Source organism: Brachybacterium sp. SGAir0954, assembly GCF_005490785.1.
Taxonomy (GTDB): Bacteria; Actinomycetota; Actinomycetes; order Actinomycetales; family Dermabacteraceae; genus Brachybacterium; species Brachybacterium rhamnosum.
Genome location: NZ_CP027295.1, coordinates 1,245,281 through 1,359,294, shown reverse-complemented (window position 1 = coordinate 1,359,294; position 114,014 = coordinate 1,245,281). Strand labels below are relative to the sequence as shown.

The following is a 114,014-nucleotide window of genomic DNA, read 5'->3' as shown; positions in this document are numbered from 1 at the left end:
GCCGTGGATGTGGTGGTGCAGCTGCATCGCGAGGTCGTGGCCCTCCTCGTCGCAGCGCTTCACGTAGTCCTCGCCGATCTCGCCGAGCTGCTCGAGGTGGCGGCGCAGCCGCAGGATCGGGTCCTTCTCCGCCCATTCCTGCTCCTCGGCGCCGGGACGGTAGCGGGAGGCGTCGTCGCTCGTGGTGTGCGCGGCCATGCGGTAGGTGACGGCTTCGATGAAGCGGGGCCCCTCCCCCGCGCGGGCGGCGTCGAGGGCGCTGCGCACGGCGCCCATGACGGCGAGCACGTCGTTGCCGTCCACGCGCACCGAGGGGATGCCCCAGCCGCGGGAGCGCTGGGCGAGCGGCACGCGGGACTGGACGGCGGTGGGGACGGAGATCGCCCACTGGTTGTTCTGCGTGTAGAAGACGGTGGGCGCCTGGAAGGAGGCGGCGAAGGTGAAGGACTCCGCGACCTCGCCCTCGCTCGAGGCGCCGTCGCCGAACAGGGCGAGCACGGCGGTGTCGGTGTCCCGGTCGCCGGTGCCGACGAGACCGTCGCGCTGCAGGCCCATCGCGTAGCCGACGGCGTGCGGGGCCTGGGAGCCGAGCACGATCATGTACGGGTGGGTGCGCAGCTCCGCGGGGTCCCAGCCGCCGTGGCTGATGCCGCGGAACATCTCGAGCAGGCGCCAGGGCTCGATGCCGCGGGCCCACGCGACGCCGTGCTCGCGGTACGTGGGCACGAGGTAGTCGTGGGCGCGGGACGCGTGGCCGGCGCCGATCTGCGCGGCCTCCTGCCCCAGGGCGCTCGCCCACAGGCCCAGCTGGCCCTGCCGCTGGAGGCTCGTCGCCTCGAGGTCCGCGGCGCGGATCATCACCATGTCGCGGTAGTAGCCGCGCAGGCGCTCGGGGGTCTGGAGGTCGTCGTCACCGCCCCCGCCCGCGCTGCCGTCGAGGACGGCGTCGAACTCGTCGTGCGGGGTCCGTGTGCCGTCCGGTGCGAGGAGCTGGATCATCGGCTCCTGGTCGGCCACGGCGGGGATCGTCGTCTGGAACACGCTCACGGCGGAGAGACTAACCTACGGTGGCGTAGGTTCCAAGCAGGGCTCCGTGCAGGGAGGTGCCCCGCCGGCGGTCGCACCGCATGCCGCACCGGCATCTAGGCTTGACCCATGGCGCACATTCTCGTGGTGGACGACGACCCGGACATCGTGGAGCTCGTCTCCCTCAAGCTGCGCGCGGGTGGGCACGAGGTGACCGTCGCGGGCTCCGGCGAGGCGGCGCGCGATGTGCTCGCCTCCCGTCGCGACGTGGACCTCGCGGTGGTCGACCACATGATGCCCGGGATGACCGGCGTGGACCTCGTGAGGGCGCTGCGCGCCGAGGGATCGCAGCTGAGGATCCTCATGCTCACCGCCCGCAGCCAGGAGCGCGACCTCGAGAACGGCTTCACCGCCGGGGTCGACGACTACATGACCAAGCCCTTCTCGCCCCGTGAGCTCGCAGCCCGGGTCGGCGCGATGCTCGCCCGCCGATGACGCTCCTCACGCCGCACCTGATCCTCGTCGCCCTCGCCGCGCTCTGGACACTCATCGCCGCGACGGTCCTGCTCATCCTCCTCTCCCACGCCCTGCGCCGGGGGAGATCCCGGCACCGAGAGGAGCTGGACCGCAGGGCCCGTCCCCTCGTCGTGCGCTTCGCCCTCGCCGAGGAGGACGACCCCGCGCTCGAGGGCACCCTCGCCCGCGCCTCCGGCGCCTTCGGCGACCGGGTGGACGAGCGCCTCCTCTCCGTGCTCGAGACCCTCCGCGGCGACTCCCGGGAGCGCATCGTCGCCCTGCTCGTGGACCGGGGGCACCCGCCCCGGCTGCGGAGACGGGCTCGGTCCCGACGCACGACCGTGCGCGCCGCCGCCCTCCGCCGGCTCGGACAGCTCGCCCTCCCCACCGACGAGGACCTGATCCGCGGGGCCACCGCCGACCCCTCACCCGTCGTCGCGGCGATCGCGATCCGGGCGGCGGCGTCGTACCCCGGCCGCGCCTCCGTCGCCGCGGCGCTCGAGCGTCTCCGCGGCCGCGGCGAGGTCCCCGCGCTGGTGGTCGTCACCTCGCTCATCGCCCAGGGTGCCGCGTCCGCCGACGCCCTGGCCGCGATCCGGGAAGGCCTCGTCGACCCGTCGAGCCGCGTGCGGGCCGCGTGCGCCCAGACGCTCGGGGAGCTCACGAGCACCGCCGACGCCGCGGCGCTGGGCCGCCTCCTGCGCCGCGACCCGACCCCCGGGGTGCAGCTCGCCGCCGCCACCGCCCTCGAGCGGGTCGGCCGGGCGTCCGCCGTGCCGGCGCTCCTGGACGGGACCCGCTCCCCCTGGGGCCCGGTGCGCACGCACAGCCTGCTCGCCCTCCTCGCCCTGCCCCGCGAGGTCACCGCCGCGGCCCTCGCCGAGGTGGCGCGTCGGCCCGATCCCCTCCTCACCCCGCTGCTCGCGGCGCAACCCGCACCACCGTCCCCGGAGGCCCACCCGTGATCGAGCTCCTGGACCTCACCGGCACCACCGCCCACCAGGTCGTCCGGACGGTGCTGATCTGGACCGCCTGGCCGACCCTCGCGTACTTCGTGGCGATCAACGCCGTCTACCTGTGCCTGGTGCTGCTCGGGTTCGCGGACACCCGGCGCTCGGCCGCACGGCGCTCCGTCCTCGACCTCGCCGAGACAGCCACGTCCCCGGTCTCCCTGGGCCTGACGGTGATCCTCCCCGCGTACAACGAGTCCGCGGTGATCATCGAGTCGGTGCGCTCCGCGCTCGCCCTCGACTACCCCGACCACGAGGTCGTCGTCGTCAACGACGGGTCCACGGACCCGACCCTCGCCGTCCTCCGGGAGACCTTCGACCTCGTCGAGAGCCGCCGTGTCGTGGACACCGGGCCGCATCTGGAGATCCGCGGCCGCGTGCGGGGCGTGCTCGAGCCCCGCGACCCCTCGATCCCGCTCGTCGTGCTCGACACCGAGAACTCCGGGCGCTCCGACGCCGTCAACGCGGGGATCGGCCTCGCCGCGAAGGACCTCGTGGTCATCATGGACTCCGACTCCGTCATGGACCCCGACGCCCTGCTCCTCGCGGTCCAGCCCTTCCTCGACGACCCGCTGCGGGTCGTCGCCGCCGGGGGGAACATCCGCGCCGTCAACGGCAGCCGCGTCGTCGCCGGCCGCGTCACCGCGGAGGGCATGCCGCGCCCCTGGCTGGCCCGCTTCCAGGTGGTCGAGTACCTCCGGGCGTTCAGCCTGGGCCGCGCGGGGTGGTCCCGCCTCGGTGCACTGCTGCTCATCTCCGGCGCCTTCGGCGTCTACCGACGGGACGTGCTGCTGGCCGTCGGCGCACTGGACCCCGACACGATCGGCGAGGACTTCGAGCTCACCCTCAAGGTCCATCGCTGGTGCCGCCGGCGACGCCGCGACTACCGCGTCGTGTACGTCTCCGAGCCGACCTGCTGGACCGAGGTGCCCTCCACCCTGGCCGTGCTGCACCGCCAGCGCGCCCGATGGCACCGCGGGCTGTGGGAGGTCCTGTGGAAGTACCGCGGCATGCTGCTGAACCCCCGCTACGGGCGCATCGGCATGCTGGGGCTCCCCTACTACTGGCTGTTCGAGCTGCTCGCGCCGCTGTTCGAGGTGCTCGGCGCGGTGATCATCCTCGCCGCGCTGCTGACCGGTGCCGTGAACGCGACGATGACCCTCGCCCTGCTGGGCGTCGCGATCGGATGCGGCGTGCTGGTCACGATCCTCTCCGTGCTCCTCGAGGAGATCTCCCTGCGACGCGCCTCCACCGCGGGGGACCTCCTGCTCATGATGGGCTGCGCGCTGCTGGAGAACCTCGGCTACCGTCAGCTCACCGCGGTGTGGCGTCTCCAGGGCTGGTGGCAGGCGGTGCGCGGGAGGACGGCGGTGTGGGGCGAGATGACCCGCTCCGGGTTCGACGCCTCCTGACCCCTGTCCTCAGGTCCGCACCAGCGGGATCCTCATCTCCACCCGGGTCCCCACGCCCACCTCGGAGGAGATCGCCATCTCCCCGCCGTGCGCGCGCACGATGCGACGGGTGATCATCAGCCCCAGGCCGTACCCGGCGACGCCCGCGCTCGTGGCCGTGCGCGCCCGGAAGTACGGCGTGAACAGGCGCTCGAGGTCCTCCGCGCCGATGCCGATGCCCTCGTCGGCGACACCCAGGACGGCATCGGGCCCCTCGGTGCCGAGCGACACGGTGACGGTCCCGCCCTCGTGGGCGTACTTCACGGCGTTGGTGAGCACGTTGTCGACGGCCTGCCCGAGCCGCTCGGGGTCGGCGTTGACCAGCTCCACGGACGCGGCGACCCCGGCAAGGTCGACGCGGAGCCTGCGGGCCCGCAGCCGCGGCTCGAGCGCCTCCACCTGCCGGCGGAGGAGCTCGTCCAGGGCGATGACGCGACGGGGTCCCCCGCCGGACCCGATCCGGTCGCCGCTCACGGTGCGGGCGGTCTCGAGCAGCCCCAGGATCAGACGCTGGAGGCGTTCGACGTTGCGGCTGACCACGGCCAGGTGCCGGCGGATCGTCTCGGGGTCGCCGCCCGCCCCCTCGGCGACCTCGTCCTCGATCAGCTCGACGTACCCGGTGATCGAGGTCAGCGGGGTCTTCAGCTCGTGGGAGATGTTCGCGAGGAACTGCTCCTCCTGGAGCACCGCCCCCAGGGAGGCCGTCACGTCGTGCACGACGACGAGCATGCGGTCGGGGTCGAGCCGCGTGGAGGAGACGGAGAGCGCGACCCGGCGCCCGGTCGCCCCCGAGGACCAGACCGCCTCACCGTCCAGCTCGCTGCCGCGGGCGGCACGGGCCAGCGGGTGACGCTCCGGGGGCAACGGACTGCGCCCGCTCTCGCCGAACACGGGATCGGCGAGCAGGTCGTGGACGTCGAGGCCGCGGGAGGCGCCGCGCAGCCGGCCGGAGGACTCGAGCACGCGGCCGTCCTCGTCGAGGACGAGACTCACCACGCCGAGGGACGCGCTCACGGCCTCGAGGCGGCGCGTGTGCTCGTCCAGCCGCACCATCGCCGACGCCACCACGAGCCCCATGGCGGCCACGAGCAGGCTCGAGGCCAGTCCTCTCGAGAGCACGGCCACGGGATCCAGCGCCGGGGTGATCACGAGGCCCAGCGGCACGGAGAGGAGCGAGATGCCGATGCCCAGCATCGCGCCCCGGTAGCGCAGCTGGGCGGCGAGCCACACGCAGGGCACCGCCATGAGGAAACCCTGGAACCCCATGACGTTCGCGAGCGACCACCGCGAGACGGCGAGGACCAGCAGGTCCGCGACGGGGAGCAGGATCAGGAGGTCCGCGGAGCGGGGTCGTGCCACCCGGCCCGCGCGGCCGACGACGACCGTGACGAGCAGGACGAGGGTGAACAGGTGGACGGCGACCTGGCCGCCCCAGTACAGGGCCGGGTTGCCGAGCGTCCGGTCGCTCACCAGCAGCACGCCCACCAGCAGGCACGCCGAGAGCGTGAGCTGGTGGGCGAGCGCAGCACGAGGACCCAGCAGCCGGGGCCCCGGCCCTGTGGCGAGCAGCCGACGGCGGAGCTGCTCGAGAGGGGTTCTTGGGCTCATCCGTGAAGCCTAGCGACGCCACCGACCCTCGTGCGCCGCAGGGGGCCGGTGTCGGGTCAGGCGCCCGTCGTCGTGCCGCCCGCCTCCGCCACGGCACGCTCGAGCGCGGCCTTGTCGAGGGTCTCCTGCTCGGCGTCGAGGTCGACGACGGGCAGCGGGCAGTCGCCGAGGTCCTGGATCTCCAGGCGGGCGCCGCCGGCGCGCATCGACTGGTGGGCGATCACGCCGGGGAGCGTGTAGCGCGCGGCCTGCCAGGCGTTGACGACGGGCTGGTGGCCGCCGGAGACGGCGCGCGCGAAGTCGTCCACGAGGAAGTGGTGGGCGCCCTCGTGGCCGTTGGGCATGCCCTGGAACTCGGCGGGCAGGCGGGTCTGGTGGTGCGCGGGCGAGGCGCCGGCGACGAAGGCGTCGCGCAGGGTGGGAGAGACGTCGGCCAGGCGCGGGTCGTCCAGGCTCATCGTGCTGCCGGTCGCGACGAGCTCGGTGACCTCGAGGACGGTCTCCTTGTCGTGCCAGTAGGTGACGTCGACGGTCTCCTCGAAGCTCGCCTCCTCGCCGAAGAAGCGGAAGCGGGACTCGCGCTTGTGGCTCGGGTAGCCCACGCGCCGCAGCTCGTTGGTGCGGAAGGCGCCGCCGTTGTCCATCTCGAACAGGGCGAAGGCGTTGGAGACGTCGTTGTCGAACTGGGAGACGGTCTTGTCGAAGACGCCGTCGCCGCGGGTGTCCGGCCGGCCGATGCAGGAGACGGACACCGCGTGGCGCTCGCCGAGCACGCCGAGGATCCCGCCGATCGAGTGGGTCGGGTAGAGCATGGGCGGGTAGGAGGCGGTCGACCTCCAGCCCTCACCGCCGGAGTACTTGTAGGCGTCGTAGAAGCCGAGGTCCATGTCGTGGACGTAGTCGCCCTCGGCGTAGAAGACCTCGCCGAACGCGCCGGAGCGGTGGATCCGGCGGGCGAGCACGACGGCGGCGTTGTACTGGCTGGTCTCGCCCATCATGTAGACGAGCCCGGTCTCCTGGACGAGGCGGGTGATCTCGCGGATCTCCGCCTCCTCGATCGCCATCGGCACGGCCGAGTAGACGTGCTTGCCGGCCTCGAGGGCGGCGATCGCGATGCGCCCGTGGGTCCAGCGCTGGGTGAAGATCGCGACGGCGTCGACGTCGGAGGCGAGGAGCTCCTCGACGGAGCCGAAGCGGCCGGCGAAGCTCACGGCGTGCTCGGGGCGCTGCTCGAGCGCGTCGATGCGCTCGGGGACGTCGTCCACGGCGTAGACCGCGGAGATGTCGGGATGGGCCGAGAAGAGCTCCGCGAAGTGGGACCCGAACTGTCCGATCCCGATGATGCCCAGCGTGAACGACATACTTCCTCCTTGAAATAAAGTGTCGGGAGGAACGCTACGGCACGTGCGGGGACGGAGGCAAGGGGTCTCCCGCCCCCATGTCGCCCAGCGCCGGCCAGCGGGAGTCCGCCCACGCCGTCCACGTCGCATGGCCGACGGGCGGCGCAGGGAACGGGGTGCCCGCGATCTCGTCCGCCGTGGGCGGCGTGAACAGGGCGAGGTACCGGTCGTGGTCCTCGTCGGACATCGCGAAGGTCGTGTGCGGGGCGGCGCGGAAGCGCTCGTCGGCGCGGCGTCGCCGCTCGGGCTCGGGGACGGAGAAGGACTCCAGGCGGAACCCGGCCCCCGCGGCCGCGGCGATCGCCCGCAGCGACCACCGCTCCTCCGCGGACCAGCAGCCGAAGTCGAGCACGACCGAGGAGCCGCCGCGCAGGACCTGCACGGCGGTCCAGATCATGCGCCCCTCGAGCACGTCCCGGCTGCCGTCGACGTCCGACGCCCCGAAGAGCGGGTTCATCCACTCGTCCGGGGCGAGCCGCAGGATCCGGTGCCGCTCCGCGAAGGCCCGCGCCCAGGTCGTCTTGCCGGTGCCCGGGAGCCCCACGGTGAGGTGCAGCGTCGGCCCCGTCGATCCCGCCGATCCCGCGAGGGCGCTCACAGCCGGCGCCAGCGTCCGCTGCGCCAGACCTCGCGCCACGGCGGCACCTGGAGGCCGCGCGCGGCCATCCGTCGGCGCAGCCGCCAGCGGGAGACCAGCATCCCCGTGACCCCGAGCGCGAGCAGCGGCAGCTGGACGGCGAAGGCGAGGCGGAAGGCCTCGAGGTCGTAGTCGCCCGCGGGGCGCTGGAGGTCCAGCAGCACGCCGATCAGCAGCGTGGCCACGAGCCCGCCGATGAACCCGCCCATGATCACGACGCCCGTCGCCGTGCCGAGGCGGTGCTGGGCGAGGTCCGTGCGCGGGAAGTCGAAGCCCACCGAGGAGGCGGGGCCGCCCACGGAGAACCCGGCGACCATGACCAGCAGCAGCCACAGCGGCGCCGGCCCCGGCCAGAGCACGAGCGCGGTGAGCGGCAGCACGATCGAGAGCACGATGAGCAGCACGAGGGTCGAGCGGCGCAGCGGATGGCGCTGGGTGAGCGCACCGACGAGCGGGCCACCCACGATCGAGACCACCACGAGCACCGTCATCACGCCCGAGGCCGCCGCACGGCCGAGCCCCTCCCCGGCCGTCAGGTACGGGTAGCCCCACATCATCGCGAAGACGATCCCGGGGAAGCCGGCGGTGAAGTGGGAGAAGAAGCCCAGCTGGGTCGAGGGATGGCGCACGATCCGCGCGACCTGCAGCGGCATCCGGCGCAGGTCCTGTCGGGCCCGCGGCCGCGGCGCACCCGGCGGCACGGCGCGCACGATCAGCAGGACGAGCAGCGCGGCGACGGCGCTCATCCCGGCGGCGCCCGTGAAGGCCGTGGTCCACCCGGCCGCGCCGAGCAGGGCGACGAAGGGCACCGCGGAGGCGATCTGGCCGACCTGGCCGAGGATGCCGGTGAGCTGCGTGAGCACGGGGACGCGGGAGGCGGGGAACCAGGCGGGCACGAGCCGGATCGCGCTCGAGAAGGTCAGCGCGTCCCCGGCACCCACGACCACGCGGGCGAGGATCGCGGTGCCGACGACGTCCGCATGGGCGAGCAGCAGCTGCCCGCTCCCCATGAGCAGCGCCCCGGCGACGAGCGTGACGCGGGAGCCGTAGCGGTCCAGGAGCAGGCCGGCGGGGATCTGGGCGAGCGCGTAGACGAGGAGCTGGAGGACGACGAAGGTGGAGACGATCGTGGCGGAGGTGCCGAAGCGCTCGGTCGCCTCGAGGCCGGAGACGCCCATCGTGGTGCGCTGCAGGACCGCGATCGCATAGGCGAGGATCGCGACGATCCAGACGAGATGCGCCCGTGGGCCCCCGAGCCGTGCGGGCATCCGCTCCCGGGCACTCGTCGCGGCACCCCGCACCATGCAGTCCTCCCCTGCCGGCGCCGTCCCCGCGCAGGGCCTGCGCGGCGCGCGCCGATCCACCTCGTCCGACGCTCCCAGGGTAGCGGCGCAGCCGCTCGCACCTTACCGGTGACCACCTCCGCGTCGCCCTCCGCCACCCCGCCGCTCCCGCACGCCCCTCCCTCCGCACCCCAAGGTCCAACCTTTCCTCCCACGACCCATCCATCCACATTCACGGTGCAGCCCTTGACATCGGGGACACCCACTGACCGCGAGTGATGTCACCATCTGTCCACGGATACCTGTCCACAGATTCGTCGTACACCCTTTCGAAATCGACTCGCTCATGGGAGAATGGAGGCATGTCGACGACGCCCCGCTCCCCCGCCGCCCAGGAGGGCCCCACGCCCTTCCGGGCCACGGCCGCGAGCCTGCGCGACGGCGACCTGGCGGGACTCGGCCACCTGCTCGGGGACGTGGCGCACTGCCTCGCCGATCTCGCCGCGGAGCCGGGTGAGCTCTTCACCCCCGAGGCGCCCACCACCGCAGCGGAGGCGGGCTCCCGCACCCTCGTCCACCTGCTCGCCGTCCAGCAGGACCTGCGCGCCGCGCTCCACGTGCTCGAGGCGCGCACGGCCGTGGCCCTCGAGACGCAGACCCGCCGGGAGGTCGAGGCCCGCGCCCGGGACGAGGCCGCGCACGAGCAGGCCGCGCTCCCGTCACCCACGGCGCTCGACGACCGCGCCGCCGCGATCGCGCGCCGCGACCTCTCGCTGATCTCCCGCCGTTCCCCCGCGCACGCCGGGCGCGCCCTCGCCGTGGCCCACCGGCTCGTCGAGGAGATGCCGCAGGTCCGCACCGCGCTCGCCCGCCACCTCCTCTCCCCCGAGGTCGCCACCGCGCTCGCGACGGCGACCGCGACGGTCACCTCCGCGCAGCGTCGCGAGGTGGACGCGGCCCTCGGCGAGCGCCTGCCCTACCTCGACGGCGCCGGGCTGCGGGACTGGAGGGACGAGGCCCACGGGATCATCGCGGGCCTCGACCCCGAGGGCGCGACCCTGCGCCATCGCCGGGCCCGTCGCACCCGTTCCGTCACGCTCACCCCGGGGGCGGACGGCATGGCCCGGTTCTCCGCCCTGCTGCCCGCAGTCGACGCGCACCTCGTGCACAAGCGCCTCTCCCTCGAGGCGGAGCGTCGTCGCGCCGACGGCGCCTCGGACGGCCACGTGGCGATCATGGCGGACTCCCTCGTGGACACCGTGCTGGGACGCGAAGGCGCGATGGAGCAGGTCGAGCTCGACGTCGGCGTCATCATCACCGACCGCGCCCTGCTGCTGCCGGACTCCGGGGACCCCGCCCGCATCGCCGGCTACGGAGCCGTCCCGCCCGAGGCGATCCGCGAGCAGCTGCGCGCCTGCCTGACGCCGCCCGCACCGTCCTCCGTCGACCACCCCGTCGCCGACCCCTTCGGGGCCGACGGCCCCGAGGTGCGCGCGGTGCTGCGACGCCTGTACACGCATCCCACGAGCGGCGAGCTCGTCGCGGTGGAGTCCCAGGGCCGGGCGTTCCCCGCGGCGCTCGGTCGCGTCCTCACCTGGCGGGACACCTCCTGCCGTGGTCCGTTCTGCAACGCCGCCGCCCGCCAGCACGACCACGTGCACCCTCACGCACGGGGCGGGCCCACGAGCGCGAGGAACGGCCAGGAGCTCTGCGCGCACTGCAACGACAAGGAGCAGCAGCTCGCGCGGGTCGAGACGATCGGTGCGGCGGCGGAGCATGCCGATCCGCCGGGCGGCACCGCGCAGCAGAGTCCGCCCGCGCACCGCGTGGCATGGACCGGGCACAGCGGCGTCACGCGCGTCACCGGGCCGCGCCCGCTGGTCCGCCCCCTGCCGCCGGAACGCGCGCCGTCCGTCTCGTCGTCGCACGGCTCCTCGACCCAGGGGAGACTGCGGGCACACCTCCGTCGCCGCCGGACGCCTGCCCCGGTGCATCCGCTCGGGGCCGCCCTCGAGATGCTCCTCGCCGGTCACCGGCCTCCCCGGGGATGACACTCCCGGGGAGAGAGGCTCAGCGCTGGTCGGCGCGCTCCCGCCAGGCGGCGGCCGCAGAGATGAGCAGATCGCTCGCCTCCGCCTCGGCGATGGAGGCACGCGCGCCGTCCGTGCCGTAGCTGCGCAGCACGACCCCCCGCTCCTCGGCGAAGGCCGCGAAGGCCGCGGAGTCCTCACCGAGCGGGAAGTAGACGAAGTTGCCCTGCGAGGCCGGGAGCTCCCAGCCCTGCGCGGCGAGGGCCGACTGCACCCGTTCGCGCTCGGAGCGGATCCATGCCGCCTGCTCGTCGAGCCGCTCCCGCACGGCGGGCCGGAGGGTCGCGAGGGCCGCGGCCTGCGCCGGCAGGCTCGCCCCGAAGGGCACCGTCACCTGGGACAGCGCGCGGGCGAGACGCGGGTGCGCGATCGCGTACCCGATCCTCAGGCCCGCGAGGCCCTGCATCTTCGAGAAGGTCCGCAGCACCACGACGTTCCCGTGACGCCGGAACAGCGCGGCGGTGTCCAGCACCGTCCGCGGGTCGTGGAACTCGCGGTAGGCCTCGTCGATCGCGACGACGACGTCCTCGGGCACCGACCCCAGGAACTCCTCGATCGCCTCCGTGGTGAGCGAGACGCCGGTGGGGTTGTTCGGGGTGCACAGCAGCACGAGCCGGGTGCGCTCGGTGATCGCCGCGGCCATCGCCGGGAGGTCGTGCTCGAGGGCGTCGGTGAGCGGCACGGGGACGGAGGTCCCGCCGTGCGAGCCCACGAGGATCGGGTACGCCTCGAAGGAGCGCCAGGCGAAGACCACCTCGTCCCCGTCGCCCACGAGCGCCCGCACGAGGTCGCCGCTCACGGCGACCGCCCCGGTGGAGAGCACCACCTGGGAGGGGTCCACGCCGTGCTCCGCACCGAGCGCCTCGCGCAGCTGCAGCGCGGCCGCGTCCGGGTACCGGTTCGTGCCCGACATCGCCGCGATCGCCGCGTCCCGCACCTCCGGCAGCGGCGGGAACGGCGACTCGTTCGAGGAGATCTTGAAGCGGCGGCGCCCGTCGTCGGCCGGGGGCCGGCCGGCCACGTAGGCGGGGAGCGCCTCGAGGGCGGGCCGCACGCGGATCGACTCGACGGGCTGGGCAGGCTGGGGCTGGGAGGGCTGGTCGGGCATGCCGTCAGGGTATGCCGTCCCGACCCTGCCGACCGCCGCGTCCGTGGGGCGCGAGGAGCGGAGAGTGTCGCTCAGCCCAGCAGCCGCAGGATCTCCTCGACCACGAGCTCGGGCTGGTCGACGGGGACGAGGTGCCCCGACCGCTCCGCGGCGACGAACCGGCCCGCACCTGCGCCCGGTCTCGGCCCGGCGCGCTCGCGGTGCGCCGCGGTGAGCTCGTCCCGCAGCCGCCGGCCGAGCCCCTCGGGGTGTCTGCCCGAGATGACCGTGAGCGGCACCCCGCGGAGGTCCGGCGGGTCGAGCCGCAGATGCCGCAGGCCGCGCGTGATGTGGCGGGCCTCCTCGCGCACGGTGCGCGCCGCGGCGGCGGTCGCGACGGACGCGGCGGCCTGCTCGCGATGGGCCTCGGGCAGTCCGCGGGTCGCGGAACGCTGGAGGCGACGCAGCAGGTGCGCCCGGTCCAGCAGCACCATCGCGTGGCCCTGCACGCGGTTCATCACCTCGACCGTAGGGGTGAAGTACAGGTCGGCGAGCTCGTCCGCCGGGTCCACGAGCACCACGCCGGCGACCGCGCGCCCCTGGGCGGCGAGGTCGGCGGCGAGCGTGCGCACCACGGGTCCGCCCCAGCTGTGGCCCACGAGCACGAGCCGTCGGTGCGGCACCGCCGCGACGACCGTCCCGAGCTCCGCGGCGAGCGCACCCAGGTCCCGGGGGCCGCCCGCCGGGTCGCTGGCCCCGTAGCCGGCACGGTCGTGGGCGAGCACCTGCAGCGGGCCGACGGGCCCTGCCGCCGCGAGGCCGTCGAGCACCGCTCCCCAGCTCGCCGCCCCCGCCCCGAGCCCCGGCTCGAGCAGCACGAGGTCCCCCTCCGGGTCCCCCACCGCCGTCCCGTCCGTCGAGCCGACGGACCCCAGCAGGTGCACACGACGGCCGTCGACGACCAGATGGCGGGAGAGAGCGCTCATGCGCCGATCCTCGCAGCGCGATCGAGGGCCCGGCACGGGGATATCCCCCGTGCGCCCGCCCGGGCCGACGGCGATGATGGGGCATGCGATTCCTCGGCCACATCATCGTCACGTCCCTCGCCCTGTGGGTCACCGCCCTGATCCTGCCCGGCATGCACCTCGGCGACGACTCCGCCTCGATCCTCACCCAGGTGCTCACGATCGCGGCGATCGCCCTCATCCTCGCGATCCTCAACACGATCGTGAAGCCGATCCTGTCCCTCCTCGCCCTGCCGATCACGTGCCTGACGCTGGGTCTCTTCCAGCTCGTCATCAACACGCTGATCCTGCTGCTGACCAGCTGGGTCTCCGGCCTGTTCGGGCTCACGCTGGCCTTCGACACCTTCTGGTGGGCGCTGCTCGCGGGCGTCATCATCGGCATCCTCTCCGCGATCGTGGAGGCCGTCACGGGGATCGGCGACCGCGAGGACGCCTGACCCGGGAGGCCCGCCCTCCCCTGCGCATCCCGCCCCTGCCCGGCCCGACCCCCGGGCAGGGGCCGACGGCGGCCCGCATCTCTGGGAGAATCACCCCCATGGCTCACTCCTTCGCGGACATCACTCCCCCGATCGCCCTCACCCCGCTCGACGGGCGCTACCGCTCGCAGGTGGCCCCGCTCGTGGACCACCTCTCCGAGGCGGCCCTGAACCGGGCGCGGCTCGTCGTCGAGACCGAGTGGGTCATCCACCTCCTGGACCGCGAGGCGATCCCGGGCCTGCGCACCCTCACCGAGGACGAGCGCGCCCTGCTCCGCTCGATCCCCGAGGAGTTCGGCGCCAAGGGCATCGCCGAGCATGCCGAGATCGAGCGCGAGACCGTCCACGACGTCAAGGCCGTCGAGTACTACATCAAGCGCCGCCTCGCCGGCACGAGCCTCGAGCCGCTCGCCGAGATCGTGCACATCTACTGCACGAGCGAGGACGTCAACAACCTCTCCTACGCGCTCATGGTGCGCGGGGCCGTGCACGACGTGTGGCTGCCCGCCTACGAGGCCGTCATCGGCGACCTCGCGCAGCTCGCCCGGGACACCGCGGAGGTCCCGATGCTCTCCCGCACCCACGGCCAGCCCGCGACCCCGACGACACTCGGCAAGGAGCTCGCGGTGTTCGTGCACCGCCTGAGCCGCCAGGCCCGCAGGATCCCCGCCAACCAGATCCTCGGCAAGATCAACGGCGCGACCGGCACCTACGCCGCGCACGCGATCTCGGTGCCGGGCACGGACTGGGAGGAGGTCTCGCGCAGCTTCGTCGAGCACCTCGGCCTCACGTGGAACCCGCTGACCACCCAGATCGAGTCCCACGACTGGCAGGCGGAGATCTACGCGGACGTCGCCCGCGCCGGCCGCATCCTCCACAACCTCGCGACGGACGTCTGGACCTACATCTCGCAGGGCTACTTCCGCCAGCGCCTCTCCGCGCAGGGCGGCACCGGCTCCTCGACCATGCCCCACAAGGTCAACCCGATCCGCTTCGAGAACGCCGAGGCGAACCTCGAGATCTCCGGTGCCCTGCTGGACTCGCTGTCGCAGACCCTCGTCACCTCGCGCCTCCAGCGCGACCTCACCGACTCGACCACGCAGCGCAACATCGGCACGGCGCTCGGCCACTCGCTGCTCGCGATCGCGAACCTGCGCAAGGGCCTCGCGGGTCTCGACGTCGACCCGGACGCCATGGCGGCGGACCTCGAGGGCAACTGGGAGGTGCTCGGCGAGGCCGTCCAGTCCGTCATGCGCACCCTCGGCGTGCAGGGCACCACGGGCATGGACAACCCCTACGAGCGGCTCAAGGAGCTCACCCGCGGTCACCGCGTCACCGGCGAGGGCATGCGCGAGTTCATCGAGGGCCTCGGGCTCCCGGAGGCCGAGCGTGACCGCCTGCTGGCCCTCTCCCCCGCGACCTACGTCGGCTACGCGGCGCGCCTCGTCGGCCACCTCGACGAGGACCCTGTCGGGGGCGACACCGGGGGGTCGACCGCGTCATGACCGCTCCGGAGGCGGCCGCCCACGGCGACCACGGCACGCACGGGGATCCCGGGTACCAGGACTCCAAGGCCGCCTACCTGCGACGGCTGAGGCTCATCGAGGGGCAGGTGCGCGGGATCGGCCGGATGGTCGAGGAGGACACCTACTGCATCGACGTCCTCACCCAGGTCTCCGCGGCGACGAAGGCGCTGCAGTCGGTGGCGCTCGGCCTCGTGGACGACCACATCCACCACTGCGTGCACGACGCCGCGGAGTCCGGGGACTCCGAGGAGCTGGACCGCAAGATGGCGGAGATCATGGCCGCCGTGAAGCGGCTCATGAAGTGACGCCGCCCCGCGAGCTCAGCGCGGGCGGACGCTGAGCTCGTCGATGCTCGCCTCGGCCGGCAGGTCCAGCGCGAGCCGCACGGTCGCGGCGACCGTCGCGGGGTCCACGTAGTCGCTCTCGCGGTACTCGCCCTTCTCGAAGTCCCGCAGCTGGCGCTGCATGTCCGTCGCGACCCGGCCCGGGTGCACGGAGCTGACGCGCACGCCGTGGGCGCGCTCCTCGTCGCGCAGCGCGTCGGTGAGGGCACGCAGCGCGAACTTCGAGGCCGCATAGGCGCCGCCTCCGCCCTTGGCGGTGTAGCCGCTGCCGGAGTTGATGGTGACGACGGTGCCGCGGGCCTCCCGCAGCGCGGGCAGCAGCAGCCGCGTCAGCTCCGCGACGGCGGTGACGTTCACGGTGAGCGACCGGGTCCAGTCCGCCGTGGAGAGGTCCTCGACCCGGCCGCTGACGAGCACGCCCGCGGAGTGCACGAGGCCGTCGAGCCCGCCGGGGAGGTCGAGGGCGCCGACGGCGGCCGCCGTCGCGGCGGGGTCCGCGAGGTCGGCGACGAAGGTCTCCGCGGAGGGGAGCCCCGCGGCGAGCGCGGTGAGCGCCGCCTCGTCACGACCGCCGAGCAGGAGGTGGTGGTCCGGGGCGAGGGCGAGCGCGATCTCGCGACCGATCCCCCGGTTCGCACCGGTGACGAGGACGCGCGGGAGGGCAGTGCTGTCGTTCATGCCTCGAGTCTGCCATCGGTGCCGCCGCTGCTCCTGACGCTAGACGGTGGGTGGGAGCATGTGCCCCATGGAACCCGTCTCCCCCACCCGGGGGCTGCTCCGTGCCGAGCTGCTCATCGTGCTCGGGCTGTCGCTGGGCCGCAGCGCCGTCTACTCGCTCATCGCGCTCGTCCAGGCCCTCGCGGCGGGACCGCTCGCCGGGCAGTCGACCTCGCTGAACACCTCGCAGGCGCGCGACCCGTGGCTCGACCTGCTCTACCAGCTGCTCTCGATCGGCTTCACCCTCGTGCCGGCGGCGCTCGCGGTGCTGCTGCTCGCGCTCACCGCGGGGAGCGTCGCCCAGGCGCTCGGCGACCTGGGGCTGGACCTGCGCCGGCCGGGCCGCGACCTGTGGCAGGGCGTCGCGATCACGGCGGCGATCGGCGTTCCCGGCCTCGCCTTCTACCTCGTGGGGCGCGCCCTCGGCATCACGGTCGAGGTGATCCCCGCGGCCCTCGACGCGCACTGGTGGACGATCCCGGTGCTCCTCCTGCAGGCCCTGAAGAACGGGATCATCGAGGAGGTGGTCGTGGTCGGCTATCTCGTGCAGCGGCTCGAGCGCCTGGGCTGGTCGGGGAGGCACATCGTCATGGTCTCCGCGGTGATCCGGGGGGCGTACCACACCTATCAGGGCCTCGGCCCGGGCGTCGCGAACCTCGTCATGGGGCTCGTGTTCGCGCAGTGGTTCCGCCGCACCCGTCGCACCGCGCCGCTGATCGTCGCGCACACGCTCATCGACGCCTTCGCCTTCGTGGGCTACGGCCTCGTCAAGGACGTGCTCCCGCTGTAGTCCGGCCCGGCGGCCGGCCGACGGCGGGGCTCAGAGCACGTACGGCTCGCCCTCGCCGTCGGAGACCATCGGCAGGCCCGACTCGAACCAGAGGTCCATGCCGCCCACCACGTTGATCGCGTCGTACCCGTTGCCGTTGAGCCACTGGGTCACCTGGGCGCTGCGCCCGCCGGAGCGGCACACGATGTACAGGTCGCCGTCCTCGGGCAGCTCGTCGAGCTTCTCGAGCAGCCCGCTCGCGGCGAGGTGCGTCGCGGTGGGGGCGTGCCCGGCGTCCCACTCGTTCTGCTCGCGCACGTCGATCAGGTGGGCGCCCTCGGGCACCTCGGCGGGGGTGACGACCTGGTTCTGCATCTCCATGGCGTCCAGCGTAGTGGGGCGGGACGCGCGATGGGGAGGCAGGGAGCCCCGCCTCCCCGCCTCGCTCACCTCCGCATCAGACCCGCACGCCGCGGCGGACGAGCGGCGCCGAGACCGCGACCGCACCGAGCACGAGCACGTACGCCCCGATCACGGTCGCCACGTACTGCACGAGCGCCGCGGGGTCCGGCGTCGAGGCGCCGACGGTCGCGACGACCACCAGCAGCGCCGTCCCCGCCGCGAGCACGGAGCTCAGCAGCACCGGCAGCAGTGCCTGCAGCATCCGCGCCCGCTGCAGCTGCCCCACCTGTGCGCCTGCCACGTGCTGGGCCCGCAGCACGGGCATCTCGTCGATCACCTTCGCGGTGCGCGTGATCCCCGTGGAGATCGCGGCGAGCACCGCGGCGATCGCGAGGGTGAGCAGGCCACCCGTGCTCATCGCGGTGATGAGGATCGCGTCCTCCGGGGTCGAGGCCTCGCCGAGGCTCGAGATGACCGTGAGCAGCCCGGCGACGACCAGGGCGATCGTGATCCCGGAGACGGTGCGCCAGGCGGCGCGGGGATCCGCGGCGAGGCGGCGAGCGGCGACGAGCAGCCCCGCGGTCGGGGCCGTGGCTGCGAGAGCTCGGCCGAGCAGCCACACCACGAGCGGGCCCACCACGTTCACCCCGGCGACGACCCCGCCCACCAGCACGATCATGATGATCAGCATCCCGGCCAGACCCGCGACCGCGGAGACGACCTGGGCCAGCTGGGTCGCGGCGACCAGCAGCACGATCAGCACCGCCCAGACCGCGAGCCGCAGCAGGCTCATCCGCACGGTGCGTGACTCCCGCGCCACCCCGAGCGGGCTCAGCACGAGCCCGGCGAGCGCGACCGCCGCGGAGCCCAGGGCGACCAGCAGGATGCCGAGCACCACGAGCGGGTAGGCCCACACGGGCAGCAGCAGCTCCCCCACGGTGAACGGGGCGATCCCGAAGTCGAGCGCGGTGAGCGCGGGGGTCACCGCGAGGTGCGCGAGCACGCCGAGCACGGAGCCCAGCAGCGCCTGCGCGGCGACGTCGAGCAGCGCGATCCCGCCCACCTGGGCGGAGGTCCCGCCCACCAGGCGCATCGCGGCGAGGTCCCGCTCGCGGCGGGCGAGGGACAGCCGCGCGGCGGCCCCGCCGAAGCCGACGGCGCTCGGCACCAGCAGCACGCTCGCCGTGAGCGCGCAGAAGGCGAGCATGCCCATGATCGAGTCCTCCCCCGAGGCGGAGGGCCCCAGCGCATCCGCGGGCATGCGGCCCACGAAGGCGAGCAGGCCGCCGAGGACGGTCGCAGTGATCGCGGTGGAGGCGGCGAAGGCGAGGACGGGCAGCGTGTCAGCGAGGGCGCTGCGTCGGCGCAGCAGCAGCGGCGCGGCGGCGAGGACGCTCATCGTCCCTCCCCCGAGCGCTGGAACTCCTGGACGATGGCGCCGTCACGCATGGCGACCGTGCGTCGGCAGACGGCGGCCACCTGCGGGTCATGGGTCACCATGACGAGGCTCGCGCCGGAGTCGCGGCAGGCGCCCACGAGCACCTCCAGCACGGACCGGCCGGTGGCCTGGTCCAGGGCGCCGGTGGGCTCATCGGCGAAGACGACCTGGGGACGGCCCGCGAGGGCGCGGGCGATCGCGACGCGCTGCGCCTGGCCGCCGGAGAGCTGGCCGGGACGGCGGTCGTGCATCCCCGCGAGACCCAGCCGGTCCAGCCAGCCGCGCGCGTCCGCCGTCGCGGTGCGGCGCGGCGTGCCCGCGAGCATCCGCGGCAGGATCACGTTCTCGAGCGCGGTCAGCTCGGGCAGCAGCCGCCCCTCCTGGAAGACGAAGCCGAAGGCGCCGCGCCGCAGCCGCGTGCGCGCGGCGTCGGGCAGCGAGGAGAGGTCGGTGCCGTCGTGGTGCACGGTGCCCGCCGAGGGGCGGAGGATCCCGGCGAGGACGTGCAGGAGCGTCGTCTTGCCGCAGCCCGAGGGGCCCATGATCGCGAGGGAGTCCGCCCGGGCGATGTCGAGGTCCACCCCGGCGAGCGCGCGGGTCGTGGGGCCCTTCCGGCCGGAGTCCCCGAAGTCGCGGACGAGGGAGCGGGCGGAGAGCACGGCAGGGCCGGCGGAGGGGTCGGGCTCGGACGGGGAGCGGTAGGTGGAGGGGATCGCTGTGGTCATGGCACGAGCTTCCGTCGCGGCCACCGGGACGCGCGTCGGCCCCGGGATCGATCTCCCGGGGCCGACGTCAGACCGTGGTGTGAGGCGGGGCTCCTCCCAGGGGGAGTCCCGCCTCCGCTCACCCGAAGCGACCGGAGATGTAGTCCTCGGTCTGCTTGTTCTCCGGGTTCGTGAACATCTTCTCGGTGTCGTCGAACTCGATGAGGTGGCCGGGCTTGCCGGTGCCGGCGATGTTGAAGAAGCCCGTGCGGTCGGAGACGCGCGAGGCCTGCTGCATGTTGTGGGTCACGATGACGATCGTGTAGTTGTCCTTGAGCTCATGGATGAGGTCCTCGATCGCGAGGGTCGAGATCGGGTCCAGGGCCGAGCACGGCTCGTCCATGAGCACCACCTCGGGGCGCACCGCGATGGTGCGGGCGATGCACAGGCGCTGCTGCTGACCGCCGGAGAGGCCCATGCCGGGCTTGTCGAGGCGGTCCTTGACCTCGTTCCAGAGGTTCGCGCCCTTGAGCGAGGACTCCACGAGCTCGTCGGCGTCGCGCTTGCTGATGCGGCGGTTGTTGAGCTTCACGCCGGCGAGCACGTTGTCGCGGATCGACATCGTGGGGAACGGGTTCGCCTTCTGGAAGACCATGCCGACGCGGCGGCGCACGTTCACCGGGTCCACACCCTGGGCGTAGATGTTCTCGCCGTTGATCTCGACGGTGCCCTTCGCGTAGGCGCCCGGGATCACCTCGTGCATACGGTTCAGGGTGCGCAGGAACGTCGACTTGCCGCAGCCGGAGGGGCCGATGAGCGCGGTCACCGAGCGCGGCTGGATCGTCACGTTGACGTCCTCCACGGCGAGGAAGTCGCCGTAGTAGATGTTGAGGTCCTCGACGGTGATGGGCTGGGGGGCTGCCATCTCGTGTGTCCTTTCGCGGTCCCGCCGCCTCAGCGGCTGAGCTTCGGGGAGAAGTAGTGGCTGATGAGGCGGGCGATGATGTTGAGCACCATGACGATCACGATGAGCGTGAGCGCGGCGGCCCAGGCACGGTCGATGTTCGTCGTGATCGAGCAGGAGTACACGTCGCCGTTGACCACGTTGGTGACGGTGTCGCTCATGCAGTTGGCCTTGCCGGCACGGTACTGCTGGTTGATGAAGGTCGGCAGGGTGGCCATGCGGCCGTCGAACATGCTCCAGTTGACGCCGGTGACCATGCCGACCGTGAGCAGCAGCGGCGCGGTCTCGCCGATCACGCGCGCGATCGCGAGGGTGATGCCCGTGGTGAGGCCCGCGATCGCGGTGCGCAGCACGACCCGCACCACGGTGAGCCACTTCGGCACGCCGAGCGCGTAGGCCGCCTCGCGCAGGTCCAGCGGCACCAGGCGCAGCATCTCCTCGCTCGAGCGGACCACCGTCGGGATCATGAGCAGGGACAGGGCGACGGAGCCCATGATGCCCATGCGCACGCTCTGGTCCGGCATGAAGGCGAGGAACAGAGCCAGGCCGAACAGGCCGGCGACGATCGACGGGATGCCGGTCATGATGTCGACGAGGAAGGTGACGCCCTTGGCGAGGGTGCGCTTCCAGCCGGTCGAGGAGTACTCCACGAGGAAGATCGCCGTGAACAGGCCGATCGGGATCGAGATGACCGAGGCCCAGAAGGTGATGAGCAGGGTGCCGATCGCGGCGTGGAGCACGCCGCCGGCGTCGGCCCCGCCGATGACCCCGGACATGTCCGAGGTCCAGAAGGCGAAGGGGTGCGGCGCGGCCTTCACGACCCGCGAGCCGCCCTCGACGATGACTTTCCACAGCAGCGAGAGCAGCGGGAACAGCGCGATCGCGAAGGCACCGATCACGAGCAGCATGACCACGCGGTCCGCGGCCCAGCGCCGGCCCTCGCGGACCCGCGAGTAGACGTAGGTGACGACCAGGTGCAGGACGTAGCCCAGCAGGATCACGCCCACGATCGACAGGTTCCCGAACGTGGCGAGGACCAGGGCGGCGAGCACGAGGGAGGCGGCGCCCGTCAGCAGCAGGTGCCAGAGGGGCAGACGACGCTCGGCGGCCCGTGCCCCGGAGAGGGTGCTCGCAGTGGTGGTGGCGGTGCTCATGACCTCAGCCCTTCACGGTCGTGCGGGAGACGATCCACCGGGCGATCGCGTTGATGATGAACGTGAGCACGAACAGCACCAGGCCGGTGTAGATCAGGTAGGACATGTCCGCCCCGGAGGACTCCGCCTGCTTGGAGGCGATGTTCGCGGCGATCGTGTTGTGCATGCCGACCTCGAGGATGTGCCACGAGAAGGTGGCGCCCGGGGCGAGGATCATGAGCACGGCCATCGTCTCGCCGAGGGCGCGGCCGAGGCCCAGCATCGACGCGGCGACGACGCCCGAGCGGCCGAAGGGCAGCACCACGGTCTTGACGACCTCGAAGCGGGTCGCGCCGAGCGCGAGCGCCGCCTCCTCCTGGAGCCGCGGCACCTGGAGGAACACCTCGCGGGCCATGGCGGTGATGATCGGCAGGATCATCACGGCGAGGACGACGGCGGCGGAGGCCAGGTTGCGCATGGGGGCGGTGGGATCGCCGGCGAACAGCGGGATGATCGCCTCGCCGGAGGGGACCAGCGGCACCCACGAGGGCCACACGAGGGTCTGGTTGAGGAACACGTACAGCGGCTCGAGGCGGGGCACGAGCCAGACGCCGCCCCACAGGCCGTAGACCACGGAGGGCACGGCCGCGAGCAGGTCGATCATGTAGCCGAGCCCGGCGGCCATGCGGCGGGGCGCGTAGTGCGAGATGAACAGCGCGATGCCGATCGAGACGGGGATCGCGATGACGAGCGCGATGAGCGCCGCGAGCACCGTGCCGAAGATGTACGGCGCGACCCCGCCGATCAGCGAGAAGGCGGGATCGGCGGTGCCGAAGATCCCGGCGAGCTCCTTGCTCTCCCGGAAGGCGGGCATCGACTCCGCGGTCAGGAAGATCGCGACGAGCGCGAGCGTCACGAAGATCAGGATCCCGGATCCGACGCTCAGGGTGGAGAAGAGGGTGTCGCCGAAGCGACGGCCGCCGCTCCTCAGGGAGGACTGCTCGGGCGCCTCCGGTGCATCCGGGGCGACGTCGGTGCTGCTCACGATGGGCCTTCCTCGAGGATCACGGGACGGGGAGCGCGGCCGTGCCGCCGGGTCGTGGAACGGCCCGGCGGCACGGCGGTGTGCGCAGTGTGCAGGATGTCAGCCGACGGCGATCGCGTCGATCGCGGCCTGCGCCTCGGAGGAGAGCTCGTCGGAGAGCGGGGCGGCGCCCGCGTTGTCCGCGGCGGCCTTCTGGCCCTCGGCGGAGACGATGTAGGAGGCGTAGGACTTCACCGCATCGCCCGTGGCCTGATCGGCGTAGGAGCCGCAGACCGCGAGGTAGGAGACGAGCACGAGCGGGTAGGCGCCGGACTCGGTCGTCGTGCGGTCGAGCTTCACGACGATGTCGTGGTCCTCGCGGCCCTCCTCGCGCGGGGAGGCGTCGACGGCCTTGGCGGCGGCATCGGCCGAGTAGGGGACGTACTCCTCGCCGACCTTGATCGCGGCGGTGCCGAGATTGCCGGCCTGCGAGGCGTCGGCGTAGCCGATGGTGCCGTTGCCGCCCTCGACGGTGGAGATGAGGCCGGAGGTGCCCTCACCGGACTGGCCGCCCGAGGTGGGCCACTCCTCGACGGGGCCGTCGGTCCAGACGTCGCCCGCGGTCTCGGAGAGGTACTCGGTGAAGTTCTCCGTGGTGCCGGACTTGTCCGAGCGGTGCACGGGGACGATGTCGAGGTCCGGGAGGGTCGCGTCCGGGTTCTCCTTGGTGATCGCCTCGTCGTTCCACTTGGTGATCTTGCCGGAGAAGATCCCGGCGATGGTCTCCGGGGAGAGGTTCAGCGAGTCGACGCCGTCGAGGTTGAAGACGACGGCGATCGGGGAGATGTAGACGGGCAGGTCGAACGCCTGCTCACCGTTGCAGACCTCCTTGGAGGAGGCGAGCTCCTCCTCGGTGAGGGCGGCGTCGGTGCCCGCGAAGGCGGCCTGGTTGGAGAGGAACTGCTCACGGCCGGTGCCCGAGCCCACGGAGTCGTAGGTGACGTTGAGCGAGCCGCCCTGCGCCTGGACGAGGCCCATGAAGGACTCGGTCCACGCGGTCTGGGCGTTCTGCTGCGAGGAGGCGCCGGCGCCCGCGAGGCTGCCGGTGAGCGAGGCGTAGTCGCCGGACGCCGCGGCGCCGCCGTTGTCCGAGCCGGAGCCGGAGGTGGAGCCGGTGTCCGACCCGCCGCCGCAGGCGGTCAGGGCGAGCCCGCCCACGAGGCCGAGCGCGGCGAGGGAGGCGAGCTTGTTCTGGCGAACGTTCACTGCGAGTCCTTTCGGGGGCCGGAGCCCGGACTGTTCCGTCGAAGGTCTGGAGGTCTGACGGCAGTGACGGTAGGGAGGGGAGGTGACGGGGTTCCCCCACGCGCATGAACATTGGGTGAACGGGATCCACGTCTCCGTGAACGCGCAGGTCAGATGGACGAATCGTCTACGTCACAGGTTTGGTCACGGTCCGGTCACAGGACCTGCGGCGGGCGTCAGTAGTCCGTCGGGACCGTCGCCACGAGCACGAACATGAGGACGATGTAGACGATCCAGAAGGCGAGGAGCAGCGTGCCGAGGATCGACGTCACCAGACCCGCGATCGCGAGACCTCGACCGCCCTGCACGGGCACCGCCCCGGGTGCCGTCTGGCGCATGGCGATGATCGAGAAGATCAGGCCGACGGGTCCGACGATGCCCTGGCACAGCGTGAGGGAGAGGATCCCCAGCACGAGCGCGGCGATCGCGCTGCCGGCCGTGGGCGGCGCCACCGCGTAGGCGGGCATGCCGTAGCCCGCCGTCGCGTAGGCGGGGGTGGCGTAGGCGGCGTCGGCGGGCGCGGCGACGGGCGAGCCGCCGAACTCCGGCCCGAAGCCCGGCGAGGCGAGCTGGTCCTCACCGCCGGTGGCGGAGCTCGTCGTCGCGTACGGGTCGTACGCGCCGTAGGGGTCCGAGGCCGAGCCGGAGGACGTGGAGCCGTAGGGATCCGAGGAGCCGTAGGGGTCGGAGGAGGAATAGGGATCGGAGGTGCCGTACCCCCAGCTCCCGTCGCCGCCCTGGCCGCCGCTGTGTCCGTCGCTCATCGTCGCCCCGTCTCCCCTCGTCCCCGGATCGGTGGTGCCCCGGGGTCCAGCCCCGCATGCTACCGGCCGTGCGGGGACGCCCGCCCCGTCCGATCAGCCGATGTTCGGGAGATGTCGCTCGATCGCGACGACGCTGCCGGAGGGCGTCGTGTGCAACACGAGCGCCTCCCCCGCGGCGAGGTACGGGTCCTGGCGCGGCAGCTCGAGCGCCGCCCCGCGGGCGGAGACCCGGCGCACCGACTCGATGATCGTGGGCAGCACCGGGCGGTGCGTGCACACGACCGTCGCGCGCGCCTCGTGCATGACCCGCTCGACCACGGCGGCCGTGCGCGAGGGCCGGTCCGCATGGCCGGCCTCGGTCAGCTCGGCCTTCGTGCGCACGTCCAGCCCCGCCTCCTTGGCAAAGGGCTCGACCGTCGTCCGGCATCGCTTCCAGGGGCTCGAGAGGATCCGCGACGGATCGAAGGCGTCCAGCAGCGGCGGCAGGGCCTGCGCCTGCTTCTTCCCCTTGCCGCTCAGCGGCCTGCTCTTCTCTCCCTTGCTCTCCCCCTTGCGCCACTTCGCACGGGAGACGGCCGCCGCGTGCCGCTGGATGATGATCGGCACCGTGCGCAGCTCGTCGGCGTCGAGGTGGCGGCGCAGCGACTCGACCGTCACCACGTCGCTCTGCCGGGTGAGCAGGGCCGTCGCCTCGTCGAGGTCCACCCAGCGCACCTCGTCGATCTCGCGCGGGTTCTCCGGGCCGGGCGCGACCTTCGCCCGCACCGTCGCCGTCCAGTACTGGACGATCTTCGTGCGGCCGTCGGGCAGCAGGTACACGGAGGCGGGGAGCGGGCGGTGCAGCCGCACCCGGTAGCCCGTCTCCTCGGCGACCTCCCGCACGGCCGCGGCGGGGAAGGTCTCCCCCTTGTCGAGCTTGCCCTTGGGCACCGACCAGTCGTCGTAGCGGGGACGGTGCACCAGCATGACCTCCACGCCGGAGGCGCCCTCGCGCCAGGCGAGGGCGCCGGCGGCGAGGACGGGCGGCGGGGTCCCGGGGGCGACGCGCACCCTCAGCCCTCCGTCGCCCGGCGCAGCTGCAGGTGCCGGCCCGAGACGGCGAACCCCCAGCGCTCGTACAGGGCCAGCGCGGGGGCGTTGTCGCCCTCGACGTAGAGCTCGACGCCGGGGACGCCGCGCTCCGCGAGCCGCCGCAGGGCGGTGCCCAGCAGATGCCCGGCCACCCCGTGGCCCTGCGCGGACGGCGCCGTCGCGACGACATAGATCTCCGCGTCAGGGAGCTCCGCGTCGGCAGTCTCCTCCCGCTTGACCCAGACGAAGCCCGCGAGGCCCTCCGGGGTGCGTGCGAGGACCATGTCCTCCGGGTCGAACCAGGGCTCGGAGAGGCGCTCGTCCAGGTCCTCCCGGGTGAGCGCACCCTGCTCGGGGTGGGAGGCGAAGGCCGCGGCGTTCAGGGCGACCCAGTCCTCGGCGTCGCGCACCGCCTCGAAGGAGGTCACCTCGACCCCCGGGAGGTCCGTGGCGGGCACCGGGGGCAGCGGGTGCTCGGCGTCCAGCGGGCGGCGCAGCACGAGCAGCAGCCGCTCCTGGCGCAGGCCCCGGCCCTCGAGCAGGGCGACGGCGCCGGGCAGCGCCCCGTGCGCCCAGACCCCGGCGTCGGGTCGCCGCTCGAGCACGGCCGCGAGCAGCGCGGTGCCGAGCCCGGCGCGGCGGTGGGCGGGGTGGACCATGCCCTGCACGGTCCCGTCCTCGAGCAGGCTCGCGTAGCCGGTGACGGCGGCGCCGTCCTCGATCAGGAGATGGGTCGCCCCCTCGCCGCGGAGGGCGAGCCGGGCCGCCTCGTCGAGCGGGGAGATCCCGTCGTGTGCGATGACGGCGGTCAGCAGCGACTCGATCGCGCCGCGCCGCTGGGCCGACAGGGCATCCGTCGTGATCATGTGGTCCTTCCGATGCGCACGATGCCGCCCCGGGGAGCGGGCGCTCGTAGACTGCCCACTGTAGCGCCCGACCGCCGCCCCGCCGGAGGCCGACCGCGACCCCGCCCCGAGCGCGTCCCGACGACGTCCCGGGCACGACCGAGAAGGCCACCGAGAAGGCTGAGGAGCCCCGCATGACCGCACCCGAGCGCGCACCCCTCGGTGCCGCCCTGGCGCTCCTCATCGCCCTGGTCGCCCTCACCGGCCCCCTCTCCCCCGTCCTCATGGCGGTCGTCGCGGGGGGCCTCGCGCTGCTGCTCGGCGCGGCCTGGCCGGACCTGCTCGAGCTGCCCTCGCCGCGCGGCACCCGGATCGTCGTCGCGGGGTCCGGGATCGCAGGCGCCGCGCTCACGGTGCTCGCGCCCGAGAGGCTCACCCCCGTGACCTCCCTGCTCGTCGTGACCGCGGTGGGCGTCTTCGCCTCCTTCGGCCACCAGATGCTGCGCAGCGACCGCCACGACCTCACGAGCTCGCTCACCGGCACCGTCGCGGGCGTGCTCCTCGCCGCCGTCGCCTCGTGCTGGCCGATCGCCCAGGAGATCTCGACGGCTGGCGGCGGCTCGCTCCTGGTCACCGCGATCGCCACCGGCCTCGCCGCGACCCTGCTCCTGGACGCGACCTCGCTGCCCGTGCTTTCGCGCACGCTCCTCGCCGTCCTCGCGGGCACGGGGATCACCGCCCTGCTCGCCGTGCAGCTCGGTGCCATGGCCGCGCTCCCGGCCGTCGGTCTCGGCGCGCTGGTCGCGGTCGCCGCGAGCTGCACCCACCTGCTCCTGGGCTCCTCCCTCGTGGCCCGGGAGCCGGTCGCCGCCCTCGGAGTCGCCGCGGGGCCCGTCGCGACCGCGGGCGTCATCGCCCACCTCGCCGCGGCGATGCTCACCTGAGCACCCGCCCCTGAACCCCTGAGCGGCCGCGGAGTCGATACACTGCGGGGCATGTCCTTCCTCTCCCTGTTCTTCCTGGTGCTCGTGGTGCTCGTGGGGCTCGGCACGCTCGCCTTCACGGTCCTCGTGCTCACCCGCCTCTTCGACCGCCGCTGAGGCCGTCGTGCCGATCACGCTCGACCCGTCCCTCCCCCCGTCGCTCTACCCGCTCGCGTGGCTCGTGGGCTCGTGGCAGGGCTCCGGCGCGGTCCACCACGGCGAGGACGCCGCGGACCAGCGTGTGGAGCAGCAGCTGCGATGCGAGCCCCGTGAGGACGGCACCCTCGCGTGGACCTCGGTGATCCACGTGATCGACGCCCCCGCCCCGCTCCCGCCCACGAGCGCCTTCGCGAAGGAGGAGCCGGCCGCGCCCGCTCCCTCCGGCAGCGGACAGCGCTCGCTGCTGCTGCGCGAGAGCGGCGTCTGGACCGTCGGCGAGCCGCTCCCCGGCCAGGACCTCGAGCGGGCCCGCACCGCGAAGCCCGGCTCCCCCGAGGCGACCCTCTCCTACGCCCTCACCGCGGAGCTCGACAGCGGCGACGACGCCCGCCCCTGGGCCGGCGAGGTGCGCGGTCCGCGCATCCAGCTCGCCCTCGCGGGGGACGACGGGCCCGCCCCCGCCGTGGGCGTCTCCCACCCGCGACTCGCCGCGACCCGCATGCTCGGGTACGTGGGCGGCCGCCTCATGTGGCTGTGGGAGCGCCGCGACGAGAGCGCCGGCGCGAGCGACGAGCTCGCCCCGTACCTCTCCCTGGAGCTCGACCGTGCCTGACCCCGCCGTGCCCGACCGCACCGTGCGCCCCCTGCTCTCGACCTCCGCCGTGCTCGGCGAGGGGCCGGACGCCGCGGTCCCCGAGCACTACGGCGCCCCGCTGCGCGAGCAGCGCCGGCTCCTGCACCGTCGCGCGGTCGTGGACCTCGGCCAGCTCGAGGTGCTCGAGCTGAGCGGAGCCGACGCCCGCAGCTGGCTCACCACCATCTCCTCCCAGGTGCTGACCGGCGTGCCCGTCGGCACCGGCGCGAGCCTCGCGGTGCTGTCCCCGCAGGGGCGCGTCGAGCATCTCGCCTCCGCCGTCGTCACGGGCGAGGAGTCCGTGCTCCTCGTGACCGACGCCGGCGCCCGCGCCGGGCTGCGCCGCTATCTCGAGATGATGCGCTTCGCCGCCCGCGTCGAGATCATCGACCGCGACGACCTCCGCGTGCTCGGCGCGCTCGGCCCCGCCGGCGAGGTCCTCGCCGGCTCCGGGCTCGAGCTGCCGGAGCCCGTCGCCGTGTGGGACGACCGCTGGCCCCATGTCGCGCCCGGCGGCGTCGCCTACGGCCCGGACCCGGAGGACCCCTCCGGCGCGATGCTCACCGTGCTCGACGCGGCCGCCCTCGAGGCGCTGCCCTGGCAGGCGGAGCACCTGGCCGGCATGTCCTCCTGGGAGGCCCTGCGGATCGCCGACCACCGCGCCCGCCAGGCCCGCGAGGTCGACGAGCGCTCGATCCCCCACGAGCTGGACCTGCTGCGCACCGCGGTGCACACCGCCAAGGGCTGCTACCGCGGCCAGGAGACCGTCGCGAAGGTCATGAACCTCGGCCAGCCGCCGCGGCGCCTGGTCATGCTGCACGTGGACGGCTCGCAGGACGTGCCCGTCACCCCCGGCGGCGAGGTGCGCCTGGGCGGGACCGACGGCAAGGTCGTGGGCACCGTGACCTCCGCCGCCCTGCACGCGGACCTCGGCCCGATCGCCCTCGCGGTCGTGCGCCGCGCCGTCCCGCTCGACGCGCCGCTGCACCTCGCCGTGACCCTCGCGGGCACCGGCGAGGACGCCACCACGCTCTGGCTGGACGCGACCCAGGAGCCGATCGTCGTCTCCCGCGAGCACGGGCAGCGCCCCGCGACCGCGAAGCTCTGATCCGGCCCGCGGGCCCGGTGAGGCAGGGATGATGGCAGCCATGGACGGTGACGGCGGGCAGCAGGCGTGGAGCGCGCACCGGCGCGAGGTGCTCGCCGCCCAGGAGGACGCCCTGCGCCGTACCCGCCAGGAGGAGCACGAGCGTGCCACCGCGAAGCTCCGCGCCGCGATCGGCCGCTGGCAGGAGGCGGGCATCGCCCCGCTCCCGCTGCGCGCCCAGCCGTACACCGGCTCCGGCAGCGTGCGCACCTCCCTGCACGGCTGGTACCTCAAGCACGACCGCTCGATCGCCGTGGACACCGAGGGCCGCTTCTACGTCATGCGGGTGGACGGATCGCTGCTGAGCCGCCTCCGCGGCGTCACCCCGGACCCCTCCCCCGCCCCGCTCGTCGTGGGCCGCGGCGCCCGCGACGGCGAGACCTTCGACCTCGACGAGCTGCTCGACATGCGCGGGAAGGACCCGGTGCGACCATGACCGCCCGCCGCTCCGGCACGGACACCCCCACCCAGGCGCTGCCGCTCGGCGAGCGCCTGCGCGGCGGCGTCGAGCGCCACTTCCACGACGGCTTCAGCCGCAGCCGGGTCGACGCGCTGAGCATCGGCCGCGCCGCCGTCGCCGCGGCCACCGCCTACTTCGTCAGCGGCCTCATCTGGGGCCACGCCCACCCGTTCTTCGCCTCGATCGTCGCCTTCATCATCATCGGCTTCAGCACCGAGAAGAAGATGCGCAAGGTCGTCGAGATCTCGTGCGGCGTGATGATGGGCGTCGTGCTCGGCGAGGTCGCCCGGGCGACGATCGGCTCGGGCACCTGGCAGATCGCGGTCGTCGTCTTCGTCGCGGGCATGCTCGCCCGCTTCATCGACCGCTCCGTCGTGCTCGGCTTCCAGATGTCGATCCAGTCGCTGCTGGTCATGATCATGCCGATCACGCCGACCATGTCCCCGGGCGGCCGCGTGCTCGACGCGCTCACCGGCGCCGCCGTCGCGATCGTCATCCACCTGCTGCTCTCAGGCGATCCCCGTCGGGCCCAGCGCCGCGCCGCGCGCTCCTTCTACCGGGAGCTCGAGAACACCCTGGTCTCGCTCTCGCTCGCCGCGCGCTCCGGGGACACGGGCGTCGCGCGGGCCGCCCTGCGCTCCGTGCGCGACACCTCCCAGAAGTACACCGACGAGTGGCGGCTCGCGAACGACGCCGCCAACGAGATGGCCACCTTCTCCCCCACCGGCCTGCGGCACGCCGACGAGATCGGCCGGCTGCGCCACCTGCTCGTCGGCTCGGACCGGGCCATGCGCAACATCCGGGTGATCGCCCGCCACGAGGTCGAGTTCCTCGAGGCGGTCGACGGCGACCCGCACTCCACGCTCGCCGACGCCCTGCTCGCCGCGCAGGACGCCGTCTCGACGCTGCGTGCCGCCGTCGGCCACCAGGAGGTCGACTTCACCGAGGTGCGCCGCTGCCTCCGCCTGTTCACCGCCTACCTCACGCCCGAGGTGCTGCTGAAGAACGACAAGGGCGTGCGCCCCGGCCGCGCCGGCCACTTCGAGGGCGTCACCCTCGTGGTGCAGCTGCGCGCGCTCGCGATCGACCTGCTGCAGGCCACGGGGCTCGAGGCGAAGGATGCCAAGCGCTTCCTGCCGAGCCTGCTCATCGCCGCCGACGGCGACTCCATCGGCCCGCGGCCGATGACCCGGGAGATGCGCGCCGTCGAGCCCCCCGCCACGACCGAGGCGCTCGAGCTGCTCATCACGGACCGCTCCGACCCGTCCCGTCGGCGCTGATCCCTCGGAGCCCGCGCTCGGGAAGGGACCGTATCCTGGGCCGATGATCGCCTCCGCCCAGCTCTGGATCTTCGCCGTGCTCGCCCTGCTCCTGTTCCTCGTGGAGATCTGGGCGCTCGTGAACGCCCTGCGCTTCCGGGCGGACGCCTACACCGCCGCGGACAAGCGGTCGAAGGTCTTCTGGGGCGTGCTGACGGGGGTCGCGGTGCTACTCGGCTTCCTGTCCCTGCCCTACCCGATCGGCTCGGGCGGCTCGTCGATGCTGTTCATGATCGGCGGGATCATCATCGCCGGCATCTTCCTCGCGGACGTCCTGCCGGCCCTGCGCCGGGTCATGGGCCGCGCCGCGGGCAACCGCTGGTGAGCGCCTGACGCTCACCCCGCACGAACGGGGAAGGCCCCCGGAGCAGCGCTCCGGGGGCCTTCTGCCGCGAACGGCCCGGCTCAGGCGTGGGTGCCCGCCGAGCGGAGGTTCTCGCAGGCCTCGACGACACGAGCGGCCAGGCCGGCCTCGGCCTTCTTGCCCCAGGCGCGGGGGTCGTAGGCCTTCTTGTTGCCGACCTCGCCGTCGATCTTCAGCACGCCGTCGTAGTTCTCGAACATGTGCGAGACCACGGGGCGGGTGAAGGCGTACTGGGTGTCGGTGTCGATGTTCATCTTGATGACGCCGTTGTCCACGGCCTCCTGGATCTCCGCCAGGGTGGAGCCGGAGCCGCCGTGCATGACGAGGTCGAACGGCTTCTCCTTGCCGTACTCCTTGCCCACCGCGTCCTGGATGTCCTTGAGGATCGACGGGGTCAGCTTGACGTTGCCCGGCTTGTAGACGCCGTGCACGTTGCCGAAGGTGAGAGCCGTGAGGTAGCGGCCCTTCTCGCCGAGGCCGAGGGCCTTGGCGGTCTTCAGGCCGTCCTCCGGGGTGGAGAAGAGCTTGGACTCGTCGACGTCGGCGGAGACGCCGTCCTCCTCGCCGCCCACGACGCCCACCTCGATCTCAAGGATCTTCTTCGAGGCGGCGGTCTTCTCGAGCAGGCGCTCGGCGATCTCGAGGTTCTCGTCGACCGGCACGGCCGAGCCGTCCCACATGTGGGACTGGAACAGCGGGTCCAGGCCCTTGTTCACACGGTTCTCGAGGTCCCACTCGAGGAGGGGCTCCACCCAGGTGGGCAGGACCTCCTTGGCGCAGTGGTCGGTGTGCAGGGCCACGTTGATCGGGTAGTTCTTGGCCACGGCGTGCACGAACTCGGCGAGCGCGAGGGAGCCGGCGACACGGTCCTTCACGGTCGAGCCGGAGAGGTACTCGGCGCCGCCGAAGGACACCTGGATGATGCCGTCGGAGCCGGCCTCGGTGAAGCCCTGCAGCGCGGCGATGGCCGTCTGCGAGCTGGAGACGTTGACGGCCGGGTAGGCGAACTTCCCCGCCTTCGCGCGGTCGATCATCTCGGCGTACTGGTCCGGGGTTGCGACTGCCATGAGGCATTCTCCTTCGCTGAAGCGACTGGCGACGACGGTCGGCGCAGAGGGCGCAGCGCACAGTCGTCCTATCGCTCACAGTGTCCCATAGGCACCCTGGCACGGACGGTGCGCGTCCGTCCCTGGAGCGGGTTCAGCGCAACGGACCCTCGGGGATCTCCGCGTGCTGCTGCACCCAGGTGTGCATCGCGATCGCGGCGGCCGCGGCGACGTTGATCGAGCGGGTCGAGCCGAACTGCGTGATGCCGACGACGAGGTCCGCCGCGGCGAGCAGCTCCGCGCTCAGGCCCGGCCCCTCCTGCCCCACGAGCAGGACCGCGTCCCGCGGGAGCGGCGTGCGCTCGATCGGCATCGCCCCGGGGACGAGGTCGATCGCGACGAGCGGCCTCCCCGCCTCCCGCGCCCAGGCCACGAGGTGCGCCGCATCCGGATGGTGGATCTCGTGCTGGTAGCGGTCGGTGACCATCGCGCCCCGCCGGTTCCAGCGGCGCCGGCCCACGATGTGGAAGGCCTCGAGGGCGAAGGCGTTCGCGGTGCGCACGATCGAGCCGATGTTCGCGTCGTGCTCGAGGTTCTCGATCGCCACGTGCAGGGGGTGGCGGTGCTCGTCGAGCTCCGCGACGATCGCCTCCCGTCGCCAGTAGCGGAAGCGGTCCTCGACGTTGCGCCGGTCGCCGTGGGCGAGCAGCTCGGGGTCGAGGCGGTCGTCCACCGGCCACGGCTCCGGATGTGGGCCGAGGCCCACCTCGCGCGGGGCCGGGGTGCTCACTTGCCCTGCTCGTGCTCCTGCTCGCGGACCGCGTCGTCGGGGTCGGGCAGGCCGAGTGCGCGGCGGCGGCGCTCGCGCAGCAGGATCCGCACGACCACCACGATCACGGCGATGACGATGACCGCGTAGATGACGTTGGAGAAGACGTCGGTGTACGGCTCGATGATGTGCCAGTTATTGCCGAGGATGTACCCGAAGGTGAGGAAGATGCCGTTCCAGATCCCGCTGCCCAACACCGTGAGCAGGCTGAACACCCAGAACGGCATGGCGTACAGGCCCGCCGGGATCGAGATGAGGGAGCGGACGCCCGGCACCATCCGGCCGAAGAAGATCGCCTTGTGCCCGTGGCGGTCCATGAAGGCGACCGTCTTCTCGTAGTCCTCGACGTGCACGAACGGCAGGGCGAGGAAGATCCGGCGCAGCCGCTCGGGCCCCAGCAGCCGGCCCAGCCCGTACAGCACCCAGGCGCCGACGAGGGAGCCCGCGATCGACCACAGCAGCATGACCACGAAGGTGTGCTCCGGACCGGCGGCGGCGACGCCCGCGAGCGGCAGGATCACCTCGGAGGGGATCGGCGGGAAGATGTTCTCGAGGAAGATCAGCAGGAAGACGCCGAGACCTCCCAGGCGGTCCATCGTCGCGACGGCCCAGTCCACGATGTTCATGCAGAGATCCTCTCCTCGAGGGTCGATGCTCGCGCGACGGGTCGGCGCCGCGATCCGTCCCCATGGTAGGTGGAGCGCCTGAACGCTCCCCCTCGGGGGCCCCTGCCGTCTACCCTGCCCCCATGACCTTCAATCCTGATGCCGAGATCCAGTCCGGCAACACACGCAGCGGGGGCGGGGGCGGCATGCTCCCCCGCGGCGGGGGCGGCGGTCGCATCGCCCTGGGCGGTGGCGGCGGCTGCCTGCTGCTGGTGATCGTCATCGTCTTCACCCTCATGGGCGGGAACCCGATGGACCTGCTGGGCGGCGGGGGCACCCAGACCGAGGCCGCCTCCTCCGGGGAAGGCGGCGCGCTCGAGCAGTGCAGCACGGGCGAGGACGCGAACACCGACGACAAGTGCCTCGTACAGGGCGTCGTCGAGTCCGCGGACTCCCTCTGGGCGCAGCTCGGGCCGGACTCCGGCATCGAGTTCCGCGAGCCGCAGGCGGTCATCTTCTCCGATCAGGTGCAGACGGGCTGCGGCGCCGCGACCTCGGACGTCGGCCCGTTCTACTGCCCGGCGGACCAGACCATCTACGTCGACGACAGCTTCTTCGGCGACCTCCAGTCCCGCTTCGGGGCCGACGGCGGCCAGTTCGCGAAGATGTACGTCGTCGCCCACGAGTACGGCCACCACATCCAGAACCTCTCCGGGACGATGTCGAAGGTCGATCATCAGGAGACCGGTCCGCAGTCCGGCGGCGTGCGCCTCGAGCTGCAGGCGGACTGCTACGCGGGCGTCTGGGCGAACCACGCCTCGACCACGACCGACGACAACGGCGTGACGATGCTGCAGCCGCTCACGGACCAGGACATCCAGTCAGCCCTCTCCGCGGCCTCCGCCGTGGGCGACGACCACATCCAGGGTGACGTCTCCGGCGGGCAGGTGCAGCCCGAGACCTGGACCCACGGCTCCTCGGAGCAGCGGCAGAACTGGTTCATGACGGGCTACCAGGAGGGCACCGTCGAGGCCTGCGACACCTTCGGCGCGGACTCTGTCTGATCGACGTACTGCGAGGAACGAGCGGTAGGAGATCAGACGGTCGAGCACTGTCTGAGCACAGCGGCCCACCGACGACGGAGGGGCCGACGGGGATGCCCCGTCGGCCCCTCCGACGTGTCGGGGGTGCGTGCGCTCAGATCTCGAGCTCGGAGATGTCGTACGCGGAGAGGTAGCGGTAGCCCGCCTTCTCCACGGCCTCGCGGGAGGCGTCGGCCCGGTGCACGATCACGGCGACCGCGGCGATCTCCGCGCCGGCCTCGGTGAGCGCCTCGCACGCGGTGAGGACGCTGCCGCCCGTGGTGGACGTGTCCTCGACCGCGACCACGCGGCGGCCCGTGACGTCGGGGCCCTCGATGCGACGCTGGAGGCCGTGGGCCTTCTGCGCCTTGCGCACGACGAAGGCGTCGATCGGCGCGGCTTCGGCGTCGGCCGCGGCGGCGTGCATGATCGCGGTCGCGACCGGGTCCGCGCCGAGGGTCAGCCCACCCACGGCCTCGACGCCGGGGACGAGGCCCTCACGGCGCAGCAGGTCCAGCATGATGCGGCCCACGAGCGGCGAGGCCTCGTGGTGCAGGGTGATGCGGCGCAGGTCCACGTAGTGGTCCGCCTCCGCACCGGAGGAGAGGGTCACGCGGCCGCGCACCACGGCGAGGTCGCGGATCAGCTCGCGGAGGCGCTCGCGATCGGCGGCGAGATCAGGGGCGGGGGCGGCGGGGGCGGCAGGCTCGGACATGCGCCCCAGGGTAGACGGTCCCGGCCGGGCGGTCGGTCCCCGATCAGGGGACGTCGTCGCGCTGCCACGGCGCGTGCAGGTCCCGCTTCGAGGCGCGGCGCCGGGCCTTGCGCACGGCCTTCTGCTGCATACGGCCGTACCAGTTCGGCGAGGTCAGCGCCCGGACCATGGAGCGCGGCGCAATCCGCGAGACCTCCCCGGCGGTGCGGTACTTCACCGAGGGGATGGACAGCACCGCCCCCTTCGAGGCGTCCTTGAGCGCCTGCTCGACCACGAACGGCGCCTTCAGCCACGTGATCCGCGGCAGGCCGTCCATCCGCATCGACGCGCGCTCGTGGAACTCGGTCTGGACGAACCCCGGCAGCAGCGCGGTCGCCGTGACGCCCGTGCCCTGCAGCTCCATGGCGAGGGACTCGGTGAACACGGTGACCCAGCTCTTGGAGGCCGCGTAGGGACCGGCCGTCGTGTAGCCCGCGAGGGAGCTGACGTTGATGATGGCGCCCTTGCGCCGCTGCACCATCGACCCGGCGGCCGCGTGGGAGAGCACGAGCACCGCCCGCATGAGGGTGTCCATCTGCCGCTCGTGGTCCTCGACGGGGATCTCGAGGAAGCCGCCGCGCAGACCGTAGCCGGCATTGTTGACCAGCAGGTCCACGGGCTCCACGGGGTCCGTCAGGCGGATCGCGACCTTGTCGAGGCGGGGGCGGTCGGAGAGATCGGCGGGCAGGACCTCCACCTGCACGGGGTGCACGTCGCGGATCTGCTCGGCGACCGTGTGCAGCCGGTTCTCGTCCCGCGCCACGAGGACGAGGTCGTGCCCGGTCCCGGCCAGCTGCCAGGCGAACTCCAGGCCCAGGCCGGTGGTGGATCCGGTGACGAGTGCGCGCGCCATGGGCTGATCCTAGAGCCGTCCCGCGCCCGCGGGTGACGCGACGGGTCGATCGGGGCCTGCCGGGCGGTCGGGGCGGGCCCGTAGGATCGGCCCATGCGCATCGCGACCTGGAACATCAACTCCCTGCGAGCCCGGATGGATCGGGTGGTGGCCTTCCTGGGCCGCCATCAGGTGGACGTGCTCGCCCTGCAGGAGATCAAGGCGAAGCCCGCCCAGCTCGACCTCGCCCCGCTCGAGGCCGCCGGCTACGAGGTCGCGGCGCACGGGCTAAACCAGTGGAACGGCGTCGCCGTCATCTCCCGCGTGGGGCTCACGGACGTCGCCCTGCAGCTGCCCGACGTGCCGACCTGGCCGGAGGACGAGACGGGCGTGGTCGAGGCCCGGGCGCTCGGCGCGACCGTGGGCGCCGGCTCGGAGGGCGGCGGTCTGCGGATCTGGTCGCTGTACGTCCCCAACGGCCGCGAGCTCGACCACCCGCACTACCCGTACAAGCTGCGCTGGCTCGACGCCCTGCGCGCCGAGGGTGCGCGCGAGCTCGCCGCGGATCCGCGCTCCCGCACCGTGCTCGTGGGCGACTTCAACGTGGCCCCGCAGGACGACGACGTCTGGGACATGGCGTTCTTCGAGGGGAAGACCCATGTCACCGAGCCCGAGCGGGCCGCCTTCCGCGCGGTCGTCGACGCGGGCTATGCCGACGTGGTGCGTCCCGAGCACCCGGGCCCGGGCACCTACACCTACTGGGACTACCAGGCGCTGCGCTTCCCCAAGAAGGAGGGCATGCGGATCGACTTCGTGCTCGCCTCGCCGGCGGCGCAGGAGGCCGTGACGGGCTCCTTCATCGACCGTGAGGAGCGCAAGGGCAAGGGGGCCTCCGACCACGCGCCGGTGGTCGTCGACCTCGACCTCTGAGCGGGGCGTCCTCGGGATATCGAGGTCGCGGGGTGTCAGCGCCACGGGGCGTGACCGGGGCCTGACAGGACGGAGCGGCGGTCCGCTGTGCGGCCGCCGCTCCTCGACGTTCCGGCACCGGGATCAGGCGTGAAAACCGTCTGGCTGCGGTGGCGCTGTCGACGCCTCACAGCCGGTCCGCTTGCGGGGACCAGTCGCACGTGGGTTCCGGTGCCGATATTCGTCGTTGTCCACGTCACACTACGCCCGGCCCGCCGGGGGCGCAAGCACTCGCGTGGACGGGGGACGAGGGGCCCGCCGGGGAGGCGCGGCGGCACGGTTCCTCCCCATCGCGCCGCCGTCCACAGCGACGCCCACCGGGCCCCATCGCGGCGCTCCGCCGCCCACGATGTCGCCATGACCAGCGAATCCGCTCTCCTCACCGCCGGCACCGGCCACGGCCCCGGCGTCGTCGACCCGCGCCGCGCCGCGCGCTTCCCCCGCCCCGGCACCGGCGGCGCCCGGACCCGCTGGCGCGGCGCGGACCCCCACCTCCGCGACCTCGTGCGGGACCATGCGACCGCCGTCGGCTCCCCGCTCCTCGAGGACGACTCCGCGGCCGCCGCCTGCGAGGTCCTCGACCCCGCCACGCTGCTCGCCGGGCCTCCGCGCGCCGATCGTCCGCTCCCGCTGCTGGTCGTCGTCGACGCCGTCGACGAGTCCGCCGTGCCCTCCGCGGTGTGGGAGGCCGCGCTCGCCGCCGGGGCCCGCGCCGTCCTCCCCCTCCCCGCCCGGTCCGATCGTCTCCTCGCCGAGCTCGCCGCCCTCAGCAGGCCCGACGACGCCGCGCTCGTCGTGGGCGTCGCCGGGGGCTGCGGCGGCGCCGGCACCTCGAGCCTCGCCGCCCGCCTCGCCGGGGCCGCCGGCCGCTCCCGGAGCTCCGGCGGCGCCGGGCCCGAGGGGGACGTGACGCTGGTGGACGCCGATCCGCTGGGCGGGGGCCTCGACCTGCTCGTCGAGGCGCCGCCCACGGAAGGTGGGCGATGGCGGGAGGCGGCCGCCCTTCGCGTCGAGGACGGTGAGGCGCTGCGCGAGTCCCTGCCCCGGGTGGACGGCATCCGGCTGCTCACGAGCGGGCCCGACGGCGCCGGCGCGAGCGCACCCGCACTCGCGGGCGTCCTCGCCGCGCTGCGACCCCGGGGCGGGACCGTCGTCGTGGACCTCGGCGCGGACCTCGTGCCCGCCGCCGCTCGGCAGCTGGACCGGCTGCTGGTGCTCGTCCCCGCGAGCGACCACGCCGTCCGCGCCGCCGCCCGGCGCCTGGACCGGTGGGACCTGCCGCCCGGCCTCGCCGCGCTCGTGGTCCGCCGCCGCGGGCCCCTGGCTCCCGGCGAGGTCGCCGCCGACCTCGGCCTGCCCCTCGCGGCAGACTTCCGCGATTCCCCGCGCGGTGCCGTCCCCCTGCTCGACGTGCGCCGCCGCGGCGCCGACCGCGCCTGCCAGGAGCTCCTGGAGGACCTCCGGGACGGCGGTGCGCGATGACCGCCGCGGCCGCGAGCGCCGACCTCCTGGGCCGGGTCCGCGCGGATCTGGTCCACGCGCCCGGACCGGTGGACGTGCCCCGGATCGCCCGGGTGCTCGCGGAGGCCGGCGTCGTCGTGGGCGCGGCGACCATGCTCGAGCTCACCGAGACCGTGCGCGACCACGTCGAGGGGCTCGGCCCGCTCCAGGGACTCGCCGCGGAGGGCGTCACCGACCTCCTCGTCAACGAGGACGGCTCCGTCTGGCGCGACGACGCGGAGGGGCTGCGGCGGACGGCGGTGCACCTGACCGCCACCGAGGCCCGTGACCTCGCGGTGCGCCTCGCGACGGCCGGCGGTCACCGGCTGGACGACGCCGTGCCCTGGGCCGATGCCCACCTCCCCTCCGGCATCCGCTTCCACGCCGTCCTGCCGCCGCTCTCCCCCGGCGGCGCGATCATCTCCCTGCGCCTGCCCGGCCGTCGCCGCTGGGACCTCGACGCGCTCGCGGCCCACGGGGCCTTCTCCGCCGCCGTGCAGGAGGTGCTGCTCGCGATCGTCCGCGCCCGTGTGCCCTTCCTCGTCACGGGCGGCACGGGGACCGGCAAGTCGTCCCTGCTCGCGGCTCTGCTGCAGGCGGCGCTGCCCGACGAGCGGATCGTCGTCGTCGAGGACGTCCTCGAGCTCGAGATCGCCCACCCGCACGTGGTGCACCTGCAGTCCCGGCACGCCAACACCGAGGGCGCGGGGGGCGTCGATCTCACGGCCCTCGTGCGCCAGAGCCTGCGGATGCGACCGGACCGTATCGTGCTCGGCGAGTGCCGCGGCGGTGAGATCCGGGAGCTGCTGCAGGCCCTCAACACCGGGCACGAGGGCGGCTGCGGCACCGTCCACGCGAACACCGCGGCCGACGTCCCCGCGCGTCTCGAGGCGCTCGGCGCCCTCGGCGGGCTCGACCGCCATGCTCTCGCCGCCCAGGTCGCGAGCGCCCTCGAGGTCGTCGTCCACCTCGGGAGGCGGGAGGGCGTGCGGCGTCTCGAGGAGATCGCCGTGCTCGGGAGGGACCACCAGGGGGTGCTCGTCGCCCGCACCGCGCTGCGCACCGCGGGCGAGCGGATCCTCGAGGGACCGGGAGCGGAGGCCCTCGCCGCCCTCCTCGCCCCGGCTCCGGCTCCTGCTCCGGCCGGCACCGTGGGGAGGCGGGAGCCGTGATCGTCGTCGGACTCATGATCGCGGCGATGGCGCTTCTCGCCTGGCTGCTGCCCGCGCCCTCCTCCGTCGTCCGCGAGGTGGCGGCACCGGCCACCCCGCGCCCCACCCGCGCCGGGACGCTCGATCTCGCCCGTCTCGTGGAGCGGCTCGCCACCGTGCTCGCGACCGGCGCGAGCCTCCGCGGAGCCTGGGCGGCCGTCGCGCGGAGCCTCCCGCCCGGCGACCTCGCCGATCTCGCCCGGGCGGCCGCCGCGGGAGCGGACCCCCGCCGCAGCGCGCCGGGTGCCCTGCGCGGCTCCGCCCCGGTCGCCTCGCTCGGAGCGGCGCTCGCCGTCTGCGAGCGCACCGGCGCACCGACGGCGGCCGTGCTGCGCTCCCTCGCGGAGGCGCTGCGGGACCTCCACGACGCGGCCTCCTCACGGCGCACGGCCTTCGCGGGCCCCCGCTCCACGGCGCGCATCCTGCTCGTGCTGCCGCTCGCCGGGCTGGGCCTCGGCATGCTGCTGGGCGGCGACCCGCTGCGACTGCTCGCGACGACCGCCGCGGGGCGCGTCCTGCTGGTCCTCGGGGTGCTGCTCACCGCCGCCGGCTGGTGGTGGATGCGCCGCCTGCTGCAGCGCGCGGACCCGGCGCGGAGCACCGGGGTGGACCCCTCCGTGCTGCTCGAGCTCGTCGCGGGCGCCCTCGGTGCCGGTCTGCCGCTCGCACAGTCCTGCGCCGCCGTCGCGGAGGCGCTCACCGAGTCCCCCGAGCGGCAGGCCCTCTCCCGTCTCGCGACCGCCCTGCGCGCCGGGATCCCCGTCGACCTCGCCGCCCGCGCCCTGCCCCCGGCCCTCGCCCCGCTCGGCGAGTCCGCCGCGCTCGCCGAGGCGTCCGGCGCGGATCTCGCCCCGTTGCTCCGCTCCGCCGCTCGCGATGCCCGCCGCGGCCAGGCCCGGGCGGCGGAGGAGCGCGCGGCCCGGCTCGGCGTCACGCTCGTCGTCCCCACGGGGGTGACGCTGCTGCCGGCCTTCGTCGTGCTCGGCATCGTCCCCACCGTCATGTCGCTGCTCGGCGGCACCGTCGGACTGAGCGGCGAGGCGCTGTGAGCCCGCACCGCTCCCCCACGACCACCGGGACACCCCGGTGGGCGGGCCCTTCCCGGGCACGCCCGGCGCCGGCACCCGCCGGCGTCACCCCGACGGCGTCCGCCGTCATCGAGAAGAAGGAGGACACCATGTCCCTCACCCTGGAGCGCCTGCGCTCCCGACTGGACCGCGCCCTGCGGGACGAGACCGGCGCCTCGACCGCCGAGTACGCCATCACCGTGCTCGCCGCCTGCGGCTTCGCCGCCGTGCTGGTGGCCCTGCTGGCCTCCGGCGAGGTCCGCGAGCTGCTCATGGGCATCATCACCTCGGCCCTGTCCAAGGGGTCCTGATGCCACGGCGGCCCTGGTCCTCCCGCCTGCGGGAGGACCAGGGATCCGCCACCGCGGAGACGGCGATCGTGCTGCCCGTGGTGGTCGCGATGGTCGCCGTGCTGCTCGTCGCGGGCCTCGGCATCGGGGCCCAGGTGCGGCTGGAGAGCGCGGCCCGCGGCGCCGCCCGCGAGCTCGCGCGCGGGGAGGACCCGAGCACCGCCGCCGAGGTCGCGCAGCGCCTGGGCGGCGAGGGCACCACGGTGAGCATCGGCGGGGACGGCAGCTGGGTGCGGGTCGAGGCGCGGCGCACCTATCGCGCGGACGCCCCGCTGCTCGGCGGCGCCCACTGGGAGCTGCGCGCCGATGCGCAGGCCCACCTCGAGCCGCAGCTGCTCGAGGGCGGCGCGGGAGGCGGTGGGCCGGGTGGGGCCGGACCGGGCGAGGATGCTGCGGGCGGAGGACAGCCGTGAGCACCGGCGCCGCCGGGGTGCTCGCCTGGACCGGGGCGATGACGACCGCGGTCGCCGGCCTCACGCTGCTGGGCGCGGGGCTGCTCGCCCAGTCCCGGGCGGAGACCGCCGCCGATCTCGCCTCCATCGCCGGGGCGGACTCCCTCGCCGCGGCGAGCGGCGACCCGTGCACGGTCGCCGGTGAGGCCGCCGCCCGCAACGAGGCGCGTCTCGTCTCCTGCGAGGTGCAGGGCTGGGACGTGCTGGTCCGGGTCGAGGTCGACGCCGCACCGCTCGGCGCGATGGGGGCCCGCTCCCGGGCGGGCCCCGGCCCCGCGGAGCTGCCGTGAGCGCGGCGGCCTCAGGGGTGCAGGAGGGCCAGCAGCTCCTCGGCGCGCGGCTTGCTGAGCGGCTCGTTGCCGTTGCCGCACTTCGGGGAGACCACGCACGCGGGGCACCCGTTCTCGCAGGGGCACTCGGCGATCATGTCCGCCGTGGACCGCAGCCAGGCCGCGGCGTCGTCGGCCCCGCGCTCGGCGAAGCCCGCACCGCCCGGCGCGCCGTCGTACACGAAGATCGTCGGCTCGCCGGTGTCCTCGTGGTGCGCGGAGGAGACCCCGCCGATGTCCCAGCGGTCGCAGGTCGCGAGCAGCGGGAGCATCGAGATCGCCGCGTGCTCCGCGGCGTGCAGCGCCCCCGGGAGCTCCTCGTCGGGGATGCCCGCGGCGTCGGTGCGGGCCTTCGGCACGACCCACCACACGGCCTTCGTGGTGAGGGTGCGGGCGGGCAGGTCCAGGGGATGCTGGGCGAGCACCGCCTGGGTGAACACGTCCCGCACCTGGTAGCCGGTGACCTGGTCCGTGACGTCGACCGTGCCGAAGCACAGCCGCACGCCGTCGGCCCACTCGACCTCGCGGTCCGCCTGCCGGATCCGGATCGTCGACTGGGACTGCGGATGCGTCGAGTGCAGGGGGTCCTCGCGGTGCACCATCGCGACCGCCTGGTCCACGTCGAGGTGGTCCACCACGTAGGAGCGGCCCTGGTGGAGGTAGACGGCGCCGTCGTGGACCTGGGTGTGGGCGCTCGCGGCGTCCACCGTGCCCAGCAGCGCGCCGCTGCCCGCCTCGACGATCCGCACCGGCTCCCCGCCGCTGCCGCGCAGGTCGGTGAGGTCATGGGCCGACTCGCTGAGCGTCCAGTACCAGCCGGTGGGGCGGCGGCGCAGCACTCCGCGCGCGGCGAGGGTCGTCAGCAGCTCCCGCGCCGTGGGCCCGAAGATCCCCTCCTCGCCGTCCTTGATCGCGAGCTCCGAGGCGGCCGCGCACAGGTGCGGGGTCATCACATACGGGTTCGCGGGGTCGAACACCGCCGCCTCGACCTCCGCCCCGAACACCGTCTCGGGATGGTGGACGACGTAGGTGTCCAGCGGGTCCTCCCGCGCGACGAACAGGGCGAGCGCCCCGGGCCCGGTCTGCTTCCGCCCCGCGCGGCCCATCTGCTGCCACAGGGAGGCGCGGGTGCCGGGCCAGCCGGCGATCATCACCGCGTCGAGACCGGCGATGTCGATGCCGAGCTCGAGGGCGTTGGTCGAGGCGAGCGCCCGCAGCTCCCCGGAGCGGAGGTCGTCCTCGAGGGCGCGGCGCTCGGAGGCGAGGTAGCCGCCGCGGTACGCCTTCACCCGCCCGGCGAGATCCGCGAGGGCGCCGGATCCGTGCTGCTCCGCCTGCTGCTCGAGCAGCCGTCGGGCACCGCTCGCGACGAGCTCCGCACCCCGGCGCGACCGCGCGAAGACGAGGCTCTGGACGTCCGCCGCGACGAGGTCCGCGAGCAGGGCCCCGGCCTCGGAGGTCGCCGAGCGCCGCAGCGGCTCCTCGCTGCGACGGGGCCCCGGGGAATCGGGGGCAGCGGGGGGTCCTGCACCGTCCTCGAGCGGGCGACCGTCGATCGCCGCCTCGCGCGTGCCCGGCTCCCACAGCCCCACGGTGAGCCCGGCCCGCGGCGATCCGTCCTCGGTCACCGCGACGACGTCCTCCCCCACGAGCCGGGACGCGGAGAGCTCCGGGTTCGCGGTCGTCGCCGAGGCGAGGACGAAGGTGGGCTCGGCCCGGTAGGCGGCGGCGATGCGCCGCAGCCGCCGCATCACGAGGGACACGTGGCTGCCGAACACGCCCCGGTAGCTGTGGCACTCGTCGATCACGACATAACGCAGCGCCCGGAAGAAGGAGGCCCACTGCTCATGGCCCGGCAGGATCCCGAAGTGCAGCATGTCCGGGTTCGTGAGCACCACCGAGCCGTGCCGGCGGATCCACCGTCGCTGCTCGGTCGGGGTGTCGCCGTCGTACACGGCGACGCGGGCGTCGCGGATCTCGGCGCCGTCCGCCATCGCGGTGATGTTCGTGAGCTGGTCCGCGGCGAGCGCCTTGGTGGGGGCGAGGTAGAGGGCCGTGGCCCGAGGCGCGGAGTGGTCGAGCTCGCGCGCCCCCACCGCGCTCAGCACGGGCAGCAGGTAGGCCAGCGACTTCCCGGAGGCGGTCGCCGTGGACAGCACCACGTGCTTCCCCTCGTGGGCGAGCCTCGCCGCCTGCTCCTGATGGGTCCACGGCGCGGTGATGCCGCGTGCGGCGAGATGCTCCACGAGCCGCGGGTCCGTCCACTCCGGGAACGTTCCGCGCTTCCCCTCCCGCTCGGGGAGGTGCTCGACGTGGGTGAGGCAGCCGCGACGGGTCAGCGGCAGGGAGAGGTCGCGGAGGAGGTCGTCCGCCTGCCCTGCACGCATGCTCCTCCTCACAGGATCTTCGCGGGATCCCCCGATGTCCGGACGTCCCGGTCGGGCCCGCTGGGGCACAATCGTAGCCATGCAGACCGACGCCCTGGACGCCCCGCCGCGGGTGATCCCACCCCTGGTCAGCGCCCTGCGCGCCGACCTCCTCGCGGCGCCCTTCACGATCGCCGCGACCGAGGACCTCTACGGCCCGCTCGCCGTGGCCGCCCTGCGGCGCGAGAACCCCGTCCCTGCCCGTCGGGTCCTGCGCGGCCGCACGGATCCGCTCGCGGTGCTGCTCTCGGTGCTGACCCTGGGCGCCGCGGTCCCCCGCCCGCTGATCGACGCCGCCCTCCCCTCGCTCGGCGCGGAGGGCGCCCTCGAGCTGGGGATCCTCGTCCCCGCCGCCGGCGACGGCGAGGCGCATGCAGATGCGGGGGCGGACGCGGCCGACGGGGAGCCTCTGCTGCGCGCCGCGATCGACCTCTCCCCCTACTCCGCGCAGGACGACGCCGGCGAGATCGCCTGGTGGATCGCCTCGGACCTCTCCGAGCTCGCGACCGGGCGGCCCCTGCGCGGCGAGCACGTGCTCGGTGTGGGCGGCGCTTCCCTCACCCTCGCCCGGATCACGCCCCGGGACGAGGTGGGCTCCGTGCTCGACCTCGGCTGCGGCGGCGGGATCCAGGCGCTGCACGCCGCCCGCCACGCCCGCCGGGTGGTCGCGACGGACCTCTCCGAGCGGGCCCTCGCCGTCGCCGCCTTCAACGCGGCCCTGAACGCGGAGGAGGGCGCCGCCCCGATCGAGCTGCGCCACGGCTCCCTGCTCGAGCCGGTCGCCGGGGAGACCTTCGACCTCGTCGTCTCCAACCCGCCCTTCGTCATCACCCCGCGGGACACGGCGCTCGCGCACGACCGCACCGCGGGCGCCGAGGGCTCCTGGACCTACCGCGACGGCGGCCGCGCCGGGGACACCCTGCTCGCCGAGCTGCTGGGCGCGCTGCCCTCGCACCTCGCCCCCGGCGGTCGCGCCGTCATGCTCGGCAACTGGGAGGTGCCCACGGGCGAGGCGACGGACGCGCACCCGCGCGCCTGGCTCGACCCCGCTCTCGCCGACGGCGTGGACGCCTGGGTGATCCTCCGCGAAACCGAGGACCCGGCCCAGTACGCCGAGACCTGGGGCCGCGACGGCGGCGTCACCGAGCGCGACCCCCGCTGGCAGGACATGCAGGAGGCCTGGCTCGACGACTTCGCCGCGCGCGGCGTGGAGGGCCTGGGCTTCGGCTACCTGCTCCTGCGCCGGCCCGAGCACGGGTCCGCACCGCGACCGGGGATCCTGCGCAGCGAGGAGGCGACGGGCACCGGCTCGGGCACCCTCTCCTCCCACCTGAGCACCTCGCTCACGATGATCGACGTCCTCGCCGGGATCGACGACGACGCCCTCGCCGCCTCCCGCCCCGTGCGCGCGGCGGACGTCGTCGAGCGGCGCCACCTCACCCCCGGCGCCTGGGACCCCACGCTCATCGAGCTCGTCCAGGGGGCCGGCCTCGCCCGCGCGGTCCGTGCGGACCAGCTGCTCGCCGCCACCGTCGGCGCCCTCGACGGCACCCTCACCCTGGGCCAGACCGTCTCCGCCGTCTGCGCCCTCACCGACACCGACCCAGACCAGGCCCGCGAGACGCTGTTCCCGCAGATCCGCGAGCTGGTCACGACCGGGATGCTGAGCCTGTGACGACACCCGCCGAGCCCACCGACCCCAGGACGCCCGACGAGCCCGTCACGGCGTCCGAGCCGCACGGGCCGGACGCGCGCAGCACGTACGAGCCCGTCGCGGCGCCGCCCGCGCCGCCCGAGCGGATCCGCGTGCGCGGCGGCGTCGTCGCGCCGATCCTCTCGCTGCTCGTCGCGGCCGCCTGCGTCGTCGCGACGGTCGCGCTCGCCCGCTTCGCCGTCGGCACCGCGAGCGGGCAGCGGCTGGACCAGCTGATCCTCTCCGGCGCGCAGTCGCAGGAGGACCGCTTCTCCGCCCTCGCGGAGCTCGCCGTGGGCAGCGTGAGCGTGCCGGTGATCATCGGCGTGCTCGTGCTCGCCGTCGTGCTGGTCCTCATCCGGCGGCGGCCCGGCCTGCTCGTGCCGCTCGCGGCCCTCGTCGCGGGGGCGAACGTGACCACGCAGGTGGTCAAGCACCTCGTGGTCGTGCGGGAGGCGCTCGGCCCGGGCATCGACGTGACGCCGAACTCCTTCCCCTCGGGGCACACGGCCCTCGCGGCGAGCGCCGCGGTCGCGCTCGTGCTCGCCTCGGGTGCCGCGCGCTGGCTCGTGGCGCTGGTCGGCGCGGTCTGGACGGCCGGCGCCGGCATCGGGACGCTCGTGCTCGGCTGGCACCGCCCGAGCGACGTGGTCGGCGCGATCCTCGTGGTCGCGACCTGGACGTTCCTCGTGCTGTGCGTCGACGGCATCCACTCCCGTCTGCGCCGCTCCCGTCTCGCCCGGGCCTCGGCCCGCGGCCGCCGCCGCGCGGGCGCCCCGGCCGTCGCGGGCCGACCCCGCCACGGCGTGCTCGACTCCGCGGCGTCGGCGCTGCTGGCCCTCGTGGGCCTCGTCGCGACGATCGTCGGCCTGCTCACGCTCGCCTCGCTCTCACTGCCGCTCGACCTGCAGGACGCGGCGCAGCAGTCCGCCGGGTACACGGGAACGGCGGCGCTGGTCTGCGGCGGGACCGCTCTGTGGCTCGCGCTCGTGCTGGTCCTGCGGGTCCCGCACGTCCCGGAGCGCCCCCGCGGCGAACGTGTACCGTGAGCACTCGCCGGGAGCCCGGTGGGTACGGATCCCGCTCCCGGGACGACGGGCCGCCTGAGCGCGGCGAGGAAGGAACACGAACCGTGACTGGCGGACGGCATCTGGTGATCGTCGAGTCCCCCGCGAAGGCGAGGACCATCGGCCGATACCTCGGGGACGACTACATCGTCCTCGCCTCGGTGGGGCACATCCGGGACATCCCGGTGCCCCGCGACCTGCCGGCGGAGATGAAGAAGGGGCCGTACGGGAAGTTCGGCGTCGACGTCGAGAACGGCTTCGACCCCTACTACGTCGTCAGCGCGGACAAGAAGAAGACGGTCGCCGATCTCAAGAAGGCGCTCAAGGACGTCGACGACCTCTACCTCGCCACCGATGAGGACCGCGAGGGGGAGGCGATCGCCTGGCACCTGCTCGAGACCCTCAAGCCCAAGAAGTCCCTGCCCGTGAAGCGGATGGTCTTCCACGAGATCACGCGGGACGCGATCCAGGGCGCGCTGTCGAACACGCGCGAGATCGACGGCAGCCTCGTCGACGCCCAGGAAACGCGCCGCATCCTCGACCGCCTCGTCGGCTTCGAGCTCTCCCCCGTGCTCTGGCGCAAGATCAAGCCCTCGCTCTCCGCGGGCCGCGTGCAGTCCGTCGCGACGCGGCTCGTCGTCGAGCGCGAGCGCGAGCGCATGGCCTTCGTCGCCGCGGACTACTGGGACGTGACCGGCACCTTCGCGACCGAGGAGAGCGCCTTCACCGCCAAGGTGCAGACGGTCGACGGCTCGCGGGTCGCCTCCGGCTCCGACTTCGCCGACGACGGATCCCTCAAGCCCCGCTCGCAGGGCGCCGTGGTGCTCACCGAGGACTCCTCTCGGGTCCTCGTCGAGGCGCTCACGGGCGCCCCGGCGCAGGTCACGAGCCTCGAGTCGAAGCCGTACACGCGTCGCCCCGCCGCCCCCTTCACGACCTCCTCGCTGCAGCAGGAGGCCAGCCGCAAGCTGCGCCTCGGCGCGCGCCAGGCGATGCGGGTGGCGCAGTCGCTCTACGAGAACGGCTACATCACCTACATGCGCACGGACTCGGTGACGCTGTCCTCCGAGGCGATCCGGGCCTCCCGCGCCCAGGCCTCGGAGCTGTACGGCTCCCAGTACGTGCCGGACACGCCGCGCGTCTACCAGAACAGGTCGCAGTCCGCGCAGGAGGCGCACGAGGCGATCCGCCCCGCCGGGGACCGCTTCCGCACCCCGGCGGACGTCGCCGGCCAGCTCTCCGGGGACGAGTTCCGCCTCTACGAGCTGATCTGGAAGCGGACCGTCGCCTCGCAGATGGCCGACGCGAAGGGCACCACCTCGACCGTCGAGCTGACGCTCGCGAAGGACGACCGCACGGCGACCTTCCGCGCCGCCGGCACCGTCATCACCTTCCGCGGCTTCCTCGCCGCCTACGAGGAGGGCCGCGACGCGAGCCGCTACGGCGGCGAGGACGAGGGCGGCGACAAGCGCCTCCCGCAGATGAGCGAGGGCCAGGAGCTCGAGACCCGCGACCTCACGCCCGACGGCCACTCGACCACCCCGCCGCCCCGCTACACGGAGGCGTCGCTCGTGCGGGCGCTCGAGGAGCGCGGCATCGGCCGCCCCTCGACCTACGCCTCGACCGTCGCGACCGTGCAGGACCGCGGCTACGTGCTGCGCCGCGGCACCGCGCTCGTGCCCAGCTGGGTCGCGTTCGCCGTGGTGCGCCTGCTCGAGGAGCACTTCAAGACCTACGTCGACTACGACTTCACCGCGCAGATGGAGGAGCAGCTGGACCGCATGGCCCGCGGCGACCTCTCCCGCGCGGACTACCTGCGCTCCTTCTACTACGGCACCGGCGAGGACGGCCCGCTGGGTCTGAAGCCGATGGTCGACGACCTCGGCGACATCGACGCCCGCGCCATCAACTCGATCGAGATCGGCGAGGGGATCACCCTGCGCGTGGGCCGCTACGGCGCCTACGTCGAGCGGGCGGCGCGCGGCGAGGACGGCGAGCTGATCGAGGGGGCGGACCCGCAGCGCGCGAACGTCCCCGACGACCTCGCGCCCGACGAGCTGACCGTCGAGGCCGCGAAGGAGCTCCTCGAGCGCGCCAAGGACGACGGCCGCGTGCTCGGCACCGATCCGGCGAGCGGGCACGAGATCGTCGCGAAGGACGGCCGCTTCGGCCCCTACGTCACCGAGGTGCTGCCCGAGCCCGCGGAGGGCGAGAAGAAGGTCCCGAAGTCCAAGCAGCCCAAGCCCCGCACCGGCTCGCTGCTGAAGTCCCAGGACCTCTCCTCGATCACCCTCGAGGAGGCGCTCGCGCTGCTGAGCCTGCCGCGCGTGGTGGGCACGGACGCGGACGGTACGGAGATCACGGCGCAGAACGGCCGCTACGGCCCGTACCTCAAAAAGGGCACCGACTCCCGCTCCCTGGAGACCGAGGAGCAGATCTTCACCATCACCCTCGACGAGGCGAAGGCGCTGTACGCGCAGCCCAAGACCCGCGGCCGCGCGGCCGCGAAGCCGCCGCTCAAGGAGCTCGGCACGGATCCCACGAGCGAGAAGCCGATCGTCATCAAGGACGGCCGCTTCGGCCCGTACATCACCGACGGCACGACGAACGTGTCCCTCCGGGCGACCGAGAAGGTCGAGGAGATCACCGAGCAGGTCGCGATCGAGAAGCTCGCGGAGAAGCGTGCGAAGGGTCCGGCCAAGAAGCCGGCCCGTCGGACGACCACGACGAGGAAGAAGAGCACCACCGCTAAGAAGTGACGGCGGGGGTGGGGTGAGGATCGACCGGTCGGTCGCCGCCTCCCCGGTGCGCAGGGCGCGGAGCTGAGGCTCCGCGCCCTGCGTGCGTCCGTGCGACCTGCGGGATCGTCGCCGATCCGAGACCTCTTCCGAGCGCGGGCACGGTTACAGTGACCTCACCGACGGCCCTCCCATGAAGGAGTGATGATGCAACGACGCCTCAGCCGGCGCGCGGCCATGACGGGGGCCGCGACCGCGGCCGCCGCCGTAGGGCTCGCGGGCTGCCTCCAGAACCCGGACTCCTCCGGCGGCACGACCGCCACGGCGGAGAAGTACACCGAGGGCGACGTGCCCGGCTCCGGGACCGTGACGGTGCTCGGCGCCTTCGGCGGCCAGGAGCAGGAGGCCTTCCTCGCCTCCCTCGAGGACTTCGAGAAGGAGTCCGGGGTCACCGTGCAGTACACGGCGGACACGGACTTCACGAACACCATCCGCCAGCGCGCCGGCTCCGGCGACGCCCCGGACGTCGCGCTGTTCCCGCAGCCGGGCGGGCTCTTCGACCTCGCGCGCGGCGGGAAGGTGGTCCCGATCGACGTCTACCTCGACTACGACGCGCTCGACGGCACCCTCATCCCCGGGTTCCTCGACTCGGCACGGCTGCAGGGCCGCGTCTACGGCGCCCCCATGCGCATGGCCTGCAAGTCCCTCATCTGGTATCCGAAGGCCGCGTACGAGGAGGGCGGGTACTCCGCCGAGCCCGCGACCATGCAGGAGCTGTACGGCATCGCGGACGAGATCAAGGCCGACGGCATCACCCCCTGGTCCGACGGCTGGGCCGCGGACCAGGCCACCGGCTGGGTGGGCACCGACTGGATCGAGGAGCTCATGCTCCGCGTCCACGGCCCGGACGTCTACGACGACTGGATCTACCACCGCATGCCCTTCAACGACGAGAAGGTCGTGCAGGTCTTCGACCTCCTCGGAGACCTGCTCAAGGGCGAGGGCAACGTGCTCGGCGGCACCGACACGATCCTCAACACGCCCTTCTCCGAGGCCCCGCTGCCGCTGTTCGAGGACCCGCCGAAGGCCATGTACGTGCGCCAGGGCAACTTCGTCACGGGCTTCTTCCCGGAGGACGTGCAGAAGAACCTCGACTCCGAGGTGGGGGTCTTCGCGATGCCCACCTGGGAGGGCGGCTTCGACGGCCAGCCGATCCTGGGCGGCGGTGACCTTGCGGCGCTGTTCACCCTCAACGACGACTCCGTGAAGCTCATGAGGTTCCTGAGCTCGCCGGAGTTCGGCGGGCCGTGGGCGCAGGCGGGCGGCTGGCTCAGCCCCCACACCACCTTCGACGCCTCGCAGTACCCGGACGAGATCACCCGCCAGGTCGCGGAGATCGCCTCCGGCGCGCAGGTGTTCCGCTACGACGGCTCCGACGTCATGCCGGGCGCGGTGGGCGGCGGCTCCTTCTGGACCGGCATGGTCGAGTGGCTCAAGGGCTCGAAGGACTCGCAGCAGGTGTGCGACGAGATCGAGGCGGGGTGGCCGAAGTGACCACCGCCGTCGCAGCGCGCGAGGAGCGGGCCGGCTCCCCCGCCCGGCCCGTGCGGCTCGTGGTCGGCGCGGTGGGCATGGTGCTCACCGCGTGGCTCGCCTGCAACATCTTCCTCGCCTTCGCCTACTACCCGCAGTGGTTCGGCAATTCGAGCGTCGTCATCGGGCTGCTGGGGCTCGTGGTCGGCATCGGCGGGTCCGTGCTGTTCTTCCGCTTCCTCAACATGTGCGTCGAGGGGCTCCCCTCCCGCTTCTCCGAGGGCGTGATCCCCTACGCCTTCCTGCTGCCAGGGTTCAGCCTCATCGCCCTGCTGCTGCTCTACCCGACGTTGCAGACCGTCGTCTACTCCTTCGCGAACGCGGACTCCACGGAGTGGGCGGGCCTGTCGAACTACACGGCCGTGCTCGGCAGCGGGGAGTTCTGGTCCGCCCTGCTGAACAACCTGCTGTGGATCATCGTGGTGCCGATCGCGACCGTGGCGCTGGGCCTCGGGGTCGCGGTGCTCGCGGACAAGCTCTCCCCCACGGGCGAGAAGATCACGAAGTCCCTGATCTTCCTGCCGATGGCGATCAGCTTCGTGGGCGCGGCGACCATCTGGGGCCTCGTCTACGCGTACAACGCCCCCGGCACCGAGCAGACGGGACTGCTCAACGCGATCGTCGTCGCCCTCGGCGGGGACCCGCAGCCGTGGTACCAGCTCGACACGGCACGGCTGAACTCGCTGCTGCTCATGGTGATCCTCATCTGGCTGCAGACGGGCTTCGCGATGGTGCTCCTCAGCTCCGCGATCAAGGCGGTCCCCGAGGACACGATCGAGGCGGGCCGGATGGACGGCGCGAGCGAGGCGCGGATCTTCTGGCAGATCATCTTCCCGCAGGTGCGCGCGACCCTGCTCGCGGTCTTCATCACCGTGCTGATCCTCGTGCTCAAGGTCTTCGACGTCATCTACGTGACGACCAACGGCCTGTACTCGACGGACGTCATCGCGAACCTGTTCTTCCGCAAGCTGTTCACGGACCAGCAGGCGGGCCAGGCATCCGCTGTCGTGGTCGTGCTGCTGATCCTCGTGCTGCCGATCCTCGTGTACCAGGTGCGCAGCTTCCGGGCCCAGGAGGCAGGACGATGAGCGCGACGACCCGCACCCCCGCCCCGACGGCGTCGACCCGGGGCACCATGGCCGACGGCCGTCGGCGCTCCCCGCTCGCGATGATCGTCATGCCGCTGCTCGCGCTGCTGTGGACGGTGCCGACCCTCGGCCTGCTCGTGACGAGCTTCCGCACCCGCGAGGCCGCCGCCACGAGCGGCTGGTGGAGCGCCCTCACCCAGGGCGGGTGGACCCTCGACAACTACGCCCAGGTGCTCGGCAGCGCCTCCATGGGCACCTCGCTCGTGAACTCGATCGTGGTCGCGGTGCCGGCGACGGTGCTGCCGATCATGTTCGCGGCCTTCGCCGCCTATGCGTTCACCTTCATGGAGTTCCGCGGCAAGGACCTCCTGTTCATCGTCATCGTCGCGCTCATGGTGGTGCCGATCCAGGTGGCCTTCCAGCCGATGCTGGACCTCCTGGGGCCGCGCGGCCTGGGCATCAACGGCCAGTTCGTCGCGGTGTGGCTGCTGCACACCGGCTTCGGCATGCCGCTCGCCGTCTACACGCTGCGCAACTACATGGCGACCCTGCCGGGCTCCGTCGTGGAGAGCGCGAAGATCGACGGCGCGAGCCACTTCCAGACCTTCTGGCGGCTCGTGGCGCCCATGTCCTCCCCGGCGATCGCGGCGTTCGCGACCCTGCAGTTCCTGTGGGTCTGGAACGACCTGCTCATCGCGAAGCTGTTCATCGGCGGCGGGGCGAACAAGACGATCATCGTGGACCTCCAGCAGATGCTCGGCACCCAGGGCCAGGGCACGGAGCTGCTCACCGCCGGCGCCTTCATCTCGATGGTGGTGCCGATGATCGTGTTCTTCTCCCTGCAGCGCTTCCTCGTGCGGGGCATGACCTCCGGCGCCGTCAAGGGCTGAGCCGGGCCTCCCCTCCCCAGGACCGAGCCGTCCCCACGTCCCGCACGGACGTCGGGACGGCTCGGTAGATTAGGGGCATGAGCTCGCGCGAGAACACGCCCGGGGAGCCGCTCGAGCTCCCCGCCCCCCGCACCCCCGAGCCGGCGGCCGCGCCGGGTCTGCGCTGGGGTGTCGTCTCCCCCGGCCACATCGGCACCCAGTTCACGGAGACCGCGCACCGCGCGACCGCCTCCCGGGTGGTCTCCGTCGTCTCGCGCTCCGCGGAGCGCGCCCGCGCCTTCGCCGCGGAGCACCGGGCCGACGGCGCCTTCACGAGCGTCGAGGAGATGCTCGCCGCGGGCGGCATCGACGCGGTCTACGTCGCCTCCCCGCACGCCCAGCACGCGGAGCTCGCGCGCCCCGTGCTCGAGGCCGGGATCCCCGTCGTGGTCGAGAAGGCCTTCACGCTCAACGCCGGCCAGGCCGCGGAGCTGCTGGACCTCGCGCGGGAGCGCGGCGTCTTCGCCATGGAGGCCATGTGGGCGCGCTTCCTGCCGCACTACGACGTGCTGAACCAGGTGCTCGAGTCCAAGCTGCTCGGCGAGATCATCGAGGTCGCCGCCGATCACGGGCAGTCGATGCCCACCGATCCCTCCCACCGCATGAACGACCCCGAGCTGGGCGGCGGCGCGCTGCTCGACCTCGGCGTGTACCCCGTCTCCTTCGCCCAGATGGTGCTCGGCGACCTCACCGACCTCGCCGTGCGCGGCGACCTCACCCCCACGGGCGTCGACGGATACGTCGGCATCCTCGCCCGCGGCGAGCGCGGCCGGGCCCGGCTGGGGACCACCCTGCGCGCCCGCACGCCCACCGAGGCCGTGATCAGCGGCACCGCGGGGCAGGCGCGCCTCGCGGGCGCCTTCTTCGCGCCCACCACGCTCACCGTGACCCTGCTCGACGGCCGCAGCGCCTCCTTCGAGGCGCCGGGGATCGGCGGGGACGGCATGGCCTACGAGATCGCGGAGGCCGCCCGCCGCATCACCGCCGGGGATCTCGAGTCCCCGCTCATGAGCTGGGCGGACACCCTCTCCGTCATGAACACCCTCGACGCGGTGCGCGCCGAGCTGGGCGTCGTCTACCCCGGGGAGGCCGCCCGATGATGCCCGGAGGCCTGCCCCCTGCCCTCACCGTCCCCGCCCCGCGGCCGCCGCGCCGCGGCGTGTTCATCTCCTTCGAGGGCGGCGACGGCGCGGGCAAGTCCACGCAGATGTCCATGCTGCGCGACCACCTCATCCACGACCGGATGGTCGACGAGGACCTCGTGCTCACCACCCGTGAGCCCGGCGGCACGCCGCTGGGCGCACAGATCCGCGAGCTCGTGCTGCACGGGGACGACGTGGACCCGCGGGCGGAGGCCCTGCTCTACGCCGCGGACCGCGCCCACCACATCGCCTCGAGGGTCCGCCCGCACCTGGCGCGCGGCGGCCTCGTCCTCGGCGACCGGTACCTCGACTCCTCCGTCGCCTACCAGGGGGCCGGTCGCGAGCTGGAGGCCCGGGAGATCGCCGCCCTGTCGCTGTGGGCGGTGGACGGCCTGCTGCCGCACCGCACGATCCTGCTGGACCTGCCCCCCGCGGCGCTCGCGGAGCGGCGCGCGCCCGGGGAGATGGACCGCCTCGAGCGGGCCGGCCTCGAGTTCCACGAGGCGGTGCGCGAGCAGTTCCTCCAGCTCGCGGCCGACGATCCCGACCGCTTCGCCGTGATCGACGCGGCACTGCCCAAGGAGGAGGTGCACGCCCAGGTGCTCGAGAAGGTCTCCGGCGTGCTGCAGCTGTTCGAGCCGACCTTCGAGCAGCCCGTCCCCGCGAAGCACCGGGACGAGCTGTGAGCGCCCCGGCCGTGGGCGCCGTGTGGCGGGACGTCGTGGGCCAGGAGGCCGCCGTCGCCCAGTTCCACCGCGCGGCCACCGGTCAGGCGTCCCTCGCCCAGGCGTGGCTCGTGACGGGACCGCCCGGCTCCGGCCGCTCCACGGCTGCGCGCGCCTTCGCCGCGGCGCTCCAGTGCGAGCAGGGCGTCGGCTGCGGGGAGTGCACCGCGTGCCGCACCGTCCTCGCGGGCACCCACCCCGACGTCACCGTCGTCGCGACGGACAAGCTCTCCATCGCGAAGGAGGAGGTGCGCTCCCTCGTCATGACCGCGCAGCGCTCCCCCGCGACGGGGCGGCACCGCGTGATCGTGGTCGAGGACGCCGACCGCATGAGCGCGGGCACCTTCAACGTGCTGCTGAAGTCCATCGAGGAGCCGCCCCCGGCGACGGTGTGGATGCTGTGCGCCCCCTCCGCGGAGGATCTCGCCCCCACGATCCGCTCCCGCTGCCGGCTCGTGACCCTCACCGTCCCCTCCGCGGAGGTCGTCGCCGGTCTGCTGCAGCGGCGGGACGGCATCCCCGAGGACCTCGCCGTGCGCGCGGCCCGCGCCGCCCAGGGGCACATCGGCCTCGCCCTGCGCTACGCGACCCAGGAGGGCACCCTCGCGGCGCGGGAGGAGTCCGCACGGAGCCTGCTGGGGCTGCGAGGGACGGGCCAGGCGGTGCTCGCCGCGCAGGCGCTCGTGGACCGTGCCACCGCGGAGGCGAAGGAGCATGCGGACCTCGTCGCGACCGAGGAGAAGGAGCGGTTCCTGCGCTCGGCGGGCATCGAGGACGGCAAGGTCCCGCCGGCGCTGCGCGGCCAGCTGCGCCAGCTCGAGGAGGACGCGAAGCGCCGCCAGACCCGTCTCGTGCGGGACGTGCTGGACCGCTATCTGCTGGATGCCCACTCGGTGCTGCGGGACGTGCTCACGCGCCAGCTGGGGTCCGGCAGCGATCTCGTGAACGTCGAGGTCGCGCCGGAGATCGAGCACGCCGCGGCCGGCGGCTCGGCGCACACCACGCTCGGTCTGCTCGAGGCGGTCCAGGGCGCGCGCTCACGGATCGCGGGGAACGTGCCGCCGCTGCTCGCGATCGAGGCGCTCCTGTCCCGCGTCGCCGTCTCGCTGCGCTGATCCGCCGCCAAGGGCGACCGGCCGGCCGTCCTCCGTCTCATGCAGCGCGGTCCGGCGCCGACGGGGCCGTGCGCAGCACGAAGGGCTGGTGGTTGAGGACGCCGTTCCTCGCCTCGACCATCACGTTCTGCTCCGGCGGGATCTCGATGCGCGTCCCCGCCACGCCGAGGACGCTGGTCGAGCGTCGATAGCGTGCCCCGACGCCGATCTCGTGGGGGCCGGCGGCGACCTCGAACCGGAGCGGCCGGCCCCACCGCGCCTCGTGGTCGGTCCCGTCCATACGCACGACGGGGCGGGCGAACGGCCTCAGGAACCAGGCGTTGACCCAGTGGGCACGTGGCGTGACGGTCACCGACGACTTCATGACGACCACCGTGCCATGCCCGTCGAGTGCGCGAGGAGCACGCCCGATGGCGGCACGGCGACGCACGTCCTGCCCGGAGTGGACGAGGGACGGGACGGTCCGGTGCGAGCCCGGCTCAGACCTCGGTGGTGGAGGCGCTCTCGGGACGACCGGAGTCCTCGGACGAAGCGGGATCCCCATCCTCGCCGGGAGCGGGGGCCTCATCGGCGGCGGCCACCTCGGCATCGGCCTTCTCGGCGTCGGCCGCGGTCTCCGAGGGGGCGTCCACGACGACGGGCTCGTCAGCGGCCTGCTCGCCGGACGCCGACTCGTCAGCAGCCGACTCATCAGCAGCCTGCTCGTCGGAGGTGGGCTGCTGGAGCTCGAGGTCCGCCTCGAGCTCGTCGATCACGACGCCGGCGCCGCGCACGGCCTCGTGATCGGTCTCCTCCTGGCCGGTCTGCGAATGGGAACCGCAGCCGTAGCCCAGGTGCACCACGCGACCGTCGGCCGGGGACCACTCGTTCGTGCAGACCCCGAACTCGGTGCGCAGCGATCCCGAGAGCAGCGACAGGAAGCCGCAGCTCGAGCAGGTCGCGGTGACCGTGCCGCGGCGGCCGCGGTGCGAGGTCTGCCGCGGGCCGAACTCACCCTCGGTCCAGCGCTCGGCGGCCTCGGCGCGCCCCTCGGGCGAGAGCACGCGCTCCCGGCCCAGACCCAGCTCCCACTGGGCCACGCGGTCCTCGTCCTCGTCGCCGGTGGCCTCGTAGCCCTGCTCGAGGCGCACGTCCTGCTCCTGGAAGGGCAGGAGGTCGTCGGCGCCCACGTCGGAGGGCTTCAGACGCTCCGCCCACGGCTCCCACGCGGGGGCCAGCAGCGCGCCCTCGCCGGGCAGCAGCGCCGTCTCGGCGACGGTCGCCGCCTTCGCTCGGGGCGCACGGCTGAGGACGACGACCCACGACCAGCCGCGGTAGCCGGGCATCGTGCAGTCGAAGACGTGCGTGACCAGCCGCTCACCGGCGGGCTCGGCGCGCAGGTGCTCGCCCACCTGCCCGGGCTCGGTGACCTCCACGAGGGCCTCGCGGGCCTGCTCGATCGCGGCGGCCGCGACGGCGTCGAGCTTCGGCTTCGCGGTGCGGGGACGGCGGGATGCGGTGGTCGGCTGGGTCATGGGTCTCAGGCCTCGAAGTTGTCCGCGACGGCGCGCAGCACGGTGGCGATCTTCTGGGAATGGCCGCGGTCGGGGAAGCGCCCCTGCCGCAGGCCGTTGGAGGCGTCGTCCAGGAGCCGGATGAGGTCCTCGGTCATCGTGGCCATCTCCTCCGGCTTCGGTCGGCGCGCACGGGACACGGAGGGCGCCGGCTCGAGCAGCTGCAGGGACAGCACCTGCGGGCCGCGACGGCCGTCGACCATGTCGAACTCGACGCGCGCGCCGGGGCGCAGCGTCGTCACGCCCTCGGGGAGCGAGGTCGCGTGGACGTAGACGCTCTGTCCGTCCTCGTCATCGAGGATGAAGCCGAAGCCCTTCTCGGCGTCGTAGAACTTCACCTTGCCGCGTGGCACGTTGATCCCGTCCTGTCCTGGGGTCTGGGGGCTGGTCACTGGAGGGGCCCGCGTCGGGGACGCGGGCGTGGCGGGGCCGCCCACGGGGCCGCCGCCGATCGAGTCTACAGGCCCGCGCTCCCCGGGACGCGCCGTCCCGGTGCGGGGTCCGGACGCTGCCTCCGGCGCTCGGCGGGGACCTCCCGGGCGGGGGCGTCCGGGGGCACCGACGGAAGACCCAGCTCGACGAGGACACGGTCCAGGATCAGCGCGGTGAACCCCCAGACGAAGGCCTGCTCGGGCAGGTCGAAGGCGGGGCCGACGTCCATCCCGTCGAGCCGGCCGCGCAGCCGTCGGGCGGGGTCGCCGAGGGAGCCGGGGCCCTGGAGCCGCGCCCACACGACCCGCTCGACCTCGACCGGGTCCTGCACGCCGAGCACCGGCCGCTCGGGCGCCCAGGCGAGCACCGGCGTGACGTACTGGCGCCGCCAGGGCATGCCGATCGGGGCGAACGCGCCGAGCACGCGCGCCGCCCCCTCGACCAGGCCCGTCTCCTCCTGCGCCTCCCGCAGCGCTGTGTGCACCTCGTCGCGGTCGGTGGGGTCCATGGCGCCGCCGGGCAGCGAGAACTGGCCCGGCTGCGAGCGCAGACGGTGGCCGCGCTCCTCGATCACGAGCTCCGCGTCCTCCGCGGTGGTCCCGCTCAGCAGCACGAGCACGGCGCTGCGCCGCGCCTCCTCGCGCGGCGGCAGGAGGGGCGCGTCGGGGCGTCCGACGTCCGCGACGAGCACCTCGTCGCCGCGGGCGGCGCGCTCCGCGATCCCCGAGAGGAAGGCGGGCAGCCCCGCTCCCCCGGTCATGCGGCGGCTCCCGCGCTCGGGCAGAGGTCCGCGAGCACGCAGTCCTCGCAGCGGGGCGCCCGGGCGGTGCAGACCCGTCGGCCGTGGAGGATGAGGCGCAGGCCCAGCCGGGTGAGCTCGCCCGGGGCGCCGTCGGCGGCGACCCGGGCCACGACGTCCTCCTCCACCGCGCGAGGATCCGTCGCGGCGGTCCAGCCGAGCCGGCGCGCGAGACGCCCCACGTGCGTGTCCACGGCGAGCAGCTCGTGCCCGAACCAGGCGCCGCGCACCACGTGCGCCGTCTTCCGCCCCACCCCGGGCAGAGCCTCGAGGGCGGCCTGGTCGTCCGGCACCACGCCGCCGTGGTCGCGCAGCAGCGCCGCGGCGAGGCCGACGACGCGCCGGGCGCGCGTGGGGCCCATGCCGAGCGGGCGCAGCAGCGCGGCGACCTCCTCCTCGGGGGCGGCCGCGAGGGCGGCGGGACCGGGCCACCGCCCGAAGAGCGCGGGCGTGAGGCTGTTCACCCTCGCGTCCGTCGTCTGCGCCGAGAGCACCGTCGCGACGAGCAGCTCGAAGGCGTCCCGATGGTCGAGCTCGGTGCGTGCGCCAGGGTGCTCAGCGGCCAGGCGCAGGCTCACGGCGGCGGCATCGGCCGCTCCCCGAGGGACCGTCCGGGAGCCCGCAGGGGTGCGGCGCGGGGCGGCCTGGGACATCGTTTCGGCTCCTCGGTCTGGCGGGGCGGCGGGTCTGGGGGCGCCAGGCGCGATAGTGTTCCCTCATGATGTGACTGCGACCACCGAGGGGTGGAGCGCCGTCACGATCGGCACAGGCACGGTCCCGGCGGCTCCGGGACCCGATCACCAGGAGGACCCGTGGACGAGAACATCGTACGGTCGTCGCCGCTGTTCGCGGCTCTCGACGAGGACGGCAAGCAGGCCGTCCTCGCGTCGATGAAGCAGGAGGACTACCACCGCAGCGCGGTGATCTTCCGCGAGGGCGATCCCGGCGACCGCCTGTTCATCATCGGCGCCGGCAAGGTGAAGGTGGGCCACGCCTCGGGCGACGGCCGCGAGAACCTGCTCGCCGTGCTCGGCCCGGGCGAGACCCTCGGCGAGCTCTCCCTCTTCGACCCCGCCCCGCGCAACGCGACCGCGACCGTGGTGGCCGAGTCCACGCTGTACTCGCTCTCCCAGCAGGACCTCTACCGGGTGCTCGCGCAGCGCCCCGAGGTGGGCCGCCACCTGCTCGCCTCCCTCGCCCGCCGCCTGCGCAAGACCAACGAGTCCCTCGCGGACCTCGTCTTCGCGGACGTCCCCGGCCGCGTGGCCAAGAACGTCCTCGACCTCGCGCAGCGCTTCGGCCGGCAGACGGACGACGGCGTCATGGTCGCCCACGGCCTCACCCAGGAGGAGCTCGCCCAGCTGGTCGGCGCCTCCCGCGAGACCGTGAACAAGGCCCTCGCGGACTTCGCCTCGCGCGGCTGGATCCGCCTCGAGGCCCGCGCCGTGCTCATCGTCGACGTGGAGCGCCTGCGCCGCCGCGCCCGCTGACCCCTCGCACGCATGAGCGCCCGTCCTCCTCACGTGGGGCGGGCGCTCGTGCCGTCCGGGACGGGGACAGGGGAATGCGAGAGGTGTGGGGTGCGGGGCCTCAGCGCCCGGCGGCGAGGTGCTCGAGGGTCGCGCGGAGGTTCCAGCGGGCACCCTTCTCGAGCTCGGGCGGGAGCTCCGTGCCGTAGATCGCGCGCACCAGGCGGTCCAGGGTCAGCACCCCGGCGCGGCGTGCGCGGCGCACCTGCTCGATCCGCTCCTCGCGATGCGCGATCGCGGTCTCCACGAGGGCGAGCGCGTCCAGCGGCCCCTCGGCGGCGGGCCCGTGGCCCGGGTGGATCGCGCTGATCCGGCCGTCGACCGCCATGGCCCGCAAGATCGCGAGGGACTGCAGGTGCTCGTGGATCGTGCCGCCGTCGTCGGGCACGATGACGGTCGAGGAGCCGCCGCCCAGCAGCGTGTCGCCGCTGAGGAGCCGCCCGCCGTCCACGAGCACGCCCACGGAGTCCGCGGTGTGGCCCGGCAGATGGATGACGTGCGCGACGGTCCCGTGGTCCCCCTCGAAGGTGGAGGGCAGGGGCCGCGAGCCGGTGACCGCGTCCTGATCGGCGGCCCACAGCGGCACCTCGAGGCCGCTGCGCGCGGCGAGCTGCCGGGCGAGGGTCGCCGCGCCCGCGGTGTGGTCGAGGTGGCGGTGGGTGACCAGCACCCCCTGGGGCCGGGGCGCGGAGGCGAGGAGCAGCTCTGCGAGATGCTCCGGGTCCCGGGGCCCGGGGTCCACGACCCAGCTGCGCTCCCCGTCGACGATCACGTAGGAGTTCGTGCCATCCAGGGTCATCGCCCCGGGGTTCGCGGCCCGGACCAGCCGCAGCTCGACCGGAGGCGCCGCGGGCTCGCGCTGCGGCTCCGGGCCCATCTCAGGCGGTCCCGGGCGCGAGCTCGACGTGGAGGTCCAGCTCAACCGGCGAGTCCAGCGGGAGCACGGCGACGCCGACGGCGCTGCGGGCGTGCGTGCCCGCCTCGCCGAGGATCTCGCCGAGCAGCGTGCTCGCACCGTTGATGACGGCCGGCTGACCAGTGAACTCCGGCGCGGAGGCGACGTAGCCGGTGACCTTCACGACCCGGACGACGGCGTCGAGCGCCTCGACCCCGCCGAGCAGGTCGGCGACGGCGGCGAGCGCGTTCAGGCAGCTGATCGCGGCGAGGCGCGCGGCCTCCTCCGGGTCGACCCCGGCGCCGACCTTCCCGGTCGTGGGCAGGGCGCCGTCCACGAAGGGGAGCTGGCCGGAGGTGTGCACGTGGTCACCGGTGCGGATCGCGGGCACGTAGGCCGCGACGGGCGCGGCGACGGGCGGCAGGGCAAGCCCCAGCGCCTCGAGGCGTGCGGCGATGCGCCCGGCGGGGGCGGCGGTCACGGCTCAGGCCCCCGCCGTGTCGAGGGGCCGCTTCATGTAGGCGACGAGCGACTCGGGATTGGGGCCGGGCACGACCTGCACGAGCTCCCATCCCTCCTCGCCGTAGTTGTCGAGGATCTGCTTGGTCGCGTGGATCAGCAGCGGGACGGTCAGGTACTCCCAGCGGGTCGGTGCGCTCATGGGGGCGAGCCTACCGGCGCCGCGCCCCGCGCGGCGGGCGGCTCAGCTGCTGACCGCCTCCCGCGTGGCCCGCTGCAGCAGCGCGGTCCAGCTGCTGACCTCGGGGTGCCGGCGCAGCAGGCGGCGGCGCTCGCGCTCGGTCATGCCGCCCCAGACACCGAAGTCGATGCGGTTGTCGAGCGCGTCGGCGAGGCACTGCGTGCGCACGGGACAGCTCCCGCATGCAGTCTTGATCTGGTTCTGCTCCGTCCCCTGGACGAAGAACTCGTCGGGATCCATCCCCGCGCACGCCCCGCGCGCGGCCCAGCTCTGGTCGTCCCCGGCCCCGGTGGCCCCGATCATCATCGACCTTCCCCCTTCATGGATCTCCGTCGATCCGTCGGCTTCCCCCTCACTCTAGGGAGACCCATGCCACAGCGCAAAAGCGGGCCCCGGGCGATCGGTCCGTCGGGCACGACCTCGGGCCCCGCACCCGCTCCCCGAGGACAGTGAGCCTTCGTGAAGATTCCGTCCAGGCGGGCATGGCAGATGGAACCTGGGAACGGGCCCGCCGTACTGTAGGGAGCATGGCCCGTTCCACGTCCTCGCGCCCCGAGGGAGCCCGCTCGCTCCCCGTCGCCCTGGCCCAGACCCTCTACCTGCTCCTCGGCCTCGTGGCCGTGGCGCTCCTCGGTGGAGTCCTGCTGGCGGCGTTCTTCCTCCCGGCGGTCTCCGCCTCCTCGGCCGTCGCCGAGGACGGCGTGACGCTGTTCGACTCGTACCCGAGCGAGCTCGAGGTCGAGCCGCTGAACGAGGCGAGCCGGATCGAGGCCTCGGACGGCTCGCTGCTGGCGACCTTCTACACCGAGAACCGCATCATGGTCCCGCTCGAGGAGATCTCCCCGAACATCCAGCACGCGGTGATCGCGATCGAGGACAAGCGGTTCTACGAGCACGGCGGCATCGACCCCAAGGGCATGGCGCGCGCCCTCGCGAGCAACGCGGGCGGCGGCTCGACCCAGGGCGGCTCGACCCTCACCCAGCAGTACGTGAAGAACGCCCTGCTCATGGATGCCGTCCAGCGCGGCGACCAGGAGGACATCGACGCGGCGACCGAGCAGACCTACGGCCGCAAGCTGCGCGAGGCGAAGCTCGCGATCTCGCTCGAGAAGAAGTGGAGCAAGGACGAGATCCTCAACGGCTACCTCAACGTCGCCCAGTTCGGTCCCTCCCAGTACGGCGTGGAGACGGGCGCCCAGCACTACTTCTCCAAGAGCGCGAAGGACCTCAACCCCGGTGAGGCGGCGCTGCTCGCGGGCATCACGAACGGCCCCAACCAGTACGACCCGGTGAAGCACCCCGAGGCCGGCCAGAAGCGCCGCAACGAGGTGCTGTGGACGATGCTCGACCAGGGCTACATCGACCAGGCGGACTACGACAAGTACACGAAGCAGCCCGTCGAGGACATGCTGAAGATCAAGACGGTGCGCGCCGGCTGCGCCTCCGCCGACGGCAGCGGGTTCTTCTGCGACTACGTCACGCGCACCCTCCTCAACGACCAGTCCTTCGCGCCGACGGCCGCGGAGCGGCGGAAGCTGCTCTACGGCGGCGGCCTCACCATCAAGACCACGCTGGACCCGAAGCTCCAGAAGGACGCCGAGGAGATCCTCAACCGGAAGGTCCCCGCGGACTCCGCGAGCGGCTTCGGCCACTCGATCGTCACGGTCGAGCCCGGCACCGGCAAGATCCTCACGATGGCGGAGAACCGCACCTTCAACCCGTACGCCGACGCCGGCGCCGGCGAGACCGCGATCAACTACAACGTCCCGAAGTCCCTCGGCGGCGGCAGCGGCTTCCCCGTCGGCTCGACCTTCAAGCCCTTCGTGCTCGCCCAGTGGCTCGAGAGCGGGAAGTCGATCTACGACACCGTGGGCACCAAGCGCGAGGTCATGAAGACCTTCCCCGCGAAGTGCCTGAACCGCGGCCGCTGGTACGAGACCGCCGGCTACAACCCGGACAACGCCGTCTCCGTCCCGCTCTCCTCCATGGAGACGGTCCTCAACGCGACGAAGTTCTCCGTGAACACCTCGTACGCGAACATGGCGCGACAGCTCGACCTGTGCGACATCGCGGACACCGCGCGCGACCTCGGCGCGATCCCCGCGACCTACAACCCGTACGACCAGACCACCTGGGACATGCCGATCGACGAGATGTACGGCACCGAGCTGGCCCCCTCCGTGGTGGTCCTCGGCGAGCTGCGCATCTCCGCCCTCGACATGGCCTCCGCCTACGCGACCTTCGCCGCGGAGGGCACCTACTGCAAGCCCACCGGCATCAACGAGGTCGTGGACCGCAACGGCGACAAGATGGAGACCACGGGCTCCAAGTGCGACCAGGTCATGGACAAGTCCGTCGCGGATGAGATCGCCTGGACCCTCGAGCAGGACCTCACCGATCCCCGCGCGACCGGCAAGGGCAAGGTCATCCCGGGCCACGACGCCGGCGGCAAGACCGGCACCTCCGGCTCGCAGTTCCACACCTGGTACGTCGGCTTCACCCGCCAGATGTCCACCGCCGTGTGGTTCGGCCACCCCAACGCCAACGTGCGCCCCGCGGGCTTCTCGGTGGACGGCGAGGTCCTCCAGAGCGGCAAGGTCTGGGGCAACACGGTCTCGCTGCCCACCTGGCAGGAGTACATGACGAAGGCCTCCGAGGGTCTGCCCAACGAGGCGTTCCCCGCCGCCCCCTCGGGAGCGGCGCCGAACACGGCCGCGGGCAAGCCCGCCGAGACCGGCACGGTCCCGGACGTCTCCGGGAACTACCTCAGCGCGGCGCAGTCCACGCTCCAGGCCGCCGGCTACACGACGAAGGTCGTGCGGGAGCCCTCGGCGACGGTGGGCCAGTGGTACGTCATCGGGACGGATCCCGCGCCCGGCACGAAGCTCGCCCCCGGCAGCACGGTCACCATCCGCCAGTCCAGCGGGAAGGGCTGATGCGCGCCCTCCCCCTGGCCGCCCTGGGCACCGCCGGTGCCGCGGCGGCCACGGCGGCGGCCGCCCACGTGTGGGCGCGCCACGTCGAGATCCACCGCTACACCGTGCGCGAGCAGGAGCTACGCATCCTGCCGCCCGGGGCCCGCACGATCCGCGTGCTGCACATCAGCGACATCCACCTCGTGCCGGACCAGTCGCGCAAGCTCGACTTCCTGCGCCACCTCGCGACCTACCGGCCGCACCTGGTCATCGACACCGGGGACAACATCGCCTCCGCGGCGGCCGTCCCCGTGCTCGCCGAGGCGATCGAGCCGCTGCTGCGCCGGCCGGGCGCCTTCGTCATGGGCTCGAACGACATGTTCGCGCCCGTGCGCAAGAACCCGCTGCGCTACTTCCTCCCCGATGCCCGCCCCGCGGGCCTCACCGAGCGCACGGACGGCGACCTGCCCACGCAGGAGCTCGCGCGGCGACTCGGGGAGTTCGGCTGGAAGGACCTCACCAACACCCGGGCGACGATCGAGCTCGGCGGGCTCGAGGTGCGGCTCGCCGGGGTCGACGACCCCCATCTCGAGCGCGACCGCTTCCCCGATCCCGCGCCCGTGGAGCCCTCCGCCCCGGAGCACGGGAACGTGCTGCGGCTCGGCGTCGCGCATGCGCCCTACCGCCGCGTGCTGGACGCCTTCGTGGCCGACGGCGCGGAGCTGGTGCTCGCAGGCCACACCCATGGCGGGCAGCTGCGGCTGCCGGGCTACGGCGCCCTCGTGACCAACTGCGACATCCCTCGGGAGCAGGCCCGCGGCCTCTCCACCTGGAAGGGCGTCCCGCTCACGGTGAGCGCCGGGATGGGGGCGAGCCCCTATTCGAACTATCGTCTGTTCACGCCACCGGAGGCGACGTTGCTCACGTTGCGGGCCCGACGGCCCGACTGAGTCCCGCGTACGCCCGGAGCACTGGTAATGTTCCTGATCGGTGACTCGCTGAGGCGAGGATCCGCACCGGGGTGTGGCGCAGCTTGGTAGCGCGCCTCGTTCGGGACGAGGAGGTCGCAGGTTCAAATCCTGTCACCCCGACCACCAGGCCCGGGGCCCGCATCCACGAGGATGCGGGCCCCGGGCCTTCCTGTTGCCCGGAACCCTCCCGGCCCCGACCGTCCCGATGACCCCGTCGGCCCCGATGCTGTCGCCGAGCGCCGTCAGCCCGCTCCCAGCTCGCGACCGCAGCTCCTCCACATCTCGAGCACGCCCCTCTCACCGCGAGCGAATGACACCCGTGTGATTAACACGATGATGCCCGTTTCGACCGAACGACACGGCGGTAGTTCGAGAAATCGAGTAAAAGATTCGTCAAATAAGGTCGCGTGCGACGCAAACTCCCTGGGGGAACCCTGAGAACGCCACCTACGGTGGGTGGCGGTGCCGCCTCGACCGGGCACCCGTCCCGGGTGCCGCCTTCCCGTCACCGCCCAGGACGCTTCCTCCGCTTCCCTGGGTGACGGGCGCAGGCCGGCAGCTCCCCCGTGCCGGTGAAGCCTGTGCGGCGACGGAGAAGGAGCTCGACGGACATGTTCCGCACCGCATCACGAGGCACGCACCGGGCGACCGGCCGTGCCGTCATCGACTACCGAGGACTCGCGGTCCCGGTGGGCAAGGGCGTGGGAGGCGTCGCCGTCCTCGGCGCCGTCACCGCGACCGGAGCCCTCCAGTCCGCACCCTCCGCCCAGGCCGCCCCGGCACCGGCCGCGAGCACCGTCCGCAGCGCCGTGACCGCCCCGGTCGCCGCTCCGGCCACCAGCTCGTCCTACTCCTCCGTGAAGCTCCGCCTCGGGGCCCGCGGCGACGCCGTGACGAGCCTCCAGCGGAGCCTCAACGACCAGGGCGCCGGCATCTCCGCCGACGGCGTCTTCGGATCGAAGACCCTCCGCGCCGTCAAGAGCGCCCAGTCCTCCGCGGGCATCACGGTGGACGGCGTCGTGGGCCCCCAGACCTGGGCCGCCCTCAACGGGTCCGAGAAGAAGGGCGGCTCCTCCTCGAGCTCGTCCGGCTCCTCCTCGTCCCTGCTGCGCCAGGGCTCGCGCGGATCGGCCGTGCGCACCCTCCAGTCCTCGCTCAACGAGGCCGGCGCGAACCTCAAGGTCGACGGCGTCTTCGGCAGGGGCACCGCCTCCGCGGTCCGCTCGCTGCAGTCCGCCGCCGGGCTCCGCGTCGACACCGTCGTGGGCCCGAAGACCTGGTCCGCCCTGGACCGCGGGGTCCGCATCGGCTCCACCGGCTCGGATCGCGGCACGAGCCGTGACGAGGTCGGCTCGAGCTTCGACGGCCAGGCCATCGTCTCCGCCGCCCGCGCGCAGATCGGCGTGGGCTACAAGTGGGGCGGCTCCAGCCCATCAACCGGCTTCGACTGCTCCGGCCTCGTCTACCACGCGTACAACCAGGCCGGCATCGACCTGTCGCGCAAGACCGCCAAGGGGTACACCTTCGGCGGCCGGATCATCTCGCAGTCCGAGGCGAAGGTCGGCGACCTCGTCGCCTTCACCGGCAACGACTACGGGCACATCGGCATCTACGCCGGCAACGGCACCATCATCGACGCCTCGGGCTCGCGCCAGCGGGTCATGGAGCGCTCGATCTGGAGCGCCCCCCACGTCTTCGTGACCTACCGCTGACGCGGAGGTCCCACGAGACTCCCGAGCCCGCTCGGGACCACGACGGCCTGCTCGACGCGCACGCGTCACCGGGAAGGAGCAGGACGCCGTGACCGGAGCCCCGGTCGGTCCGCCGACCGGGGCTCCGCCATGCCCGGGGCGCACCCGTGTGGCCGTCGTCACGACCACGCGCGCGACGTGGCAGACTGAAGCCTCTCGCCAGGAACGACGCCGTCTCAGGAGACATGTCCATGCCGGATCCCATCGCCCTCGTCCCGCTCCCGCGCTCGGTCATCTGGAGCGCGGGCACCTGGGAGACCACCGATCCCTGGGACGGCCTCTCCGTGGGGCTGTCCGAGGAGCTCCCCCGCACCGAGTACACGCTGTCGATCTCCCCCTCGGGCGCGAGCCTCACGGCGGGCAGCGAGGCGGCCCTCGCGGACGGCCGCAACACCTTCGCGCAGATCGTCACCGGCGCGGGCGGCTCGATCCCCTGCGTGACCATCGCCGACTCCCCGAAGTACGCCTGGCGCGGCCTCCACCTCGACGTCTCCCGGCACTTCCTGCCGGTCGAGGAGGTCGAGACCATGATCGACGCCCTCGCGCTGCACCGCCTCAACGTCCTGCACCTGCACCTCACCGACGACCAGGGCTGGCGCATCGAGATCAAGGGCTACCCGCGCCTGACGGAGATCGGCGCGCGCCGCACCCGCACCGTCGTCGGCCGCCACGGCGAGATGGCCGAGGGCCTCGAGTTCGACGAGACCGTCCACGAGGGCTCCTACACCCAGGAGGAGCTGCGCGGGCTCGTCGAGTACGCCCGCCGCCGCGGCGTCATGATCGTCCCCGAGGTGGACCTGCCCGGCCACATGCAGGCCGCGATCGCCGCCTACCCGCAGCTCGGCAACGTCCCCGACCGCGAGCTCGAGGTGCGCCAGGTCTGGGGGATCTCCGACCACGTGCTCGGCGTCTCCGACGAGGCCTTCGACTTCGTCCGCGACGTGCTCACGCAGGTCGCGGAGATCTTCCCCGCCCCCTACGTGCACATCGGCGGCGACGAGGTCCCGCGCGGGGAGTGGGAGCGCTCGAGCGCGGCCCGCAGCCGCATGAACGAGTGGGGGCTCACCCGGGTCTCCGAGATCCAGGGGCGCTTCACGCAGTTCGCCTCCGAGGTCCTCGCCGAGAGCGGCAAGCGGGTCCTCGCCTGGGACGAGGTGCTCGAGACGCACCTGCCCGACGACACCGTCATCATGAACTGGCGCAGCCCGGCGGGCGTCACCGAGGCCGTCTCGCGAGGCTTCCAGACCATCGTGTCCACCTCGGACCTGCTCTACTTCGACCACTACCAGGCCGATCCGGAGGACGAGCCTCTCGCGATCGGCGGCCTCACCACGGTCAAGGACGTCTACACCGGCCGCCTCCTGCCCAAGAAGATCACCGAGGAGCAGGAGCGCCTGATCCTCGGCATCCAGGGCCAGCTGTGGTCCGAGTACCTCCCGGGCGCGGAGCAGGTCCAGTACATGGCGTTCCCGCGCGTGTGCGCCCTCGCCGAGCGCGCCTGGGGCTCCCCCGAGCAGAGCTGGGACGAGTTCGAGGAGCGGCTGCGCGCCCACCTCCCGCGGCTGGACGCCTTCGGCATCCGGTACCGGCCGCTGGACTGACCCGGGACCCCGCGAGGCCACCATGTCCGATCCGCACCGCACCCACCCCTACGGCCGCTCGGCCGACGACGTCCGACGCCGCGACCTGCGCGCCCGCCGCACCCGGCGGTTCCGTATCACCCAGATCGCGGTCTTCTCCGCCGCCGCCGTCCTGCTGCTCGGGGTGGGTGCGTACGCGATCGGACAGCTGCGGACGCCGAACCCCGCCCCGGGCGTCATCGCCACGAAGACCTTCGGCAGGGCCGAGCCGGAGGTGACCTGCCCCGAGGCGGGGGCGGTGCCCGCCGCGCCGGAGGACGTCACCGTGAACGTCCTCAACGGCACCGGGCGGAGCGGCCTCGCGGGCCGCGTCTCCGAGTCCCTCGCCGATCGCGGCTACACCGCGGGGAAGGTCGGCAACACCTCGCAGGCCTCCGGCGCCGCCGTGATCGTCTACGGGCCCTCCGGCTATCTCGCCGCGCAGTCGGTCCTCGCGCAGGTCGGCACTGCGGAGCTCACGCTCGACGGTCGGGACGACGCGAGCGTGGACCTGCTGCTGGGCGACGGCTTCTCCGACCTCGCCGGCAGCGGCGCCGCGGAGAAGGCGCTCGGGACGCCGGTCGCGACCCCCGAGGGCTGCGGCTGATCAGTCCTCCCAGTCGCGGCGGTCCCGCTCCATGCGCAGGCCGATCGCGAGGGACACCCCGCCGCCGAAGACCAGCAGCAGCACGATCGTCCCGAACACCACCGAGGTGCTCTGCGAGCTCGGCAGGAGACCCACCAGCAGCGAGTTGATCCCGCTCGGCTCGGTGCGGGCGCCGTCGACCACCGCGCCGCCCGGATCCACCTCGATCGAGAGGGTCGCGCTCGCGGGCACGCCGTCCTCGTCCTCGACCGTGTACTCGATCGCCTCCGTCGCCCCTGTGAACCCCGGGACCGGGGTGACGGTGATCGAGCCGTTGGCCGAGACCGTGTACGTGGCCTCCCCCGGGATCACGAGGCGCTTGCCCGTGAACTGGTCGAGGTCCTGCAGGTTCGTCGCGTCGAGCGAGCGCAGCCGCACGCTCGAGGCGACGAGCGGGGCCGCCGCGGTCCCGGCCGTGTCGTTGGCGAGCACGTCGATCGTGCGCGGGGCGCCCGTGCCGGTCCGCTCGGCGTCGTCGCGGAGCACCGGCACCGCATCCACGATCCGCGCCGTGAACAGCCCGGTCGCCGTGTTGTCGGCGTAGATGCCCGTGCCGGCGACCGTCACCGCGCTCTCCACCCCGGTCCTCTCCTCCGACGCCTCGAAGGTGAGGGTCAGCGCGTCGAGGTCCAGGGTCCAGGTCCCCACCCCCGGCAGCTGCGCCGTCAGACCGTCCGCGGAGAGCGTCGCGCCGTCGGGCAGCGCCGCCTCGTCCAGGTGGAGGGAGTCCGCGCTGAGGTCGCGGGTCCCGGAGGAGAGGTCGAAGACGACGGGGCTGCCCGGGGTCGCCGCCTGGGAGCGGTCCTGGAGGATCGGGTAGGCCGTGGAGAGCACCCCGGGGGACGCGTCGTTGCCCTGGTCGTCGGTGCCCGTGACCGTCATGGGGACGGTGACGTGGACGTCCGCGCTCTCCGGGGTGAAGCGCACCGCCCCCGCGCTGCGGTCGAGCGTCCAGACCCCCTGGCCGGGCACCACCGCGCGGGTGCCGTCCTGGGACAGCTCGACACCCTCCCCGCCCTCGGGCGGCTCGAGCCGCAGGGTCGAGAGGTCCACGTACTGCTGCCCCTCGGAGACCGAGTAGCGGATCTCCTGGCCGTAGGGGGCCGACCAGTTGAGGTCCGAGATGATCGGGACGGTCAGCTCGACCTCCGTCGCCCCGACCGGCGCGCCCTCGGCGTCGAGGGCCACGAAGCGCACCGGGGTTGGCTGGTAGCCGAGCCGGGTGGAGCCCGGGGAGTAGGTGACCCGTGAGCCGTCCGCGGAGAGCTGCCAGCCGCCCTGCTCGGGGATGACGAGGCGGCTGCCGTCGGAGGAGAGGCTCGACCGGGCGGTCAGCCCGTCGAGCGTCATCCGGACCCCGCCGCCCGAGGGCACCGTCAGGCCGAGCTCCACCGGCACGTCGACGCCCGCGGCGGAGTGGTTCGCGACGGAGGCGACGTCGAGCACCGTCGGGCTCAGCTCCGCGGGCTCCGAGCGGGTGCCGTGGATGCTGCCGACGGTGATCGCGACGGGCAGGGTGGGGGCCGTGACGCCGTCGTCCGGGGTGAACACGAGGGTCGTGCCGAGCAGCGACCAGGTCCCCTCCCCCGAGACGGTGAGCGTGCGACCGTCCTCGGAGACCGCCATCGCCGCGGCGTCGGTCTCGCCGAGGGAGGGCGGCACCACCAGGCGTGCGGTGGACTCGTCGAGCTGGTCCTGCTGCGCGTCGTCGATCAGCGCGTCGAGCGGGACCGAGGTGACGGCGTCCGGCAGCACGGAGATGCTCGAGGACTCGAGCGGGAGGGGGAAGGTGCCGTCCTCGCCGAGCGCGGAGGCCGGGAGGATCCCGGAGAGGCCCAGCAGCAGCGTCGCCCCTGCGGTCGCGGCGACGCGCACCAGGGGGCCGCGCCGGTCGCCGCGCGGCCGGGCGGACGACCGGGAGCACGGCATCGGATCGAGCACCGGCCCAGGGTAGCAAGGGCGCCCGGGCCGAGCCCGGATCTCGTGCGCGCACCGGCCGGTGTGCGGGGTTCGCACCCCGCGGGCCGGTCGCCGCCCTAGCATGGGCCGCATGGACGCCTCGGCCGCCGCCTCCGCCACCGATGCCGCTCGCGGACGCCTCGACCTCACCTCGCTGCCCGCCCCGGAGACGCTGCTCGATCGGCTCCGAGCCCCGCTCGGGGCCTGGCTGCCCACGCGGCGCTGGTTCGCGCACCGTCCCGCCGGCCCCGCTCCCCAGCCCCTCGACGTGGAGGTCGAGGCCTGGGCCGGGCTCCGCGTGCAGGCCGACGTCGCCGTGCTGTGGACCGTGCTCGCCGTGGACGACCATCGCGGGGGCCGGGCCCGCTACCAGGTGCCCCTCGCCCTGCTCGCCCCGGATGCCGAGGTGGCCGAGGACGCCCTCGTGACGAGGACCGACGAGGTCGCCGTCGCCGACGCGCTCGCGCTCCCGGCCGGCCGGGACGCCGTGCTCGCCCTGCTCGCCGAGGGCTCGGGCGCCCTGGGCCCCGGGCTGCGGCTGCTCGCGGACCCCGCGCCGATGGTGCGGTCGGCGCTGGCGGCACCGCCGACCGGGCCCGGCGCCTCCTCCCGGGTGCTCAGCGGCGAGCAGTCCAACACCTCCCTCATCCACGAGCAGCCCGGCCGCACCCCGGTGATCCTCAAGGTGTTCCGCCTCCTGGGCGACGGCGAGAACCCCGACGTGATCCTGCAGTCCGCGCTGACCTCCGCCGGCAGCCCGCACGTGCCGGCAGTGCTCGGCTCCGCACAGATCTCCTTCGGGGAGCGGCGCACCCATGCGCTCGTGGCGCAGGAGTTCCTGCCGGGCGTCGAGGACGCCTGGCGCACGATGCTGCGCGAGGCCGCCGCCGGCCGGCTCGACGAGGCCGCCCTCCGCGAGCTCGGCACGGTGCTCGCCCGCGTCCACGCGGACCTCGCCCTCGCGCTGGGCACCGTGCCGACGGGGGACACGGAGGCACGGCGGATGCTCGCGCAGATGCGCGGCCGCCTCACCGACGTCGCCTCCTCCGTGCCGACCGTCGCCGCGCACGTCGAGGCGCTCGGGACCCTGCTGCACCGCGCGGCGGAGGTCCCCTGGCCCGCGATGCAGCGGATCCACGGCGACCTGCACCTCGGGCAGGTGCTCGCCGCGCCCGGGCACGGCTGGGTGCTGCTGGACTTCGAGGGCGAGCCGCTGCGCCCGCTCGCCGAGCGCCTCCGGGAGGACTGCCCGCTGCGGGACGTCGCCGGGATGCTCCGCAGCCTCGACTACGCCGCCGCGGTCACGGCCCGCGAGCACGGCACCGACGCCTCCGGCTGGGCGCACGCGGCGCGGGAGGCCTTCCTCGACGGCTACCTCACCGGCGCCGGCATCCCCCCGCAGGACCCGGCGACCCGCGTGCTGCTCGCCGCCTTCGAGGCGGACAAGGCCGTCTACGAGGCGCTCTACGAGTCCCGGAACCGACCGGACTGGATCGACATCCCGCTCGCGGCCCTGACCAGGATCAGCGGGACGGTGCGCGAGGGCTGAGCACCGCCGCCGGGCTCGTCGGCGCCGCCTCCTCGGGGGAGGGCAGGAAGGGCGCGCTGATGACGCGCAACGCGGCCCGCACGCCGAGCACGAGCTCGAGCCGGTCCCCGTCCTCGAGCTCCCACACGACGTGGCGGATCCCGTGGCGGGTGCGGGACGCGCCCGGGGCGGAGCGGCGCCGACGGGCGACGACGTCCACCGCGCGGACGAGCGCGTCGGCCGCCGCCGGGGACGGATCCGGGGCGCGGCGGGCGGCGAGCAGCGCGCTCACGTGCACGAGGGTCGGGGCTCCCTCGGCGCTCTCCCCCGAGGGACGGTCCCGCTCGGGGCGGGCGTCCTCGAAGCCCTGGAGCGACGGCTGCTCGGCGAGCAGCGCGCGGCCCGCCGCCGTGAGCAGCTCCCGCACCCGGTCGTGCACCGCGGCCTGCGCAGGGGTCCCGACGGTGCTCGGCGCGGTCGTCATGCGGCGACTCCGTTCGTGATCCGTTCCTGGCCGGCGCCGGGAGGCGCTGCGCCGCGGCCCCCTCCCGGCGCGGCGCCGGGCAGGGGGAAGCGGTCAGGGTATCGACGGCGGCCGGGGCGGGCCATGGGGAGTTCTCCCCATGGCGCCCGAGCGCCCGGCCTCACCCGGGGACCGGCACGAACTCGACGGGCGCCACCTGCGAGTAGCGGTCCTGCCGGATCGAGACCACGCCGACGCCGCCGATGAACGGCGCGAGGGCCTGCGGGTTCTTGCCCGGGTTCGCGAGCAGCACCTGGAAGCCGAAGTGGCGGAAGGACTCCATCGCCGCGGTGATGAACTTGCCGGCGCCCTTCGAGAAGGCCTCGTCGATGATGATCGGGGCGTAGCGCGGGACCTCCTGGCCGGTGCCGGCCAGCTGGTAGCGCAGCGCCGCGGCGAGGCAGAAGGTCGTCAGGCGCTCGTTCTGGCCGCCGGAGAGCGGACCGCCGGACTCGTGCGCGTGCACCACGGTCCCCTCGGCGTCGACCTCCTCGGCGTGGAAGTGGACGTGGCGGCGCACGTCGAGGATCGCACGGGAGACCTGGTCGTCCCGCGTGCGGGCGGCGCCGATGAGGTCCATGAGGTGGCGCAGCGAGAGGAAGCGCTCCTCGGCGAGGTCACGGTCGCGGCTCATGTCGTTGAGCGTGGAACCCGTGACCGCGTCCTCGAGCGCCGCGCGGAACTCGTCGAGCGCGGCGAGGTGCACGGGCCGCATCGACAGCTGCAGGAAGCGACCGGAGTGGAACTCCACCTGCGAGAGCAGGGCGTTGATGCGCTGCAGCCGCTTGCGGATCTCCGCGGGCTCGCGCGCGATCGCGGTCGCGAGCGCCTGCACGTCCCCGAGCGTGTTCCCGGTGAAGAACTCGAAGAAGCGGTCCTCGACCTCGGGCAGCTTCTCCTCCTCGATCCGCTGGAGGATCGCGAGGAAGTCGTCGACCCCCTCGAGGGTCGGGACCGTGTCCCCGGCCTGCGCGGGCCAGCGCCGCACGAACTCGCGCATCGCGGTGCGCATGTCCTCCTCCGCGCGCGAGGTGCGCCGGGTGAGGTCCATGAGCTCCGCGTCGAGCGTCGCGGAGGCGTCCTTGGTGACCTGGTCGATCGTGGACAGGACGATCGTCGGCGCGATCGCGGCGAAGCGCTCGGAGAGCTCCTCCTCGACCTCGGGGGCGAGGGTCGCTCCCTCGAGGCGCTCGCGGGCCTCGGCGAGGCGCTCCGCGGCGCGCTCGGCCTGCTCGCCGAGGCGGCCGGCGGTGCGGACCACCTCGAGCAGCTCCTCGTCGCTCTCGGCGATGCTCGCCTCGACCTCGTCGATCTGGCGCGCCAGCTCGGTGAGCGCCGCGGAGCCGTCCTCCGCCGCGCGGACCATGTCCCGCAGGTTCGCCACGCGCCGGGCCACGGAGGCGGCGTCGATGTCGTCCCAGGAGACGGTGCTGATCGCCTGCAGGGCGTAGAGCCGCTCGCGGCGGCGCCCGGCCTCCGTCTCGACGTCCTTCCGGCGTGCCTGCGCCTCGAACAGGGCCTGCTCGGCGCGCGTGCGCTCCGCCTCGAAGACCGAGCGCTTGGCACGGTTGTCGAAGCCGAGCACCCACTGCGAGCGGTCGTTGATCTGGCGGTCCGCGCTCTTCTCGTGGCGGGAGGCGGAGTGCTTGATCTGGCCCGAGCGCAGCACCGCGCGGCCCAGCCGGGTGAACTCCTCGAGGTCCTCCGCGCAGGTGTAGTCCATGCGGGAGGCGATCTCCCCGCTCAGCCAGGCGTGGAACTCGCCGTCCTTGACGTCGAGCTTCGCGGCGAGGGAGCGCTCGTCGATCCCGCGGGAGGGCCGACGGAGGTCGGTGTTGATGCGGTTGTAGGAGATGCGACGACGCAGCTTCGTGCGGTCGATGACGGCCGCGACCTGCCGGTAGACGCGGTCCGGCACGAGGATCGAGCGGGCGAGGCCGCGCAGCGCCTGCTCAGCGGCGGCCGTCCACTCCTCCTCCCCGGCCTTGACCTGCAGCAGCTCCGCCGCGAAGGGCAGCTCGGTGGGGGCGACCCCGACCTCCTGCGCGATCGCGTCGCGCAGGGCCACGTCCTCGGAGTGCAGGTTCGAGGCGCGGGAGCTCAGCGAGGCGAGCTCCTCCCGGGTGCGCTGGAGCTGGGTGCCGAGCTCGCGCACCGCGGCCTCCGCCTCCCAGCGCGCGGCGTCGGCCCCGCGCTCCTCCTCCTCGAGGGAGGCGCGCAGCGCCTGCACCTCCCGCTGGAGGGCGAGGAAGGTGTCCTCACCGGCCGGGGAGCGCAGCTCGACGGTCGCGAGCTGGGCGGAGAACTCGGTGGCCCGCTCGCGGCGCCGCTCCCGCTCGACCTCGAGGCCGGCGATCTGCTGCTTCCAGTCGTCGATCTCGCCGCCGCCGGCCCGCTTGCGCTGCTCCTTGAGCTGGGACAGGTCCCCGCGCGCCTCGGCGACGTCCTGGGTGAGCCGGCGCTGCTGCGCGGTGAGGCGGTCGCGGTCCAGCTGGAGCCGCTCCTCCTCGCCGGAGAGCAGGCGCACGAGGTGCTGGGCGGCGAACACGTCGATGTCCGCCCGACGGTCCACGAGCTCCCCGCCGCGGCGGCGCATCTCGGTCCACGAGGTGTGGTTCTCCCGCAGGCCGCGCAGCAGGTCCCGCTGCTCGCGGGCGGTCACGAGGGCCTCGTGGACCTCGGAGAGGTTGTGGAAGTTGGCGAGCGCCTGGTCCGCGAGGTCGAAGGTGCGGGGCTCGTCGAGCATGTAGTCGCGCAGCAGCGCGTTGACGTCGCCGAGCTCCTTCGCGGACTGGATCTTGTGCAGCAGGCCGAGCGCCTTCTCGTCGGGGATCCCGAGGAGCTGGCAGAAGGCGGCGCGGTACTCACGGAACTGTCGGTAGGTCTCGGTGCCGGGGAACGCCGCGGCGAGCGCCTTGCCCTCGATCTGGGTGGAGACGAAGGGACGCAGGTCCGCGACGTCGAGCGGCTGCCGCGCGATGACGTAGAGGCTCTTGACGTCGCTGTCCGCGCTGTGACCGGCGTGGAGCAGCAGCAGGCGGGAGAGCTGCACGGTCCCGCCGCGGCCGTCGGAGAAGCGCAGGGTGACCACGGACAGGGTGCTGCGGTCGCGCAGCACCTCCTGGCTGAACTCACCGGTGGCCTGGTCGTAGTGCATCGCCCAGGCGCCGCGCACGTAGCTCGCGACGGTGCGGCGGTACTTCGAGCGCGCCGGGCCGGCATCGGAGGCGGCGGCGTTGAACTGCAGCGTGCGCGGGGGCGTGAGCAGGGCACTGATCGCGTCCAGGAGCGTGGACTTGCCCGTACCCGGCCCGCCGGTGAGGAAGAAGCCCTTGGGCGAGATCGCGAGGTCGTGGGTGCCGTGGAAGGTGCCCCAGTTCGAGACCTGCAGGTGCGTCAGTCGCCACTGGCCCGGATGCGGGTGCTGGGGATCGGTGGGGCCCTCATCCGGGGCGCTCGCACCCTCGGGCACGCCCGGGAGGTCGAGCCCGTCCTGGGCGGTGTCGGTCGCGGAAGTCACCCTGGAAGGGTACCGGTCCGGATCAGGCCCCGGGCAGGCCGAGGGACCGCGCGGTCCTCGCCGGCTCGCTCTGCTCCCGCGCCCGCGGCGTCGACCGCGCGCTGCTGCCCGCTCGCGAGGAGCTCGGCGAGACCCGCACCCCGTTCGAGGAGAGCCTGCGCGCGGCGCTGGAACGCCGCCCGCCGGTCACGGCCGGATGATCGTCACCCCGGGCCGCGTGCGCTCACCGAGCTCGAGCAGCGCCTCCCCCGCCTGCTCGAGATCGAGGGTGCGCGTGACGAGGTCCTGCGGGCGCAGCGCCCCGGAGACCACGAGCTCGAGCAGGCCCGGGTAGTCGGCGGCGGCCATGCCGTGGCTGCCGAGCACCGTCAGCTCCTGCCCGATCACCCGCGGCATCGCGAGCCGCGGCGGCGCCGCGTACAGGCCGATCTGCACGTGCCGGCCGAGCGGGGCGAGGGCGAACAGGGCCGCGTCGGTGGTCTGCTCCCGGCCCAGGGCCTCGACGGTCACGGTGGGACGCTCCCCCGCGGCCTCGACGATCGCCGCCGCGGCCTGCGCGGCGTCGAGGCCCGAGGTGTCCACGAGCACCTCGGCGCCGTGGTCGCGGGCGAGCGCGAGCGCTCCCGGGTCGACGTCTACCGCGATCGGTCGCGCCCCGAGCGCGGCTGCGATCATCACCGCGGAGAGCCCCACGCCGCCGCAGCCGATCACCGCGACGCCCTCTCCCGCGCGCAGGCCGGCGCGGGCGGTGAGTCCCCGGTAGGCCGTCGCGAAGCGGCAGCCGAGGGTGACGACGGCCTCCGCGGGCAGGTCCTCGGGGACGGGCACGAGGTTGTGGTCCGCGGCGCGGATGACGACCTGCTCCGCCCAGGAGCCGTCGTGCGTGAAGCCGGGCTGGGTCTGGTCGGGGCACACCTGGGAGGCGCCCTCGCGGCACCAGCGGCAGCGGCCGCAGCCCTCGACGAAGGGCGTCGTGACGCGGTCGCCGACCTGCACCCGCCGGACGCCCTCGCCGAGCGCCGCGACCCGGCCCACGAGCTCGTGGCCGGGCACGTGCGGGAGCGTGACGTCTCCGTCATGCCCCGTGAAGGCGTGGTGGTCGGAGCGGCACAGGCCCGTCGCCTCCACGTCGAGCACCACCGCCCCGGCGGGGGCGGCGGGCGCGGGGACCTCGCGGACGGCGGGGAGCACCCCGAACTGCTCGATGACGACGGCTCTCATGGGACCAGTCTCGCGCGTCCCCGTGCCGCCGCGACCGACGGGTTCAGCCCTCGGCGCGGCCCTGGCGCCAGTAGCCCATGAAGGAGACCTGCTTGCGGTCCACGCCGATCTCCTTGACGAGGTGGCGGCGCAGGGTCGTGATGACCTTCGCCTCCCCCGCGAGCCAGGCGTAGAACGGTCCCTGGCCCTCGGTGGTCTCCCAGAGGATCGCCTCGTCGACGTCGACCTCCTCGAACTCCCCCGTGGTCGAGGGCACGCCCACGGTGCAGTCCCGGCAGAGCTCGGGCCGCTCCTCGATGAGGGCCCGCACGGCCGGGTCCAGCACGGTGCCGTGCGGGGCGTCGCCGCGGGCGAGCCACGTGATCTCGACGCCGGATCGGGTGGGCACGCGCTGCTCGTCGGCCGCGTCGGGCACCTCGATGAGGGCGTGACCGGTGAACGACTCCGGGAGCGACTCGATGACCGCGCAGATCGCCGGCAGCGCCGTCTCGTCCCCCGCGAGCAGGAGGCGGCGCGCCGTGCCGGGGCGGAACTCGATGCCGCCGTAGTCGGGGCCCACCAGGTGGGTGTTCGGGCCCAGCAGCGTGATCTCGTCGCCCACCTGGGCGGACGCGGCCCAGCGGGCGGCGACGCCGGTCCCCTCGACGACGGGCTCCTCGAGGTGAAGGACCATGTCGATGTCGAGCTCCGGGTCGGGGCCCACGTTCCCGGGGTGGCCCGCGCCGCGCAGCGCCCGCACCGAGTAGGTGCGCATCCAGCCGCGCTCGGCGGGGTCCACCTGCAGCCAGTCGCGGTACCAGCCGTCGAAGGCGGAGGGATCGGAGACCGCCGTCGGCCGCAGCGCCGCGAAGTGGTCCGTGGTGCTCCCGGGCGCCGGGACGATGAGCTTCACGCGCACGTCCAGCAGCGGCCCGCCCACGCCGAGGTGGCGCAGGTCGGGGCTCGTGAAGGTGAGGCGCACGAGGTTCGCGCCGACCATCCGCCGGGCGGCGACGGTGAGCGAGAAGGCGAGCTGGGGGCTGGCCTCGAGGGCGGGGACCCGCACGGCGGCGTCGGATCGGGCGTGGCTCTCGGTCGCGGTCATGCTGTCCTCCTGGGAGTCGGGGGGCGTCTCTCGGGTCAGCGGCAGCACCATCGGGGTGCCCGTGACGGGGTCGGGTGAGATGAGGGCGTTGAGGGCGAAGACCTCGCGGACGGTCTCCGCCGTGATGACCTCGGCGGGGCTGCCCTGGGAGTGGATGGCGCCCTGGCGCACGGCCACGAGGTGGTCGGCGTAGCGGGCGGCGAGCTGGAGGTCGTGGAGCACGATGCCGACGGTCGTGCCGCGGCGGTGGTTGAGCTCGCGGACCACGTCGAGCACCTCGAGCTGGTGGGTGACGTCGAGGTAGGTGGTGGGCTCGTCGAGCAGCAGCACGTCGGTGCGCTGGGCGAGGGCCATGGCGATCCAGGCCCGCTGGCGCTGCCCGCCGGAGAGCTCGTCGAGCAGGCGGTCGGAGAGCTCCTCGGTGCGGGTGAGGGTGAGCGCCTCGGCGACGGCCTGCTCGTCCTCGTCGGTCCACTGGGGGAACAGCCCCTGGTGGGGGTAGCGGCCGCGCGTGACGAGCTCGCGCACGGTCACGCCGTCAGGGGCGATCGGCGACTGCGGCAGCAGGCCCAGGCGGCGGGCGAGGTCCTTGCCGCGCAGGGCGTGGACGTCCTGCCCGTCGAGCAGCACCTGTCCCTTCTGCGGTGGGAGCAGCCGGGAGAGCCCGCGCAGCAGCGTGGACTTCCCCGAGCCGTTCGCGCCGACGATCATCGTCACCCTCCCCTCGGGCAGGGCGAGGTCGAGGTCCTCGACGACGACGCGGCGGTCGTAGGCGAGTCGCAGGTGGGAGGCGGTCAGCTGGGCCATGGGATCACCTTCCGCGGCCGGTGGTCGAGGAGCGCATGAGCATCCACAGCAGGAACGGCGCCCCGAGCGCTCCGGTGATGACGCCGGCCGGCATCTCGACGCGGCCGAAGAGGTTCTGGCCCGCGACGTCGGCCGCGAGCACGAGCACCGCGCCGAGCAGCGCGGCGAGGACGAAGCTGGGACGCCCGGCGAGGAGCCGCGCGATGGGCCCGGCGAGGAAGGCGACGAAGGCCAGCGGGCCGGCGACCGCGACGGTGAAGGAGCTCAGCAGCACGCCCACGAGCACGAGCGCGATGCGTGTGGCGGGGACGGGCAGGCCCAGGCTCGCGGCGGTGTCGTCGCCCAGCTGGAGGATCCGCAGGCGGCCCACGAGCGCCGCGAGCACGGGGACCAGGACGACGAGCGCTCCGGCGAGCACCGCGACCCGCGGCCAGGTGGCCCCGGAGAGCGAGCCGACCAGCCAGTGCATGGTGTCGCCCGCCTTCTTCGTCTCCATGCGGCTGAGCAGGTACTGCACGAGCGCGAGGAGGGCGGCGGCCACGCCGATGCCGACGAGCACGAAGCGGTCGTCGACCACTCCCGCTCCCCCGGCGCCGTGCCCGCCGCGGCGGTGCGCCTGCGCGATCCAGAGGACGAGGAGCGCGGTGAGGAGCCCGCCGAGCAGGGTCCACCAGAACAGGGCGAGGCCCTGGGCGTCGACGAGCGCCATCCCGGCGACCGCCGCGGCGGAGGAGCCGAGGGTCACGCCGATGACGTCGGGGCTCGCGAGGGGGTTGCGCAGCATCGTCTGGAAGACGGTGCCGGAGAGCCCGAGGGCGGCGCCGCCGAGGACCCCGACGACGGCGGCGGGCAGGCGGTCGTCCATGACGATGAAGGAGACCCCGGGGATCTGCTCGCCGAGCACGGCGCGCACGGCGAGGTCCGCGTAGACCATCGGCGTGCCGACGAGGACGCGCACGACGACGAGGCCCGCGACGACCAGCGCGAGGGCGAGAGGGACGCGGAGGCGGCGGCGGGCGCTCACAGGGCCACCCGCTTCCGGGTGCGCAGCAGGACGAGGAAGACGGGCACGCCCAGCAGCGCGGTCATGACGCCCACCTGCACCTCCGCGGGCGGAGCGACGACGCGGCCGGCGACGTCGGCCAGGAGCAGCACCGCGGGCCCCACGATCAGCGAGATCGGCAGCAGGCGGCGGTGGTCGGAGCCGGCGAGGAGGCGCACGGCGTGCGGGACGACGAGGCCCAGGAAGCCGACGGGGCCCGCGAGGGACACGGCGGAGCCGACGAGCAGGACGATCCCGATGCCGAGGACGGTCCGCACCCGGCCCACGTGGACGCCGAGCCCGGTCGCGGCGTCGTCCCCGAGGGCGAGGGCGTTGAGGGCGCGCGCGGATCCGAGCACCACGAGCACGCCGGCGACGAGGAACGGTGCCACCCGGGCGAGGTCGCCGAGGTCGCGGGCTCCGAGGGTGCCCACCTGCCAGGCGCGCATCCGGTCCAGGGCGCCCTGGTCGAGGATGACGAGGCCGTTCACGACGGAGCCGAGCCCCGCGGTGACGGCGGCCCCGGCGATCGCGAGGGTGACGGGGGTGGCGCCGGAGCGGGAGGCGGAGGCGATCGCGTAGACGATCACCGCGGCGACCGCGGCGCCGAGGAAGCCGGCGACCATGAACTGGGTGACGGAGCCGAGGCCCAGCAGGTACACCCCGAGGGCGACCGCGGCGGCGGCGCCGCTGTTCAGCCCCAGGATGCCGGGATCGGCGAGCGGGTTGCGGGTCATGCCCTGGAGGCCCGCGCCGGCGAGGGCGAGGGCGATGCCGACGGCGAGGCCCGCGAGGGTCCGCTGCAGCCGGCTGTGCACCACCGCGTGGTCCGCGAGCGTCGGGTCGTAGGCCACGAGGGCCTGCCACGCCGTGCCCGGGGGGACCGTCCGCGCCCCCACCATGAGGGAGAGCGCGCAGGCGATCGCCAGGGCGAGGACGCTCCCGGCGATCACGAGCACGGTGGTGCGGGAGGGCACGTCTCAGGCCTGCGCCGTCTTCGCGGCCTCGACGACGGAGGGGACGACGTTCTCGATCGCCCACGGGAGGCTCAGCACGCTCGCCGCGGAGATCGAGAGGGTCTGGTGGTCGTCCGTGGTGAGCACCATGGCGCCGCTCGCGACGGCCGGGATCTGCTGGAACAGGGAATCCTTCTGGAAGGTCTCGACGGTGTGCCCGGCGGAGGCCCAGGTGTAGATGACGTCGGAGACGAGCTCGTCGCCGCGCTCGGCGGACCACTCGAAGTAGAAGGTGCTCGCGTCCTTCGTGTTCTCCGTGACGACGTCGGCCTGGGTCATGCCGAGCGCGGTGAAGAAGCGGGGGCGGGTGTCGTCGCCCGAGTAGATGCTGATCGTGTGGTCCGTCAGCGAGAGGCTCGAGGCGATGAAGGTGGACTCGCCGACCTCGGGGTTGTCGGTCCCGACCTTCGCGAGATCGGCGGTGACCTGCTCGCCGAGCTCCTTCGCCCGGTCGCTGCGGCCGGTGGCGGTGCCGACGGCGGTGAGCACGTCGCTCCAGGAGGCGGTGTATCCGGCGGCGAGCGGGCCGATGGTCGGCGCGATCTTGCTCAGCGTGTCGTACTCCTCCTGCGTGAGGCCGGAGTAGGCGGCGACGATGAGGTCCGGGGTGAGCGCGGCGATCTCGTCGGTGTTGACGCCGTCGGCCTCGGAGTAGGTGGTGGGGGCCTTGTCGCTGCCCCAGGCGGCGCCGAGCTCCTCGAGCTTCGCGTCGATCCAGTCGGTGGACTTGTTGTCGTTGGCGCCCCACTCGACGATCGGCATGCCGACGGGGACGATGTCGAGGGCGAGGAGGGTGTCGCCGTTGACCCAGGAGACGGTCGCGATGCGGGTGGGCTCCGCGGCGATCTCGGTGGTGCCGTAGATGTGCTCGACGGTCGCGGGGAAGCTGCCGGTCGCGGCCGAGCCGCCGTCGGAGGGGGAGCTGCCGCCGTCGGCGGAGGTGGTCGTCGAGCCGCCGCTGCAGGCGGCGAGCGCGGTCAGCGCGGGCACGGCGAGGGCGGTGAGCACGACGGAGCGGCGCGGGAGCGAGCGCGACATGGACGGTCCTTCTCTCGGCACCCTCGGGAAGAGGATGAGGTGAGGCTGACCTTATTACGCAACGCCCGATGCGCTCAATTGGAGTTCGTTCAGGAAACCCGTGCTCAGCACCCGTTCCGGGCATCGGTGCCCGTCACAGCGTCGGGCCCCACGCGGAATGCGGCCCGGATCACGTCCGCGAGATCTGCGACGGCCCCCGGCGATCAGGGCGCCGCGGGGGTCTCCTGGGCGGAGGCGTCCTCGTCGCCGTCCCCGTCCTCCTCCGCGCCATCGGCGTCGGCCGGGTCGTCGAGCCCGCCGACGCCCGCCTGCCGGTAGAGGTCGATGAACTCGCGCGCCACGTCCGGTCCGATCATGAGCCGCAGCACCGGGGAGACCTCGTAGTCCGTGCCCTGCTCGTCGAGCAGGCCGGCGCGCTGGACCTTCGCGATCGAGGCGCGCACCTCCTTGGCGAAGCCGGCCTCGTCCGTCGAGGTGGTGCGGCGGTAGGCGGCGAGGGCCTGCTGGATCTCCGCCTCGGAGACGACGGTGCGCTGGCCGCGCGAGGACTGGGTGAGCAGCATCTGCCGCAGCACGAGCAGCAGCACGGAGTCCAGGCGGTTCAGTCCGGTCAGCCGCCGCAGCAGCTTGGGGGCGTCGGGGTCCTCCTCGCTCTGCCGGACGAAGGCGACCTGCGCGTCGTCGTCCACGACGAGCTCGAGGAAGAGGTCGGCGAGCCGGCGCTCGATCGCCGCGCGGTCCCGCAGCAGCTGCCCGTAGCGGTTCGGGTCGCGGCGGCCGTCGAGGAAGGGGCCCTGCAGCAGGTGCACGAGCACCCGGCGGGACTCGTCCACGAGGGCGCCGCCGGGGGCGGTGGGGGCGTCGACGGCCTGGTCGAGGTCATCCTGCTCGCCGGGCTCGGGGCGGTATCCGGTGCTCGTCACAGCGCCCTACCCTACCGGCGGACATTGGGGTGCACGCCGGGCGGATGAGAAGCCGATTGTGTCGAAAGCGTGACCCGGGCCACGTGATCTGGTGGAATCAGGGGGCATCCCGCAGGAATCCCCGTCCCGGCCGGGCCGGGGACCGACGGCAAGGAGCAGCCATGTCAGACGTCTCTGTCCCCCTGATCATCGTGATCGCCGTAGTGGTGATCCTCCTGATCATCCTCCTCATCGTCCTGGGTGCGCGCAGCGCCCGGAAGCGCCGCGAGGCGCAGGAGGCCGCGGACCGCCAGCGGGCCGCGGAGATGCGCGAGAAGGCACGCGCCGACGAGGCCGCCGTGAAGGAGCGCGACCTCAAGGCCCGCGAGACCGAGCTCGATGCGGACCGCTCCCGCCTGGAGGCGGAGCGCAAGGCCAAGGAGGCCGAGCAGGAGCAGATCACCGCCGAGCGCCGACGCGCCGAGGCGGAGAAGCAGCGCACCGCGGTCGAGCAGGACCGCTCGGCGGTGCAGGAGCAGCTCGCCGAGGCTGATCGCCTGGACCCCGATGTCGAGGATCACGAGAAGGCGTCCGGCCGTACCAAGCGTGACGGCTCGGGTGCCGGGACCGCGGCGGCCGCCGGGGCGGGCGCCGGTGGCGCGACCGCGGTCGCCGCCTCGCAGGGCCGGGACCACCGCTCGGAGCCCGCTCCCACGGGCTCCGAGGCCGGCGTGACCGGAGCCGACGGCCGCGACACGCGTGCGGAGGACCGCACGGTCGGGACCCGGCACGAGACCACGGCGGACGCCGCCGTCGACCGCTCCGTCGACGACCGCACGGATGCCGGGACCGGCCGCACGGCAGAGCAGACCCGCGAGGACCAGGACCAGCACCGCCACAGCAGCGGCGCCGGGACCGCCGCCGCGGTGGGCCTCGGCGCCGGGGCGGTGGGCGGCGCCGTCGCCGGGACCGCCGCCTCGCGACATGAGGAGCACCGCGGTCGCCATGCCCAGGAGCCCGTCGCCGAGGGCACGAGGCAGGACCGGGCCGTCAGCGGGCAGGACCGTCCGGACGACTCCGGCCTCCGCGATGGCTCCGAGCTCCTTGACGAGTCCGGACGTGACCGCTCGGATCGTGACGGCTCGGATCGTGACGGGACGGGCCGAGCAGGGACCGCCGCCGCAGCAGGCGCTGCCGGTGGTGCCGCCGCGGGCTCCGCCGCGGACAACCCCGACGTGATCCGCGACCCGCACGGAGACCTCGGGAACCGCGAGGACGCCCTCCGCTCCGAGGACGACCCTCGGCTCGACGGTGACCGCCGCGCCGAGCAGGACCGCACCCTCGGCGACCGTCCGGAGGGTCAGGACGACCGCCGCCATGCGACCGTCGGTGACGGCGCTGTTCGTGACGACGCCGTTCGTGATGACGCCGTTCGTGACGGCGCCGTCCGTGACGATACGGACCGTGACCGTGCGGGCCGTGACGAGACGGAGCGCGACGGGAGCGGCCGCGGCGCGACCGCCGCCGTGGGCGCCGGGGCCGCCGGTGGCGTCGCCGCCGGTGCCGCCGCCTCCCACCGCACCGACCGGGATCACCGCGAGGACGGTGACCACCGTGAGGACCGCGACACCGACGGCACACGACAGGGCCTCGAGGATCGCCGCGATCCTCAGGACCGCTCCGCACGCGAGCAGGACGGGCTCGTGCAGGAGGGTCGTGCGCTGGACGGCCAGGATCGCTCCGACGACTCACGCGACGAGACCCGGTACGGCTCCGCCGAAGACAACCCCGACGTGATCCGCGACCCGCAGGGTGACCTGGGTGACGGCATCGCCGCCGGCGAGACCGGGGACCGCCGGTACGGACAGGCGCGCTCCACCGAGTACGGCGAGGCCCGCCCGGTGGAGTCCGGGACGACCACGACCGGCGCTGGTGCCGGTGCGGCAGCCGGTGCCGTCGGCGGGGCCGGCCTCGCCGACGCCTCGGGCGAGTCCACCCGTGAGGGCCAGGGCGCCGAGGTCCGCGGGACCGAGCAGGACTCGTCCGCCGCGTACGGTGCGGGGCAGGGCTCCTCCGGTCAGGGCTCGTACGAGCAGAGCTCCTCCGGTCAGGGCACCACCGGTCAGGGCACCACCGGGCAGGGCGGCTCCGAGCAGCGCTGGGCGGAGGTGCGCGAGGACGGCGACGGGGATGTCGGCGGGGCCGCCGGCTCCACCCCGGTCTTCGAGACCGTGCAGGAGGACTACGCGGCCGACGACCGCGGGGCGTCCGGCGACACGTCCCGGTGGGACGCGTCGACCGGTGCCGAGCGGACCTCCGCCGCGGACGGCTCCTCCGCGCCGCTGCCGCAGTACGACGGCGTGAGCCGTGAGTACAGCGAGCAGGCCCCGCAGTACGGCGAGCAGCAGGCCGGCCAGGGCCCTCACCAGCCCCGCGTCTCCCCCTACGGCGAGGGCCAGTTCGGCGCCGAGCCGGCGGAGTTCCTCCGGGAGGACGAGGACTACCTGGGTCAGGGGCAGGGTCGGGCCGACGACCGATCACCCGAGTTCCGCGCACCAGAGGAGGGCACCGACGGCGTGATCCCTCCTGAGGAGGGCGACCAGCCCCGGCGCTGATTCCACACCGCTGAGCCCGCACCGCGGGACCCGGCGGACCACGAGCGGCATCCGCCCTGCCCCGGCAGGACGGGTGCCGCTCGTCCGTGTCCGGTCCTCCCCCGCGTGCCAGACTTCCCCCATGCGCAGCGACCGTCGGCCGACCACCCCGCGCACCCGCATGGACGACCTCACCGTCGAGCGGGTGCTGCGTGTGGTCGAGGCGATCCCGCCGGGCCGCGTCGTCGCCTACGGCGAGGTCGGGGCGATCGTCGGCGTGGGCCCGCGCCTCGTGGGCCGCATCATGGGCACCTGGGGATCGTCGGTCGCGTGGTGGCGGGTGACGAACGCGAGCGGCGACCATCCCCTGCTCGCCCGGGCGCGTCCGCACTGGGAGGCCGAGGGCATCGAGATCAAGCCCAACGGGCTCGGCTGCCGGATGAGCCGCTTCGGCGCGGACCTCGCGCAGCTCCGTGCCGACGCCGCACCGGCGCTCGCCGAGCTCGGGGAGGACTGACTCCCCGGCCGCTGCTCAGCCGACGAGGGAGGCGCCGTCGACCGCCGCGAGCGGGGCCGTCCAGGCCGGGTCCTCCGCGACCGCCGCCGCGAGGCGCACCAGGCGCTCGCGGGTGAGGTCGTCCGCCGGGACCATGACCACGATCCGGGAGCCGCGGTCGGGGTCGAGCCACAGGCTCTGGAAGTGCACGGTGAGCAGCCCCGCCCGCGGGGAGCGGTAGCGGCGCAGCCGGGAGCGGTCGTCGGCGACGTCCCCGCGCTCCCAGAGCCGTGCGAAGTCCTCCGACGTGCCCTGCAGGCGCGTGACCAGCTCGCCGACCCGGCCGCGGCCGCGGTGCTCGGCATGCCGACCGCGCAGGCGGGCCACGATGTCCGGGAGCACCTCGTCCTCGTCCGGGAGGGCGCCGCGCCAGTCGGGGTCCGTGAACAGCAGCCAGGCGCAGTTGCGGTCCTCGACGGGGAGCGCGTCGAGATCGCCGAAGAGGTGGCGGTAGGTGCGGTTCGCGGCGATGAGGTCGTAGGCGTCGGTCTGCACCGCCGCGGGGAAGGGCAGCAGCTGCTCGAGCAGCGCCGTGTGCTCGGGGCGGACCTCCATGAGCGGCGTCCGCTTCGCGGGGGCCCGGCCGGAGAGCACCGCGAGGTGGCGTCGCTCCGCGTCCGTCATCCGCAGCACCCGGGCGACCGCGTCGAGCACCTGGTCCGAGACGCCGGTCGCGCGCCCCTGCTCGAGCCACGTGTACCAGGTGGTGCCGATCCCGGCGAGCTGGGCGACCTCCTCACGGCGCAGGCCGGGGGTGCGCCGGCGGCCGGAGCCGGGGAGCCCCGCCTGCTGCGGCGTCACCTTCTCGCGGCGGGCGCGCAGGAACGCACCGAGCTCCTTGCGGCGGGTGGCGGAGACTTCTGCATCGGGCACCGGACCAGTCTGGACCCCACGGGCCCCGCTATCCAGGTGGTGCTGGTACCCGTATGAGCGCACTCCTGGTCCCAGGACCCGCGCGGGCGGAGGGTCGGGGCATGTCGTCCTCCCTCCGCGCTCCCGCGCCCACCCCACCGGCCCTCGCGGCGCACGCCCCGCACACCGGCCCCGCCGCTGACCCCGACCCCGCCGCGGGCACCCTCACGCACGGCGGTCTGGCCGTGCTGCTGCTCGCGTACGCGCCGGTCAACATCGTCTTCGGCTCCGCGAACGTGCTCGCGGACCCTATCGGGCGGGACCTCGGCGCGGACGCCTCCGGCCAGCAGCTCGTGCTCGCCGCCTACACCACCGCCTTCGCCGCGAGCCTCGTGATCGCGGGCCGGCTCGGGGACCGCTGGGGCCGCCGTCGGCTGCTGCTCGTGGGGTCCCTGTCGATGGTGCTCGTGAGCGTCCTCACGGCCTTCGCCCCCACGCTGCACACCGCGGTCGTCCTGCGGGTGCTGCTGGGCATCGCCGCGGGCCTGCTCACCCCGCAGGTGCTCTCCACGATCCGCGCCGCGGCCCCCGAGCCGCTGCGCACCACGGGCCTCATGCTCTTCGCGGCCGTCGCCGGGGTGAGCACCGTCGTCGGACAGCTCATGGCCGGTCTCGTCGCGAGCGCCCTGCCCGAGCACCTCGGCTGGCGGGCGGTGCAGCTGCTCATCGGCCTCATCGCCCTGATCGGCGCGGCCGGGCTCCCCCGCGTGCCCCGCACCCGCTCCTCGGCCCCGCTCGCCCTCGACGCGGGCGGCGCCGCGCTGCTCGGGGCGACGCTGCTGCTGCTCGTCATCCCTCTCACCCTGGGCCGCTCCGCCGGATGGCCGCTGTGGACCCTGCTCTCCCTCGCCGCCGGCGTCCTCGCCCTCGCCGTGTTCTGGATGCTCCAGCGGCGCTCCGAGCGGGCCGGCCGGCTCGGCGTGGTCCCGCCCTCGGCGCTCGCCCTGCCGGTCGTGCACCGCGGACTGCTCATGGCCCTGCTGTTCTTCGTCACCTACGGGGCCTTCCTCTACGAGGTGACCTCCTTCGCCCAGCTGCGGACGGACGGCGGGACCCTCGGCCCGGCGCTGCTCGTGCTCGGCTTCGGCATCGCCTTCGTGTCCGCCTCCGCGCTGCTGCCGCGGCTCCTGCCCGGGGCGGGGCCGCGCGCCATGACGCGGGCGGCCGTGGCGCAGGCCCTCGCGCTCCTCGCCCTCGCGGCGCTCGTGCTCACCGGCCACTCCTCGCCGATGGCCCTGCAGTGGGGCCTCGTGCCGCTCGGCGCCGCACAGGCCCTCATGTTCGGCCCGCTGCTGAGCACGGTGCTCTCGCAGGCGCCGCAATGGGCCGCCGGGATCGCGAGCGGCCTCTTCGCGACCGCTCAGCAGCTCGGCCTGACCCTGGGCGTCGCGGTGCTCGGCGGGCTGTTCCGGGGCCTCGCCGGGGCCGACGGCGGCGCCGCGGACCACGCCCTGGTCATCGTGCTGGCCGTGCACGCCCTGTGCGCGCTCGTCTTCGCCGCGCTCGCGCGCTCGCTGCGTCAGTCGACGGGGACGTCCTCGAGGAAGTAGTACGCGGGGACCTTCGCCGCGTAGTCCTTCCCGTCCAGCTCCCGCCAGGTGACGATCTCCGTGGAGCCCTCGCGCTGCTGGGCGTGCTGGGTCGCGAGGAACATGAGGCCGATGACGCTCGCGAGGCCCTGCTCGGCGGGGCGCGCCCGGAGCACGTCCCCGATCGAGGCCTGGCCTCCCTGCGCGCCCGAGCCACGCACGGCGTTGACGTGCCCGGTGAGGCCCACGATGTCGATGTCGTTCGTGCGCACGAGGTCCTGGAGCACCTCGACGCTCAGCGCGGTCGCGTCGTGCACCTCGGCCACTGCGGGGGCGCCCGGGTCCGTGGGGTCCTTCAGACGCTGCTGGGACACGGAGGAGAGCAGGACGCGGGAGAGGTCCAGCTCGAGCGGGAACGGGGTGCGCGTGGGGACCTCGTCCTTCTGGGCGAGGGCGAGCCCCTGCGCCTCCTGGAGCACCTCGAGCAGCACGCGGTGCTGGCGGAAGTCCTGGGAGCGCACGAACCGGGCGAGGGAGCGGTAGAGCTCGGTCTTGACGTCGAGCACCTCCTGCGCCGGCTCGTAGAGGTCGCTGAACACGTTCGCGAGCCGCTCGCGCTCGGTGCGGTCGAGGTCCCGGGCGAAGTCGCGCTCGAGGAGGCGGTCCACGAGCTCCTGCGCCTCGCGCGTCTGCACGGGGTCGTTGAGCATGCGGAAGAAGGCCGTGAACGTGCGGCCCACGGTGGACTGGCCGAGGAGGTCGTCGCCCGCGAGCAGCTGCTCGAGGATCTCGCCGCGCGCGGTCTCCGGGGAGAGGATCTGCTCGCGCAGGTGGAGGTCGACGGCGCGGAGGTCCTCGCGGTACTGGAGGAAGTCGCCGGAGAGCTCGCCGGCGATCTGGAGGATGTCGCGCAGGCGGTCCGCGGAGGCCTCGGAGCTGGGCAGCAGCAGCTCCCCCTCGGCGAGGTCGCGGATCTCCTGCTCGATCCGCTCGCGGCGGCGCTGCAGATCCGCGAGGCGCACGTCGCGGTCCGTCTCCGTCTCCTGGGCGAGGCGGTCGAACTGCTGGATGACGAGGGTCAGGCGGGACTGGGTGGTCGTGGGCCGGTGGTCCTCGAGGGAGGCGATGAACTGGATCGCGTCGATCGTGGCGGGGCTCGGCTCGAAGGTCGTCTCGCTGTGCTGCTGGTCGTCGCGGCGCGTGAGGTAGCCCTCGCGCACCCAGGTGTCGACGTAGTCCCCGGCGGTGCGGCCGGTGACGGCGCCGTCCTCGGGAGCGGGCTCCTCGTCGCGCAGCAGGCCGACGTGCGCGCCCACGCGGGCGACGAGCTCGGAGCGGGGCAGGCGGCGGTCGCCGGGGGGGAAGGTCGCCTGCAGGATCGAGAGCACAGCAGGGGCCTTGGTCGCGGCGAGCAGGCGCCACGTGCTCGCCCGGCGGAGCTGCTCGTAGGCGTCCTTGCGGGCCGCGACGGCGTCATGGCGGCGGTCGGTCCACCGGTCGTCGGGCGCAGGCGAGGTCACGAGGAGCGAGTCTAACGGCGCGGGCGGTCAGCGTCGCCCGACGGGGCGGCGCGAGGGTCTACGCTGTCCCTCGGGAACGTTCACGAATCCTGTCCCACCGCACTCGACGAGGAGCCGCACGATGACCACCCCCACTCCGCAGACCGCCCCGTGGTGGGAGGAGCTCCCCGCCGGCCGGAACCGCCTGCGCGGCCGCGCCCACCTGCACACCGACGCCCCCGAGCTGAGCCTCGACGGCACCTGGGACTTCCGCTACGGCACCCGGGCCGACGGCTCCGACCTCGGCGAGCCCGCCCCGATCACCGTCCCCGGCCTGTGGCAGCTGCAGGGCTACGGCGCCCCGCAGTACACGAACGTCGTCTACCCGATCCCCGTGGACGTCCCCCACGTCCCGGACGAGAACCCCACCGGGCACTACTCCCGCCAGGTCGCCGTTCCCGCCGACTGGGCCGATGCCCTCGCCGCGGGCGGCCGCGTGCTGCTGCGGTTCCAGGGCGTCGACTCCGCCGCACGCGTGCTGATCGGCGGCACCGAGGTGGGCGTGACCTCCGGCAGCCGCCTCACCCAGGAGTTCGACGTCACCGACGCGCTCGCCGGTGCCGGCGAGGACGGCGCCGCGGAGCACCGGCTCGACGTGCAGGTCGTCCAGTGGTCCGTGAACACCTACGTCGAGGACCAGGACATGTGGTGGATGTCCGGGATCTTCCGCAGCGTGGACCTGCTGCTGCGCCCCGCGGGCGGCATCCACGACCTCGTCACCCACGCCGACTACGACCCCGCGACCGGCGAGGGCACCCTCACGGCGCTCGCGACCGACGCCGACGGCGCGCCCGTGCCCGCGACCGTGCGGATCCCCGGCCTCGACCTCGAGGTCCCGGCGGACGGCACCCCCGTTCCCGTCGGCCCCGTGGCCCCCTGGAGCGCGGAGATCCCCTCCCTGTACGAGGCGACCGTCACCGCCGACTCCGGCGCGGAGACCGTGCGCCTGAAGCTCGGCTTCCGCCGCGTCGTCGTGGACGGCGACGTGCTGCGCGTCAACGGCGAGCGCGTCGTCTTCCGCGGTGTGAACCGCCACGAGGTCGACCAGCACGTGGGCCGCACCCAGCACCCGGGGAACCAGGACCTCGACGTGGCGCTCATGAAGCGGCACAACCTCAACGCCGTGCGCACCTCCCACTACCCGCCCCACCAGCGCTTCCTCGAGGTGTGCGACGAGCAGGGCCTGTACGTGATCTGCGAGGGCGACTTCGAGGCCCACGGCTTCCACGCCGACTCCACCTGGGGCGAGGACCCCACCGGCGCGGCCCGTCGACCCGCGGACGACCCCCGCTTCCTCGAGACCCTCGTCGAGCGCAGCGACCGCTTCGTGCGCCGCGACCGCAACCACGCCTCGATCGTCCTGTGGTCCATCGGCAACGAGGCCGCGACCGGCTCCGTCACCACCGCGATGATCCAGGCGGTGCGGGACGCCGACGCGACCCGCCCCGTGCTCTACGAGCAGGACTACCGCACCGACGACGCGGACCTCTTCTCCCTCATGTACCCCTCGGTGCAGGAGAGCCGCGAGATCGGCGAGAAGTCCCTCAGCCCGGAGTTCCGCGAGCGCCTCGTGGGCATGCTGCGCGCCCTGGGGCTCGACCCGTCTGACGACGGCTTCGACGACGCCCCCGCCCTCACCAAGCCCTTCCTGTGGATCGAGTTCGCGCACGCGATGGGCAACGGCGCCGGCTCCCTCAAGGAGTACATGGCGCTGACCGACGAGTTCGACTCGCTGCAGGGCGGCTTCATCTGGGAGTGGATCGACCACGGCCTCGTCACGACCGACGCCGCCGGGAACCGCATCTGGGGCTACGGCGGCGACTTCGGCGAGCGCCTGCACGACGGCAACTTCGTGGCCGACGGCCTCGTGCTGCCGGACCGCACGCCCTCCCCCGCGCTGCTCGACGCGAAGCACCACTACTCCCCCGTGAAGCTCGAGGTGGGCGCCGGCTCGGCGACGCTCACCAACCGCCACGCCTTCCGCGACCTCACCCACCTGCGGGCCGAGGTCTCCGTGGACGGCCAGCTGACGTGGCAGGAGCTCGAGCTGCCCGCGCTCGCCCCCGGCGAGAGCGGCACGCTCGCGCTCCCCGCCGCGGAGGCCGGCGTCACCGTGGTGCGCCTGCTGACCCGCGAGGCCGAGGGGCCGGTCCCCGCCGACCACCTCATCGTCGCGGCGGACCACGTGGACGACGCGGCCCGCGCGGCCGCGGTGCCCGCCCTCGGCGCGGCCGCCGCGCCGGTCCGGGCGGAGGACGGCTCCTGGACCCTCGGCCCGGCCCGCTTCGACGACCTCGGCCGCCTGGTCACCCTGGGCGACCTCGAGGTCGAGCACAGCGACGTCGACCTCTACCGCGCCCCCGTGGACAACGAGCGCGCCCGCACGCACTACCCGCTCGAGGCCCGCTGGAAGCGGATCGGGCTGGACGTGCCCCGCCGCCGCCTCGTCTCGCTCACGGCGGAGGGCGACGCGCTCGTGGTCCGCACCCGACTGGGTCTGGACGGCAGCTCGCTCGGCGCGGACGTCACGACCACCTGGCGCGGCGACGCCACCGCCGTCGAGGCGGCCGTGACCGTCACCCCGGCCGCGCACTGGCCCGCGGACCTCCCGCTGCCGCGCGTGGGTTGGACCCTCGCCCTGCCGGGCGGCCTCGACGAGGTCGCCTACGACGGCGCCGGCCCGCACGAGTCCTACCCGGACACCGGCGGCGGCGCAACCGTGGGGCTGTGGACCTCGACCCTCGAGGACCTGCAGGTGCGGTACGTGTCCCCGCAGGAGAACGGCAACCGGGCCCGCGTCGTCGCCGCGGACCTTCGCGGCGAGGCCGGCTCCCTCGCGCTGCATGCGCCGGAGGGCCTGGGCCTCGCCGTGCGGCCCTGGTCCACCGCGGAGCTCGACCGCAAGGACCACGACGGCGCGCTCGAGGCCGACGGCCGCACCTGGGTGACGCTCTCTGCGGCGCTGCAGGGCGTGGGCTCCGCGGCCTGCGGCCCCGCGCCGCTCCAGGAGTACGTGCTCGACGCCTCCGAGCGGAGCTTCGGCTTCCGCCTCACCCCGGGAGCCTGACCCGAGCAGGCATGCGCCCCGTCCACAGGGGTGCAGCGCCCCCGTGACCGGCCGATAGGCTGGACGCGGGGGCGCGCTCGTGTCCCGGGGACACGGAGGAGCACCATGACGCAGGGGTACGGCTCGCAGGGCCAGGGGTACGGATCGCAGGGCCAGGAGCCGGCACCGCAGGGGCAGGCACCGCAGGGGCAGTGGGCCCCGCAGGGGCAGTGGGCCCCGCAGGGCCAGGCGCCCCAGGGCCAGTGGGCCCCGGTGACGCGCAGCCCGCAGGAGAAGGTCGCCGCGTACGCGACGTGGATTCTGATCCTCACGATCGCCGTGATCGCCGTGCGCGCCCTGGTCGACATCATCGGCTTCTCCACCGGATTCGCCGCCGGTGCGATCGGCGCCTCCTCGGGGGACTCCGACGCCGCCCTCGTCACCGCCGGGATCGGCGGGATCCTCGCGCTCCTCGCCCTCGCGGTGAACGGCATCCTCTCGATCGCGCTGCTCGTCCTCGCGATCATGACGATCGTCCAGGGCGCCGGCCGCGGCCGCACCGGCGCGATCGTCATCGTCGCGGCGCTCCTGCTGGGTGTGGTCGCCTCCTGGATCCTCCGCATCATCACGCAGGTGATCGTCGCGAACGCCGGATACGACGCGTACACCGCCGTCGCGATCATCTCGGCGGTCCTCGAGGCGATCCGCTGGCTCGTGATCTGCGGCGCGCTCCTCGTCGGCGCGCTCATGATCCGCCGCTGGGTCGCCCAGCGCGCCTGAGACCCGGCATCCCGCGGCCCGCGGCGGACGAGCCCGCACTCACGCTGCCCGCACCCGCGGGGCCCGCGCTCACGGGCCGAGGAGGTAGGCGGCATCCCCGGTCGTCACGAGCGCCCGACCGTCACCCAGCGCGTGCACGCTCTCGACCTCGTCGCCGTCACGCGCCACGAGGTCGAGCCGCAGCCGTCCGCTCGCCGCGTCGATCGTGCGCACCCGCACGCCTGAGCGCGGGTCCAGCGACCGCTCCCGCGGCGCCGGCGTCACCACCGCGACGGTGCCCGCCGCGAGGTCGCCGCGCAGGTCCTCGAGCGGGGAGGCGAGCGGCGCGCTCCACGTGTTCTCCCCCGTCGCGGTGTCGTAGGCGAGCAGCTGGCCCTGATCGTTCGTGACGACCATGCGGGAGCCGTCGATGCCCACCCGGCTCGTGAACGCGCTCGCCTGCTCCACCCCGGCCCCGCCGGGGCGGGACCACGCCGTGCCCGCCTCCGAGGCGACGATCTCGCCGATCGCGCCGGAGCCCGCCTCGGTCCCGCTCGCGAGGACCCGGCCGTCCTCCATCCGCACCGTCCACTCCCCCGCCGGCGACGGGTCCGTGGTCCAGAGCTCCTCGCCGTCCCGGGTCGCGGTCGCGGTGAGCGCGCCGTCCTCCCCCGCGCACACGGTGAGCACGACGGGCTCCGTGTCGCCGGGGGCCGGATCGGTCGCGGCGACACGACACAGGGCCTCGGGCCCGGCGAGCACCCGGCCCATCGGGAAGCCGGTCGTCGGGTCCAGCTGCACCCACCCCTGGGCCGGGTCGAAGCGCAGCGGGACTGCGGGCACCACACCGGTGTCCGTGATCGCGTCGAGCAGGCCCGCCGGCGCCGCGCCGACCGCGATCGCCGGGGCGGCGGGGCCGCCCGAGCCCGGGTCCGGCCCGCGCGGCGTCGTCGAGGCGTCCCCGTCGAGGACCTGCCAGAGCGGCTCCGGCGCGGCACCCGCCGACGGTGCGTCCGCCAGGTCGTACCCGGTGAGCAGGCACGCCCCCGCCTCGCACACGCGCGCCACGGCCACGTCCCCGGCCAGGGCGAGCACCGGCCCCGGGAGCGTCGCGAGGGCGACGGGCTCCCCGCCTCCGCCGGCGTCGAGCACGGTGGTGCCCGCCTCGCCCGTCCGCAGCAGACGGGTCCCGTCCGTCGAGAGGGCGAGCGCCTCGTCGGCCCCGGACCCCACCGCCTGGACACGGGTGCCGCTCAGCAGCTGCCCTCCCCCGGCGGCGCGGCGCACGAGCACGGGAGCGCCCGCCGTGCCGAGGTCGACGACCGTGTCGCCGTCGCCGAGCGGGGCGACCCGGGCGAGGGCGGCCGAGTCCAGCGACGGGGCGCGGGCGGCGATGAGCGCCGGCGCCGTCAGCGCCGTCGCGACCGCGAGCGCCAGCATCGCCGCGGCGGCCAGGAGCAGTGCACCCCGGACCCGCAGCAGCGCCACCAGGCCGGCCCCGGCCGCGAGCCCCACGAGGACGCCCGCGGCGATGCGCAGCACACCCAGCAGCAGATGATCGCCGAGCAGGGCGCACACCCCGGCGAGCGCCCCGAGCACGACCGCCGCGCCCGTCCAGGCGACCGGGTCCGGCCGCGACGAGCTGTCCTCCGGGGATGCCCAGGAGCGTTCGGGGTCCGGGACGTCGGCCTCGGTCACCGCGGGGTGCCGTAGTAGGCGCCGGTGGTCTCCTCCCGCAGGGCGTCCAGCTCGCCGGCGGTGATCGCCGCGCGGATCCGGTCCACGAGCCGCACCACGAAGCGCTCGTTGTGGATCGTGCAGAGGGTCGAGGAGAGCATCTCCTTGGCCCGGAACAGGTGGTGCACGTACGCCGCCGTGTAGTGCGTGCAGGTGTAGCAGTCGCAGGTCTCGTCGATCGGCGCGAACTGCCGGCGGTAGCGGGAACCGGTGAGGTTCACGCGGCCCGTGCGCGTGTACACCGCACTGTTGCGCGCCACGCGGGACGGGGAGACGCAGTCGAAGGTGTCCGCCCCCGCCGCGACCGCGGTGAAGAGGTCGTCGACCTCGCTGATGCCGAGCAGGTGCCGGGGCTTCGCCTCCGGGAGCTCGTCGGTCACCCAGCCCACGATCGTGCCCAGGTTCTCCTTCTCGAGCGCCCCGCCGATCCCGAAGCCGTCGAAGCCCCAGCCCTCGACGTCCATCGCGCCGAGGTCGCGCGCCGCCTTCCGGCGCAGGTCCTCGTACTGGGCACCCTGGATGACGCCCCACAGCTGCTGGTAGGGCCGATGGGTGCGGTCCGCGCTCAGCCGGGCGTGCTCGGCGAGGCAGCGGATCGCCCAGAGCCGAGTGCGCTCGAGGGCGCTCTCCTGGTAGCCGCGGGAGTTCATGAGCGTGGTCAGCTCGTCGAAGGCGAACATGACGTCCGCCCCGAGGCCGTGCTGGATCTGCATGGAGATCTCCGGCGTGAACCGGTGGACGTCGCCGTTGATGAAGGAGCGGAAGGTGACGCCGTCGTCGTCGACGTGCGCGAGACGCTCCTTGCCCTCCGCCACGGCATCGTCCTCACCGGAGGCCGTGCGGGCCTTCTCCCCGCCGGAGAACTCGCTCGAGAGCACCTTCTTGAAGCCGGCGCCGAGGCTCATCACCTGGAAGCCGCCCGAGTCGGTGTACGTGGGACCGGGCCAGTTCATGAAGGCGCCGAGCCCGCCCGCCTCGTCCACGAGATCATGCCCCGGCTGGAGGTACAGGTGATAGGCGTTGGCGAGCAGCGCCTGCGCGCCCAGCTCCGTCATCGACTCCGGCAGCACGGCCTTCACCGTCGCCTTCGTGCCGACGGGGATGAACGCCGGCGTCGCGATCTCCCCGTGCGGCGTGGAGATGACCCCCGCGCGGGCCTTCTCGCCGTCCTGCGCCGTGATGGCGAAGCCGGTGCTCGCGCGCCCGGGATGCGCCGAGGGCGGAGGGACGGCGGAGGCGGCGCCCGTCGGGGCCGCGGGGGCGGTGGCGTCTGCAGGGGTCACCGGGACATGGTCCCACGACACGGGCTCGTGGGATCATGCCCGGGGAGCGTGCGGTGGGGGCCGGCGGCGCGTTCCCCTCACCGCGGCCACCCCCGGGACGACGTCGCCCCTCACCGCAGTGCCGGTGCTCGCCGCCTGCTGGCTCCTCGCCGCGGGGGCGCTCGCGGCGGGCGCCGCCGCGGACCGGCTCAGCGGGCGTCCGCGCCCGTCGGCCCCGTCTGACCCGTCGAATCCGACGTCCCCACCGCCGCCGCACGGGCGGCCCGCGCCCGGCGCGACAGCAGCAGACCCAGGCCGCCCAGGAGCAGATCCGCGAGGGTGAGCACCACGCGAGAGAGCAGCACGACCGCCAGCACCCCGCCCGTGGACAGGCTCGCACCGAGCATGATCGCGAGGATCGACTCGCGCACCCCGGCGCCCGCGGGCACCACGACGACGAGGAAGCCCACGACCCACGCGAAGCCGTAGCCGCCGATGCACAGGAGCACCGAGCGGGCGTCCGCCTCCATGCCCACGCCGACCGCGAGCACCCACACCTGCAGACCCGCGACGATCCAGGCGAGCAGCTGCCAGCCCACGGCCGCGCCGATGCCGCGCCAGCGCAGGGGCCGCTCGAGCGGCTCCCCCTTGGTCACGCGCAGCGCGAGCGCGACGATCCGGCCCAGCACGGGCGGCAGCAGCACGATGACGAACAGCGGCAGCAGCACCAGCACCCAGCCGAAGCGGTCCGCGAGGGCGGGCGGGGAGAAAGGCATCGAGATCGCGGCGAGCATGAGACCCGTGACCATCGAGATCAGCAGCGTCACGAGCATTGCGGAGACGCTGCGGCGGCGAGGGATCCTGTGGTCCGCACCCATCTCCGCCGCGGCGACGATGTTCCACACGCCGCCGGGCACGTACTTGCCCAGCTGCGAGACGAGGAAGACGGGCGCCGCGGAGCTCATGGGCAGCGGCGTGCCGTGGTCGGCGAGCACCGCCCGCCAGGACAGCATCGTCAGGACCACGTAGACGAGTCCCAGGGCGAGCGCCGCGACGAGCAGCAGCGGGTCCATCGAGACGAGCGCCGCGGAGACCTCGTCCCACTGCGAGACGACCGCCCAGACGGCGAGCGCGAGCGCGACGACGAGGAACCCGGCCTTCACGGCGCGGGAGCGCAGCACCTCGAGCACGCGGCTCATCGGGCGGCCTCCGCCGCGAGCCGGTCCCGGAGCGGGGCGACGACGGCCGCGGGATGGAAGGCGTCCCGGGCCGCGGCGGCGGCGCGGTGCGCGGCCGCGAGGGCCGCGGGATCCCCCGCGAGGCGGCGCAGGGCCGCGGCGAGCGCGCCCTCGTCCCCCGCGGGGACGAGCACGGCGGCGTCGCCGAGCACCCGGCGCTGGGGCGCGGTGTCCGAGGTGACCACGGCGCACCCGGCGGCGATGCCCTGGTAGACCTTGTTGGGGACCACGTCCTGCCCCTTCGCGGAGGTGCCGACGATGCCGAGGCACACGTCGTGGCCGGCGACCACGGCCGGGAGCTCCGCCGCGGGCACCCAGGAGGTCCAGGTCACCGAGTCGACGCCGGCGAGGATCTCCTCGCACTCCTCGAGGTCCTGGCCGCCGCCGATCAGCGTCGCGCGCACCGGCGCCCCCTCCTCGTGGAGCAGGCGCAGGGCGCGGGCGATCGTGGGCGTGCCCTGGAGCGGCGTGAACAGGCCGTAGAAGACGACGGAGAGCTCCTCGCCGCCGCGGGCCTGCGGAGCCTCCGCCGCGGCGAACCAGTCCTCGGGGGCGCCGACGGGCACCACGACGCCGCGGTCCGCGACGGCGGGGGCGAGCCGGGCGCCGTGCTCGGGGGTGTCCACGACGACGAGGTCGGCGGCGGAGGTCGCGAGGCGGTCCAGGACCCGCAGCACGGCGAGCTTGAGGCCGCCGCTCTCGCCGCGGTCCTGGGCGGTGCCCGCCGCGAAGATGAGGTGGTCCAGCACGATCGTGGTGCGCGGGAACAGGACCCGCGCGAGCAGCACGTCGAAGTGGCCCAGGTAGCCCACGACGATCGCGTCGGGCGCCCGGCGGCCGCGCAGGCGCAGGCTGCCGGCCGCGAGGCCCGCCCAGCGGGAGCCCAGTCGCAGCGCGAGCTTCCCGAGCAGCCAGGGCTTGCGCAGCAGCTCGACCCGCTCCGCGGTGCTCAGCCCGAGCGGGCGGTTCAGCTCCGTGACCTCCCAGCCGCTCGCGGCCAGACCGTCCAGTAGCACCCCGACGCGGGGGTGCTGGTCACGGTCGTAGGTGCCGAACCCGAGCAGGCGGCTCATGCGTCGCGGCGGGGAGCCGTGGACTCTCGGCCCACGGCCGTCGCCCACTGGTCCACGACCGCGTCGTCGGTGACGGGTCCGGTGTGCTGCGCCGGGTCGAGCACGCGCTCCCCGTCCACCCATCCGGTGGCGACGGGCCCGGTGGAGGTGGGCACGGTCTCGCCGGAGCCGACGAGCGGGTTGTTCGGCGTCCCGTACTGCACGAGCTTGATCCGTTCGAGGGCCTCCTCGACGAGCACGCGGTTCGTGCGCTGGAGATCCGCGATGATCATGAGCACGAGCGTCATGAACGCGCAGGTGAGCAGCATCAGGCCGAAGATCAGCGACTGGATGTGGCCGTCACCCTCGCCCATGATCGCGTAGACCAGGAAGCGCACGAACGGGATGAGGCCGATGACCCCGGTGACCGCAGCGATCCAGCCGAGCACGTGGTGCGGCTTGAACATGAGGTAGGCCCGCACGATGGCGGAGCCGGACTTCGCCATGTGCTGGAAGATGTTGTTGAACAGCCGCGACTCACGGGTCTTGGGGTTCGTGTCGATCGCGACCGAGGCGATCCGCAGCCGCTTGTTGCCGGCCTGGATGATCGTCTCCATGCAGTAGGAGAACTGCGTGATGACGTTGAGGCGGAGCAGGGACGCCTTGGAGTAGGCGCGGAAGCCGGAGGCGGCGTCCGGCAGCTCGGTCTCCGCGGCGATGTTCACGACCTGCGAGCCGACCTGCTGCATGACCTTCTTGAACGGCGAGAAGTGCGCGATCTTCTTGGTCTGGCGGTCCGCGATGGCGATGTCCGCCTCGCCGGAGACGACGGGCGCGACGAGATCCGCGATGCGCTCCTGCTTGTACTGGTTGTCGCCGTCGGTGTTCACGACGATGTCCGCGCCGTGGGCGAGGGCGTAGTCCACACCGTCGCGGAAGGAGCGCGCCAGCCCCATGTTGCGGGCGTGGACGACGAAGTGCTTCACACCGTGCGCCTTCGCGACCTCGATCGTCCGGTCCGTGGAGCCGTCGTCGATGATGAGCACCTCGACGGAGTCGACGCCGGGCAGCTCCTTGGGGATCGTGTCGAGGACGAGCGGGAGCGTCTGCTCCTCGTTCAGGCACGGGATCTGGACGAAGACCTTCATGGGGACATCACCTTGTCGTGGACGTGACCGGGTCCCGCGGACGCTTCCGCCGACGGCCCCCGGCACTGCGCGGAACCGGGTCAGTGTATCCAGGTCACCCCAGGGGGTCGCCGTAGCGGTCGTCACCCGCATGTCGTGACCCCGGCCACCACCGAGTGGGGTCGCCGGGCTCGCTACGCTGAGCCGGTCCCGCCCCGTACCGCCCAAGGAGCCACCCCGTGCGCCGTTTCCTGTCCGCCGACGCCGCCGTGACCGCGGGAATCCTGGTCATGGTGCTCGCCGCGACCACCGCCCGCAGCTTCCTCACCCCGCTGTTCTCCTCGGGGGACGAGATGGCGCACTTCGACTACGCGGTGCAGGTGTGGCACGGGGACCTGCCGGTCTTCGAAGAGGGCCTGCAGGTGCAGCTGCCCTGGGGCACGCGCCCGCCCGTGCAGTGGACCTCGCAGCACCCGCCTCTGTTCTACCTGCTGCTCGCCCCCGTGGTGGGGCCCCTCTACGACGCCGGGCACCCGTACATCGCGGGCATGGCGGGGCGCGTGCTCAACACGGTGCTCGCCGCGGCCCTCTGCGCGGCGGTCATGTGGGCCGTGCGGCCGCTCTCGGGCGGGCGGCGCTGGATCCCGTGGATCGCCGGACTCGCCGCGGGCGCCTCCCCCTGGGTGATGGGCGTGGGCAGCGCGATCTACAACGACGACATCGCCGCCCTCGAGCTCACGGTGGTGCTGGGGGCGGCTCTGCGGCTGATCACCGTGCCGCGCGATCCCGCCGCGCCGGGTCGCGGCAGGATCTGGTGGGTGCTCGGGATCGCCGCGGTGTGCGCCTCCCTCACCCGGCTGGCTCTGATGCCGCTGGTCCTCGTGGTCTTCGCCGCGCTCGTGCTGCGCGGACTGGCGGCGCCCGGGCCGCTGTCGCGGCTGCGCTGGCTGCTGCGACCCACGGTGATCGGTCTCGCGATGATCGGGGCGTCGGGCTGGTTCTACCTGCGCAACCTGCGCCTGACCGGGTCGGTCTCGGGCGGGCACCCCGACTGGGCGATGGCGCACACCGACCGCACCGATCCGCCGTCGGTGCCCGAGGTGGTCACGGACCCGACGTACTGGGCGAAGCTGCTGGGTGTCTTCTCCCCGGGGAACACCCCGGGCGGGATCACGCTCTGGGGCCTGCTGGTCGCACCGGTCGTGTTCGGCGCGGTGCTCGCCCTGGTCGCCGCGCGGCGGGACCGTCGCACCGCCGTCGTCGGGGGCGAGGCGGCGCAGACCGTCCCGCGGCCGTTCGTCCTGCCGGGGGTCCTGATGCTCGCCGTGGTCACCGCGGTGCTGCTGCTCATGCAGTTCGTGTACGTCTCGAAGGAGGCGGGAAACCTCTTCCCGCGCTATTCGCTGCCGGTCCTGGCGGCGACCTGCCTGCTGCTCGCCTGGGGACTCGGGGGGCTGCGCCGAGCTGTGCCGGTGCTGCTGACGGCGTGGTCCGTCCTGGCCTGGTGGCAGGTCGTCGGCTATCTGCTGGACCGTCCGCGCATCTCGGCCCCGGACCAGGCGGCGCTGCGGCCCGACCTCGCCCTGCCGCTGCTCGTGGTGGCCGTGCTCGCGGCGACGGCGACCACGGTGCTGGTCGTCGTCGCCTCGCAGCGTGAGCGGGGCAGAGCGCACCGCGCCTGACGCGCTCACCCGCTCAGCCGGCGGAGGGCTCCTCCAGCGCCCCAGCGGCCCGCATCTCGTCCTGCAGCGGCCCGGGCATGATCCACACCCGGTAGCCATCGGTGATCTCACCGCGGGCGGCGACCGCCCCGAGCGAGGCGGCCTCGGGCCAGTCCTCGCAGGACAGGACCACGTCGGCGTCGTAGTCGGCGGGGTCGAAGACCGTGTCCATGGTGGTCGGCGTGATCCAGTAGGCCACGTAGTTCTGGACGACCGCGTTGTTGACCCCCGCCGGCTTGCAGGTGCGGTCGTAGTCGACCTCCTGCGGGCCGTAGGTGCTCTCGATCTGCTGCACCTCGACGGCGATCGCCGGCACCCCGCCCTCGCGCTCCTGGAAGCTGTCGGTCGCGGGGTCCGCGGCGACGGTGCCCACCCCGGCCGCCGCGAGGAGCGCACCGGCCAGGGCGATCGCGGGCACCCGGCGCCCCTTCCCCAGGGTCGTCGCGAGCAGCACGAGCATGGCGACCACAGTGGTCACGGACGCGACGGCCCAGAACCGGTTGGCGTTGGTCAGGGTGGGGACGAGTCCCCAGGTCCAGGTGGCCGCGTCCGCGTGAGGCAGCAGGGAGGCCCAGGGCATGACCCCGCCGATGTGCGCCGGCGTGATGTAGCCCCAGGTGGGGGCGTCGGGAGCGACCCACAGCACGGTGGGGACGATGACCGCGAGCGCGGCGAGGCCGGCGACGACGAGGACGGAGGTGCGCAGTCCTCGCACCAGCGCGACGAGCCCCGCCGCGACGATCAGGGCGGTGACGGGCTCCATGTAGCGTCCGTAGATCCAGGCGTCCAGGCGTCGCCAGTCGGCGAGGTACAGGGACTCCTCGTTCGCCCAGGAGGCGATCGAGACCAGGAAGATCCCGAGGAACATGGCCCCCACCAGGCTCGCCGGGCCGACGGCGCGGTGCCGCCGCAGCTCGGTCCAGATGATCCACAGCACGACGACCACCCCGACGAGGAACACCCCGAGCGTGGCCACGGTCTGGTTCCAGCTCTGTCCGAGGACGACCCGCAGGATGATGGACGGGCGCGCGGTGGAGAGGTTCTCGGTGAGGTTCAGCCCCTGCTTGAAGCTGCCCTGCAGGAGGTCGACGTTCAGCTGCATGGCGTAGCGATAGCTGAGCCATCCCAGCGGGGCGGCGACCGCGAGGCCCACCAGCGAGGCCTTCCAGCTGCGCAGCGCGAACAGGGCCAGCCAGATGAGGCAGGCGATGAGCAGCACGGTGGCGCGGGAGTGCATGAACCCGGTCAGCACGGCAAGCAGTGAGAACACCGCCGCCCGCGGCATCGTCGGCCTCTCCCACAGCCGGATGGCGGCGAGCACGAGCAGGGCGATGACGAGGAAGAGGGGCTTCTCGCTCATCGTGTAGTCCGACTGGACGGCGCGTGAGGGAATGCTCATGACGATCGCGCCGACCACCACCGCCTGCGCGGGGGTCAGGCCGAAGCGCCGCACGATGAGGGCGAGCGGCCAGATCGTGAGGATCGCCACGCCCACCCCGACCCAGATCACCGCGGCATAGAACACGGCCGGGCTGGAGGTGACCCACCACAGCGGCGCGATCATCAGCGACCACGCCGGGAAGTAGCCGGCTCCCTCGACGGGGGTGATCTGCCCGCCGCCCTGCGCGAAGTACCTCGCGTACTCGAGCAGGGTCACCTCGTCGAAGGGGAACGACGGGGTCACCGCGCCGAGCGCGATGTAGCAGTTCAGCGCCGCGCAGACGAGGACGGCGATCCCGGCGAGGACCGTCCACGGGAGGCGCGCGGCACGGGCGTCGTCGGCACGGTCCCCGTCCCTCCACGGAGTCCAGGAGGGCGGTGCGTCGAGGGCGGTCATCGGGGACTCCCGGGGGCGGAGACGGAGCGAGCCCGGTCGGGTCGCGGGACCGTGTCATCGTACGGGCGCCGCCTGCGACTACCATTCTGGACATGCGAATCACGACGGTGGGATGTGGATACCTGGGCGCGGTCTACGCCGCCTCGATGGCCTCGATCGGGCACGAGGTGCTCGGCCTGGACGTGGACCAGAGGAAGATCGACGGCCTGAACGAGGGCATCGCCCCCTTCCACGAGCCGGGCTTCGAGAAGGTCCTCGCCGAGGCGCTCGCCTCCGGCCGCCTGCGCTTCTCCACCGACTACTCCGACGCCGCGGACTACACCGCGCACGTCATCTGCGTGGGCACCCCCCAGCAGATCGACGGCGCCGGCGCGGACCTCACCTACGTCCACGCCGCGGTCGACTCCCTCCTCCCCCACCTCTCGGACACGGCCGTCGTCCTCGGCCGCTCCACCGTGCCCGTCGGCACCGCGGCCTCCCTGCGCGAGCGCCTCCGCGCCGGCGGCTCGGACGCCCCGCTCGCCTGGAACCCCGAGTTCCTCCGCGAGGGCTTCGCCGTCAAGGACACCCTCCACCCCGACCGCATCGTCTACGGCCTGCCCGAGGACCCCGCCGAGGCCGCCCGCGCCCGTGAGGTCCTCGACGAGATGTACGCGCCGATGCTCGAGGTCGAGACCCCGCTGGTGATCGGCAACTACGCGACCGCCGAGCTCGTGAAGGTCTCCGCGAACTCCTTCCTCGCCACGAAGATCTCGTTCATCAACGCCGTCGCCGAGGTCTGCGAGGCCACCGGCGCCGACGTCTCCGTCATCGCCGAGGCGATCGGCCTGGACGACCGGATCGGCCCGAAGTTCCTCCGCGCCGGCATCGGCTTCGGCGGCGGCTGCCTGCCCAAGGACATCCGCGCCTTCATGGCCCGCGCCGGCGAGCTCGGCGTCACCGAGGCCCTCGGGTTCCTCCGCGAGGTCGACCACGTCAACAACCGCCGCCGCGACCACGTCGTGAACATGGCCCGCAAGGCCCTCGGCGGCAGCTTCACCGGCAAGCGGGTCGCCGTGCTCGGCGCCGCCTTCAAGCCCGACTCCGACGACACCCGCCAGTCCCCCGCGCTGTACATCGCCTCGAAGATCTCCGGCCGCGGGGCCGACGTCGTCGTCACCGACCCCGCCGCGAACGAGCGCGTCCACGCCGAGCGACCGAACCTCGCGATCGCCGAGGACGCCTTCGCCGCCGCGAAGGACGCCGACCTCGTCCTCCTGCTCACCGAGTGGACGCAGTTCAAGGAGCTCGACCCCGTCGCCCTCAAGGAGGTCGTCGGCACGGCGCACATGATCGACGGCCGCAACGTCCTGGACCCGCAGCAGTGGCGCGACGCCGGCTGGACCTACCAGTCCCTGGGCCGCCCCTGAGCGGCGGGCACCGCCCCGCCTGAGCTCGGACCCGCGCCAGAGAGCCGACGATCCGCTCGCCCGACGACGACAGGGCGCCCGCACCGCGCGGGCGCCCCGATCGGTCTGCCCCGCCGCGTGACGCGCTCGAGGACTGGACGCAGGGTGAGCAGGAGCCCGAGCCCCGCACGGCGCCCCGCTCGGGGCTCGGGGACTGGCTGAGCCCGCCCCTCGCGCCGCGCGCCACCGCGCTCGAGGACTGGCTGCAGGGCCCGATCGAGGCGCACGTCGAGCAGGAGGCCCAGGACGCCTGGTCGACGGGCGAGTCGGTCTCCGGGCGGGAGGAGACGCCGGACCGAGCAGCCGCTCCGGGGGACGACCCGGCCCCGGCGCCGGCGGGTCTCCCCGAGCGGCCCCGCGCCCGGCCCGCGTTCCGCGCCGAGCTGCACGGCCTGCGCGCCGTCGCCCTCGGGCTCGTCGCGGTCTACCACATCTGGCTCGGCCGCGTCTCCGGCGGCGTCGACGTCTTCCTGTTCCTCTCCGCCTTCTTCCTCACCGGCACCTTCGTGCGCCGCCTGGAGAGCGGCCGCCCGCTCGGCGTGCCCCGCTACTGGCTGCACACCTTCAAGCGGCTGCTGCCGCCCGCGGCGGTGACGATCCTGCTCGTGCTGCTGGGGACGGGCCTGCTGCTGCCGGCCTCCGCCTGGCCCTCGATCATGCAGCAGGCGGTGGCCTCCGCCGCCTACGTCGAGAACCTCGTGCTCGTGCAGCTGCAGGTCGACTACCAGGCGCGGGACGCCGGGGCCGCCTCGCCGCTGCAGCACTTCTGGTCCCTCAGCGTGCAGGGACAGGCGTTCGTGCTGTGGCCCCTGCTCTTCGCCCTCGCGCTCCCGCTCGCACGCCGCGGCCGCGGCGTGCGACGCCCCCTGACAGTCCTCATGCTCGTGATCGGAGCGGCCTCCCTCGCCTGGTCCGTGCACTCCACGGCGATCCAGCAGCCGGTCGCCTACTTCGACACCCTGGCCCGGCTGTGGGAGTTCGCGGCCGGCTCCCTGCTCGCCCTCGCCCTGCCCGCGATCGACCGCCTCACCGGGGCGGCCCGGCCGGAGGACGGGACCGCCCCGCGGCTGCGGTCGCTGCGGGCGCTCTCCGGATGGGCGGGCATCGCGGGGCTGCTCGCCGTCGGCATCGTCCTGGACGTGTCCTCGCAGTTCCCCGGCTGGATCGCCGTGGTGCCGCTGATCGCGGCGGGCGCGGTCGTGGTCGCCGGACACTCGGGCACGCGGTGGGGCGCGGACCGCCTGCTCTCGACCAGGCCGGCGGCGTTCGTCGGCGACATCTCCTACGCGCTCTACCTCGTCCACTGGCCGATGCTCGTGCTGTGGCTGCACGTGAGCGGCCACCAGCGGGCCGGGCTGCTGGACGGGCTCGTCCTGCTCACCGCCGCGGTGCTCCTCGCCTGGGGCCTCACCAAGCTCGTGGATGCGCCGATCCGCCGCTCCGCCTGGCTCGAGGCCCGGCCCTGGCGCGCGCTCGCCGCCGTGGGGCTCAGCGTGGCGCTCGTGGCCGGGACGACCGGCACCTGGTGGGGCCTGCTCCAGCACGAGGCGTCCGCGGAGCCCGCGGCGACCGCCGCCCCCGCCGAGCCCACCGACGCGGTGCTCACCGAGGCGCCCGCCCAGATCCTGCCGCAGGGCTGGGAGCTCGGCTCGCAGTGGCCGAACCTGCCCGAGTCCTGCGCCGGGGACCTCGCCCCCTCGACGACCTTCCGGCACGTGCCCTGCCAGCAGCTGCTGCCCGACGGCACCGCTCACGCCGGGCTGCTCGTCGTCGTCGGCAGCTCCCACGCCCGCCAGTACATCCCCGCGATCCTGCCCTGGGCCCAGGAGCACGACCTGCAGGTCGTGAACCTCCACATGGACAGCTGCGACTTCGTGCCCGGCACCGAGGAGAGCCGGTACTGCTCCGGCTACGACGACTACGTGCTCTCCTACCTCGACGCCGTGCAGCCCGACGTGGTGCTCACGACCTCCACGCGGACCGTGCCGGACTCCGCCGAGGAGACCACGCCGGAGGGCATGGCGACCGCGGTGCAGGAGCTCACCTCGCGCGGCATCGACGTCATCAGCGCTCGCGACACCCCGCGCTGGACCGAGGACGAGTACGCGTGCGCGGAGGCGGTGATCGGGGCCGACGGCACCCCGGTGGAGGCCGACGCCGCCTGCGGCGCGGACGCCTCCGCGAAGCTCGCCCCGGAGAACCCGGCCGCGGGCCTCACCCCCGCCGAGGGCGGCGGCAGCCTCACGCTCCTGGACCTCAGCGCACAGATCTGCCCCGAGGGCCGCTGCTCCCCCGTGCTCGGCGACACCTACGTGTACATGGACGACGACCACCTCACCAAGCGCTTCACGCAGCTGGCCCTCGCCCCCGCGGCGACCGCGGTCCTCGACGGGCCCACCGGCCCGCTCAGCGTCCGGGAGCGCGCGGAAGGAGGCTCCTGAGATGGACCTGCTCGAGGGGACCCTCCTCGCCGCGATCGCCACGATCGCGGTGCTGGCCCTGCCGGGGCTGCCCCTCGCGCTCGCCCTGCGGATGCGCGGGCTCGTGCTGTGCGCGGTGCTGCCCGTGCTCTCCCTCGCCGTCATCGCGCTCTCCGCGGAGGTCGGGCACGAACTGCGGGCGGACTGGTCGCTGCTCGTGCCGCTGGCCCTCGGGATCCTGCTCGCCGGGGTCGTGCTCGGGGCGCGCGAGCTGCACCGTCGGCGCGCGGGGCCGCGCCCCCGACACCTGGGTGCCGCAGGCCGTCCCGCGCTTCCGCTCCTGCCGACGGGGCGCGAGGGCCTGCGGGCCGCGCTCGCGCCCGCCGCGGGACTGCTCCTCGGCGGCGGGAGCCTGCTGGTGCTGCAGCTGCGGCGCATGGGGTCGGTGGACGCCGTCAGCCAGACCTTCGACAACGTCTTCCACCTCAGCGCCGTGCGGCACGTGATGCGCCTGCACGACGCCTCCGTCGGCGTCGTCGGCGGGATGACCCGCCTGCCCGGGGAGTCCGGCTACTACCCGGCCCTGTGGCACCAGGCGGCGAGCCTCGTCGCCCAGCTCTCGGGGCAGGACGTCGCCCTCGCCTCGAACGTGCTCATGCTCGCCGCCGGCTGCCTCGTGTGGCCGCTGGGGATGATGGCCCTCGTAGGCTCCGCGACCTCGGGCGGTCGGGCCGCCGTCGGCCTCGCCGGAGCCCTCGCCGGGATCAGCGGCGCCTTCCCGCTCGAGCTCATGAGCTGGGGGCTGCTGCTGCCCTACCTGCTCTCGATCGTCCTGCTGCCCACGCTGCTGCTCGGGGCCGCGCACCTGCTCGCCCTCTCCCCCGCCGCGCGCCGGCCCGATCCCGCGCAGCTCGCGGCGATCCTGATCGCCTCCCTGCTCGCCGTGACCCTCGCGCACCCGCAGGGGTCGCTCGCGGCGATCGTGCTCGGGCTGCCGATGGCGCTCGTCGCCGTGGGGATGCGTGTGCGCTCGCTCCGCCGCGGGGACGCGGACGCCCCCGCGGGGCTCGCGGCGACCGCGGGGCTCGCCCTGCTCGCCCTCGCCGCCGGCCTCGTCGGGTGGAGCATCGCGCGGCCGTCCCGCGGCGCCTCCTCCTGGGACCGCACCGCGCGTCCCGGGGAGGCGGTGCGCCAGGTGCTCTCCCTGGCCCCCAACTCGTCGCAGGCCTTCCTGCCGCTCGCGCTGATCCTGCTCGTCGCGGTGCTCGCGGTCGCGCTGCGGAGCCGCTCGCGCTGGCTGCTCGCCCCGTGGCTGGTCGCCGCCGGCGCCGACGTCCTCATCCGCTCCCTGCCCGAGGGGGACCTGCGCTACCTGCTCACCGGGCCCTTCTACAGCGACAACCACCGGATCTCCGCGCTGACCGTGGTGCTCGCCGTGCCCCTGCTCGCCGTGGGCCTCGAGGCGATCGGGCGGGCGCTCCGGGACCGGGCGGCGGCGCGCGGCGCGCCGGCGTCCGTGCTCACCGCGATCGGAGCGCTCGGCGTGCTCGTCGCCCCGCTCGTCCTCGCCGTCTCCTGGGCCTCCCCCGCGACCGGCCAGGCGGAGCGCGGCGCGCTCCCGCAGTGGCAGGGGCGACAGCTGCTCTCCCCGGACGAGCGCGCGCTGCTCGCGGAGGTGCCGGGGATCGTGCCTCCGGACGCCGTGGTCGCGACCAACCCCTGGAACGGCAGCTCCCTCGTCTACGCGCTCGCGGACCGCGAGGTGACGAGCCTGTACATGTCCGAGGAGGTGCCGCGCTCCACGAAGCTGCTGCACGACCGGCTGGACGAGGCGCGGCACGACCCGCGGGTGTGCGACGCGATGCACGAGGAGGGCGTCGAGTACGCCCTGGACTTCGGGCCCGAGGAGCTCTGGGACCGCCGCGACACGATGTCCGGGATGACGGACCTCTCCTCCTCCGGCGTCGGGGTCGTCGTCGCGCAGGAGGGCGACGCGAAGCTCCTGCGCCTGCTCCCCTGCCGCGGCACCGATGGTTCAATGAGGTCGTGACCTCCACCGCTGAGCATCCCGCACGCCCGTCCGGCTCCACCGGCCCCTCCGGCCCCTCCTCGCAGGCCCGCGACGTCGCCCTCGACCTGGGCGCCTTCGTCACCGCCTCGCCCTCGAGCTACCACGCCGTCGCCGAGGCCGCCCGACGGCTCGAGGCCGGCGGCTTCCGGAGCCTGCTGGAGACCGAGGACTGGACCGCGGAGGACGTCGCCGGCGAGCGCTACGTGATCCGCGACGGCTCGATCATCGCGTGGTCCGCCCCCGAGGGGTCCGACTCCCGCAGCGCGTGGAGGATCGTCGGCTCGCACACCGACTCCCCCGCCCTCAAGCTCAAGCCCACGCCCCGGTACGGCGGCGGGGAGGGCGTCGCCCAGGTGGGCGTCGAGGTCTACGGCGGGCCGCTGCTGAACTCGTGGCTGGACCGCGAGCTGCGCCTCGCCGGCCGGCTGACGCTCTGGGACGGCACGACCGTGCTCACTTCCACCGGCCCGCTGCTGCGGATCCCCCAGCTCGCGGTGCACCTGGACCGCGCCGTGAACAAGGAGGGGCTGGTCCTGGACCCGCAGCGCCACCTGCAGCCGGTCCTGGGCCTCGAGGGTCAGGCGGGTCAGGCGGGTCAGGCGGGCCAGGGCGGTCAGGGCGGGCTCGACGTCATGGCGATCCTCGCGGCGGAGGCCGGCGTGGACGCGGAGGACGTCGCCGGGTTCGACGTCGTCACCGTCGACGCACAGGCCCCCGCGCTGTTCGGCGCCCACGAGGAGTTCCTCGCCTCGGCGCGGCTCGACAACCTCACCTCGGTGCACGCGGAGGTCGAGGCCCTGCTCTCCGTCGCCGACGGCCCCCGCGAGGAGGGCGACCCGATCGCGCTCCTCGTCGCCAACGACCACGAGGAGGTGGGCTCCGCGAGCCGCTCGGGCGCCGCCGGGCCGTTCCTCGAGGACGTGCTCGTGCGGATGCACGCGGCGCTCGGCGGGGACGACGCCTCGCGCCGACGCGCCTTCGCCTCCTCGCTCGTGGTCTCGGCGGATGCCGGCCACGCGGTGCACCCGAACTACCCCGAGCGCCACGACCCCGTGACCCGTCCGCGGCTGGGCGAGGGGCCGATGCTGAAGATCAACGCCCAGCAGCGCTACGCGACCGACGCCGTGGGCATCGCGGCCTTCGTCGCCGCCTGCGACGACGCGGGCGTGCCCCACCAGCACTTCGTCTCGAACAACGCCATGCCCTGCGGGTCGACGATCGGCCCGATCACGGCGACCCGGCTCGGGATCACGACGGTGGACGTCGGCATCACGCTGCTGTCGATGCACTCCGCGCGCGAGATGTGCGCGGTCGAGGACCCGCTGCTGCTGCAGAAGGCCTGCGCGGCCTTCCTGCGCGGCTGAGGACGGCGGCGGCCGGGCTCAGGTGGGATTCCTCTCCCGGTCCCGGGCGATCGCGATCCGCTCGACCTCGTCGCGCACCGCGCGGGCCTCGGCGATCGCCGGGTGGTCC

The 114,014-nt window shown here is 73.9% G+C and carries 99 protein-coding genes and 1 tRNA gene (2 of these 100 running past the window's edge); 49 read left to right on the top strand and 51 right to left on the bottom strand.

Annotation, left to right across the window (positions count from 1 at the left end):
* A protein-coding gene (locus C1N80_RS05925; protein WP_137771675.1) for a thiamine pyrophosphate-dependent enzyme crosses the window boundary here: on the bottom strand, positions 1-999 show its 5' portion. It extends 129 nt beyond the left edge of the window; only the first 999 of its 1,128 coding nucleotides appear in the window; the start codon lies at positions 997-999; its stop codon lies beyond the left edge, outside the window.
* Positions 1,000-1,155: 156 nt separating this feature from the next.
* Between C1N80_RS05925 and C1N80_RS05920 the strand changes: the two genes are divergently transcribed.
* The 3 genes from C1N80_RS05920 to C1N80_RS05910 are packed head-to-tail and all read left to right on the top strand — an operon-like array spanning position 1,156 to position 3,964.
* The gene (locus tag C1N80_RS05920; RefSeq protein ID WP_137769933.1) at positions 1,156-1,521 is read left to right on the top strand and encodes a response regulator transcription factor; all 366 of its coding nucleotides are present in this window, start codon (positions 1,156-1,158) and stop codon (positions 1,519-1,521) included.
* Positions 1,518-2,507 carry a HEAT repeat domain-containing protein gene (locus C1N80_RS05915; RefSeq protein WP_137769932.1) on the top strand — a complete coding sequence of 330 codons (990 nt, stop codon included), beginning with the start codon at positions 1,518-1,520 and terminating at the stop codon, positions 2,505-2,507. The genes C1N80_RS05920 and C1N80_RS05915 overlap by 4 nt, the downstream gene beginning before the upstream one ends.
* Positions 2,504-3,964 carry a glycosyltransferase family 2 protein gene (locus C1N80_RS05910; protein ID WP_240811250.1) on the top strand — a complete coding sequence of 487 codons (1,461 nt, stop codon included), beginning with the start codon at positions 2,504-2,506 and terminating at the stop codon, positions 3,962-3,964. Before C1N80_RS05915 ends, C1N80_RS05910 begins: the two co-directional genes overlap by 4 nt.
* Positions 3,965-3,973: 9 nt before the next feature.
* Here C1N80_RS05910 and C1N80_RS05905 read toward each other — a convergent pair whose 3' ends face one another.
* From C1N80_RS05905 to C1N80_RS15625, 4 genes are read right to left on the bottom strand one after another with little or no spacing between them, the layout of a single operon-like run.
* Positions 3,974-5,611, bottom strand: coding sequence for a cell wall metabolism sensor histidine kinase WalK (locus tag C1N80_RS05905; protein WP_137769931.1), 1,638 nt, complete (start codon positions 5,609-5,611; stop codon positions 3,974-3,976).
* 56 nt (positions 5,612-5,667) lie between these two features.
* Positions 5,668-6,972, bottom strand: a complete 1,305-nt coding sequence (locus C1N80_RS05900) for a Gfo/Idh/MocA family protein (RefSeq protein WP_137769930.1) — start codon at positions 6,970-6,972, stop codon at positions 5,668-5,670.
* Positions 6,973-7,006: 34 nt separating this feature from the next.
* The gene (locus tag C1N80_RS15630) at positions 7,007-7,609 is read right to left on the bottom strand and encodes an ATP-binding protein (RefSeq protein WP_205750681.1); all 603 of its coding nucleotides are present in this window, start codon (positions 7,607-7,609) and stop codon (positions 7,007-7,009) included.
* Positions 7,606-8,952, bottom strand: coding sequence for a nitrate/nitrite transporter (locus C1N80_RS15625; protein WP_240811249.1), 1,347 nt, complete (start codon positions 8,950-8,952; stop codon positions 7,606-7,608). Before C1N80_RS15625 ends, C1N80_RS15630 begins: the two co-directional genes overlap by 4 nt.
* A gap of 341 nt (positions 8,953-9,293) precedes the next feature.
* Between C1N80_RS15625 and C1N80_RS05885 the strand changes: the two genes are divergently transcribed.
* Positions 9,294-10,982 (top strand): HNH endonuclease signature motif containing protein, encoded by a 1,689-nt coding sequence (locus tag C1N80_RS05885; RefSeq protein ID WP_168198031.1) that lies wholly within the window; start codon positions 9,294-9,296, stop codon positions 10,980-10,982.
* Between the two features lie 19 nt (positions 10,983-11,001).
* Here the strand turns inward: C1N80_RS05885 and C1N80_RS05880 are convergent, their stop codons facing one another.
* Together C1N80_RS05880 and C1N80_RS05875 are read right to left on the bottom strand one after the other, a co-directional pair.
* Entirely contained in the window at positions 11,002-12,129 is a 1,128-nt protein-coding gene (locus C1N80_RS05880; RefSeq protein WP_137769928.1) for a histidinol-phosphate transaminase, read from the bottom strand.
* Between the two features lie 71 nt (positions 12,130-12,200).
* The gene (locus tag C1N80_RS05875; protein ID WP_168198030.1) at positions 12,201-13,094 is read right to left on the bottom strand and encodes an alpha/beta fold hydrolase; all 894 of its coding nucleotides are present in this window, start codon (positions 13,092-13,094) and stop codon (positions 12,201-12,203) included.
* Between the two features lie 83 nt (positions 13,095-13,177).
* On the opposite strand from C1N80_RS05875, the gene C1N80_RS05870 reads away from it, so the two are divergent.
* The 3 genes from C1N80_RS05870 (at position 13,178) to C1N80_RS05860 (ending at position 15,440) form a co-directional block, all read left to right on the top strand.
* Positions 13,178-13,570, top strand: a complete 393-nt coding sequence (locus C1N80_RS05870; RefSeq protein ID WP_137769927.1) for a phage holin family protein — start codon at positions 13,178-13,180, stop codon at positions 13,568-13,570.
* Between the two features lie 98 nt (positions 13,571-13,668).
* Positions 13,669-15,114: an adenylosuccinate lyase gene (gene purB, locus C1N80_RS05865; RefSeq protein ID WP_137769926.1), complete on the top strand. Its 1,446-nt coding sequence runs from the start codon at positions 13,669-13,671 to the stop codon at positions 15,112-15,114.
* The gene (locus C1N80_RS05860) at positions 15,111-15,440 is read left to right on the top strand and encodes a metal-sensitive transcriptional regulator (RefSeq protein ID WP_137769925.1); all 330 of its coding nucleotides are present in this window, start codon (positions 15,111-15,113) and stop codon (positions 15,438-15,440) included. The genes purB and C1N80_RS05860 overlap by 4 nt, the downstream gene beginning before the upstream one ends.
* 15 nt (positions 15,441-15,455) lie before the next feature.
* Here the strand turns inward: C1N80_RS05860 and C1N80_RS05855 are convergent, their stop codons facing one another.
* Positions 15,456-16,157: an SDR family oxidoreductase gene (locus tag C1N80_RS05855; RefSeq protein WP_137769924.1), complete on the bottom strand. Its 702-nt coding sequence runs from the start codon at positions 16,155-16,157 to the stop codon at positions 15,456-15,458.
* Positions 16,158-16,224: 67 nt separating this feature from the next.
* Here C1N80_RS05855 and C1N80_RS05850 point away from each other — a divergent pair, with 67 nt between their 5' ends.
* On the top strand, positions 16,225-16,986 hold the full coding sequence (locus C1N80_RS05850; RefSeq protein ID WP_137769923.1) for a CPBP family intramembrane glutamic endopeptidase: 762 nt from the start codon (positions 16,225-16,227) through the stop codon (positions 16,984-16,986).
* A 30-nt stretch (positions 16,987-17,016) separates the two neighbouring features.
* Here C1N80_RS05850 and C1N80_RS05845 read toward each other — a convergent pair whose 3' ends face one another.
* From C1N80_RS05845 to mshD, 10 genes are all read right to left on the bottom strand, one after another.
* Positions 17,017-17,340, bottom strand: a complete 324-nt coding sequence (locus C1N80_RS05845) for a rhodanese-like domain-containing protein (RefSeq protein WP_103384981.1) — start codon at positions 17,338-17,340, stop codon at positions 17,017-17,019.
* 82 nt (positions 17,341-17,422) lie between these two features.
* Positions 17,423-18,766, bottom strand: a complete 1,344-nt coding sequence (locus C1N80_RS05840) for an FtsX-like permease family protein (RefSeq protein WP_137769922.1) — start codon at positions 18,764-18,766, stop codon at positions 17,423-17,425.
* Entirely contained in the window at positions 18,763-19,530 is a 768-nt protein-coding gene (locus C1N80_RS05835) for an ABC transporter ATP-binding protein (RefSeq protein WP_137769921.1), read from the bottom strand. Before C1N80_RS05835 ends, C1N80_RS05840 begins: the two co-directional genes overlap by 4 nt.
* A gap of 118 nt (positions 19,531-19,648) precedes the next feature.
* Positions 19,649-20,434, bottom strand: a complete 786-nt coding sequence (gene pstB / locus C1N80_RS05830) for a phosphate ABC transporter ATP-binding protein PstB (RefSeq protein ID WP_137769920.1) — start codon at positions 20,432-20,434, stop codon at positions 19,649-19,651.
* Positions 20,435-20,463: 29 nt separating this feature from the next.
* The gene (pstA, locus tag C1N80_RS05825; protein ID WP_137769919.1) at positions 20,464-21,627 is read right to left on the bottom strand and encodes a phosphate ABC transporter permease PstA; all 1,164 of its coding nucleotides are present in this window, start codon (positions 21,625-21,627) and stop codon (positions 20,464-20,466) included.
* A 4-nt stretch (positions 21,628-21,631) separates the two neighbouring features.
* Positions 21,632-22,651, bottom strand: a complete 1,020-nt coding sequence (pstC, locus tag C1N80_RS05820; protein ID WP_137769918.1) for a phosphate ABC transporter permease subunit PstC — start codon at positions 22,649-22,651, stop codon at positions 21,632-21,634.
* Positions 22,652-22,750: 99 nt separating this feature from the next.
* A complete protein-coding gene (gene pstS, locus C1N80_RS05815; RefSeq protein WP_137769917.1) occupies positions 22,751-23,896 on the bottom strand; it encodes a phosphate ABC transporter substrate-binding protein PstS in 1,146 nt (381 codons plus the stop codon).
* 215 nt (positions 23,897-24,111) lie between these two features.
* On the bottom strand, positions 24,112-24,699 hold the full coding sequence (locus tag C1N80_RS05810) for a DUF4190 domain-containing protein (protein ID WP_137769916.1): 588 nt from the start codon (positions 24,697-24,699) through the stop codon (positions 24,112-24,114).
* A gap of 93 nt (positions 24,700-24,792) precedes the next feature.
* Positions 24,793-25,749 carry an NUDIX hydrolase gene (locus C1N80_RS05805; protein WP_137769915.1) on the bottom strand — a complete coding sequence of 319 codons (957 nt, stop codon included), beginning with the start codon at positions 25,747-25,749 and terminating at the stop codon, positions 24,793-24,795.
* Between the two features lie 2 nt (positions 25,750-25,751).
* Positions 25,752-26,636: a mycothiol synthase gene (gene mshD, locus C1N80_RS05800; RefSeq protein WP_137769914.1), complete on the bottom strand. Its 885-nt coding sequence runs from the start codon at positions 26,634-26,636 to the stop codon at positions 25,752-25,754.
* A 173-nt stretch (positions 26,637-26,809) separates the two neighbouring features.
* Here mshD and C1N80_RS05795 point away from each other — a divergent pair, with 173 nt between their 5' ends.
* The 6 genes from C1N80_RS05795 to C1N80_RS05765 all read left to right on the top strand — a co-directional run bounded on the left by C1N80_RS05795 (position 26,810) and on the right by C1N80_RS05765 (position 31,642).
* Entirely contained in the window at positions 26,810-27,559 is a 750-nt protein-coding gene (locus C1N80_RS05795; protein WP_137769913.1) for a hypothetical protein, read from the top strand.
* A gap of 163 nt (positions 27,560-27,722) precedes the next feature.
* The gene (locus C1N80_RS05785) at positions 27,723-28,370 is read left to right on the top strand and encodes a heme-binding beta-barrel domain-containing protein (protein ID WP_137769911.1); all 648 of its coding nucleotides are present in this window, start codon (positions 27,723-27,725) and stop codon (positions 28,368-28,370) included.
* Positions 28,363-29,499, top strand: coding sequence for a folate-binding protein YgfZ (locus C1N80_RS05780; protein ID WP_137769910.1), 1,137 nt, complete (start codon positions 28,363-28,365; stop codon positions 29,497-29,499). Before C1N80_RS05785 ends, C1N80_RS05780 begins: the two co-directional genes overlap by 8 nt.
* A gap of 31 nt (positions 29,500-29,530) precedes the next feature.
* A complete protein-coding gene (locus C1N80_RS05775; protein ID WP_319641452.1) occupies positions 29,531-29,974 on the top strand; it encodes a hypothetical protein in 444 nt (147 codons plus the stop codon).
* Positions 29,971-31,278, top strand: coding sequence for an aromatic acid exporter family protein (locus C1N80_RS05770; protein ID WP_137769909.1), 1,308 nt, complete (start codon positions 29,971-29,973; stop codon positions 31,276-31,278). The genes C1N80_RS05775 and C1N80_RS05770 overlap by 4 nt, the downstream gene beginning before the upstream one ends.
* 43 nt (positions 31,279-31,321) lie before the next feature.
* Entirely contained in the window at positions 31,322-31,642 is a 321-nt protein-coding gene (locus C1N80_RS05765; RefSeq protein ID WP_137769908.1) for a DUF2516 family protein, read from the top strand.
* An 80-nt stretch (positions 31,643-31,722) separates the two neighbouring features.
* On the opposite strand, the gene fbaA is transcribed toward C1N80_RS05765, so the two are convergent.
* From fbaA to C1N80_RS05750, 3 genes are all read right to left on the bottom strand, one after another.
* Positions 31,723-32,748: a class II fructose-bisphosphate aldolase gene (gene fbaA / locus C1N80_RS05760; RefSeq protein WP_137769907.1), complete on the bottom strand. Its 1,026-nt coding sequence runs from the start codon at positions 32,746-32,748 to the stop codon at positions 31,723-31,725.
* Between the two features lie 133 nt (positions 32,749-32,881).
* Positions 32,882-33,517 carry an RNA methyltransferase gene (locus C1N80_RS05755; protein WP_137769906.1) on the bottom strand — a complete coding sequence of 212 codons (636 nt, stop codon included), beginning with the start codon at positions 33,515-33,517 and terminating at the stop codon, positions 32,882-32,884.
* The gene (locus tag C1N80_RS05750; RefSeq protein ID WP_137769905.1) at positions 33,514-34,182 is read right to left on the bottom strand and encodes a DedA family protein; all 669 of its coding nucleotides are present in this window, start codon (positions 34,180-34,182) and stop codon (positions 33,514-33,516) included. Before C1N80_RS05750 ends, C1N80_RS05755 begins: the two co-directional genes overlap by 4 nt.
* A 122-nt stretch (positions 34,183-34,304) precedes the next feature.
* Between C1N80_RS05750 and C1N80_RS05745 the strand changes: the two genes are divergently transcribed.
* A complete protein-coding gene (locus C1N80_RS05745) occupies positions 34,305-35,225 on the top strand; it encodes a neutral zinc metallopeptidase (protein ID WP_137769904.1) in 921 nt (306 codons plus the stop codon).
* 133 nt (positions 35,226-35,358) lie between these two features.
* On the opposite strand, the gene pyrE is transcribed toward C1N80_RS05745, so the two are convergent.
* Complete coding sequence (gene pyrE, locus C1N80_RS05740; RefSeq protein ID WP_137769903.1) at positions 35,359-35,958, bottom strand: orotate phosphoribosyltransferase; 600 nt, start codon at positions 35,956-35,958, stop codon at positions 35,359-35,361.
* A 43-nt stretch (positions 35,959-36,001) separates the two neighbouring features.
* Complete coding sequence (locus C1N80_RS05735; protein ID WP_137769902.1) at positions 36,002-36,850, bottom strand: SDR family oxidoreductase; 849 nt, start codon at positions 36,848-36,850, stop codon at positions 36,002-36,004.
* 93 nt (positions 36,851-36,943) lie between these two features.
* Here C1N80_RS05735 and C1N80_RS05730 point away from each other — a divergent pair, with 93 nt between their 5' ends.
* The 7 genes from C1N80_RS05730 (at position 36,944) to C1N80_RS05700 (ending at position 42,668) form a co-directional block, all read left to right on the top strand.
* On the top strand, positions 36,944-37,759 hold the full coding sequence (locus tag C1N80_RS05730; RefSeq protein WP_137769901.1) for an exodeoxyribonuclease III: 816 nt from the start codon (positions 36,944-36,946) through the stop codon (positions 37,757-37,759).
* Between the two features lie 396 nt (positions 37,760-38,155).
* Positions 38,156-39,280 (top strand): hypothetical protein, encoded by a 1,125-nt coding sequence (locus C1N80_RS05725; protein ID WP_240811248.1) that lies wholly within the window; start codon positions 38,156-38,158, stop codon positions 39,278-39,280.
* A complete protein-coding gene (locus tag C1N80_RS05720) occupies positions 39,277-40,470 on the top strand; it encodes a TadA family conjugal transfer-associated ATPase (RefSeq protein WP_137769900.1) in 1,194 nt (397 codons plus the stop codon). Before C1N80_RS05725 ends, C1N80_RS05720 begins: the two co-directional genes overlap by 4 nt.
* Positions 40,467-41,558 carry a type II secretion system F family protein gene (locus tag C1N80_RS05715; protein ID WP_240811247.1) on the top strand — a complete coding sequence of 364 codons (1,092 nt, stop codon included), beginning with the start codon at positions 40,467-40,469 and terminating at the stop codon, positions 41,556-41,558. The genes C1N80_RS05720 and C1N80_RS05715 overlap by 4 nt, the downstream gene beginning before the upstream one ends.
* 128 nt (positions 41,559-41,686) lie before the next feature.
* The gene (locus tag C1N80_RS05710; RefSeq protein WP_137769899.1) at positions 41,687-41,887 is read left to right on the top strand and encodes a DUF4244 domain-containing protein; all 201 of its coding nucleotides are present in this window, start codon (positions 41,687-41,689) and stop codon (positions 41,885-41,887) included.
* Positions 41,887-42,339, top strand: coding sequence for a TadE family type IV pilus minor pilin (locus C1N80_RS05705; RefSeq protein WP_137769898.1), 453 nt, complete (start codon positions 41,887-41,889; stop codon positions 42,337-42,339). Before C1N80_RS05710 ends, C1N80_RS05705 begins: the two co-directional genes overlap by 1 nt.
* Positions 42,336-42,668 carry an Rv3654c family TadE-like protein gene (locus C1N80_RS05700; protein ID WP_137769897.1) on the top strand — a complete coding sequence of 111 codons (333 nt, stop codon included), beginning with the start codon at positions 42,336-42,338 and terminating at the stop codon, positions 42,666-42,668. The genes C1N80_RS05705 and C1N80_RS05700 overlap by 4 nt, the downstream gene beginning before the upstream one ends.
* Positions 42,669-42,679: 11 nt before the next feature.
* On the opposite strand, the gene C1N80_RS05695 is transcribed toward C1N80_RS05700, so the two are convergent.
* Entirely contained in the window at positions 42,680-45,094 is a 2,415-nt protein-coding gene (locus tag C1N80_RS05695) for a DEAD/DEAH box helicase (protein ID WP_137769896.1), read from the bottom strand.
* 79 nt (positions 45,095-45,173) lie between these two features.
* Between C1N80_RS05695 and C1N80_RS05690 the strand changes: the two genes are divergently transcribed.
* From C1N80_RS05690 to C1N80_RS05650, 9 genes are all read left to right on the top strand, one after another.
* Positions 45,174-46,808, top strand: a complete 1,635-nt coding sequence (locus tag C1N80_RS05690; protein WP_137769895.1) for a methyltransferase — start codon at positions 45,174-45,176, stop codon at positions 46,806-46,808.
* A complete protein-coding gene (locus tag C1N80_RS05685) occupies positions 46,805-47,875 on the top strand; it encodes a phosphatase PAP2 family protein (RefSeq protein WP_240811246.1) in 1,071 nt (356 codons plus the stop codon). The genes C1N80_RS05690 and C1N80_RS05685 overlap by 4 nt, the downstream gene beginning before the upstream one ends.
* Before the next feature lie 83 nt (positions 47,876-47,958).
* Positions 47,959-50,652: a type I DNA topoisomerase gene (topA, locus tag C1N80_RS05680; RefSeq protein WP_137769894.1), complete on the top strand. Its 2,694-nt coding sequence runs from the start codon at positions 47,959-47,961 to the stop codon at positions 50,650-50,652.
* A gap of 186 nt (positions 50,653-50,838) precedes the next feature.
* The gene (locus tag C1N80_RS05675) at positions 50,839-52,185 is read left to right on the top strand and encodes an ABC transporter substrate-binding protein (RefSeq protein WP_137769893.1); all 1,347 of its coding nucleotides are present in this window, start codon (positions 50,839-50,841) and stop codon (positions 52,183-52,185) included.
* A complete protein-coding gene (locus tag C1N80_RS05670) occupies positions 52,182-53,312 on the top strand; it encodes a carbohydrate ABC transporter permease (RefSeq protein ID WP_370297232.1) in 1,131 nt (376 codons plus the stop codon). Before C1N80_RS05675 ends, C1N80_RS05670 begins: the two co-directional genes overlap by 4 nt.
* On the top strand, positions 53,309-54,202 hold the full coding sequence (locus C1N80_RS05665) for a carbohydrate ABC transporter permease (RefSeq protein ID WP_137769892.1): 894 nt from the start codon (positions 53,309-53,311) through the stop codon (positions 54,200-54,202). The genes C1N80_RS05670 and C1N80_RS05665 overlap by 4 nt, the downstream gene beginning before the upstream one ends.
* Positions 54,203-54,279: 77 nt before the next feature.
* Complete coding sequence (locus C1N80_RS05660; protein ID WP_137769891.1) at positions 54,280-55,341, top strand: Gfo/Idh/MocA family protein; 1,062 nt, start codon at positions 54,280-54,282, stop codon at positions 55,339-55,341.
* Complete coding sequence (gene tmk / locus C1N80_RS05655) at positions 55,338-56,069, top strand: dTMP kinase (protein WP_137769890.1); 732 nt, start codon at positions 55,338-55,340, stop codon at positions 56,067-56,069. The genes C1N80_RS05660 and tmk overlap by 4 nt, the downstream gene beginning before the upstream one ends.
* Positions 56,066-57,223, top strand: coding sequence for a DNA polymerase III subunit delta' (locus C1N80_RS05650; RefSeq protein WP_137769889.1), 1,158 nt, complete (start codon positions 56,066-56,068; stop codon positions 57,221-57,223). The genes tmk and C1N80_RS05650 overlap by 4 nt, the downstream gene beginning before the upstream one ends.
* Positions 57,224-57,260: 37 nt before the next feature.
* Here the strand turns inward: C1N80_RS05650 and C1N80_RS05645 are convergent, their stop codons facing one another.
* The 5 genes from C1N80_RS05645 to nth form a co-directional block, all read right to left on the bottom strand.
* Positions 57,261-57,587, bottom strand: coding sequence for a hypothetical protein (locus C1N80_RS05645; protein ID WP_137769888.1), 327 nt, complete (start codon positions 57,585-57,587; stop codon positions 57,261-57,263).
* A gap of 115 nt (positions 57,588-57,702) precedes the next feature.
* Positions 57,703-58,737, bottom strand: coding sequence for a DUF3027 domain-containing protein (locus C1N80_RS05640; RefSeq protein ID WP_137769887.1), 1,035 nt, complete (start codon positions 58,735-58,737; stop codon positions 57,703-57,705).
* Positions 58,738-58,742: 5 nt separating this feature from the next.
* The gene (locus C1N80_RS05635) at positions 58,743-59,129 is read right to left on the bottom strand and encodes a cold-shock protein (RefSeq protein WP_137769886.1); all 387 of its coding nucleotides are present in this window, start codon (positions 59,127-59,129) and stop codon (positions 58,743-58,745) included.
* Positions 59,130-59,233: 104 nt separating this feature from the next.
* Complete coding sequence (locus C1N80_RS05630; protein ID WP_137769885.1) at positions 59,234-59,968, bottom strand: CoA pyrophosphatase; 735 nt, start codon at positions 59,966-59,968, stop codon at positions 59,234-59,236.
* On the bottom strand, positions 59,965-60,660 hold the full coding sequence (gene nth / locus C1N80_RS05625; RefSeq protein WP_137769884.1) for an endonuclease III: 696 nt from the start codon (positions 60,658-60,660) through the stop codon (positions 59,965-59,967). Before nth ends, C1N80_RS05630 begins: the two co-directional genes overlap by 4 nt.
* A 159-nt stretch (positions 60,661-60,819) precedes the next feature.
* Here nth and C1N80_RS05620 point away from each other — a divergent pair, with 159 nt between their 5' ends.
* Entirely contained in the window at positions 60,820-61,497 is a 678-nt protein-coding gene (locus C1N80_RS05620) for a Crp/Fnr family transcriptional regulator (RefSeq protein ID WP_137769883.1), read from the top strand.
* 100 nt (positions 61,498-61,597) lie between these two features.
* Here the strand turns inward: C1N80_RS05620 and C1N80_RS05615 are convergent, their stop codons facing one another.
* The 4 genes from C1N80_RS05615 to C1N80_RS05600 all read right to left on the bottom strand — a co-directional run bounded on the left by C1N80_RS05615 (position 61,598) and on the right by C1N80_RS05600 (position 63,437).
* Positions 61,598-62,335 carry an MBL fold metallo-hydrolase gene (locus C1N80_RS05615; RefSeq protein WP_240811245.1) on the bottom strand — a complete coding sequence of 246 codons (738 nt, stop codon included), beginning with the start codon at positions 62,333-62,335 and terminating at the stop codon, positions 61,598-61,600.
* A 79-nt stretch (positions 62,336-62,414) separates the two neighbouring features.
* The gene (locus C1N80_RS05610) at positions 62,415-62,912 is read right to left on the bottom strand and encodes a RidA family protein (RefSeq protein ID WP_137769881.1); all 498 of its coding nucleotides are present in this window, start codon (positions 62,910-62,912) and stop codon (positions 62,415-62,417) included.
* 3 nt (positions 62,913-62,915) lie between these two features.
* Positions 62,916-63,092: a DUF4177 domain-containing protein gene (locus C1N80_RS05605; RefSeq protein WP_137769880.1), complete on the bottom strand. Its 177-nt coding sequence runs from the start codon at positions 63,090-63,092 to the stop codon at positions 62,916-62,918.
* A gap of 42 nt (positions 63,093-63,134) precedes the next feature.
* The gene (locus C1N80_RS05600; RefSeq protein WP_137769879.1) at positions 63,135-63,437 is read right to left on the bottom strand and encodes a WhiB family transcriptional regulator; all 303 of its coding nucleotides are present in this window, start codon (positions 63,435-63,437) and stop codon (positions 63,135-63,137) included.
* A gap of 221 nt (positions 63,438-63,658) precedes the next feature.
* On the opposite strand from C1N80_RS05600, the gene C1N80_RS05595 reads away from it, so the two are divergent.
* The 6 genes from C1N80_RS05595 (at position 63,659) to C1N80_RS05570 (ending at position 70,994) form a co-directional block, all read left to right on the top strand.
* The gene (locus C1N80_RS05595; RefSeq protein ID WP_137769878.1) at positions 63,659-66,067 is read left to right on the top strand and encodes a penicillin-binding protein; all 2,409 of its coding nucleotides are present in this window, start codon (positions 63,659-63,661) and stop codon (positions 66,065-66,067) included.
* Positions 66,067-66,996, top strand: coding sequence for a metallophosphoesterase (locus tag C1N80_RS05590; RefSeq protein WP_137769877.1), 930 nt, complete (start codon positions 66,067-66,069; stop codon positions 66,994-66,996). The genes C1N80_RS05595 and C1N80_RS05590 overlap by 1 nt, the downstream gene beginning before the upstream one ends.
* Before the next feature lie 67 nt (positions 66,997-67,063).
* A tRNA-Pro gene (locus C1N80_RS05585) sits at positions 67,064-67,140 on the top strand.
* A 488-nt stretch (positions 67,141-67,628) separates the two neighbouring features.
* Positions 67,629-68,729, top strand: coding sequence for a peptidoglycan-binding protein (locus tag C1N80_RS05580; protein ID WP_137769876.1), 1,101 nt, complete (start codon positions 67,629-67,631; stop codon positions 68,727-68,729).
* A 230-nt stretch (positions 68,730-68,959) separates the two neighbouring features.
* Entirely contained in the window at positions 68,960-70,369 is a 1,410-nt protein-coding gene (locus C1N80_RS05575) for a beta-N-acetylhexosaminidase (protein ID WP_137769875.1), read from the top strand.
* A gap of 22 nt (positions 70,370-70,391) precedes the next feature.
* Positions 70,392-70,994: a LytR C-terminal domain-containing protein gene (locus tag C1N80_RS05570; protein WP_137769874.1), complete on the top strand. Its 603-nt coding sequence runs from the start codon at positions 70,392-70,394 to the stop codon at positions 70,992-70,994.
* On the opposite strand, the gene C1N80_RS05565 is transcribed toward C1N80_RS05570, so the two are convergent.
* The gene (locus tag C1N80_RS05565) at positions 70,995-72,974 is read right to left on the bottom strand and encodes an Ig-like domain-containing protein (RefSeq protein WP_137769873.1); all 1,980 of its coding nucleotides are present in this window, start codon (positions 72,972-72,974) and stop codon (positions 70,995-70,997) included.
* Positions 72,975-73,083: 109 nt separating this feature from the next.
* On the opposite strand from C1N80_RS05565, the gene C1N80_RS05560 reads away from it, so the two are divergent.
* Positions 73,084-74,541: a trehalose biosynthesis protein gene (locus C1N80_RS05560; protein ID WP_137769872.1), complete on the top strand. Its 1,458-nt coding sequence runs from the start codon at positions 73,084-73,086 to the stop codon at positions 74,539-74,541.
* Here C1N80_RS05560 and C1N80_RS05555 read toward each other — a convergent pair.
* The 8 genes from C1N80_RS05555 to C1N80_RS05520 all read right to left on the bottom strand — a co-directional run bounded on the left by C1N80_RS05555 (position 74,516) and on the right by C1N80_RS05520 (position 85,694).
* Positions 74,516-75,004: a hypothetical protein gene (locus C1N80_RS05555; RefSeq protein ID WP_137769871.1), complete on the bottom strand. Its 489-nt coding sequence runs from the start codon at positions 75,002-75,004 to the stop codon at positions 74,516-74,518. The two genes, C1N80_RS05560 and C1N80_RS05555, sit on opposite strands and share 26 nt — an antisense overlap.
* 160 nt (positions 75,005-75,164) lie before the next feature.
* Positions 75,165-78,563, bottom strand: a complete 3,399-nt coding sequence (locus C1N80_RS05550; RefSeq protein WP_137769870.1) for an ATP-binding protein — start codon at positions 78,561-78,563, stop codon at positions 75,165-75,167.
* Between the two features lie 186 nt (positions 78,564-78,749).
* A complete protein-coding gene (locus tag C1N80_RS05545) occupies positions 78,750-79,784 on the bottom strand; it encodes an alcohol dehydrogenase catalytic domain-containing protein (protein WP_137769869.1) in 1,035 nt (344 codons plus the stop codon).
* 43 nt (positions 79,785-79,827) lie between these two features.
* Complete coding sequence (locus C1N80_RS05540; protein WP_137769868.1) at positions 79,828-81,675, bottom strand: SIP domain-containing protein; 1,848 nt, start codon at positions 81,673-81,675, stop codon at positions 79,828-79,830.
* 4 nt (positions 81,676-81,679) lie between these two features.
* The gene (locus C1N80_RS05535; protein WP_137769867.1) at positions 81,680-82,699 is read right to left on the bottom strand and encodes an iron chelate uptake ABC transporter family permease subunit; all 1,020 of its coding nucleotides are present in this window, start codon (positions 82,697-82,699) and stop codon (positions 81,680-81,682) included.
* A complete protein-coding gene (locus C1N80_RS05530) occupies positions 82,696-83,694 on the bottom strand; it encodes an iron ABC transporter permease (protein WP_137769866.1) in 999 nt (332 codons plus the stop codon). Before C1N80_RS05530 ends, C1N80_RS05535 begins: the two co-directional genes overlap by 4 nt.
* 3 nt (positions 83,695-83,697) lie before the next feature.
* Positions 83,698-84,771 carry an ABC transporter substrate-binding protein gene (locus C1N80_RS05525; RefSeq protein WP_137769865.1) on the bottom strand — a complete coding sequence of 358 codons (1,074 nt, stop codon included), beginning with the start codon at positions 84,769-84,771 and terminating at the stop codon, positions 83,698-83,700.
* Positions 84,772-84,974: 203 nt separating this feature from the next.
* Positions 84,975-85,694: a DUF4194 domain-containing protein gene (locus C1N80_RS05520; RefSeq protein ID WP_137769864.1), complete on the bottom strand. Its 720-nt coding sequence runs from the start codon at positions 85,692-85,694 to the stop codon at positions 84,975-84,977.
* Positions 85,695-85,855: 161 nt separating this feature from the next.
* Between C1N80_RS05520 and C1N80_RS15765 the strand changes: the two genes are divergently transcribed.
* Both C1N80_RS15765 and C1N80_RS05510 read left to right on the top strand, forming a co-directional pair.
* Complete coding sequence (locus tag C1N80_RS15765) at positions 85,856-88,288, top strand: hypothetical protein (protein ID WP_240811244.1); 2,433 nt, start codon at positions 85,856-85,858, stop codon at positions 88,286-88,288.
* Between the two features lie 121 nt (positions 88,289-88,409).
* Positions 88,410-88,784 carry an MGMT family protein gene (locus tag C1N80_RS05510; RefSeq protein WP_137769863.1) on the top strand — a complete coding sequence of 125 codons (375 nt, stop codon included), beginning with the start codon at positions 88,410-88,412 and terminating at the stop codon, positions 88,782-88,784.
* 15 nt (positions 88,785-88,799) lie between these two features.
* Here C1N80_RS05510 and C1N80_RS05505 read toward each other — a convergent pair whose 3' ends face one another.
* Positions 88,800-89,696 carry a helix-turn-helix transcriptional regulator gene (locus tag C1N80_RS05505; protein ID WP_137769862.1) on the bottom strand — a complete coding sequence of 299 codons (897 nt, stop codon included), beginning with the start codon at positions 89,694-89,696 and terminating at the stop codon, positions 88,800-88,802.
* Between the two features lie 101 nt (positions 89,697-89,797).
* Between C1N80_RS05505 and C1N80_RS05500 the strand changes: the two genes are divergently transcribed.
* Entirely contained in the window at positions 89,798-91,285 is a 1,488-nt protein-coding gene (locus tag C1N80_RS05500) for an MFS transporter (RefSeq protein ID WP_168198027.1), read from the top strand.
* Here the strand turns inward: C1N80_RS05500 and C1N80_RS05495 are convergent.
* Positions 91,255-92,784, bottom strand: coding sequence for a DUF3375 domain-containing protein (locus tag C1N80_RS05495; RefSeq protein WP_137769860.1), 1,530 nt, complete (start codon positions 92,782-92,784; stop codon positions 91,255-91,257). The two genes, C1N80_RS05500 and C1N80_RS05495, sit on opposite strands and share 31 nt — an antisense overlap.
* Positions 92,785-92,905: 121 nt before the next feature.
* On the opposite strand from C1N80_RS05495, the gene C1N80_RS05490 reads away from it, so the two are divergent.
* Both C1N80_RS05490 and C1N80_RS15415 read left to right on the top strand, forming a co-directional pair.
* Positions 92,906-95,890 carry a glycoside hydrolase family 2 TIM barrel-domain containing protein gene (locus C1N80_RS05490; RefSeq protein ID WP_137769859.1) on the top strand — a complete coding sequence of 995 codons (2,985 nt, stop codon included), beginning with the start codon at positions 92,906-92,908 and terminating at the stop codon, positions 95,888-95,890.
* Positions 95,891-95,995: 105 nt separating this feature from the next.
* Positions 95,996-96,649 (top strand): hypothetical protein, encoded by a 654-nt coding sequence (locus C1N80_RS15415; RefSeq protein ID WP_168198026.1) that lies wholly within the window; start codon positions 95,996-95,998, stop codon positions 96,647-96,649.
* 69 nt (positions 96,650-96,718) lie between these two features.
* Here the strand turns inward: C1N80_RS15415 and C1N80_RS05480 are convergent, their stop codons facing one another.
* The 5 genes from C1N80_RS05480 to C1N80_RS05460 form a co-directional block, all read right to left on the bottom strand.
* Positions 96,719-98,326, bottom strand: a complete 1,608-nt coding sequence (locus tag C1N80_RS05480; RefSeq protein ID WP_137769858.1) for a PQQ-binding-like beta-propeller repeat protein — start codon at positions 98,324-98,326, stop codon at positions 96,719-96,721.
* The gene (gene tgt, locus C1N80_RS05475) at positions 98,323-99,648 is read right to left on the bottom strand and encodes a tRNA guanosine(34) transglycosylase Tgt (RefSeq protein ID WP_370297228.1); all 1,326 of its coding nucleotides are present in this window, start codon (positions 99,646-99,648) and stop codon (positions 98,323-98,325) included. The genes C1N80_RS05480 and tgt overlap by 4 nt, the downstream gene beginning before the upstream one ends.
* A gap of 188 nt (positions 99,649-99,836) precedes the next feature.
* Entirely contained in the window at positions 99,837-100,826 is a 990-nt protein-coding gene (locus C1N80_RS05470; protein ID WP_137769857.1) for a lysylphosphatidylglycerol synthase domain-containing protein, read from the bottom strand.
* Positions 100,823-101,938 (bottom strand): glycosyltransferase, encoded by a 1,116-nt coding sequence (locus C1N80_RS05465; RefSeq protein WP_137769856.1) that lies wholly within the window; start codon positions 101,936-101,938, stop codon positions 100,823-100,825. Before C1N80_RS05465 ends, C1N80_RS05470 begins: the two co-directional genes overlap by 4 nt.
* Positions 101,935-103,065: a glycosyltransferase family 2 protein gene (locus tag C1N80_RS05460; protein ID WP_137769855.1), complete on the bottom strand. Its 1,131-nt coding sequence runs from the start codon at positions 103,063-103,065 to the stop codon at positions 101,935-101,937. The genes C1N80_RS05465 and C1N80_RS05460 overlap by 4 nt, the downstream gene beginning before the upstream one ends.
* A gap of 218 nt (positions 103,066-103,283) precedes the next feature.
* Between C1N80_RS05460 and C1N80_RS05455 the strand changes: the two genes are divergently transcribed.
* Positions 103,284-104,726 carry a hypothetical protein gene (locus C1N80_RS05455; protein ID WP_137769854.1) on the top strand — a complete coding sequence of 481 codons (1,443 nt, stop codon included), beginning with the start codon at positions 103,284-103,286 and terminating at the stop codon, positions 104,724-104,726.
* A 13-nt stretch (positions 104,727-104,739) separates the two neighbouring features.
* Here C1N80_RS05455 and C1N80_RS05450 read toward each other — a convergent pair whose 3' ends face one another.
* A complete protein-coding gene (locus C1N80_RS05450; RefSeq protein ID WP_137769853.1) occupies positions 104,740-106,602 on the bottom strand; it encodes a hypothetical protein in 1,863 nt (620 codons plus the stop codon).
* A gap of 92 nt (positions 106,603-106,694) precedes the next feature.
* On the opposite strand from C1N80_RS05450, the gene C1N80_RS05445 reads away from it, so the two are divergent.
* From C1N80_RS05445 to C1N80_RS05430, 4 genes are all read left to right on the top strand, one after another.
* Entirely contained in the window at positions 106,695-108,011 is a 1,317-nt protein-coding gene (locus tag C1N80_RS05445) for a UDP-glucose/GDP-mannose dehydrogenase family protein (RefSeq protein ID WP_137769852.1), read from the top strand.
* A 197-nt stretch (positions 108,012-108,208) separates the two neighbouring features.
* Positions 108,209-110,491 (top strand): acyltransferase family protein, encoded by a 2,283-nt coding sequence (locus tag C1N80_RS05440; RefSeq protein WP_205750708.1) that lies wholly within the window; start codon positions 108,209-108,211, stop codon positions 110,489-110,491.
* Between the two features lies 1 nt (position 110,492).
* Positions 110,493-112,520 (top strand): DUF6541 family protein, encoded by a 2,028-nt coding sequence (locus C1N80_RS05435; protein WP_137769850.1) that lies wholly within the window; start codon positions 110,493-110,495, stop codon positions 112,518-112,520.
* A complete protein-coding gene (locus tag C1N80_RS05430) occupies positions 112,517-113,905 on the top strand; it encodes a M18 family aminopeptidase (RefSeq protein WP_137769849.1) in 1,389 nt (462 codons plus the stop codon). The genes C1N80_RS05435 and C1N80_RS05430 overlap by 4 nt, the downstream gene beginning before the upstream one ends.
* Before the next feature lie 18 nt (positions 113,906-113,923).
* On the opposite strand, the gene C1N80_RS05425 is transcribed toward C1N80_RS05430, so the two are convergent.
* Positions 113,924-114,014, bottom strand: the 3' portion of a protein-coding gene (locus tag C1N80_RS05425) for a hypothetical protein (protein ID WP_137769848.1). The gene runs 203 nt beyond the window's last position; only the last 91 of its 294 coding nucleotides appear in the window; its start codon lies off the right edge, out of view; the stop codon is at positions 113,924-113,926.

Coding starts and splice junctions, on each gene's coding strand:
- fbaA (WP_137769907.1), bottom strand. CDS start 32,748: ATGGCAGTCGCAACCCCGGACCAGTACGCCGAGATGATCGACCGCGCG.
- mshD (WP_137769914.1), bottom strand. CDS start 26,636: ATGATCACGACGGATGCCCTGTCGGCCCAGCGGCGCGGCGCGATCGAG.
- C1N80_RS05725 (WP_240811248.1), top strand. CDS start 38,156: ATGACCAGCGAATCCGCTCTCCTCACCGCCGGCACCGGCCACGGCCCC.
- C1N80_RS05510 (WP_137769863.1), top strand. CDS start 88,410: ATGCGCAGCGACCGTCGGCCGACCACCCCGCGCACCCGCATGGACGAC.
- C1N80_RS05590 (WP_137769877.1), top strand. CDS start 66,067: ATGCGCGCCCTCCCCCTGGCCGCCCTGGGCACCGCCGGTGCCGCGGCG.
- C1N80_RS05875 (WP_168198030.1), bottom strand. CDS start 13,094: ATGAGCGCTCTCTCCCGCCATCTGGTCGTCGACGGCCGTCGTGTGCAC.
- C1N80_RS05900 (WP_137769930.1), bottom strand. CDS start 6,972: ATGTCGTTCACGCTGGGCATCATCGGGATCGGACAGTTCGGGTCCCAC.
- C1N80_RS05665 (WP_137769892.1), top strand. CDS start 53,309: ATGAGCGCGACGACCCGCACCCCCGCCCCGACGGCGTCGACCCGGGGC.
- purB (WP_137769926.1), top strand. CDS start 13,669: ATGGCTCACTCCTTCGCGGACATCACTCCCCCGATCGCCCTCACCCCG.
- C1N80_RS05710 (WP_137769899.1), top strand. CDS start 41,687: ATGTCCCTCACCCTGGAGCGCCTGCGCTCCCGACTGGACCGCGCCCTG.
- C1N80_RS05765 (WP_137769908.1), top strand. CDS start 31,322: ATGATCGCCTCCGCCCAGCTCTGGATCTTCGCCGTGCTCGCCCTGCTC.
- C1N80_RS05445 (WP_137769852.1), top strand. CDS start 106,695: ATGCGAATCACGACGGTGGGATGTGGATACCTGGGCGCGGTCTACGCC.
- C1N80_RS05640 (WP_137769887.1), bottom strand. CDS start 58,737: ATGACCCAGCCGACCACCGCATCCCGCCGTCCCCGCACCGCGAAGCCG.
- C1N80_RS05845 (WP_103384981.1), bottom strand. CDS start 17,340: ATGCAGAACCAGGTCGTCACCCCCGCCGAGGTGCCCGAGGGCGCCCAC.
- C1N80_RS15625 (WP_240811249.1), bottom strand. CDS start 8,952: ATGGTGCGGGGTGCCGCGACGAGTGCCCGGGAGCGGATGCCCGCACGG.
- C1N80_RS05770 (WP_137769909.1), top strand. CDS start 29,971: ATGACCGCCCGCCGCTCCGGCACGGACACCCCCACCCAGGCGCTGCCG.
- C1N80_RS05735 (WP_137769902.1), bottom strand. CDS start 36,850: ATGGCGCGCGCACTCGTCACCGGATCCACCACCGGCCTGGGCCTGGAG.
- C1N80_RS05695 (WP_137769896.1), bottom strand. CDS start 45,094: ATGCGTGCAGGGCAGGCGGACGACCTCCTCCGCGACCTCTCCCTGCCG.
- C1N80_RS05745 (WP_137769904.1), top strand. CDS start 34,305: ATGACCTTCAATCCTGATGCCGAGATCCAGTCCGGCAACACACGCAGC.
- C1N80_RS05705 (WP_137769898.1), top strand. CDS start 41,887: ATGCCACGGCGGCCCTGGTCCTCCCGCCTGCGGGAGGACCAGGGATCC.
- C1N80_RS05775 (WP_319641452.1), top strand. CDS start 29,531: ATGGCAGCCATGGACGGTGACGGCGGGCAGCAGGCGTGGAGCGCGCAC.
- C1N80_RS05885 (WP_168198031.1), top strand. CDS start 9,294: ATGTCGACGACGCCCCGCTCCCCCGCCGCCCAGGAGGGCCCCACGCCC.
- C1N80_RS05920 (WP_137769933.1), top strand. CDS start 1,156: ATGGCGCACATTCTCGTGGTGGACGACGACCCGGACATCGTGGAGCTC.
- C1N80_RS05570 (WP_137769874.1), top strand. CDS start 70,392: ATGTCCGATCCGCACCGCACCCACCCCTACGGCCGCTCGGCCGACGAC.
- C1N80_RS05575 (WP_137769875.1), top strand. CDS start 68,960: ATGCCGGATCCCATCGCCCTCGTCCCGCTCCCGCGCTCGGTCATCTGG.
- C1N80_RS05460 (WP_137769855.1), bottom strand. CDS start 103,065: ATGAAGGTCTTCGTCCAGATCCCGTGCCTGAACGAGGAGCAGACGCTC.
- C1N80_RS05810 (WP_137769916.1), bottom strand. CDS start 24,699: ATGAGCGACGGACACAGCGGCGGCCAGGGCGGCGACGGGAGCTGGGGG.
- pyrE (WP_137769903.1), bottom strand. CDS start 35,958: ATGTCCGAGCCTGCCGCCCCCGCCGCCCCCGCCCCTGATCTCGCCGCC.
- C1N80_RS05580 (WP_137769876.1), top strand. CDS start 67,629: ATGTTCCGCACCGCATCACGAGGCACGCACCGGGCGACCGGCCGTGCC.
- C1N80_RS05465 (WP_137769856.1), bottom strand. CDS start 101,938: ATGAGCCGCCTGCTCGGGTTCGGCACCTACGACCGTGACCAGCACCCC.
- C1N80_RS05560 (WP_137769872.1), top strand. CDS start 73,084: ATGGACGCCTCGGCCGCCGCCTCCGCCACCGATGCCGCTCGCGGACGC.
- C1N80_RS05720 (WP_137769900.1), top strand. CDS start 39,277: ATGACCGCCGCGGCCGCGAGCGCCGACCTCCTGGGCCGGGTCCGCGCG.
- C1N80_RS05605 (WP_137769880.1), bottom strand. CDS start 63,092: ATGAGCGCACCGACCCGCTGGGAGTACCTGACCGTCCCGCTGCTGATC.
- C1N80_RS05615 (WP_240811245.1), bottom strand. CDS start 62,335: ATGACCCTGGATGGCACGAACTCCTACGTGATCGTCGACGGGGAGCGC.
- pstB (WP_137769920.1), bottom strand. CDS start 20,434: ATGGCAGCCCCCCAGCCCATCACCGTCGAGGACCTCAACATCTACTAC.
- C1N80_RS05555 (WP_137769871.1), bottom strand. CDS start 75,004: ATGACGACCGCGCCGAGCACCGTCGGGACCCCTGCGCAGGCCGCGGTG.
- tmk (WP_137769890.1), top strand. CDS start 55,338: ATGATGCCCGGAGGCCTGCCCCCTGCCCTCACCGTCCCCGCCCCGCGG.
- C1N80_RS05490 (WP_137769859.1), top strand. CDS start 92,906: ATGACCACCCCCACTCCGCAGACCGCCCCGTGGTGGGAGGAGCTCCCC.
- C1N80_RS05525 (WP_137769865.1), bottom strand. CDS start 84,771: ATGTCGCGCTCGCTCCCGCGCCGCTCCGTCGTGCTCACCGCCCTCGCC.
- C1N80_RS05540 (WP_137769868.1), bottom strand. CDS start 81,675: ATGGCCCAGCTGACCGCCTCCCACCTGCGACTCGCCTACGACCGCCGC.
- C1N80_RS05545 (WP_137769869.1), bottom strand. CDS start 79,784: ATGAGAGCCGTCGTCATCGAGCAGTTCGGGGTGCTCCCCGCCGTCCGC.
- C1N80_RS05660 (WP_137769891.1), top strand. CDS start 54,280: ATGAGCTCGCGCGAGAACACGCCCGGGGAGCCGCTCGAGCTCCCCGCC.
- C1N80_RS05630 (WP_137769885.1), bottom strand. CDS start 59,968: ATGACCGGGGGAGCGGGGCTGCCCGCCTTCCTCTCGGGGATCGCGGAG.
- C1N80_RS15415 (WP_168198026.1), top strand. CDS start 95,996: ATGACGCAGGGGTACGGCTCGCAGGGCCAGGGGTACGGATCGCAGGGC.
- C1N80_RS15765 (WP_240811244.1), top strand. CDS start 85,856: ATGTCAGACGTCTCTGTCCCCCTGATCATCGTGATCGCCGTAGTGGTG.
- C1N80_RS05500 (WP_168198027.1), top strand. CDS start 89,798: ATGTCGTCCTCCCTCCGCGCTCCCGCGCCCACCCCACCGGCCCTCGCG.
- C1N80_RS05675 (WP_137769893.1), top strand. CDS start 50,839: ATGCAACGACGCCTCAGCCGGCGCGCGGCCATGACGGGGGCCGCGACC.
- C1N80_RS05870 (WP_137769927.1), top strand. CDS start 13,178: ATGCGATTCCTCGGCCACATCATCGTCACGTCCCTCGCCCTGTGGGTC.
- C1N80_RS05850 (WP_137769923.1), top strand. CDS start 16,225: ATGGAACCCGTCTCCCCCACCCGGGGGCTGCTCCGTGCCGAGCTGCTC.
- C1N80_RS05855 (WP_137769924.1), bottom strand. CDS start 16,157: ATGAACGACAGCACTGCCCTCCCGCGCGTCCTCGTCACCGGTGCGAAC.
- C1N80_RS05645 (WP_137769888.1), bottom strand. CDS start 57,587: ATGAAGTCGTCGGTGACCGTCACGCCACGTGCCCACTGGGTCAACGCC.
- pstA (WP_137769919.1), bottom strand. CDS start 21,627: ATGAGCACCGCCACCACCACTGCGAGCACCCTCTCCGGGGCACGGGCC.
- C1N80_RS05880 (WP_137769928.1), bottom strand. CDS start 12,129: ATGCCCGACCAGCCCTCCCAGCCCCAGCCTGCCCAGCCCGTCGAGTCG.
- C1N80_RS05905 (WP_137769931.1), bottom strand. CDS start 5,611: ATGAGCCCAAGAACCCCTCTCGAGCAGCTCCGCCGTCGGCTGCTCGCC.
- C1N80_RS05470 (WP_137769857.1), bottom strand. CDS start 100,826: ATGAGCCGCGTGCTCGAGGTGCTGCGCTCCCGCGCCGTGAAGGCCGGG.
- C1N80_RS05795 (WP_137769913.1), top strand. CDS start 26,810: ATGACCGCACCCGAGCGCGCACCCCTCGGTGCCGCCCTGGCGCTCCTC.
- C1N80_RS05690 (WP_137769895.1), top strand. CDS start 45,174: ATGCAGACCGACGCCCTGGACGCCCCGCCGCGGGTGATCCCACCCCTG.
- C1N80_RS05435 (WP_137769850.1), top strand. CDS start 110,493: ATGGACCTGCTCGAGGGGACCCTCCTCGCCGCGATCGCCACGATCGCG.
- C1N80_RS05915 (WP_137769932.1), top strand. CDS start 1,518: ATGACGCTCCTCACGCCGCACCTGATCCTCGTCGCCCTCGCCGCGCTC.
- C1N80_RS05860 (WP_137769925.1), top strand. CDS start 15,111: ATGACCGCTCCGGAGGCGGCCGCCCACGGCGACCACGGCACGCACGGG.
- C1N80_RS05835 (WP_137769921.1), bottom strand. CDS start 19,530: ATGACCACAGCGATCCCCTCCACCTACCGCTCCCCGTCCGAGCCCGAC.
- C1N80_RS05750 (WP_137769905.1), bottom strand. CDS start 34,182: ATGAACATCGTGGACTGGGCCGTCGCGACGATGGACCGCCTGGGAGGT.
- C1N80_RS05600 (WP_137769879.1), bottom strand. CDS start 63,437: ATGATGATCGGGGCCACCGGGGCCGGGGACGACCAGAGCTGGGCCGCG.
- C1N80_RS05450 (WP_137769853.1), bottom strand. CDS start 106,602: ATGACCGCCCTCGACGCACCGCCCTCCTGGACTCCGTGGAGGGACGGG.
- C1N80_RS05840 (WP_137769922.1), bottom strand. CDS start 18,766: ATGAGCGTCCTCGCCGCCGCGCCGCTGCTGCTGCGCCGACGCAGCGCC.
- C1N80_RS05595 (WP_137769878.1), top strand. CDS start 63,659: ATGGCCCGTTCCACGTCCTCGCGCCCCGAGGGAGCCCGCTCGCTCCCC.
- C1N80_RS05730 (WP_137769901.1), top strand. CDS start 36,944: ATGCGCATCGCGACCTGGAACATCAACTCCCTGCGAGCCCGGATGGAT.
- nth (WP_137769884.1), bottom strand. CDS start 60,660: ATGTCCCAGGCCGCCCCGCGCCGCACCCCTGCGGGCTCCCGGACGGTC.